The sequence below is a fragment of the Pseudoxanthomonas sp. P4_B2 genome (genome assembly GCF_056402315.1).
Genome location: NZ_JBFUHQ010000004.1, coordinates 285859 through 378984, shown reverse-complemented (window position 1 = coordinate 378984; position 93126 = coordinate 285859). Strand labels below are relative to the sequence as shown.

96 protein-coding genes, 4 tRNA genes and 2 pseudogenes (1 of these 102 only partly in view) are annotated in these 93126 nt (G+C 63.7%); 51 read left to right on the top strand and 51 right to left on the bottom strand.

Features of this window, described 5'->3' with window-relative positions; all coding sequences use genetic code 11:
• The 6 genes from AC1DTQ_RS12895 to AC1DTQ_RS12870 form a co-directional block, all read right to left on the bottom strand.
• On the bottom strand, nucleotides 1-244 hold a 244-nt coding region (locus AC1DTQ_RS12895; RefSeq protein WP_477850062.1), incomplete at its 3' end, for a GTP-binding protein.
• Between the two features lie 75 nt (nucleotides 245-319).
• Nucleotides 320-395 (bottom strand) — tRNA-Thr (locus AC1DTQ_RS12890).
• Between the two features lie 91 nt (nucleotides 396-486).
• Nucleotides 487-560, bottom strand: a tRNA-Gly gene (locus tag AC1DTQ_RS12885).
• A gap of 42 nt (nucleotides 561-602) precedes the next feature.
• Nucleotides 603-688 (bottom strand) — tRNA-Tyr (locus AC1DTQ_RS12880).
• Nucleotides 689-994: 306 nt separating this feature from the next.
• Nucleotides 995-2044 carry an isoaspartyl peptidase/L-asparaginase family protein gene (locus tag AC1DTQ_RS12875; protein ID WP_477850061.1) on the bottom strand — a complete coding sequence of 350 codons (1050 nt, stop codon included), beginning with the start codon at nucleotides 2042-2044 and terminating at the stop codon, nucleotides 995-997.
• 34 nt (nucleotides 2045-2078) lie between these two features.
• Complete coding sequence (locus AC1DTQ_RS12870; RefSeq protein WP_477850059.1) at nucleotides 2079-3188, bottom strand: cyanophycinase; 1110 nt, start codon at nucleotides 3186-3188, stop codon at nucleotides 2079-2081.
• Nucleotides 3189-3295: 107 nt separating this feature from the next.
• Between AC1DTQ_RS12870 and AC1DTQ_RS12865 the strand changes: the two genes are divergently transcribed.
• The 3 genes from AC1DTQ_RS12865 (at nucleotide 3296) to AC1DTQ_RS12855 (ending at nucleotide 8158) form a co-directional block, all read left to right on the top strand.
• Complete coding sequence (locus tag AC1DTQ_RS12865) at nucleotides 3296-3883, top strand: RNA polymerase sigma factor (RefSeq protein ID WP_477850058.1); 588 nt, start codon at nucleotides 3296-3298, stop codon at nucleotides 3881-3883.
• Complete coding sequence (locus tag AC1DTQ_RS12860; protein ID WP_477850057.1) at nucleotides 3861-4964, top strand: FecR family protein; 1104 nt, start codon at nucleotides 3861-3863, stop codon at nucleotides 4962-4964. The genes AC1DTQ_RS12865 and AC1DTQ_RS12860 overlap by 23 nt, the downstream gene beginning before the upstream one ends.
• Nucleotides 4965-5062: 98 nt before the next feature.
• Nucleotides 5063-8158: a TonB-dependent receptor domain-containing protein gene (locus tag AC1DTQ_RS12855; RefSeq protein WP_477850056.1), complete on the top strand. Its 3096-nt coding sequence runs from the start codon at nucleotides 5063-5065 to the stop codon at nucleotides 8156-8158.
• 116 nt (nucleotides 8159-8274) lie between these two features.
• On the opposite strand, the gene ychF is transcribed toward AC1DTQ_RS12855, so the two are convergent.
• The 8 genes from ychF to AC1DTQ_RS12815 form a co-directional block, all read right to left on the bottom strand.
• Nucleotides 8275-9366, bottom strand: coding sequence for a redox-regulated ATPase YchF (gene ychF, locus AC1DTQ_RS12850; RefSeq protein WP_477850054.1), 1092 nt, complete (start codon nucleotides 9364-9366; stop codon nucleotides 8275-8277).
• Between the two features lie 74 nt (nucleotides 9367-9440).
• A complete protein-coding gene (gene pth, locus AC1DTQ_RS12845) occupies nucleotides 9441-10022 on the bottom strand; it encodes an aminoacyl-tRNA hydrolase (RefSeq protein WP_477850053.1) in 582 nt (193 codons plus the stop codon).
• Nucleotides 10023-10082: 60 nt separating this feature from the next.
• Nucleotides 10083-10745 carry a 50S ribosomal protein L25/general stress protein Ctc gene (locus tag AC1DTQ_RS12840; RefSeq protein ID WP_477850052.1) on the bottom strand — a complete coding sequence of 221 codons (663 nt, stop codon included), beginning with the start codon at nucleotides 10743-10745 and terminating at the stop codon, nucleotides 10083-10085.
• A gap of 111 nt (nucleotides 10746-10856) precedes the next feature.
• Nucleotides 10857-11816: a ribose-phosphate diphosphokinase gene (locus AC1DTQ_RS12835; RefSeq protein ID WP_477850051.1), complete on the bottom strand. Its 960-nt coding sequence runs from the start codon at nucleotides 11814-11816 to the stop codon at nucleotides 10857-10859.
• Nucleotides 11817-11914: 98 nt separating this feature from the next.
• Nucleotides 11915-11990: transfer RNA gene (locus AC1DTQ_RS12830), tRNA-Gln, on the bottom strand.
• Between the two features lie 11 nt (nucleotides 11991-12001).
• Nucleotides 12002-12874: a 4-(cytidine 5'-diphospho)-2-C-methyl-D-erythritol kinase gene (gene ispE, locus AC1DTQ_RS12825; RefSeq protein ID WP_477850049.1), complete on the bottom strand. Its 873-nt coding sequence runs from the start codon at nucleotides 12872-12874 to the stop codon at nucleotides 12002-12004.
• Nucleotides 12871-13524 (bottom strand): lipoprotein insertase outer membrane protein LolB, encoded by a 654-nt coding sequence (gene lolB / locus AC1DTQ_RS12820; RefSeq protein WP_477850048.1) that lies wholly within the window; start codon nucleotides 13522-13524, stop codon nucleotides 12871-12873. The genes ispE and lolB overlap by 4 nt, the downstream gene beginning before the upstream one ends.
• On the bottom strand, nucleotides 13521-15200 hold the full coding sequence (locus AC1DTQ_RS12815; RefSeq protein WP_477850047.1) for a tetratricopeptide repeat protein: 1680 nt from the start codon (nucleotides 15198-15200) through the stop codon (nucleotides 13521-13523). Before AC1DTQ_RS12815 ends, lolB begins: the two co-directional genes overlap by 4 nt.
• Before the next feature lie 67 nt (nucleotides 15201-15267).
• On the opposite strand from AC1DTQ_RS12815, the gene hemA reads away from it, so the two are divergent.
• The 7 genes from hemA to AC1DTQ_RS12780 all read left to right on the top strand — a co-directional run bounded on the left by hemA (nucleotide 15268) and on the right by AC1DTQ_RS12780 (nucleotide 22404).
• The gene (hemA, locus tag AC1DTQ_RS12810) at nucleotides 15268-16548 is read left to right on the top strand and encodes a glutamyl-tRNA reductase (RefSeq protein WP_477850046.1); all 1281 of its coding nucleotides are present in this window, start codon (nucleotides 15268-15270) and stop codon (nucleotides 16546-16548) included.
• Nucleotides 16526-17611, top strand: a complete 1086-nt coding sequence (prfA, locus tag AC1DTQ_RS12805) for a peptide chain release factor 1 (protein WP_477850044.1) — start codon at nucleotides 16526-16528, stop codon at nucleotides 17609-17611. Before hemA ends, prfA begins: the two co-directional genes overlap by 23 nt.
• A 76-nt stretch (nucleotides 17612-17687) precedes the next feature.
• On the top strand, nucleotides 17688-18140 hold the full coding sequence (locus tag AC1DTQ_RS12800) for an N-acetyltransferase family protein (protein ID WP_477850043.1): 453 nt from the start codon (nucleotides 17688-17690) through the stop codon (nucleotides 18138-18140).
• A gap of 72 nt (nucleotides 18141-18212) precedes the next feature.
• Entirely contained in the window at nucleotides 18213-18731 is a 519-nt protein-coding gene (moaB, locus tag AC1DTQ_RS12795; RefSeq protein WP_477850042.1) for a molybdenum cofactor biosynthesis protein B, read from the top strand.
• A 4-nt stretch (nucleotides 18732-18735) separates the two neighbouring features.
• Nucleotides 18736-19083: a hypothetical protein gene (locus AC1DTQ_RS12790; RefSeq protein ID WP_310095682.1), complete on the top strand. Its 348-nt coding sequence runs from the start codon at nucleotides 18736-18738 to the stop codon at nucleotides 19081-19083.
• The gene (ppk2, locus tag AC1DTQ_RS12785; protein ID WP_477850041.1) at nucleotides 19080-19862 is read left to right on the top strand and encodes a polyphosphate kinase 2; all 783 of its coding nucleotides are present in this window, start codon (nucleotides 19080-19082) and stop codon (nucleotides 19860-19862) included. The genes AC1DTQ_RS12790 and ppk2 overlap by 4 nt, the downstream gene beginning before the upstream one ends.
• 487 nt (nucleotides 19863-20349) lie before the next feature.
• Nucleotides 20350-22404 (top strand): glycosyl hydrolase family 18 protein, encoded by a 2055-nt coding sequence (locus AC1DTQ_RS12780; protein ID WP_477850040.1) that lies wholly within the window; start codon nucleotides 20350-20352, stop codon nucleotides 22402-22404.
• Between the two features lie 66 nt (nucleotides 22405-22470).
• Here AC1DTQ_RS12780 and AC1DTQ_RS12775 read toward each other — a convergent pair whose 3' ends face one another.
• From AC1DTQ_RS12775 to AC1DTQ_RS12765, 3 genes are read right to left on the bottom strand one after another with little or no spacing between them, the layout of a single operon-like run.
• On the bottom strand, nucleotides 22471-22737 hold the full coding sequence (locus tag AC1DTQ_RS12775) for an acylphosphatase (RefSeq protein WP_477850038.1): 267 nt from the start codon (nucleotides 22735-22737) through the stop codon (nucleotides 22471-22473).
• Complete coding sequence (locus AC1DTQ_RS12770) at nucleotides 22737-23306, bottom strand: TlpA family protein disulfide reductase (RefSeq protein WP_477850037.1); 570 nt, start codon at nucleotides 23304-23306, stop codon at nucleotides 22737-22739. The genes AC1DTQ_RS12775 and AC1DTQ_RS12770 overlap by 1 nt, the downstream gene beginning before the upstream one ends.
• Nucleotides 23303-24580 carry a YihY family inner membrane protein gene (locus AC1DTQ_RS12765; protein ID WP_477850036.1) on the bottom strand — a complete coding sequence of 426 codons (1278 nt, stop codon included), beginning with the start codon at nucleotides 24578-24580 and terminating at the stop codon, nucleotides 23303-23305. The genes AC1DTQ_RS12770 and AC1DTQ_RS12765 overlap by 4 nt, the downstream gene beginning before the upstream one ends.
• A 76-nt stretch (nucleotides 24581-24656) precedes the next feature.
• Here AC1DTQ_RS12765 and wrbA point away from each other — a divergent pair, with 76 nt between their 5' ends.
• From wrbA to AC1DTQ_RS12745, 4 genes are read left to right on the top strand one after another with little or no spacing between them, the layout of a single operon-like run.
• Nucleotides 24657-25256, top strand: a complete 600-nt coding sequence (gene wrbA / locus AC1DTQ_RS12760; RefSeq protein WP_477850035.1) for an NAD(P)H:quinone oxidoreductase — start codon at nucleotides 24657-24659, stop codon at nucleotides 25254-25256.
• On the top strand, nucleotides 25253-25600 hold the full coding sequence (locus AC1DTQ_RS12755; RefSeq protein WP_477850033.1) for a DUF2069 domain-containing protein: 348 nt from the start codon (nucleotides 25253-25255) through the stop codon (nucleotides 25598-25600). Before wrbA ends, AC1DTQ_RS12755 begins: the two co-directional genes overlap by 4 nt.
• A complete protein-coding gene (locus AC1DTQ_RS12750; RefSeq protein WP_477850031.1) occupies nucleotides 25597-26334 on the top strand; it encodes a hypothetical protein in 738 nt (245 codons plus the stop codon). Before AC1DTQ_RS12755 ends, AC1DTQ_RS12750 begins: the two co-directional genes overlap by 4 nt.
• Before the next feature lie 5 nt (nucleotides 26335-26339).
• Nucleotides 26340-26828: an asparaginase domain-containing protein gene (locus AC1DTQ_RS12745; protein ID WP_093287593.1), complete on the top strand. Its 489-nt coding sequence runs from the start codon at nucleotides 26340-26342 to the stop codon at nucleotides 26826-26828.
• Nucleotides 26829-27134: 306 nt separating this feature from the next.
• On the opposite strand, the gene AC1DTQ_RS12740 is transcribed toward AC1DTQ_RS12745, so the two are convergent.
• Together AC1DTQ_RS12740 and sufT are read right to left on the bottom strand one after the other, a co-directional pair.
• The gene (locus tag AC1DTQ_RS12740) at nucleotides 27135-29486 is read right to left on the bottom strand and encodes a S8 family serine peptidase (protein ID WP_477850030.1); all 2352 of its coding nucleotides are present in this window, start codon (nucleotides 29484-29486) and stop codon (nucleotides 27135-27137) included.
• Between the two features lie 348 nt (nucleotides 29487-29834).
• Complete coding sequence (sufT, locus tag AC1DTQ_RS12735; RefSeq protein WP_310095699.1) at nucleotides 29835-30386, bottom strand: putative Fe-S cluster assembly protein SufT; 552 nt, start codon at nucleotides 30384-30386, stop codon at nucleotides 29835-29837.
• 243 nt (nucleotides 30387-30629) lie between these two features.
• Between sufT and AC1DTQ_RS12730 the strand changes: the two genes are divergently transcribed.
• Nucleotides 30630-31049, top strand: a complete 420-nt coding sequence (locus AC1DTQ_RS12730) for a hypothetical protein (protein ID WP_477850029.1) — start codon at nucleotides 30630-30632, stop codon at nucleotides 31047-31049.
• A gap of 98 nt (nucleotides 31050-31147) precedes the next feature.
• Here AC1DTQ_RS12730 and AC1DTQ_RS12725 read toward each other — a convergent pair whose 3' ends face one another.
• Nucleotides 31148-32554 carry an NAD(P)(+) transhydrogenase (Re/Si-specific) subunit beta gene (locus tag AC1DTQ_RS12725; RefSeq protein ID WP_477850028.1) on the bottom strand — a complete coding sequence of 469 codons (1407 nt, stop codon included), beginning with the start codon at nucleotides 32552-32554 and terminating at the stop codon, nucleotides 31148-31150.
• Nucleotides 32551-32850 carry an NAD(P) transhydrogenase subunit alpha part 2 gene (locus AC1DTQ_RS12720; RefSeq protein ID WP_310095706.1) on the bottom strand — a complete coding sequence of 100 codons (300 nt, stop codon included), beginning with the start codon at nucleotides 32848-32850 and terminating at the stop codon, nucleotides 32551-32553. The genes AC1DTQ_RS12725 and AC1DTQ_RS12720 overlap by 4 nt, the downstream gene beginning before the upstream one ends.
• Before the next feature lie 136 nt (nucleotides 32851-32986).
• Here AC1DTQ_RS12720 and AC1DTQ_RS12715 point away from each other — a divergent pair, with 136 nt between their 5' ends.
• The 4 genes from AC1DTQ_RS12715 to AC1DTQ_RS12700 are packed head-to-tail and all read left to right on the top strand — an operon-like array spanning nucleotide 32987 to nucleotide 34784.
• Nucleotides 32987-33337, top strand: coding sequence for a hypothetical protein (locus tag AC1DTQ_RS12715; RefSeq protein ID WP_477850026.1), 351 nt, complete (start codon nucleotides 32987-32989; stop codon nucleotides 33335-33337).
• 3 nt (nucleotides 33338-33340) lie between these two features.
• The gene (locus AC1DTQ_RS12710; protein WP_477850025.1) at nucleotides 33341-33919 is read left to right on the top strand and encodes an RNA polymerase sigma factor; all 579 of its coding nucleotides are present in this window, start codon (nucleotides 33341-33343) and stop codon (nucleotides 33917-33919) included.
• A gap of 2 nt (nucleotides 33920-33921) precedes the next feature.
• Nucleotides 33922-34320 carry a hypothetical protein gene (locus AC1DTQ_RS12705; RefSeq protein WP_477850096.1) on the top strand — a complete coding sequence of 133 codons (399 nt, stop codon included), beginning with the start codon at nucleotides 33922-33924 and terminating at the stop codon, nucleotides 34318-34320.
• Nucleotides 34321-34325: 5 nt separating this feature from the next.
• A complete protein-coding gene (locus AC1DTQ_RS12700; RefSeq protein WP_477850024.1) occupies nucleotides 34326-34784 on the top strand; it encodes a DUF3106 domain-containing protein in 459 nt (152 codons plus the stop codon).
• Nucleotides 34785-34975: 191 nt separating this feature from the next.
• On the opposite strand, the gene AC1DTQ_RS12695 is transcribed toward AC1DTQ_RS12700, so the two are convergent.
• Complete coding sequence (locus tag AC1DTQ_RS12695; protein ID WP_477850023.1) at nucleotides 34976-36070, bottom strand: NAD(P) transhydrogenase subunit alpha; 1095 nt, start codon at nucleotides 36068-36070, stop codon at nucleotides 34976-34978.
• Between the two features lie 504 nt (nucleotides 36071-36574).
• A complete protein-coding gene (locus tag AC1DTQ_RS12690; RefSeq protein WP_477850021.1) occupies nucleotides 36575-38863 on the bottom strand; it encodes a DUF1631 domain-containing protein in 2289 nt (762 codons plus the stop codon).
• Nucleotides 38864-39018: 155 nt separating this feature from the next.
• Here AC1DTQ_RS12690 and AC1DTQ_RS12685 point away from each other — a divergent pair, with 155 nt between their 5' ends.
• From AC1DTQ_RS12685 to AC1DTQ_RS12665, 5 genes are all read left to right on the top strand, one after another.
• Nucleotides 39019-39621, top strand: a complete 603-nt coding sequence (locus AC1DTQ_RS12685; protein ID WP_477850020.1) for a nitroreductase family protein — start codon at nucleotides 39019-39021, stop codon at nucleotides 39619-39621.
• Nucleotides 39614-40549 carry a 5'-3' exonuclease gene (locus AC1DTQ_RS12680; protein ID WP_477850019.1) on the top strand — a complete coding sequence of 312 codons (936 nt, stop codon included), beginning with the start codon at nucleotides 39614-39616 and terminating at the stop codon, nucleotides 40547-40549. The genes AC1DTQ_RS12685 and AC1DTQ_RS12680 overlap by 8 nt, the downstream gene beginning before the upstream one ends.
• 30 nt (nucleotides 40550-40579) lie before the next feature.
• Nucleotides 40580-41131: an NUDIX hydrolase gene (locus tag AC1DTQ_RS12675; protein WP_477850017.1), complete on the top strand. Its 552-nt coding sequence runs from the start codon at nucleotides 40580-40582 to the stop codon at nucleotides 41129-41131.
• 4 nt (nucleotides 41132-41135) lie between these two features.
• Nucleotides 41136-41915, top strand: a complete 780-nt coding sequence (locus AC1DTQ_RS12670; protein WP_477850016.1) for an N-formylglutamate amidohydrolase — start codon at nucleotides 41136-41138, stop codon at nucleotides 41913-41915.
• A gap of 108 nt (nucleotides 41916-42023) precedes the next feature.
• Nucleotides 42024-42851 (top strand): transglutaminase-like domain-containing protein, encoded by an 828-nt coding sequence (locus AC1DTQ_RS12665; RefSeq protein ID WP_477850015.1) that lies wholly within the window; start codon nucleotides 42024-42026, stop codon nucleotides 42849-42851.
• A 229-nt stretch (nucleotides 42852-43080) separates the two neighbouring features.
• On the opposite strand, the gene pip is transcribed toward AC1DTQ_RS12665, so the two are convergent.
• Both pip and prmC read right to left on the bottom strand, forming a co-directional pair.
• Nucleotides 43081-44025, bottom strand: coding sequence for a prolyl aminopeptidase (pip, locus tag AC1DTQ_RS12660; protein ID WP_477850013.1), 945 nt, complete (start codon nucleotides 44023-44025; stop codon nucleotides 43081-43083).
• Nucleotides 44026-44240: 215 nt separating this feature from the next.
• Complete coding sequence (gene prmC / locus AC1DTQ_RS12655; protein ID WP_477850012.1) at nucleotides 44241-45080, bottom strand: peptide chain release factor N(5)-glutamine methyltransferase; 840 nt, start codon at nucleotides 45078-45080, stop codon at nucleotides 44241-44243.
• Nucleotides 45081-45250: 170 nt separating this feature from the next.
• On the opposite strand from prmC, the gene ahpC reads away from it, so the two are divergent.
• The 5 genes from ahpC to AC1DTQ_RS12630 all read left to right on the top strand — a co-directional run bounded on the left by ahpC (nucleotide 45251) and on the right by AC1DTQ_RS12630 (nucleotide 50326).
• Nucleotides 45251-45814, top strand: coding sequence for an alkyl hydroperoxide reductase subunit C (gene ahpC / locus AC1DTQ_RS12650; protein WP_477850011.1), 564 nt, complete (start codon nucleotides 45251-45253; stop codon nucleotides 45812-45814).
• 130 nt (nucleotides 45815-45944) lie between these two features.
• Nucleotides 45945-47543, top strand: coding sequence for an alkyl hydroperoxide reductase subunit F (gene ahpF, locus AC1DTQ_RS12645; protein ID WP_477850010.1), 1599 nt, complete (start codon nucleotides 45945-45947; stop codon nucleotides 47541-47543).
• A 177-nt stretch (nucleotides 47544-47720) separates the two neighbouring features.
• The gene (locus AC1DTQ_RS12640) at nucleotides 47721-48689 is read left to right on the top strand and encodes a LysR substrate-binding domain-containing protein (protein ID WP_477850009.1); all 969 of its coding nucleotides are present in this window, start codon (nucleotides 47721-47723) and stop codon (nucleotides 48687-48689) included.
• Between the two features lie 30 nt (nucleotides 48690-48719).
• On the top strand, nucleotides 48720-49688 hold the full coding sequence (locus tag AC1DTQ_RS12635) for a transaldolase (protein WP_477850008.1): 969 nt from the start codon (nucleotides 48720-48722) through the stop codon (nucleotides 49686-49688).
• Nucleotides 49685-50326, top strand: coding sequence for a hypothetical protein (locus AC1DTQ_RS12630; protein ID WP_477850007.1), 642 nt, complete (start codon nucleotides 49685-49687; stop codon nucleotides 50324-50326). The genes AC1DTQ_RS12635 and AC1DTQ_RS12630 overlap by 4 nt, the downstream gene beginning before the upstream one ends.
• Before the next feature lie 66 nt (nucleotides 50327-50392).
• Here AC1DTQ_RS12630 and AC1DTQ_RS12625 read toward each other — a convergent pair whose 3' ends face one another.
• Both AC1DTQ_RS12625 and AC1DTQ_RS12620 read right to left on the bottom strand, forming a co-directional pair.
• A complete protein-coding gene (locus AC1DTQ_RS12625; RefSeq protein WP_477850006.1) occupies nucleotides 50393-52633 on the bottom strand; it encodes a sensor domain-containing diguanylate cyclase in 2241 nt (746 codons plus the stop codon).
• Nucleotides 52611-52874, bottom strand: a complete 264-nt coding sequence (locus AC1DTQ_RS12620; RefSeq protein ID WP_477850005.1) for a putative signal transducing protein — start codon at nucleotides 52872-52874, stop codon at nucleotides 52611-52613. Before AC1DTQ_RS12620 ends, AC1DTQ_RS12625 begins: the two co-directional genes overlap by 23 nt.
• Nucleotides 52875-52996: 122 nt before the next feature.
• Here AC1DTQ_RS12620 and AC1DTQ_RS12615 point away from each other — a divergent pair, with 122 nt between their 5' ends.
• The 7 genes and pseudogenes from AC1DTQ_RS12615 (at nucleotide 52997) to AC1DTQ_RS12585 (ending at nucleotide 58311) form a co-directional block, all read left to right on the top strand.
• Nucleotides 52997-54766, top strand: a complete 1770-nt coding sequence (locus tag AC1DTQ_RS12615) for a glutamine--tRNA ligase/YqeY domain fusion protein (protein WP_477850004.1) — start codon at nucleotides 52997-52999, stop codon at nucleotides 54764-54766.
• An 86-nt stretch (nucleotides 54767-54852) separates the two neighbouring features.
• On the top strand, nucleotides 54853-55296 hold the full coding sequence (locus AC1DTQ_RS12610) for a hypothetical protein (protein ID WP_477850003.1): 444 nt from the start codon (nucleotides 54853-54855) through the stop codon (nucleotides 55294-55296).
• Nucleotides 55296-55859: a nucleoside deaminase gene (locus AC1DTQ_RS12605; RefSeq protein WP_477850002.1), complete on the top strand. Its 564-nt coding sequence runs from the start codon at nucleotides 55296-55298 to the stop codon at nucleotides 55857-55859. Before AC1DTQ_RS12610 ends, AC1DTQ_RS12605 begins: the two co-directional genes overlap by 1 nt.
• A gap of 13 nt (nucleotides 55860-55872) precedes the next feature.
• The gene (gene rlmM, locus AC1DTQ_RS12600) at nucleotides 55873-56919 is read left to right on the top strand and encodes a 23S rRNA (cytidine(2498)-2'-O)-methyltransferase RlmM (protein WP_477850001.1); all 1047 of its coding nucleotides are present in this window, start codon (nucleotides 55873-55875) and stop codon (nucleotides 56917-56919) included.
• Between the two features lie 43 nt (nucleotides 56920-56962).
• A pseudogene (locus tag AC1DTQ_RS12595) lies at nucleotides 56963-57169 on the top strand (alkylphosphonate utilization protein); the annotation flags it as partial.
• Nucleotides 57170-57172: 3 nt separating this feature from the next.
• A complete protein-coding gene (locus AC1DTQ_RS12590; protein WP_477850000.1) occupies nucleotides 57173-57508 on the top strand; it encodes a hypothetical protein in 336 nt (111 codons plus the stop codon).
• An 80-nt stretch (nucleotides 57509-57588) separates the two neighbouring features.
• Entirely contained in the window at nucleotides 57589-58311 is a 723-nt protein-coding gene (locus AC1DTQ_RS12585) for a hypothetical protein (protein ID WP_477849999.1), read from the top strand.
• Nucleotides 58312-58319: 8 nt separating this feature from the next.
• Here AC1DTQ_RS12585 and AC1DTQ_RS12580 read toward each other — a convergent pair whose 3' ends face one another.
• Nucleotides 58320-59519, bottom strand: coding sequence for a UbiH/UbiF family hydroxylase (locus tag AC1DTQ_RS12580; RefSeq protein WP_477849998.1), 1200 nt, complete (start codon nucleotides 59517-59519; stop codon nucleotides 58320-58322).
• Nucleotides 59516-60754 (bottom strand): 2-octaprenyl-6-methoxyphenyl hydroxylase, encoded by a 1239-nt coding sequence (gene ubiH, locus AC1DTQ_RS12575; protein WP_477849997.1) that lies wholly within the window; start codon nucleotides 60752-60754, stop codon nucleotides 59516-59518. Before ubiH ends, AC1DTQ_RS12580 begins: the two co-directional genes overlap by 4 nt.
• Nucleotides 60755-60826: 72 nt before the next feature.
• Between ubiH and AC1DTQ_RS12570 the strand changes: the two genes are divergently transcribed.
• The 10 genes and pseudogenes from AC1DTQ_RS12570 (at nucleotide 60827) to AC1DTQ_RS12525 (ending at nucleotide 70527) form a co-directional block, all read left to right on the top strand.
• On the top strand, nucleotides 60827-61426 hold the full coding sequence (locus tag AC1DTQ_RS12570; protein WP_477849996.1) for a hypothetical protein: 600 nt from the start codon (nucleotides 60827-60829) through the stop codon (nucleotides 61424-61426).
• A gap of 20 nt (nucleotides 61427-61446) precedes the next feature.
• The gene (locus AC1DTQ_RS12565) at nucleotides 61447-62001 is read left to right on the top strand and encodes a cob(I)yrinic acid a,c-diamide adenosyltransferase (protein ID WP_477849994.1); all 555 of its coding nucleotides are present in this window, start codon (nucleotides 61447-61449) and stop codon (nucleotides 61999-62001) included.
• A gap of 57 nt (nucleotides 62002-62058) precedes the next feature.
• Nucleotides 62059-62967 (top strand): histone deacetylase family protein, encoded by a 909-nt coding sequence (locus tag AC1DTQ_RS12560; protein ID WP_477849993.1) that lies wholly within the window; start codon nucleotides 62059-62061, stop codon nucleotides 62965-62967.
• A gap of 138 nt (nucleotides 62968-63105) precedes the next feature.
• A complete protein-coding gene (gene lptD, locus AC1DTQ_RS12555) occupies nucleotides 63106-65520 on the top strand; it encodes an LPS-assembly protein LptD (protein ID WP_477849991.1) in 2415 nt (804 codons plus the stop codon).
• Between the two features lie 14 nt (nucleotides 65521-65534).
• Nucleotides 65535-66857: a peptidylprolyl isomerase gene (locus tag AC1DTQ_RS12550; protein WP_477850095.1), complete on the top strand. Its 1323-nt coding sequence runs from the start codon at nucleotides 65535-65537 to the stop codon at nucleotides 66855-66857.
• The gene (pdxA, locus tag AC1DTQ_RS12545; RefSeq protein WP_477849989.1) at nucleotides 66858-67835 is read left to right on the top strand and encodes a 4-hydroxythreonine-4-phosphate dehydrogenase PdxA; all 978 of its coding nucleotides are present in this window, start codon (nucleotides 66858-66860) and stop codon (nucleotides 67833-67835) included.
• 9 nt (nucleotides 67836-67844) lie between these two features.
• Nucleotides 67845-68642 (top strand): 16S rRNA (adenine(1518)-N(6)/adenine(1519)-N(6))-dimethyltransferase RsmA, encoded by a 798-nt coding sequence (gene rsmA / locus AC1DTQ_RS12540; protein WP_477849988.1) that lies wholly within the window; start codon nucleotides 67845-67847, stop codon nucleotides 68640-68642.
• Between the two features lie 24 nt (nucleotides 68643-68666).
• Nucleotides 68667-69047: a Co2+/Mg2+ efflux protein ApaG gene (gene apaG / locus AC1DTQ_RS12535; RefSeq protein WP_477849987.1), complete on the top strand. Its 381-nt coding sequence runs from the start codon at nucleotides 68667-68669 to the stop codon at nucleotides 69045-69047.
• 11 nt (nucleotides 69048-69058) lie between these two features.
• Nucleotides 69059-69886, top strand: a pseudogene (locus AC1DTQ_RS12530) (symmetrical bis(5'-nucleosyl)-tetraphosphatase); the annotation flags it as partial.
• A 2-nt stretch (nucleotides 69887-69888) separates the two neighbouring features.
• A complete protein-coding gene (locus AC1DTQ_RS12525) occupies nucleotides 69889-70527 on the top strand; it encodes a DUF1287 domain-containing protein (protein ID WP_477849985.1) in 639 nt (212 codons plus the stop codon).
• A gap of 9 nt (nucleotides 70528-70536) precedes the next feature.
• On the opposite strand, the gene AC1DTQ_RS12520 is transcribed toward AC1DTQ_RS12525, so the two are convergent.
• The 8 genes from AC1DTQ_RS12520 to AC1DTQ_RS12485 all read right to left on the bottom strand — a co-directional run bounded on the left by AC1DTQ_RS12520 (nucleotide 70537) and on the right by AC1DTQ_RS12485 (nucleotide 76111).
• Nucleotides 70537-71031: a dihydrofolate reductase gene (locus tag AC1DTQ_RS12520; RefSeq protein ID WP_477849984.1), complete on the bottom strand. Its 495-nt coding sequence runs from the start codon at nucleotides 71029-71031 to the stop codon at nucleotides 70537-70539.
• A 4-nt stretch (nucleotides 71032-71035) separates the two neighbouring features.
• A complete protein-coding gene (locus tag AC1DTQ_RS12515) occupies nucleotides 71036-71830 on the bottom strand; it encodes a thymidylate synthase (protein ID WP_477849982.1) in 795 nt (264 codons plus the stop codon).
• Nucleotides 71827-72714: a prolipoprotein diacylglyceryl transferase gene (gene lgt, locus AC1DTQ_RS12510; protein ID WP_477849981.1), complete on the bottom strand. Its 888-nt coding sequence runs from the start codon at nucleotides 72712-72714 to the stop codon at nucleotides 71827-71829. The genes AC1DTQ_RS12515 and lgt overlap by 4 nt, the downstream gene beginning before the upstream one ends.
• Before the next feature lie 81 nt (nucleotides 72715-72795).
• Nucleotides 72796-73287, bottom strand: coding sequence for a TPM domain-containing protein (locus AC1DTQ_RS12505; protein ID WP_477849980.1), 492 nt, complete (start codon nucleotides 73285-73287; stop codon nucleotides 72796-72798).
• Entirely contained in the window at nucleotides 73287-74183 is an 897-nt protein-coding gene (locus AC1DTQ_RS12500; protein ID WP_477849978.1) for a TPM domain-containing protein, read from the bottom strand. Before AC1DTQ_RS12500 ends, AC1DTQ_RS12505 begins: the two co-directional genes overlap by 1 nt.
• Before the next feature lie 23 nt (nucleotides 74184-74206).
• Nucleotides 74207-74845, bottom strand: coding sequence for a LemA family protein (locus tag AC1DTQ_RS12495; protein WP_477849977.1), 639 nt, complete (start codon nucleotides 74843-74845; stop codon nucleotides 74207-74209).
• A gap of 121 nt (nucleotides 74846-74966) precedes the next feature.
• Nucleotides 74967-75710: a TerC family protein gene (locus tag AC1DTQ_RS12490; protein ID WP_477849975.1), complete on the bottom strand. Its 744-nt coding sequence runs from the start codon at nucleotides 75708-75710 to the stop codon at nucleotides 74967-74969.
• 14 nt (nucleotides 75711-75724) lie between these two features.
• On the bottom strand, nucleotides 75725-76111 hold the full coding sequence (locus AC1DTQ_RS12485) for a diacylglycerol kinase (RefSeq protein ID WP_477849974.1): 387 nt from the start codon (nucleotides 76109-76111) through the stop codon (nucleotides 75725-75727).
• A gap of 146 nt (nucleotides 76112-76257) precedes the next feature.
• On the opposite strand from AC1DTQ_RS12485, the gene AC1DTQ_RS12480 reads away from it, so the two are divergent.
• Complete coding sequence (locus AC1DTQ_RS12480) at nucleotides 76258-76959, top strand: SGNH/GDSL hydrolase family protein (protein ID WP_477849973.1); 702 nt, start codon at nucleotides 76258-76260, stop codon at nucleotides 76957-76959.
• A 73-nt stretch (nucleotides 76960-77032) separates the two neighbouring features.
• Nucleotides 77033-77494 (top strand): VOC family protein, encoded by a 462-nt coding sequence (locus AC1DTQ_RS12475; protein ID WP_477849971.1) that lies wholly within the window; start codon nucleotides 77033-77035, stop codon nucleotides 77492-77494.
• A gap of 91 nt (nucleotides 77495-77585) precedes the next feature.
• On the opposite strand, the gene AC1DTQ_RS12470 is transcribed toward AC1DTQ_RS12475, so the two are convergent.
• The 7 genes from AC1DTQ_RS12470 to AC1DTQ_RS12440 form a co-directional block, all read right to left on the bottom strand.
• The gene (locus AC1DTQ_RS12470) at nucleotides 77586-78959 is read right to left on the bottom strand and encodes a S8 family serine peptidase (protein ID WP_477849970.1); all 1374 of its coding nucleotides are present in this window, start codon (nucleotides 78957-78959) and stop codon (nucleotides 77586-77588) included.
• A 266-nt stretch (nucleotides 78960-79225) separates the two neighbouring features.
• A complete protein-coding gene (locus tag AC1DTQ_RS12465; protein ID WP_477849969.1) occupies nucleotides 79226-80176 on the bottom strand; it encodes an isoaspartyl peptidase/L-asparaginase family protein in 951 nt (316 codons plus the stop codon).
• A 202-nt stretch (nucleotides 80177-80378) separates the two neighbouring features.
• Nucleotides 80379-81614 (bottom strand): ABC transporter permease, encoded by a 1236-nt coding sequence (locus tag AC1DTQ_RS12460; protein WP_477849967.1) that lies wholly within the window; start codon nucleotides 81612-81614, stop codon nucleotides 80379-80381.
• On the bottom strand, nucleotides 81611-82357 hold the full coding sequence (locus tag AC1DTQ_RS12455; protein WP_477849966.1) for an ABC transporter ATP-binding protein: 747 nt from the start codon (nucleotides 82355-82357) through the stop codon (nucleotides 81611-81613). Before AC1DTQ_RS12455 ends, AC1DTQ_RS12460 begins: the two co-directional genes overlap by 4 nt.
• Nucleotides 82354-83886 carry an efflux RND transporter periplasmic adaptor subunit gene (locus tag AC1DTQ_RS12450; RefSeq protein ID WP_477849965.1) on the bottom strand — a complete coding sequence of 511 codons (1533 nt, stop codon included), beginning with the start codon at nucleotides 83884-83886 and terminating at the stop codon, nucleotides 82354-82356. Before AC1DTQ_RS12450 ends, AC1DTQ_RS12455 begins: the two co-directional genes overlap by 4 nt.
• A gap of 113 nt (nucleotides 83887-83999) precedes the next feature.
• Complete coding sequence (locus AC1DTQ_RS12445; RefSeq protein WP_477849964.1) at nucleotides 84000-85268, bottom strand: sensor histidine kinase; 1269 nt, start codon at nucleotides 85266-85268, stop codon at nucleotides 84000-84002.
• Nucleotides 85269-85317: 49 nt separating this feature from the next.
• The gene (locus AC1DTQ_RS12440; protein ID WP_093287368.1) at nucleotides 85318-86019 is read right to left on the bottom strand and encodes a response regulator transcription factor; all 702 of its coding nucleotides are present in this window, start codon (nucleotides 86017-86019) and stop codon (nucleotides 85318-85320) included.
• Between the two features lie 122 nt (nucleotides 86020-86141).
• Between AC1DTQ_RS12440 and AC1DTQ_RS12435 the strand changes: the two genes are divergently transcribed.
• Complete coding sequence (locus tag AC1DTQ_RS12435) at nucleotides 86142-86498, top strand: DMT family protein (RefSeq protein WP_477849962.1); 357 nt, start codon at nucleotides 86142-86144, stop codon at nucleotides 86496-86498.
• Here the strand turns inward: AC1DTQ_RS12435 and AC1DTQ_RS12430 are convergent.
• The 4 genes from AC1DTQ_RS12430 to nudE all read right to left on the bottom strand — a co-directional run bounded on the left by AC1DTQ_RS12430 (nucleotide 86488) and on the right by nudE (nucleotide 89426).
• On the bottom strand, nucleotides 86488-86790 hold the full coding sequence (locus tag AC1DTQ_RS12430; RefSeq protein ID WP_477849961.1) for an Mpo1-like protein: 303 nt from the start codon (nucleotides 86788-86790) through the stop codon (nucleotides 86488-86490). The two genes, AC1DTQ_RS12435 and AC1DTQ_RS12430, sit on opposite strands and share 11 nt — an antisense overlap.
• 74 nt (nucleotides 86791-86864) lie before the next feature.
• Nucleotides 86865-87680: a nucleoside triphosphate pyrophosphohydrolase gene (mazG, locus tag AC1DTQ_RS12425; protein WP_477849960.1), complete on the bottom strand. Its 816-nt coding sequence runs from the start codon at nucleotides 87678-87680 to the stop codon at nucleotides 86865-86867.
• A 400-nt stretch (nucleotides 87681-88080) separates the two neighbouring features.
• A complete protein-coding gene (cysQ, locus tag AC1DTQ_RS12420) occupies nucleotides 88081-88875 on the bottom strand; it encodes a 3'(2'),5'-bisphosphate nucleotidase CysQ (RefSeq protein ID WP_477849959.1) in 795 nt (264 codons plus the stop codon).
• Nucleotides 88872-89426 (bottom strand): ADP compounds hydrolase NudE, encoded by a 555-nt coding sequence (gene nudE / locus AC1DTQ_RS12415; RefSeq protein ID WP_477849958.1) that lies wholly within the window; start codon nucleotides 89424-89426, stop codon nucleotides 88872-88874. The genes cysQ and nudE overlap by 4 nt, the downstream gene beginning before the upstream one ends.
• 74 nt (nucleotides 89427-89500) lie before the next feature.
• On the opposite strand from nudE, the gene bioA reads away from it, so the two are divergent.
• Both bioA and AC1DTQ_RS12405 read left to right on the top strand, forming a co-directional pair.
• Nucleotides 89501-90898 carry an adenosylmethionine--8-amino-7-oxononanoate transaminase gene (bioA, locus tag AC1DTQ_RS12410; protein ID WP_477849957.1) on the top strand — a complete coding sequence of 466 codons (1398 nt, stop codon included), beginning with the start codon at nucleotides 89501-89503 and terminating at the stop codon, nucleotides 90896-90898.
• Nucleotides 90895-91623, top strand: a complete 729-nt coding sequence (locus AC1DTQ_RS12405; RefSeq protein ID WP_477849956.1) for a 16S rRNA (uracil(1498)-N(3))-methyltransferase — start codon at nucleotides 90895-90897, stop codon at nucleotides 91621-91623. Before bioA ends, AC1DTQ_RS12405 begins: the two co-directional genes overlap by 4 nt.
• Before the next feature lie 59 nt (nucleotides 91624-91682).
• On the opposite strand, the gene AC1DTQ_RS12400 is transcribed toward AC1DTQ_RS12405, so the two are convergent.
• The 3 genes from AC1DTQ_RS12400 to AC1DTQ_RS12390 all read right to left on the bottom strand — a co-directional run.
• Nucleotides 91683-92006: an EF-hand domain-containing protein gene (locus AC1DTQ_RS12400; RefSeq protein WP_477849954.1), complete on the bottom strand. Its 324-nt coding sequence runs from the start codon at nucleotides 92004-92006 to the stop codon at nucleotides 91683-91685.
• A gap of 232 nt (nucleotides 92007-92238) precedes the next feature.
• Nucleotides 92239-92709: a chemotaxis protein CheW gene (locus AC1DTQ_RS12395; protein ID WP_477849952.1), complete on the bottom strand. Its 471-nt coding sequence runs from the start codon at nucleotides 92707-92709 to the stop codon at nucleotides 92239-92241.
• Between the two features lie 48 nt (nucleotides 92710-92757).
• Nucleotides 92758-93126, bottom strand: partial view of a chemotaxis protein CheB gene (locus AC1DTQ_RS12390; RefSeq protein WP_477849950.1) — the final stretch only. Its footprint extends 906 nt past the window's final position; only the last 369 of its 1275 coding nucleotides appear in the window; the start codon falls outside the window, past its right edge — the gene reads right to left on this strand; its stop codon occupies nucleotides 92758-92760.

The following is a 93126-nucleotide window of genomic DNA, read 5'->3' as shown; positions in this document are numbered from 1 at the left end:
AGTCGACGTGCGCGTAATGGCGGTTGGCCGATTCGTATTCCACGTGCGCCGTCGAAATCGTGATGCCGCGCGCCTTCTCTTCCGGCGCCGCGTCAATCTGGTCGTAACCCTTGAACTCGCCACCGAAACGTTCCGCACCGATCTTCGTCAGCGCCGCCGTCAGCGTCGTCTTGCCGTGGTCAACGTGACCAATCGTGCCCACGTTCACGTGCGGCTTGGTGCGTTCGAATTTACCCTTTGCCATGGCTGCTTCTTCTCGAGTAGATCGTTAATGGATGGTGTTTTGCATGGAGCTTTGCAAGGTGCTGCTCTTGCAAGGTGGTGCTCACGAAAGGAATCGAACCTTCGACCTCCTCCTTACCAAGGAGGTGCTCTACCGACTGAGCTACGTGAGCATGCTGCTAAAGAACTTGCTGCTAAAGAACATGCTGCTAAAAAACGTGTTGCTTAAATTTTGCGGTATCTCGTAAAGCGCGTTGCGTTCGTTGGAGCGGGAGACGGGGATCGAACCCGCACCATCAGCTTGGAAGGCTGAGGTTCTACCATTGAACTACTCCCGCGCCGAGGGGAACTCGTATGACAACTGCTATGACACATGAAACTGGTGGAGGGAGGTGGATTCGAACCACCGAAGGCGTAAGCCAGCAGATTTACAGTCTGCCCCCGTTGGCCGCTTGGGTATCCCTCCGGATTGCGTAGATTCGATGAAGCCCAGCCGGCCAAATCAAACCGGAGTGAAACAGCCGGAGATTTTCGCCTGTAGTCCAGGCACTGTCAACCGGACATTCACTCCGATCTCCGGATAACTGATCCTGGGGATGGTGCAAGAGCGCTTCAGGGTCACTCCCGTTCAGGCTGACTCGGACGGATCTATTTGTCTGTCCTGCTCCGGAAAGTGAAGTAGTAGCGGTGGGAGCGGCGTCCCGCCGCGAGCTCTTGCCTCTGGATTTGTGCTGCAAAAGCTCGCGGCGGGACGCCGCTCCCACGTTGATGTTTAGGGCTTGGCTGCGGCAGGCGGATGAGATGGCAGCATCTCGTCCGAATACAAGGCCACATGCGGTACGCCGTCGGCGCCGATCCAGCCGCGATACATGCCTTCGGTGTTGAAAGGCGTGCCGATGGCGCCATCGGCGCCCAGCACGATGGCCCCGCCATCCCCGCCCAGCTTGGGGATGATCTGATTGATGACAGTTTCGCCAGCCTGCTGCGGGGTTTCCTTCAAATAAGCCATGCGCGCGCAGATGTCGTGGGCGGCGGCGGCGCGGATGTAGAACTCGCCCCAGCCGGTCCCGGAGACCGCACAGCCGGCATCGGCATAGGTGCCGGCGCCGATGATGGGCGAATCGCCGACCCGACCGTAACGCTTGTTGGTCATGCCTCCGGTGGAGGTACCGGCGGCCAGATGGCCTTGCCGGTCCAGGGCCACGGCGCCGACGGTGCCGAAGTGTTTGGCCGGCTCTAAATCAGGATGACCCAGATCCGTGTGGGCCTGGCCGGAAGCCTCTTCCTTCAGCGCCTTCTGCAGCTGCTGCCAGCGCTTCTCGGTGCGGAAATAAGACGGGTCGACCAACGTAACCCCTTGTTCTTTCGCGAATATTTCCGCCCCCTGCCCGACCATCATCACGTGCTCGGACTTCTCCATCACCGCGCGCGCCAGCAGGATCGGGTTCTTGACCGTGTGCACCCCAGCCACCGCGCCCGCCTTGAGGGTGGCGCCGTCCATCAGCGAGGAATCCAGCTCGTTCTTGCCATCGTGGGTGAAGACCGCGCCCTTGCCTGCGTTGAAATGGGGGTCATCCTCCAGCACGGTGATCGCCGCGGTCACCGCGTCCAATGCGGGTTTACCGGCGGTCAGCTGTTCGTGGCCCTTGCGCAGGGCCAGCTCCAGCGCCGCGCGCACCGCGGCCTCGTCGGCCGGGGTCATGTCTTTGCGCACTACGCCAGCGCCCCCGTGGATCAGCAGCACGCTGTCGTCCGGCTGTGCCGCCTGGAGGGTAGGAGCAAGCAGGACCAGCAAAGCAGCGCAAAGACGCAGTTTTTTCATCGGGATTTCCGGCTTTTTCGGGGTCGGGAGGATTTCAGTCTAACTGGCGGACTACCAAGCGGCCTTTCACCACATCGGCCTCGGATTGGAAGGCCGGGTTCTCAACAATGAAGTCGGGCAGCAACAATCGGCTTTCCGCGCCAATACCGGTGACCTTGAAGCCAGTAAAATCAAGAGCTTGCCCGGCCTGTACCCGCCCTTTCATGAATTCTCGGTAGGACTGAGGGCCATCCTTGGCAGTCAGCTCCATTAACCTCTGCGGCAATACCAGCCAGACCTTGCCGCCTGTATCGGTGAAGACCTTGCCGGTCCCATCGCCGTCGATGCACAGCGCCGTGTTTTCGTCCACGCCCAGTCCCCTGATCTCGGAGGTGGCCTGCTCTTTGGACAGACGGGCGACGAAAGTCAGCAACCGCCCCAAGCGATCGCGTGCGCCGAAATGGCTGTCGGTGATGACCCGATGCGCCGGAAGCGGGGGCAGTTGCAGGAAATCGTCGACCAGGGTGACTGCCGGGCCCATCGGATCCTTCAATGCGTCTTCCGAGGTCAGGCTGCCGCCGTCCATGGCGCCGTAGCTGAAGGCGCCCATGATGGCCAGCCCGGCGCTGGTGCCGCCCAGCGGCTTGCCGTCGCGGACATGCTGGTTGATCGCGTCGTTGAGCGGCGTGCCTTTCCAGTAGCGCACATAGTTGGCCTGATCGCCGCCGGCGATGAAGAGGCCGTCGGCCTTGCGCACGATTTCAAGCACCGCCGGATCACTGGCGGCGCGCCGGTCCTCGAACACCAGCGTCTGCGCCGCAATAATGCCGCCGACGTCCTTGAAGAATTCGTCTTGTGCTTCGGTGGAGCCGGAGGCCCGCAGGATCACGATACGGCCATGGCCGGCCTTGCCGATCATCCAGCGAAACGCTTCGTAGGGCCATTCGCCGCCGCCGACCAGCATCAAACCCGGTTGCGTCTTTTCGGGGCGCGGCGCCGTCATGTCGCCTATTTCGTAGTAGTGGTAGCCGTCGCGCTGGGCGCTGTCGCCCGTTGTCTTCGCCGCGACAGAGTCGACGCACAGAACCAGCGCCACCACGCAGCACCAGAGCCAGGCCAGGCCGGTGTTGCTGGATCGCCGGAAGGCGGTTTGCGGCTGGCTCATGTCGTCGACCTGGAAAGCGGGGTGCCGATACTGACGAATGGAGGCGCCGTTTCCCTACCCTCTTTCGTCGCCTGCGGAACGGTCGCCGATTGGGTTAAGGTCGGCGCATGAACGAATCGCTCGACGCCTGGTTCGCCAGCGAGATCCTGGTGCACGAACAGGCGCTGAGCTACTTCCTGCGCCGTTGCTGGCCGCATCGCGACGAGCTGCACGACCTGCGCCAGGAGGTCTATGTCCGCGTCTACGAGGCCGCGGGCAAGGCGCTTCCCACCACGCCCAAGGCCTTCCTGTTCGCTACCGCGCGGCACCTGATGGCCGACCGCGTGCGTCGCAGCCGGGTGGTGTCAATCGAGGCAGTGGGTGATTTCGAGTCCTTGAACGTCTTGATAGAGGAGGTGACTCCCGAACGCTGGTCGAGCGGGCGTCAGACCCTCAAGCGGCTGGCCGATGCCTTCGACCGTCTTCCCGATCGTTGCCGGGAAGTGGTCTGGCTGCGGCGGGTCGAAGAACTCCCGCAAAAGGAAGTTGCCATGCGCCTGGGTATCAGCGAGAAAACCGTGGAAAAGCACATCGCCAAGGGCGTGCGCTTGCTCGCCGAACACTTCTATGGCGGTAGCGCACCCGTTGCGGACGCGCGGCAAGACCGCGCACAGGCCGAAAATGGAAGCGAACATGGCCAGCAGCAGACAGATTGAACAAACCGCGGCGGCCTGGCTCGCCAGGCGCGACGGCGACGGTTGGGACAAGCAGGCTCAGGCGGAGCTAGAGGCGTGGCTTGCCGACGCCACCGCGCACCGGGTAGCTTTTCTGCGGCTGGAGGCGGCATGGGCGCACGGCGGACGGCTGAAGGCACTAGGAGCCGGTGTCCCGGCCGGCGAGATACCCGCGCGCGGACAATGGGCGCGTGCTTCGTTCGACATGCACGAACCCCGTGCCGCCAGCGTTGCCGACGACTCCGCACCGCAGACGGACGCAGCGAAGGGACCGCCCGACCTGCGCGAGCTGGCGTTCGCCCCACGCAGGCCGCCGCGCAATTCACGCGTGGTCGGATATGCGGGCATCGCGATGGCGGTGGTCTTGGCGGCGGGGCTGGGCTGGGGCTGGCAGCGCCATGCATCGGTGGAACAGGCGTCCTATCTCACCGCGCTAGGCGATTTGCGCAGCGTACCGCTGTCCGATGGTTCCAACGCCACGATGAGCAGCGACAGCAGGATGCAGGTGTCGCTCTCGAATGGCGAACGCCATATCGATCTGCAACAGGGAGAAGCGTTTTTTGAGGTAGCCAAGGATCCGGGCCGCCCGTTCGTGGTCAGCGCCGGCGGACGGCAGGTAGTGGCCGTAGGCACCCGCTTCGCGGTTCGCAGGGATGGCGCGGATTTGCGGGTGGTGGTGACCGAAGGCACGGTGCGACTGCAATCCGAGGGAGACGCCGGTCCGCAACGGATGCCTACTACCCTGCTTCATGCCGGCAATGTGGCGCTGGCCAGCCGCCGCGGGGTGCTGGTGCGCACGGGCACGGTGGAAGAAGCCGAACGGGATTTGGACTGGCGCAGCGGTTACGTCACTTTCCGCGATACGCCGCTGGAAGCGGCGGCGGTCGAATTCAATCGCTACAACGCACGCAAGATCGTCATGGGCGATACGGAAGTGGCGGCGATGCGCGTGGGTGGCAATTTCCGCTGGTCCAATACCGAGGCGTTCGTACGCTTGCTCGAACAGGGGTTCCCGGTCCGGGCCGAGCGCCACCCGGACCGTATCGTTCTGCATAGCCACTGATCCACCCTTCCGGGCCGCGAATGTCGATGGGGGGATTTATCGGGTTCGTTCGTCCATGTAAGTCGTGGGCGCAGTCCCGTGCGCCAATGGGGAAAAAGATGCTACGTCGTCCGTTCCGTATGTTGTTGTTGAGTCTGGCCTGCTCTGTCTCACTGACCGCCCTGGCCTCCCAGGCGCAAACTCCCACATCGGCCCCCATCAACCTCCCGGCCGGCGATCTGGTCGCCGCGCTGGATGCGCTGGCCCGTCAGTCCGGTGCGCAATTCGTTTACCGCGCCGACCAACTCCAGGGCCTGCGCACTTCCGGTGTGCAGGGCGCCAAGTCGCCACAGGAAGCGGTCGACCGCTTGCTGCGGGGCAGCCAGTTCGTCGCCCAGCGCGACGCTTCCGGTGCAATGGTCATCGTCAAACGCGCCGCGCCGGCCAAACCCAGGCCGGCCAGACAAGTTTCCATGGCGCAGCAGGCGCCGACCGCGCCCGAAGAAGCGCCGCCGGCGGTGCAGGAACTCGAAACCATCCAGGTCACCGGTTCGCGCATTCCGCGCGCGCAGCTCGAAGGCCCTGCACCGATCACCCTGATCACCGCTGAGCAGATCCAAGCGGCCGGTCTTACGTCCGTCCCGGATCTGTTGCGCTCGCTGAGCCAGAACAGCGGCAGCGTCTATGGTCAGCAGAACACCACTAACGCGCAATCCACACCCGGCGCCCAAGCGGTCGACCTGCGCGGCCTGGGACCCAATCACACCCTGGTGTTGATCAACGGTCGCCGCATCGCCGACTTTCCGTTGCCGTTGAACAGCCGCAGCAACTTCACCGACATCGGCAACATCCCGTTGGGGATGATCGACCGAGTCGAAGTGCTGACCGGCAGCGCCTCGGCCGTTTATGGCTCGGACGCCATGGCTGGTGTGATCAACTTCATCCTCAAGAAATCCACCGACGGCACCATCATCGACTACCGCTACGGCGACACCGAGCGCGGCGGCGGCGAATCTCACCGTCTGTCGCTCACTACCGGCTTCGAACGGGACAACTTCAGCGGTATCGTCGGTCTGGAACTGCTGAACAAGCGCCCGTTGTGGGGTTCCGATCGCGATGTCCAGGACTCCACGCTCGACGCACCCACGTCGCGTCGGCGCCTACCCCGACTCATCGCCCAGCTGTACGACTGGGACGATGACGTCAATATCGCCCTGGCCGACGATTGCGCGGCGTTGTCGGGGTTGAACGAAGGCACCACTGTGCTGGCGGAAGATAGGTTCGGCGAGCCCTATTGCGGTAGCGAACGCGCCATTGCCTATCGCACGATCCAGAACGAACGCAAGGGCGCCAATCTCTACGGTTCGTTCGAATATCGCTTTTCCGATGCCTTGTCCTGGTTCGCCGATGTCCAGTTGGGGCGCCAGACGGTCAAGCTGCTCACCGGCACCAACGGCAACGACGTGACCAGCGACCACATGGCCTGGGAATTCCACGACCCGAACTCTACCGACAACAACGACAAGATCTTCTACAACGCCGCCACCGGCCATTACGAAATCTGGTCGCGGCAGTTCGCACCCGAGGAAGTCGGCGGTCTGGAAAACCGCATGAACGAAACTGTCCAAAAGACGTTGGCGGTGACCACCGGCTTCAGTGGCAAGTTCGGCGAGGACTGGAACTGGGAAGCGGCCTACAACCACTCCCAGTACAAGGCCGACGTGAAGATGCCGCGCATCAAGGCCGATGTCGCCAACCGTTTTTTCCTGGGCGAACGGCTGGGCTATGACGCCGATGGCTACGCGATCTACAGCCCGGATCCGACGCGCCTGTTCACGCCGCTGACGCCGGCGGAGTTCGCCACCTTCGGCGTGATGTCCACCTGGCACCCCGTCGCCAAGAACGACAATCTCAGCTTCACGTTCGATACCACCGCCCTGTTCTCCCTGCCAGCCGGCGACGTCGGCTTCGCGGGCGCGATCGAATACGGCGACCAGTCCTACCGCATCAACCCCGATCCCCTTGCCCTGACCGCCGACGCCTACTACGGCCCGCGCTACGGCGATGGCCATGGCAGCCGCGACCACTGGAGCGCGGCGGGCGAGTTGCGCGTGCCCTTGCTGACCTCCCTGCAAGCCAGTTTTGCCGGTCGCTACGACCGCTACAGCTATGGCGACAAGGACCCGGGTAAGTTCACCTATAGCCTGGGCCTTGAGTGGCGTCCGCTGGACACGCTGTTGGTGCGCGGTTCCTACGGCACCGGCTTCCGTGCGCCGGACATGCATTACTTATTTGCGGGCGATGACTTCTACCGCACGGTCTCGACCGATTACTACCAGTGCCGCACCGACGAACCGGGCATGAGCGACGGCGACTGCTACGACGACGGAAGTTGGGATATCAACACGTTCGACGTCTACGCCGGCAACATGGAGCTGGACGTGGAAACCAGCAAATCGTTCACCGCGGGCTTCGTCTGGTCACCGAGCGCCAATTTCGACCTGGCCGTGGATTACTACAAGATCAGCGTGTCGAACCAGGTGCAGGCGCAGAGCAGGGAGCAGCTGCGCATCGACGAAGCCAATTGCCGGCTTGGCATCACTAACGACGGCGATCCGGTCGACATAACTTCGCCGACCTGCGTCGACGCGCTCGCTCGCGTCATCCGCGACGAAGACGGCACCATCACCAGCGTCCACTTCGCCCCCATCAACATCGCCAACGAAGAAACGTCGGGCATCGACGTGACCGCCAACTATCGCCTGCAAACCGCTACTGCCGGCAAGTTCAATTTCAACGCCAACTACAACTGGGCCCACAAGCACACCCGTCAACAGTACCCGGGCGATCCGACCGAGGACATGCTGGATGTCAGCTTCGCCGCCACCACTCTGCCGCGTACCAAGGGCAATATAGGCGTTAGCTGGGACCGGAATGCCTGGGGCGCTAGTCTGTTCGGCACCTACGTCGGCCGCGTCGCCAACTACGACAACGATGCATGGACGCCGGCCAGCTGGCGTTTCAATGCCGGCACCCGCTACGACATCAACGATCATCTGCGCGTGTCGCTGACCGTCAACAACCTGCTGGACAAAATGCCGCCAAGGGACGCGACCTGGGCGAACTACCCGTACTACGACACCTCGTGGTTCGACTCCATGGGACGTAGCTACTACCTGCAGATCACTTGGAAGCTGGGTGGCGAAGCGCTGTAAACGCACCGTTTCTAGCCAGGAATGAACTGGCCAGGAATGAAAACGAAAAACCCGCCTTTCGGCGGGTTTTTTTCTTGCTGCGACCGGACTCGTCGGATAGAAAAACGAAAGCCCGATCAGACGTTGAAGCGGAAGTGCAACACATCGCCTTCCTGCACGCGGTATTCCTTGCCTTCCAGGCGCAGGCGGCCGGCTTCCTTGGCCCCCGCTTCGCCCTTGTACTTGATGAAGTCGTCGAAGGAGATGGTTTCGGCGCGGATGAAGCCCTTCTCGAAATCGGTGTGGATTACGGCCGCGGCCTGCGGCGCGGTGGAACCGGCCTTCACCGTCCAGGCCCGCACTTCCTTCACTCCAGCGGTGAAATAGGTCTGCAGGCCCAGCAGTTTATAGGCCGCGCGGATCACCCGGTTCAGGCCGGGCTCGTCCAGGCCCATGTCGGTGAGGAAGGTGTCGCGGTCGGCGTCGTCCATCTGCGAAAGCTCTTCCTCGATCGCGGCGGACACCGGCACCACTTCGGCGCCCTCGGCCGCGGCGCGCGCGCGCACCGCATCCAGGTGCGGGTTGTTCTCGAAACCGTCCTCCAGCACGTTGGCGATGTACAACACGGGCTTGAGCGTGAGCAGGAACATGTCACGCACCAGCGCGAGCTCTTCCTCGTCCAGGCCGACCGTCCTGCCCGGCTTGCCGTCGTTGAGTGCGGCCTGCAGTTTGGCCAGCACCGGCTTGCGCGCGATGGCGTCCTTCTCGCCCTGCTTGGCCGAACGTTCGGCGCGGTTCAACGCCTTTTCCACGCTGTCCAGGTCGGCCAGGGCCAGCTCGGTATCGATGGTGTCGATGTCGGAAAGTGGATCGACCTTGTTGTTGACGTGGATGACGTCGTCGTTCTCGAAGCAGCGCACCACGTGGGTGATAGCGTCCACTTCGCGGATGTGGGCCAGGAACTTGTTGCCCAGACCTTCTCCGCTGGCCGCGCCGGCGACCAGACCGGCGATGTCGACGAATTCGACCGCGGTCGGCAGCACTTTCTGCGGCTTCACGATCTCGGCCAGCTGATTCAGGCGCAGGTCCGGCACCGGCACTACGCCCACGTTAGGCTCGATGGTGCAGAACGGGAAGTTGGCCGCGGCGATGCCCGCTTTGGTCAACGCGTTGAAGAGGGTCGATTTGCCGACGTTAGGCAGGCCGACGATGCCGCATTTGATGCCCATGAGTATTGCCAATGCTGAAAAGTAAAAAGCAAAGGTGCACGCTGTGACCCTTTGCTTTTGACTCTTTGCCGTCTTCATTCTTTCGAGGTATGCAACCGCGTCATCGCATCCATGAAATTGCCGGCAACCGCGAGCGGCAATGCATCGATCGCATCGTCTATGGCGCGACCGATCAGTATTTCATCGTCCTTGCCCGGCTTGCCCAACACCCAGCCCGTCACCTTGTCCTTGTGGCCAGGATGGCCGATGCCGATGCGCATCCGGTGGAACTTGCCGTTGCCCAGCAACTGCATGGTGTCGCGCAATCCGTTTTGGCCGCCGTGGCCGCCATCGAACTTGAGCCGTGCGGTGCCCGGGGCGAGATCCAGCTCGTCGTGCGCCAGCAACGCTTCTTCCGGCGCGATCTTCCAGTAGCGCAGCGCAGCGGTCACCGACTTGCCGCTGAGATTCATGTAGGTGGAAGGCTTCAACAGCCAGATCGGCTCGCCACCGATATGGATCTTCGCGGTTTCGCCGAACAACTTGCTTTCCAGGCCGAAGCGCACGCCCTCCCTTTCGGCGAGCGTGTCGACAAAGCGGAACCCGGCGTTATGCCGGGTTCGCGCGTGTTCGGGACCGGGATTGCCCAGCCCGACGATGAGACGTAATCCTGCCATCGCGAGAATCGCCGGTATGTCTGCCGGTGCGCCCGCCGAGGCGGACGCACCGTCAGGCGATTACTTCTTGGGCTCGTCCTTCTTGGTGACCTTGGCGGCAGGCACTTCGGCGACAGCGGCCGGATCGACCTCTTCCGCTTCTTCCTGGCCATACTTCGCGATCACCACGGCCACGTCGTGTTCCTTGCCCAGCTTCAGCTCGGGGATTTCGACGCCGTTCGGCAGCTTCAGATCGGACAAGTGGAGCACGGTGCCGACTTCCAATGCGGAAAGGTCGATCTCGATGAACTCCGGCAGGTCCTTCGGCAGGCAGCTGATTTCCACTTCGTTCAATTCGTGGGTGACCACGACTTCTGCGGCCTTGCCGGCCGGCGACTTCTCTTCATTGAGGAAGTGCAACGGCACCGAGACGCGCAGTGCTTCGTTCTCGTTCACGCGCTGGAAATCCAGGTGCAGGATCTGCTGCTTGAACGGGTGGCGTTGCATGTCGCGCAGCAGGACCTTCTGCACGTCGCCGCTGAGGCTCAGGTCCAGGATCGACGCGTAGAACCAGTCGTTCTGGCTGGCGAGCCAGACGTCGTTGTGGTTCAGCTGGATGCTGACCGGCTTGAGTTCGCCACCGTAAACGATGGCCGGCACGGTACCGGCGCGACGCAGGCGGCGGCTCGCACCCTTACCCTCGTCTTCGCGGCGCTGCACCTTGATTTCATGTGTGATTGCCATTTTCTTTACTACCTTCGGTTGGATGAACCGCCTCGCGGCGGTTTTGGAAGCTCACCCGCGACCAGGTGAGCTAGTTTGGCCGACAGCCGGAATGGCTGCCTGCCGATTGCTTCAGTCCACGTAGAGCGAACTGACCGATTCGCCAAAGGCGATCCGGCGAATGGTTTCCGCCAACAGCTCGGCCACGCTGAGCTGGCGGATCTTGCTGCAGCCGCTCGCGGCGGCCGACAGCGGAATGGTGTCGGTGACCACCAACTCGTCGAGCTCCGACGCGTTGACGTTGTCCACCGCCGGGCCCGACAGCACCGGATGGGTGCAGTACGCCGCCACCTTCAACGCGCCCTGCGCCTTCAGCGCGGCGGCCGCTGCGCACAAGGTGCCGGCGGTGTCGACGATGTCGTCCACCAGCACGCAGGTCTTGCCTTCCACGTCGCCGATGATGTTCATCACCGTGGACACGTTGGCGCGCGGACGGCGCTTGTCGATGATGGCCAGATCGGCGTCGTCCAGGCGCTTGGCCACGGCCCGCGCCCGCACCACGCCGCCTACGTCCGGCGACACCACGATCAGGTTTTCGGTGCCGTAGGCGCGCCAGATGTCGGCGAGCAGCAACGGCGACGCGTAAACGTTATCGACCGGCATGTCGAAAAAGCCCTGGATCTGATCGGCGTGCAGATCTACGGTCAGCACTCTGTCCGCGTTGACGGCCGTGAACATCTTCGCCGCCACCTTGGCCGTGATCGGCACCCGCGACGAACGCGGACGGCGATCCTGGCGCGCATAACCGAAGTAAGGCACCACTGCGGTGACGCTGGCGGCGGAGGCGCGCTTGAGCGCGTCCACCAGTACCAGCAGTTCGACCAGATTCTCCGCGCTGGGCGCGCACGTCGGCTGGATCACGAACACTTCCTGCCGCCGCACGTTTTCCTCGATTTCCACCTGCACTTCGCCATCGGAGAAGCGCGACACCATCGCCTTGCCCTGGCGTATGCCGAGTTCGCGACAGATGCTGGCGGCCAACGGCTGGTTGGCGTTGCCGGAAAAGACAAGCAGGTTGCGTTCGTCTTGCATGTCGTGGGTCCGGTGATGGGAATGCGGAATCGGGAACAGGGAATGGTCAGGCTTTGGAGCTTGGCCATTTCCGATCCCATTCTCCGTTCCCGGAAAATTGGCTGGGGCGGAAGGATTCGAACCTACGAATGCCGGGATCAAAACCCGGTGCCTTAACCACTTGGCGACGCCCCAGTAATTTGTTTTTAAAGCTTCTTCGTCAGGGAGGCGTGCAACGGCGAGCGATCCGCGCCCGCCGCGATCCAGGCGCGTAATCCTTCCGGCAACCCAGCAAGCGCGGCTTCAGCGGAAGCGCGATCGGTGAACTCGACGAAACAACCGCTGCCGGACCCGGTGAGGCGTGGCGTGCCGATCCGCGAAAGCGTAGCGAACACCGCCTCAATGGCGGATTCGCGACGACGCAGGACCGGCTCGAACGCATTGCCGAGCAAATTTCCCGAAACGTAGTCCGCTATTTTCGCGGGTGCAGCATTGCGCGTCAAATCAGGGGCTTGGAACAAGTCCTTGGTGGGCACATGAATTCCAGGATCGGCCAGCACATACCAAGCGGGAGCAAGCGGGATCGGGGTTAATTCCTCCCCCACTCCTTCGGCCCAGGCGTTCTCACCGCGCACGAAGACGGGGACATCTGCGCCAAGCTGTAAGCCTAGGGCAGCCAACCGGTCCGGACTTAGATCCAGTCCCCACAAATGGTTCAAGCCAACCAGCACGGTAGCCGCATCCGACGAACCCCCGCCAAAACCTCCGCCTGCAGGAATACGCTTTTCGACGGAGATGTCTGCACCTTGACCGACTTTGTCTTCCGATTGCAGCAGACGAGCCGCCCGGACTGCCAAATCATCCGCCTCGGCCACGCCTTCGACCGACACACCAAGCCGGACGATTTGGCCATCACCACGAACGCGCAAATGCAAAGTGTCCCCCCAGTCCAGCAGCCGGAACACAGTCTGCAGCTGGTGGTAACCGTCCTGACGACGGCCGGTGATCTGCAGGAACAGGTTCAATTTGGCGGGCGCCGGCCATTCCGACCAGCCCTCTTCCGCTGCGAAACCGCTCATTGGGCGGTGAAGTCCCAGCGGTCGACGATCAAGCGCACGGTCGCCCGGTCGCGCCGGGCCTCGATCCTGCGCGGTAGTTGCGGTTGTTGGCCTGCGGCGTCGAACCACTCGGCGTAATCGATGCGCCAACCCCCTTGCTCGAGCGTCTGCAGGCGGCCCTCAGCGGAAAAAGCCTGGTTTTCGCTCGGCAGACCCTCGGCGGAGAGACCCTGGGCCCAGCGCGCCAGCGCGTTGACCGGTATGTCCCAGCCGGTCGCCTCTAACAACAAAGCCTCGGCGTCCTCGCCTTCGCGCACGCCGCCCTCCAAACCCTCCAGCCGCCCGGCTTCGGAGTGGGTGTCGCCGATCAGCCGCCAGCTCTGGCGGGTGACTGGGGCGCTCAACGAAATCACATAGCGCGGTCCGTCCTGCTGCCAGTCGATCCTGCCGTTACCGCCTTTGCCGGCGTTGTTGATGGCCACGCGACCTTCGAACGACCATTGCCGATGAAGGTCGAGCCACGCCGCACGCTGTGTCTGGACTTGCTCGGCGGCCTGTATCGCTTTCGGTTCGGATAACGCTGGCGGTAGCGAGGCCTGCGGCGCCCGCGTCGCGCATCCCGCCAGTATCAGCGACACGCCCACCGCCATCAAACGTGGGAGGGAGATCATGCGCCGGTCTTCTCCAGCGCGCGCTGCAGCGAGCGGTTTTCGGAGTCCAGCTTGCGTGATTCCTCGAAGAACTTGCGCGCCTCTTCCTGCTTGCCGGTGAACCACAGCACCTCCGCGATGTGCGCCGCGATTTCTGCGTCTTTTTGCAGGGTGAAAGCGCGGCGCAATTCGACCAGCGCCTCGGCGTTACGGCCCAGGCGATAGAGAACCCAACCGTAGCTGTCGATGATCGCCGCTTCGTCGGGCTCGGCCGCGCGCGCGCGGTCGATCAGCTCAAGCGCTTCCTGATAACGGGTGGTGCGGTCGGCCAGGGTGTAGCCGAGCGCATTGAGCGCAGCGATGTTTTCCGGATCGGTGACCAGGATCTTGCGCAGGTCGGCTTCGGCGCGATCGATGCGGTCGCGGCGCTCCCAGGCCAGGCCACGCGCATAGAGAAGCGCATTGTCGTCCGGGTAGGCGGCAAGCCCGCGCGCCAGCACGTCCAGTTCGCCCGCATCGTCATCGTCTTTCTGTTTCAACTCCGCTTCCAGCAGGTAGGCGCCGCGTCGCGCCTCGTCGTCGGCGCTGGCGTCGCCCTGCAGCGCGCGGGCATCGGCGAAGGCTTCTTCCTTGTGGCCCAGTTCGAACAGGACATTGGCGATGCGCAAGCGCGCCTCGGTGCGTTGGGGACCGCCGGGAACGCCCCGGTACCAGTCCAGCGCTTCCTGCGGGCGCTTGAGAAACTGCGCGATCTGTCCGATCAGCAATCGGCGCTCGGGGTCCGGCTTGCCAGCATCCTTGCGCAGTTCGTCGTACAGCACGGTCAGTGTCATGGTGTCTTCGGCCTTGGCCAGCAGCGAGGCGCGCAAGCCATAGCTCTGGTTGTCCTGCGGGCCGCGCGCCAAGGTGGCCGCCGCTTGCTTCGGATCGCTCATCGCATCGTATTCGGCGGCGATGGCCAGCCGCATTTCCGGCGTCAGTACGGCCGCGCTCGACAAATCGGTCAGTATTTTGCGCGCTTGCTCGGTGTCGCCGGCTTGGCGAAGCTGGCTGGCATGCAGCAAGGCGACCCGCGGCTCGCTCGGGAAGCGTTTCACCGCTTCGCCCACAATGCGTTCGGCCAGTTTCGGCTGCTCCAGCGACTGCGCTAGCCCGCCGAAGGCCAGCCAGGCCTGCAGATTCGCCGGGATCGCGCCAGCGTCAACGAAACCATCCAGCAGCCGCGCCGACAACGCCGGATCGCGACCACCGCTGCCCAGCACGGTCAACGCGTAGCGCCAGCCCATGTCTTCCTTGTCGCGCAGCAGCGCGTCCAGTTCGCGTTGCGCGCTAGGAGCGTCGTTCTTGCGCAGCGCCAGCGCGGCCTCGGCCGCGCGCATGGCCAGCGACTGGGGCGCACGCTGCCGCCAGAGCTTCAGCGCTTGGGTCGCACTGGCGTCATCATTGGCCAGCAGGGCGATGCGGGTGGCGCGCTCGGCCAAGCCGGCGTCGTCGTCCGCCTGGGCGGCCTGCAGATACCAGCGCGAGGCCTCGGGCAACTGGCCGGCCTGCAAAGCGAACTCGCCGGCCATTACCGGGGTCAGCGCATCCGGGGACTTCGCAGTCTGGGATTTATGGGGCGCGGGGGCGGCCAGCAGGGGGCAAGCCATGGATAGGAATAGCAGTACGCCAACGGTGATACGAATCATTGCGGGCATGTAGACCAGCCGGGCCGTAAAATGGCGGCCTTCGAATGGCCAGAAGCTTAGCGCAAGCACCTGAACGATGACGTTGTGGGTACTAGGACTCAATCACCAGACCGCGCCGGTCGGCTTGCGCGAGCGCGTCGCGTTCGATGCCGCGGCCCTACCCGGCGCGCTGGCGTCCTTGCGCGCCCTGCCCACTGTGTCCGAGGCCGCGGTGCTTTCCACCTGCAACCGCACCGAGCTATACGCCATCGCCGAGGATGGCCAGGCGCTCAGCGCTTGGCTGGCCACGCATGCCGAGGGCCTGGACGGTTACCTATACCGGCATAGCGATGCGGACGCCGTCCGGCATCTGTTCCGGGTGGCCACCGGCTTGGATTCGATGGTTCTGGGCGAACCGCAGATCCTGGGCCAGGTGAAGGAAGCCTGGGTCGCCGCGCGCGAACATGGCGCGCTGGGCAATGGACTGGACCGGCTGTTCCAGCAGACTTTCGCCGTGGCCAAACGCGCGCGCACCGATACGCGCGTCGGCGCCAACCCGGTCTCGGTGGCTTCCACTGCGGTGAGGCTGGCGCAGAATTCGTTCGCACGCCTCGATGAATCCACCGTGCTGCTGATCGGCGCCGGCGAAACCATCGAACTGGCCGCGCGTCATTTAAGCGAAGGCAAGGTGAGGCGCCTGCTGATCGCCAACCGTACCCTCTCGCACGCGCAGGAGCTGGCCACGCGACACGGCGGCTACGCGCTGCCCCTCACCGAACTGGACCGGCACTTGGCGGAAGCCGACGTGGTGTTCTCCGCGACCGCCAGCCGCGAACCCGTCGTCGCCCATGCGCAGGTCGCTGCCGCGTTAGCCCGGCGCAAGCACAAGCCGATGCTGCTCTTCGACTTGGCGGTACCGCGCGATATCGAACCCGGCGTGGCCGAGCTGGACGACGCCTATCTGTATACGGTCGACGATCTAGAGCGCGCGGTCGAGGACAACCGTCGTGGCCGCCGCGAAGCCGCCGATGCCGCCGAAGTGATCATCGAACTGCAGGTCGCGCGCTACATCGAGAACCTGCACGCCAGCTCGCGCCAGGAACCGCTCAAGCGCCTGCGTGCGCATGGCGACGCCGCGCGCGAAGACGTGCTGGCCAAGGCGCGCCAGCAACTGGCCAACGGCCGCAATGCCGAAGAAGTGCTCGACTTCCTGGCCCACACCCTGACCAATCGTCTGCTCCATCCGCCGACTGCCGCACTGCGCGAGGCGGCATTGTCCGGCGATGCGGAACTGGCGCGCGCCGCGGACAAGCTGTTCCCCGCGCAAGCGCCCTACTCGCACCTCAAGAAAGAAGATGACGCCGACCCTGCGCCGTAAACTCGAAGCGCTGGCCGAACGCCGCGAAGAACTCGAACGACTGCTGTCCGAACCGACTGTGGTCGCCGACAACGACCGTTTCCGCAGGTATTCGCGCGAGTTCTCGCAGCTCGAGCCGGTCTCCATCGCATTGGCCGAGGAAGCCAAGGCCAAGCGCGATCTGGCCGCCGCCGAAGCATTGCGCAACGATTCGGAGATGCGCGAACTGGCCGAAGAAGAAATCGCCAGCGCGCAAGCGCGTTTGCTGCAACTGGAGGACGAGCTTTCGCTGCTGCTGGTGCCCAAGGATCCGCGCGACGATTCGGATCTGTTCCTGGAAGTGCGCGCGGGCACCGGCGGCGACGAAGCGGCGATCTTCGCCGGCGACCTGTTCCGCATGTACGCGCGCTATGCCGAACGCCAGGGCTGGAAAGTGGAAGTCGAATCCGAGAACCCGGGCGAGCACGGCGGCTACAAGGAGATCGTGGCCAAGATCATCGGACGCGGCGCCTTCTCCCGCTTCAAGTTCGAGTCGGGCACCCATCGCGTGCAGCGCGTGCCGGAAACCGAATCGCAAGGCCGCATCCATACCTCGGCCGCGACCGTCGCCATCATTCCCGACGACGACGCGGTGGAAGAGATCGTGATCAACCCGGCCGACCTGAAAGTGGATACCTTCCGCTCTTCTGGCGCGGGTGGCCAGCACGTCAACAAGACCGAGTCGGCGATCCGCATCACCCATATTCCCAGCGGCCTGGTGGTGGAGAACCAAACCGCGCGCTCGCAACACGCCAACCGCGAACACGCGATGAAGCGCTTGAAGGCGCAGCTGCTGGAGGCCGAGCGCAGCAAGCAAGCCGCAGCACAGGCCGAGTCACGCAAGCTGCAGGTCGGCAGCGGCGACCGCAGCCAGCGCATCCGCACCTACAACTTTCCACAGGGACGCATCACCGACCATCGCGTGGAAGGTCTCACCCTGTACGATCTACCCAACATCCTGCAGGGCGGCCTGGACGAATTGCTGGAACGCTTGAGCCGCGAACACCAGGCCGACGAACTGGCGCGATTGACCGAAGCTGCGTAGTCGGGGCTACTTCCCTGACATCGGACACCACGTGCGTCGGGGGCGTAGCCCCGACCTACCGCAATAAGGAGATGGCATGAGTATCGAGATTCGGCGCGCCGGTGTGGACGACACGGATGCCATCGCACCGTTGTTCGATCTCTACCGCGTGTTCTACCAACAGCCCTCGGATCTGGCGCTGGCTCGCCGCTTCATCGGCGAGCGGTTGGAGCACGAACAGTCGGTAATCCTGTTGGCCGAACTCGACGGCAAGGCGGTCGCGTTCACCCAGTTGTTCCCTTCATTCTCTTCCGTGCGCGCTGGGCGTTCTTGGATCCTCAACGATCTTTACGTACAGGCTTCCGCACGTCGCAGCGGCATCGCTCGCGCTCTGCTGCAGGCGGCTGCCGACTTCGCCAGGGCCGACGGCGCGATCCGGCTGGAACTGGAAACCGATCCGGACAACCGCAGCGCCCAGTCGCTTTATCGGCACATGGGCTGGGAGCCTTACGAGGGCACGCTGCGCTTTCGATTGCAGCTGCAGGACTAGCCTGCGGCGCAGCCCAAAGCAGCATTTGAGCCCGAATGCCGCTCACCGCCTCCATGGGTTAGGCTTTGCAACATGACTGCCAACTCAGAACTGATTCCCCTGCGCTTGTGCGTGCTCACCGTTTCGGATTCGCGCACACTCGCCGACGACAAGTCGGGCGACTACCTGATCGGCGCGCTCGAAGCGGAAGGACACGCGCTGGCCGAACGCGCCCTGCTGCCGGACGACCGTTACCGGCTCCGTGCGCTGGTTTCGAAATGGATCGCCGACGACGCTATCGACGGCGTGCTGGTCACCGGTGGCACCGGCTTCACCGGCCGCGACTCCACGCCCGAAGCGCTGCTGCCGCTGCTGGATAAAGAAATGCCGGGCTTCGGCGAACTGTTCCGCGCGATCAGCTTCGACGAGATCGGTACTTCGTCGCTGCAGTCGCGCGCCTTCGCGGGCCTGGCCAACGGCACGTTCGTGTTCTGCCTGCCCGGATCGACCTCGGCGTGCACCACCGCCTGGGAGAAGATCATCCGCGCGCAATTGGATGCGCGCACCAAACCCTGCAACCTCGCCACCCTGCGTCCCCGCTTGAAGGAGTAAGCGTATGCCGCTCAACACGCTGCAACTGCTGGCCAAGGCCAGCGGCCTCACCGCCACCGATATCGCAACGGCGATCCCACGCGCGGGCGTGGCCACGGTCAAAGCCTGGCTGAGCGGCGACAAGCTTCCGGGTAAGGAACAGGTCAACGCGCTGGCGCGCACGTTCGGCGTACCCGCGGGCGCTTTGCTCTCGGAACTGGCCAGCACCTTCGATCCGGCGCGCACCAAGGGCGAACACGATCTTCTGGCGGCCTACCGCTCGCTCAACACCAAGCAGCAGGGCGCAGTGCTGGAAGTGGTGCGCACCATGGCCGATACGCATGCCGTCAGCCGCAGGAAAGCGAAGAAATGAAGAACCTCAAGCGCAAGGAATACGAGAAGCTGCTCGAGCCGTTGCAACTTGAACTGGTGGGCATGTCGCGATGGTTGCAGCACAGCGGCAAACGCGTAGTGGTAGTGATCGAAGGCCGCGACACCGCCGGCAAGGGCGGCGTCATCAATGCGATCTCCGAGCATCTCAACCCGCGCCAATGCCATGTCGTGGCGCTGTCCAAGCCGAGCGAGCGCGAGAACACCCAGTGGTATTTCCAGCGTTATGTGCCTTATCTGCCAGCAGCCGGCGAGATCCTGTTGCTGGATCGCAGCTGGTACAACCGCGCCGGCGTCGAGAAGGTGATGGGTTTCTGCAACGACGACCAATACCGGGCTTTCCTGAAGCAGGCGCCTGTGTTCGAGCAGTTGCTGATCGACGACGGCATCCTGCTGTTCAAGTATTGGCTGACGGTGGATCAGTCCGAACAGGAAGAACGTTTCGCCGAACGCCTGGAGGACCCCCTCAAACGCTGGAAGCTGTCGTCCATCGATGTTCAGGCGCGCGCCAAGTACGCGGACTACACCAAGGCGCGCGAAGCCATGCTGAAAGCAACGCATACCAAGGACGCCCCTTGGACGCTGGTGGATTTCAACGACCAGCGACGGGGACGACTCACCCTCATTAGCGACCTGCTGCATCGGTTGCCGGACACCCAGGTGCCGGATGCGAAGCTCGACTTTCCGCCGCTGAAGTCCAAGCCGCTGAAGGAACGCTTCAGCGTGGTCAAGCCCATTGCCGGTTACGGCGCCAACGACTGACCGACGGGACACGCCTGCTTGGCTCGCCGGATGACTGTCGTGTCGCGATGCCCTGACGAAATGACTTTCTGCCGACACCTTTAAGTGTCCGGCATACGCTCGCGCGTTGCTCATGCTGTCCATTCATGGCTTTCTCTGACCTACGTAGGACAATTCAAAGACGCGGCACGACACCTGCTTAGCGTCGTTTCGGCACCCTGCGGACATCCGAATCGCACATTGCATTTCTTAGTGTGACGATCGCAGCAATATGCGCACGCGATGCCTTGACACGACTATCGTTGCCCACCAGTGTCGGACCCGCCCAACAGCGCCGCACATCGCATGCAGGTGCACCGTTCACGGCCTTGTAACAGCCAGCAACACCTTTGTCGTTCTTGCCTGAGGGAACAAACGCGCCGCAGCGGTATAGCCGCGCGTAAGCGAATCGCAGACGCCGTTGCGTGTCTGCGTCGATCCTCACCGTCAGGTATCTGGAGAACGCACTATGAGCATAAGAATAATGAAGGCCTTGCTGTCCGCCTGCCTGCTGGCGGCGTGGATGGCGCCCGCACAGGCGCAAAGCGTCAGCTGTACCGGCGTGGCCCAATGGAACGCATCCACCATCTACAACCCCGGCGACAAGCTCGTTTACCAGGGCAAGCTCTATCAAGCGCAGATCGCGATCTGGAATGCGCCCCCCACGCATTGCCCCAGCTGCGGCTGGTACCTGGATCTAGGCACGTGCAGCACCGGCGGTGGTAACCAGTCGCCGACGGTCGCACTGACTTCCCCGGCCAACAATGCGACCTACAGCGCGGGGGCCACGATCACCGTCGCAGCCAATGCCGCCGATAGCGATGGTACGGTGACGCAAGTGCAGTTCTTCCGCGGCACTACTTCGCTAGGCATCGACACCAGTTCTCCCTACAGCGTCAACTGGACCAACGTCGCCGCCGGCAGCTACGCGGTGAAAGCCGTGGCGACCGACAACGCCGGCGCCACCGGCACTTCCGCACTGGCCAACATCACCGTCAATCCCGTCACAACGCCCGACACAACCGCACCCAGCGTGCCGGCGGGACTGTCGGCGCCGTCGGTGACTTCTTCCAGCGTTACCCTGACCTGGACGGCATCGACCGACAATGCGGGTGGCAGCGGGATTGCGGGATACGATGTCTATCGCAACGGCAGTCTGGTCGGCTCGCCCACCAGCGTCGGATACACCGACAGCGGACTCAGCGCCGCTACGGCTTATAACTACCGGGTGCGCGCCCGCGACAACGCCGGCAATGCGTCCGCACAGGGCACGCAGATCAGCGCGACGACCAGCCCGGGCGGCGGTGGCGGCAACAAGCGCGTGCTGGGTTACTTCGCCCAATGGGGCATCTACGCGCGCAACTACCGGGTCAAGAACATCGACACCAGCGGTTCGGCGGCCAAGCTCACCCACATCAATTACGCCTTCGGCAACGTGCGCAACAATGTCTGCGAAGTCGGCCTCACGATTCCTTCGAATGAAGCCACTGGCGCAGGTGGCGACGCATTCGCCGATTACAGCAAGGCCTTCAGTGCAGCGGAAAGCGTCAGCGGCGCCGCCGATACCTGGGACCAACCGTTGCGCGGCAACTGGAACCAGCTCAAGCAGCTCAAGGCCAAGTATCCGAACATCAAGGTGCTGATCTCGCTGGGTGGCTGGACCTGGTCGCGTGGCTTCGCCAGCGCGGCGCGTCCTGAGAATCGCGTGGCGTTCGTGACCTCCTGCGTCAACGCCTACATCCGCGGCAACCTGCCGGTCACCGATAACGCAGGTGGTACGGGCGCAGCGGCTGGCGTGTTCGACGGCATCGATCTGGATTGGGAATACCCCAACGCCTGCGGCCTCTCCTGCGGCGGCGCCGAAGATCGCGCCAACTTCACCGCCTTGCTGGCCGAGTTCCGTCGCCAGCTCAATCTGGTGCGTCCGGGCTTGCTGCTGACCATCGCCTCCGGCGCCGGCGTCGACAAGATCGCCGCCACCGATCCAGGCCAGTACGCGCAGCACTTGGATTTCATCAACGTAATGACCTACGACTTCCACGGCACGTGGGAGCCGAGGACCAACCATCATTCGGCGCTGTTCGCTTCGCCCAGCGATCCTTCCACCGGCGATGTGCGCTTCTACAACAGCAACGATGCGATCGAAGCGTTCCTGGCGCGCGGCGTGCCCGCCAGCAAGTTGAACCTGGGTATCGGCTTCTACGGCCGCGGCTGGACCAACGTGCCCAACGTCAATAACGGCCTGTACCAGACCGGCAGCGCGGCGCCAGGCTCGTACGAAGCGGGCAATGAGGACTACAAGGTGCTGAAGGACCGACCAGGCACGATCTACACCGACGCCAACGCGCGTGCGACTTGGAAGTACGACGGCAACACGTTCTGGAGCTACGACACTCCTGCGATGATCACCGAGAAGATGAACTACGTGAAGGTCCAGAATCTGGGCGGCGCGTTCTTCTGGGAATTCAGCGGCGACGACGCTCAAGGCACCCTGGCCAAGACGGTAGGCAACGGCTTGCAGTAAGCGCCGAGTTTGCAGACAAGAAAACAGGGCGCGTTCTGGCGCCCTGTTTTTTTGCCGATCCGCCTCTCAGGCGATATGGAAACCGGTCGGTACCTTTCCTTCCCACGACTCGCGCGTCACGCTCTCCACTTTCGAGGACGGCGGGCCTTTGCGCAGCCAGGTTGCCAGCCTTTCCAACGACTCGTCGTCGCCCGCAGCGATCACTTCCACCCGACCGTCGTCGAGATTTCGCGCGCTGCCTGACAGCCCCAGACGCAATGCCTGTTCGCGAGTGGACGCACGGAAGAACACCCCCTGCACCTTACCGCTGACCCAGAACCGCGACGCTGGCATTACGTTCCCGCTTTTGCCGTGCCGGCGGAAGCGACCACCGCTTCGATCTCTTTGGCGGTGACCGGACCCAGGAATTGCTTGGCAACCTTTCCCTCCGGCGCGATCAGATAGGTCATGGGCAACCCGCGCGGCGTGGCGAAATCCTTGGGCGGGTCGTACACGTCGAGGATGGCGATGGGATAGCCCACCGGGCGCGTCTTGAGGAACTCGCGCATAGCCTGCGGCTCTATCTCCTCGTAGGCCAGACCCACGACTTCGATATCGTCCCTCTGTTCGTCCAGCGCCGACAGCTCGGGCATCTCCTTGATGCAGGGCGCGCACCAGGTCGCCCAGAAGTTGACCACCACCCATTTCCCGCGATGCGCCGCAAGTTCGTATGCGGGCCCGTCCACCGTCCCGACCTTCAACACCGGAATCTCCACGGTCGTCTGGTTGGAAGCGGTATCCGGCGCGGTGGCATCCGGCACCACCGGCGGCGTTGCCGCAACTGGAGTAGCCACTGCGTCGCGTTTGCACGCCGCCAGGGCGAGCAGGAAAAACGCGCCGTAAAGCATTGCTCTGGATTTCATATTCCGCTGTTGCCTTTGTTCGTATAGAGGTCGCTGACCCTGCGCTTCAGCAGCACGCGCAGTGGGATACGCAGTTCGTCGAGCGCGTTTCGGGCTGCGACACCCAGCATGTCGTCATGGCAAGGCAGATGCGCCTCGGCCACCGGAACCCGTAGCTGGCATGCCTCATAGAGCTCGGCAAGGGTCATGTCGTCCAAGTCGCGCGCCAGCAGCCACTCGCCATGCTCGTCGCGGCGCAACAGGTTGATGTCGTCTAGCTGGCACAGTAACTGCTGTGCCAGAGAATCGGTCAGGATCGGTTCCAGATTCAATATCTGATCGCTGTGCAGGCCCCGGCCTTCGGCGCGTGCTTCATGGAAGCGTCCTAGCAGGCGAAGCAACGCATAGAACTCGTATCCCAGCGGCAACCGCATCGACGCCGGCTGGTAGCGGAACGCGGCGATCGCCGAGGCGAACGAGGCGCCAAGCAGGATCGCGGCCCAGCCCAGATAGATCCACAGCAGCAGAATCGGCAGCACCGCCAGCGGGCCATAGATGTTCTGATACGAATTGAAGCTGCCCAGATAGACGCCCAGCGCCCATTTGATGATCTCCAGCAAGATCGTGGCCATCAACGCCCCCGCCACCGCGTAACGCAGCTTGATGGTGCGGTGGGGCACCACGCGGTAGATCGCGGCGATGGCGCCGAACTCGATCAATACCGGCGCAAGAGTCAGGCTCAGCGTCTGCAAGACTTTGCCGCCGCTGGTCGCGAAAACCGGCAACGCGAAGAAGCGTACGGAGATCGCCAGCGAGGCCGCCGCTACCAGCGCGCCCAAGGTGAGCACCGTCCAGTACACCAGGAAGCGGCTGAGCTGCGGGCGGGTCGTGCCTACCCGCCAGATCCGGTTGAAGGTGGCCTCCACGCTGTTCAAGGTGATCAGCAGCGAAACCACCAGGGCTATGACGCCGGCGATGGTCAACTTGCCGGCGCTGGCCGAGAACTGCTTGAGGTACCCCGACACCGAGCTCGCGGCGCTGGGCACGAAATTGGAGAAAATGTAATCGCTGAGCTGATCGCTCCATTCACTGAACACAGGGAATGCCGACAGCACTCCGAACACCACCATGGCCAGCGGCACCAATGCGAATACGGTGGTGTAGGCCAGCGCGGCAGCGGCCTGAAACAGACGGTCGTCTAGGAAGCGTTTGGCCAGGAAACGCGCGAAGGTGCCCATCCGCGCGCGGTCGCGCATGCGTTCGGTCCAGCGATTCAATGAATCCAGCGGTTCCATTGGCGGAAGGTTACCCGATGCGCGGAGCCTGCGACATCGCCGATACTAGGCACCATTGGAACGATTGGGCGGGGCGATGCCGGAAATTTTGGTGCTCTATTACAGCCGCGGCGGCTCGGTGGCCCGGCTGGCGAAGCAGGTCGCCCGCGGCGTGGGTGAAATCGCGGGGATGAGCGCGCGCTTGCGCACGGTGCCGCCTGTGGCTGCGGTGACGCTACAAGCGTCGCCCCCGGAACCGGAGGAAGGCGCTCCGTATGTGCACGTGCGCGACCTGGCGGAATGCGTCGGGCTGGTGATCGGCAGCCCTACCCGATTCGGCAACATGGCCGCACCGCTGAAGCATTTCATCGATGGCCTGGGCGCCGAGTGGGCTAGCGGAACTCTGGTGGATAAGCCTGCGGGGGTCTTCACCTCCACCGCCACTCAGCATGGCGGTCAGGAGTCGACACTGCTTTCGATGCAGCTCCCGTTGCTGCATCACGGATGCGTGATCGTCGGCCTGCCGTATACCGAGCCGGCCCTGAGCACGACGCGCGGCGGCGGCACCCCTTACGGCGCCAGCCATGTGGCCGGTGGAGAGGACGACCCGCAGCTGAGCGCGGAGGAAGCGGCCCTCGCCCGTGTCCTGGGCAGGCGTGTGGCGGAGATCGCCAGACGATTGGGAGCAGCGGCATGAAGCCATCGCGCGTAGTCCTGGCTTTGTCGCTGTTCGCGTTATCGGTGCTGTTCTCCCTGTGGTTCCACGACAGCAAGTTGCGCATCGCCGCGATGGCGTTCTTCACCGTGCCTCCGTTGCTGTTGCTGGTCGGAGTGCTGCGCAGCAGCGCCAAGGCCGCGTTCTGGGCCGGGGTGCTGGGGCTGTTCTGGTTCAGCCACGGCGTGATGGAAGCCTATACCCTCGTCGCCGAACGCGCTTATGCCTTGATTGAAGTCGCATTGGCGATCGTGATCGTGGTGGCTTCGAGCTGGCCTGGCGTCAGCGCGCGCTTCGGCAAGAAAAAGGCGGCAGGCGACGCATGATTTCCCCCGTCGCGCGCGTTCTCTCCGCCATCGCCGTCGCCTGCCTGACGCTGTGCGTCCCGCTGGTCCACGCCGACGAATATTGCGAACCCGTGGCGGAGCAAAGCGTGAAGAATGCGGACCAATCGACGCTGTCCGTAAGCACCACCTGCGACGAGAGCGGAAACCGCAGGTACCTCCTGCGCGCGCATGCGAAGGATGGCGGCAGCGACCAGAAAATCCTCGAAGTGGAAAGCGAGTACGCGCCCATGGGCAGCGCCAGCTTGGTCGATATCGACAACGACGGCTATCACGAGGTCGAAGTGCGCGGCATGTGCGGTGCGGGCCCCAACTGCGAAGGCGAGCTCTACCGCATCGATCGCGAGACCGGAAAACTGGAGCTTTTCTTCAGCGGCGGCTATGCCGAGCTGTCGGTCATCGACGGTTATCTGATCGAGGCCGGTCGCGCCAGCTGCTGTTCCTGGGAATACCACGCCTACCGGCTGGACGGGCGCACCGGCGCGCTCGACTACGACGATATGGATTTCATGGTCGAAGTCGGCGTCGACACGGAAAATATCGATGAAGAAGCGCCGGCGCGCTGCACCTTCAGCCGTGCCGAGGACGGTACGCGCACAGTCATGCGGCCGCCGGGCCGGAAATGGCTACAGCTGTGCACGCTGTACGGCGACTATCATCTGACCACACTCAAAGAAGCGCGTGCGGCGGAAATCGCCAATCGCGCGCAGGAGTAAGCGAGATGGAAGAACTACTGATCGTCACCACCGGTGGCACCATCGACAAGATCTATTTCGACGACAAGTCGGACTTTCAGGTCGGCGATCCGCAGATCGGCCGCATCCTGCAGGAGCTGGGGGTGGCGTTCCGTTTCAATGTAATCCCCATCATCCGCAAGGATTCGCTGCATATCAGCGACGCCGACCGCGAACTGGTGCGCGACACCATCGCCGCGCAAGCCGCGCGGCACGTGCTGATCACGCACGGCACCGACAGCATGGTCGCGACGGCCAAGGTGCTGTCCAGCATCGAAGGCAAGACGATTGTTTTGACCGGCGCGCTGAATCCGGCGCGCTTCCGCGGGTCCGATGCTGAGTTCAATATCGGCTGTGCGGTGGGTGCGGTGCAGTCGCTGCCGGCTGGCGTCTATATCGCCATGAACGGACGCATCTGGGATCCGGCGAAAGTGCGCAAGAATGTTTCTGCCAATCGCTTCGAAGCGGCGGATTGATATATCGCAATAAGCAGAGGTATTCGAGTTTCAGCCTGCGGTGCCGTGCTGTTTTCTCCTCTCCCCTTGTGGGAGAGGATGCCCGCAAGGGCAGGAGAGGGGAGCGTGAGCGCAGCGAGCGTGCTTTTGCTTCGCCCGAAATACTAAGTACGAAGATCAAAAGCCGACCCCTCTCCCGGCCTTCGGCCACCCTCTCCCACAAGGGGAGAGGGACAACGTCGGCGGTGACCACGCCGGATTTCGCTGCACAAAAAAGAAACCCCGGCTTGCACCGGGGTTTCCATTCGCCGTCCTGGCGGCCTTCGATCAGAAGGTGACGCTCCAGCTGTTGATGTAGCCGGTGTCGCCGCCCGCGTTGTCGTTCACGCGCAGGTTCCAGGTGCCGTTCAACGCTTCGCTCGACAGGTTCACGGTGTAGGTCGAGTTGATGTTGTCGGCGCTGCCGCCACTACGGTTGTGCAGCACGTACACGCTGCCATCGGGAGCCACCAAGTCCACCTTCAGGTCGCCGATGTAGGTGTGCACGATATTCACCGCCACCGAAGTGCTGGCCAGTCCGCTGCCGCTGCGACCGGACACGGTGATCGGGCTGTTGACCGTGACGTTGTCGCCAATGGCCACGTCGGTGCCGTTGGTGTACGTCTGCGTGCCGCCACCGCCGCCGGTGGTGTAGCTGCCGGTCAGGCTGACGCCGGAGAAAGCGGAATAGGCTTTCAGCCGCACGTAGTAGGTGCCTGCGGTGGGCGTGGCGAAGGTGCAGGTTTCGGCATTGCCGTTCACGTACGGTCGGCAGTCGTACACCGTGTCCGTCGGGGCGCTGCCGGACTTGACGTACATATCCATGTCGCCGGTACCACCCGAGGTGGTGAAGGTCAGGTTGGAAGCTCCTGCCGGCACGACCATGGTGTAGTTCAGTGATGCCCCGGTGGCCGCGGACAGACCCGTCACCGGAACGCCGTTGCTCAACACCGTGCCGCCACCGCCGGAGCTCACTGTGACCGAGCTGGTCTTGGTGTTGGTGGCGCCACCGTTGTCGGTCACCGTCAGGGTGACGGTATAGGTGCCCGCCGCCGAGTAGGTCTTGCTCGGATTGGTAGCCGTGGAGGTGGTGCCGTCGCCGAAGTTCCAGCTGCGCGAGGCGATGCTGCCATCGCTATCGGTGGAAGTGTCGGTGAAGCTGACGGTGAGCCCGCTGGCCGAGGAAGTGAAGTTGGCCACCGGAGCGACGTTGCCGCTGCCACCGCCTGCCGCATCCACCGCCGCCTTGGCGTTGACGATACCCGCGCCGATCGGTTGCGAAGGCGTGGACGGGAACGCGCGCGCGCTGCTCTTCAGCAACGCTTCCACCTGTGCGGGCGTCTTGGGCGTGGCAGAAACCGCTTGTATCAGTGCCACCACGCCGGCGACATGCGGTGTCGCCATCGAGGTGCCGCTGTAGGACGCGTAGGTTTCCGCGCCGGGAGTACGCGCACCTGCGTTCAAGGTGGAGAGGATGCTCGAACCCGGAGCCGCGACATCCACCAGCGCGCCATAGTTGGAGAAGCTGGAGCGCGCGCCCGTGCTGGTGATGGAACCCACTGCGACCACGTTGTTGCAGTTGGCCGGCGAGGCGTTGGATACGTTGACGTTATCGTTGCCGGCGGCGATTACCAGTGTGGTGCCGCGCGACACCGCCCCATTGATGGCGGTCTGCGTGGTGGCGCCGCAAGCGCCGCTACCGCCGAGACTGAGGTTGATGACTTCGGCCGGATTGGCATTGGCCGGCACACCGCTGACGGTGCCGCCGGAAGCCCAGATGATAGCGTCGGCGATATCCGAATCGTAGCCGCCGCACTTGCCCAGCACGCGTACGGGAACGATCTTGGCGCCATAGGCCACGCCCGCAACGCCCACGCCGTTGTTGGTCACTGCCGCTACCGTGCCGGCGACATGGGTGCCATGCCAGCTGGAATTGGAAGCCGGCACACCCGCTCCGCATTCGTTGGCGTTGTAGCCATCGCCCGGATCGGCCGGGTTGGAATCACGCCCATCGCCGTCCACCGAAACCGCGGTGTCGATGATGAAGTCGTAACCCGGCAGGATATTGGCATTGAGGTCGCTATGAGTGGTGATGCCGGTGTCCAGGATGGCGACGACGGAGCCGGCGCCGTTGGTGGTATCCCAGGCTTCGGTAGCGCGAATGCCGCCCGCGCCGGTGCCATAGCCCCATTGTTCGCTGAAGCGGGGATCGTTGGGGGTCAGTAGAGGTTTGTTGAGTTTGTCGACTTCCACATATTCGACGTTCGGGTTCGAAGCCAGCTGACGCATCAGCGATTCGGCTTCTACGCGGTCCAACTTGCGGTCGGATCGGACGACGTCGGCGCCTACTGCCAGGCGGCGCAGTTGTCTGACCTCCAGCGCGCGGCCGGCCTTGGCCGGAATGGCGCGGGTCGCCGATTGCAGCGCAGTATCCAGCGAAGTCGTACTCGCGCGCTCGGTGCTGCCGTCGCGGTATTTGACGATGAAGCGATCGAAGTTCTTCTGCTCGGGGGATTGCAAACCGCTCAGATCGATGCGGCCCGCCGCCATGGCGGGCATTGCGCACATTGAGGAGATTGCGATAGCGGTGGCGCTGGCCAATACATGCAAACGCAGACGACGCTTTGAGACATCTGACATTGAAGTTCCCTCTACATAGTAGTGATGCCGCTGGTGCGGCTGTTTCGGGAACGGCCGTGACTTGGAACAGGGGTGGTGACGGCCGCTTCCGCTGGGGAAGCGCCGAACGACGCATCCTGAGCCGAACCTAACCGGCTGTGCGGCATGCGCACAAGGTGGTTTGATGAGGAATCTCACGGAATGGAACGGGTGTTACGTTCCCGCATCCACATATGTGACGGGAATCGGTTACAAATGTAACTGTAATCGTTTGCGGGCGTGACAGCGGCCCGAAGGATAGCGGTGGAATTCACGCCGATCCTGCCCCAATGCTGCATTACGGGACCGCATTGCGCGGCCGGATATGCCTCAGAGCATTCCTGTTTCCAGTTTTGCCGCTTCCGACATCATGTGTCGGCCCCAGGGTGGGTCGAATACCAGTTCGACGTCGGCCTCGACCACCGTGGGAATGAGTTCCAGCTTGTTGCGCACGTCGTCGACCAGGATCTCGCCCATGCCGCAACCGGGCGCGGTCAGGGTCATCTTTACTTCCACTTCGCGCTGGCCGTCGTCGCGGTGGCGCAGGTTGGCCTCATAGACCAGGCCGAGGTCGACGATGTTGAACGGGATCTCCGGATCGAAGCAGGTACGCAGCTGCTTCCAGATCAGCTGTTCGACTTCCTCGTCGCTGGCGTTCTCGGGCAGGCTCAAGGACTCGGCGGGCTCCTTGCCGATGGCATCGCCGTCCTGCCCGGCGATGCGGAACAGGTTGCCTTCCACGAATACCGTGTAGCTCCCACCCAGCGCCTGGGTGATGTAGCCGAAACTGCCCGCAGGCAGAGTGACGCTGTCGCCCTGCGGAACGAGGACGGCGGCGCAATCGCGCTCGAATTGGACAGGTTCGCTGCTGCGGGAATACATGACAACCAGATGGGGGCCGCGCCGGCTGGCGCAAGTCGCCATTTTACGCTCTACGTCTGCCTGCGAGCCGTTGGCGGCCATAAAGCGCGGACAACGGTGTGTTCTGGACCGGGGACTGCGTAAGGGGGTTCCGGATCCTGCCGTCCAAAAGCTCTTGGGCGCTCCGCGGTTGTGTGCGAATCGCAATGGAGCGAGGAGCAAGGCGGGCGGCACAGTATCCTATGCCGTCACGCCGGAGCCACGATGCAAGAATCCACCCTGCCCCACCGCTCGATACGCTGGCTTGCGCTGGTGATGTTGTTATTGGGCGGACTCTGCTTCGCCGTAGTTTGGATCATGCTGGCGGTTTATCTGGGAAAACCCTGCGGCTGGATGGCCGTGCTGGGTGCCCTGGATGCTGCCGTGATGCTGCGTTTGGGCGGAATGCGGCGCGGCGCGGGGCGTGCGCTGCTGGCGGTGCTGGCGACACTGGCGATCATCGTGCTGGCCAATTGGGGCATCGCAGCCACGCAGATTGGTTTTGCCATGGGACTGAATCCATGGGATTCGGCGCTCAAGCTGGGCATGGGCTACGCCTGGACGCTGGCGGGATTGGCCAACCAGATGGCGGACCGGGCGTGGATGGCAGTGGCGCTGGTGGTCGCGGCCGTAGCCGCGCGCTGAAGCCTCCACCCCAGGTAGAGCCGAGCTTGCTCGGCTTCTCTTCGCCTTCACATCTGGCGAGCAAAAGCATCCGAGCAAGCTCGGATCTACACGATGGTTTAATGTCCGCCGTCCAGCGCCTTCAACTCGCTGACCAGCGCACTCGCCATCTCAGCGCCATCGCCGTAAAGCATGCGGGTGTTGTCGGCGTAGAACAGCGCATTCTCGATACCGGCGAAACCGGTACCTTTGCCGCGCTTGATGACGATGGTGTTCTTCGAATTGACCACGTCCAGGATCGGCATGCCGTAGATCGGCGACGCCGGATCGGTCTTGGCCACCGGATTGACCACGTCGTTGGCCCCGATCACCAGCGACACATCGGTGTTGGGGAACTCGGGGTTGACGTCGTCCATGTCGGCAATCAGATCGTAGGGAACGCCCGCTTCGGCCAGCAGCACGTTCATATGTCCGGGCATGCGACCGGCCACGGGATGAATGGCGAACTTCACCTTCACGCCGCGCTCCATCAGCTTCTGCGCCAGTTCCCAGATCTTGTGCTGGGCCTGCGCCACCGCCAGGCCGTAGCCGGGCACGATCACCACCCGCTCAGCGAAAGCCATCATCGCCGCAACGTCGCCGGCCTCGATGGGCTTTTGCGAGCCGGTGATTTCCTGCATTTCACCGCCGCCGCCGCCGAAGTTGGAAAACAGCACGCCACTGATCGGGCGGTTCATGGCCTTGGCCATCAGTCGCGTCAGCAGGATGCCGGCTGCGCCGACCATCATGCCCGCGATGATTAGCGTCTCGATGCCCAGCACGTAGCCTTCGAAAGCAACGGCCAGACCGGTGAATGCGTTGTAGAGCGAGATCACCACCGGCATGTCCGCGCCGCCAATCGGCAAAGTCATCAGGATGCCCAACGCCAGCGCCGCGACGAAGAAGGCGATGATCCACGGCACGCCCAACGTCCACATGGCCAGGCCGCCCAGCACCACGGCGACCACAGCGATCAGCGCATTGAACACCTGTTGGCCGGGGAAGGTGTAGCGCTTGTCCATGCGGCCGTCCAGCTTGGCCCAGGCGATGATGGAACCCGACAGCGATACCGCGCCGATCAGCGCGCCGATCACCGCAAGCAGCAGGGTGACCTTGGAGGGCGATCCGCCCTGCGCCGAATAGCGCAGCAGTTCCACCGCGCCGATCGCGGCAGCGGAACCGCCGCCCATACCGTTGTACAGCGCCACCATCTGCGGCATGTCGGTGATGGCCACGCGGTTGGCGGAAATCCACGCCGCCGCGGTGCCGATGGCCACCGCGGTGAAGATCAGCAGATGGTTATCCAGCTCCGGGAGCAGGAAGGTCGCCGCAGTGGCGATCAGCATGCCCAACCCGGCCCAGCGGATGCCGCTGCGCGCGGTCATCGGCGAGGCCATGCGCTGCAGGCCCAGCAGGAACAGCGTGGCGGCGACCAGATAGCTCAGCTTGACGAAGGTCGACAGCAGTTCCGGGGTGACCCAGCTCATGGCTTGGCCTCCGGCTTCTTGGAGGACTTGAACATGTCCAGCATGCGCTCGGTCACCACGTAGCCGCCGGCGGCATTGCCGGCGCCCAGCAGAACAGCAACGAAGCCGATCACCTTCTCCAGCGTGGTATCGGCATGCCCCAGCACGATCATGGCGCCGATCAGCACGATGCCGTGGATGAAGTTGGAGCCCGACATCAGCGGCGTATGCAGGATCACCGGCACCCGCGAAATGATCACGTGCCCGGCGATGGCCGCCAGCATGAAGATGTACAGGGCCACGAAACCGTCGCTCATCCATTCTCTCCTCGGGCACTGCGCCCTGCCCGCATCATAACCGGGCCCTGAATCCGTTGGCAGCAAGGTCAACCGTTGGTCCGCGACTGCGTTTTCTTCCCCATATCCAACCCGCCAACCTACGAGGACGACCGCGATGACATACAAGCCCCTGCTGGTGCTCGCTACATTGCTGCTGGGCGTCGCCGGCGTGGTCTCCGCCCGCGACGCGCGTGCCGGCGATGTCGGCGACCGTATCGACCATCGTCTGGATCGCAGAGGCGACCGGGTGGAACAACGCCTCGACCTCAAGGGCGACCGCATCGAAACCCGCTACGACCAGCGCGCGGCCCGGGCGGACAACCACGGCCATCCACGCGCAGCCGATCGCCTGGAAGCTAGGGGCAACCGTATCGACCGCCGGCTGGACCGCAAAGGCCAGATTGCGGACAACCGTCTGGACCGCCGCGGCGACCGTTTCGACCATCGTTGGGATCGCAGGCACTAAGCTGTGCTGGTGAGTGCTGACATCAGCCAGGCTGGCTTCGACCAGAAGTCCGACAACGCCGCACGTCCAGCCGCTGCGACGCTGGAGCTGTTCCTGGCTGGTATCGGCACCCGTGCGTTTCGCTTCGCCGAAGCCGGCCTGCGCAGCCGCGACGATGCGCTGGATGCGGTGCAGGACGCGATGATGAAGATGCTGGGATACCGCGAACGTCCCGCCGCCGAATGGACCCCGTTGTTCTGGAGCATCCTGCGCCGCAAGATCGTGGACGTGCAGCGGCGCGGTAATTTCCGCCTGCGTTTCTTCGCTCCGACCAGCGAACGCAGCGAGGGCAATATGGTCGACTGGGCCGACCCCGCCACAGGGCCTTCCCAGGCCCATGACCAGCGCGAGGCATATGCCAAGCTAACCCTGGCCCTGCGCAAGCTGCCGGCGCGCCAGCGCGAAGCCTTCACCCTGCGCGTACTGGAAGAACTGGACGTGGCCGAAACGGCCAAGGCCATGGGTTGTTCGGAAGGCTCGGTCAAGACCCACCTGTCGCGCGCGCGCGATGCTTTGCAAAAACAACTGGAGGATTTCCGATGAACATGCCAATCGACCGCACGGAAATCGACAACGAGAAACCGATCGACAACAGCGAGCCCTTCGACCGCCGCATGCGTCAACTGCATGCCACGGCCGTGACCCAGCTTTCGCCGCAGACGCTGGCGCGACTGCGCAGCGCGCGCCAACAAGCGCAGACATCGGCGCCGCGACGCGGACACGCCTGGCGCTGGGCGACTGCGACCGCGTTCTCCGCCGTGCTGGCGGTGACCATCGGGCTGCAACTGCTGCCGAAGCCGGGCTCCACGCCCGCCGCCCAGCCCGTCGTCGCGACCATCAGCAGCGATGACGCATATGCGGACAGCGTGAGCGCGCTGGATGAAAACCCCGACCTGTACGTGTGGCTGGCTTCTTCCGAAGCCGAGCCGCTGGCAATGGAGTAATCGAAATGAAGACCGTTCTTTCCCGTTCCCTGGCGCTGGGCCTGTTGTTGCTGGCCGGCAACGCGCTGGCGCAGTCGACGCCTGCGCAACCGCTTCCCGAATGGGAGAAATTGACTCCGCAACAGCGCGACGCATTGATTGCGCCGATACGCGAACGTTGGAATAGCGATGCCGACGACCGTCCGCGCATGCTGGAGCACGCGCAACGTTGGAAGAGCATGACCCCCGAACAACGTAGACAGGCGCGCAAGGGCATGCGCCGCTTCGAAGGCATGAACCCCCACCAGCGTGAAGAGGCGCGCGTGCTGTTCTTGCGCATGAAGGACCTGCCGCCGGAGCAGCGCAAGAAGTTGCGCGATGACTGGAAAACCATGACTCCGGAACAGCGCCGCGCGTGGATACAGAAGAATGCGCCGCGGGATTCGAGGCCGGAGTTGCCGCCATTACCGCCCCCGAGCCGATAGCATCGACTACAGGACGACTTGCAACACAAATGTTCGTCATCCCGGCGAATGCCGGGATCCAACTTTGAGTGTGTTGATGGCTGGATCCCGGCATTCGCCGGGATGACGACCTTTATCTTTCAGGGTGAACTGTAAAGGCACGTACTCGGCCTGCTGCTCTCTGCCTGCTCCGTCTGTTACCCGGTAATTTTTTACTCCGCCGCAACCACTTCCGGCCACCGCGTCTTCGCCAACAACTCGTCGTTCCAGTCGAAATTGATCGCGCCTTCCTTGACGAACAAGGAAACGAAATTGAACACGTTGCGCGAATACATCTCGCTGGCGTGCACTGCGCCCATGCTGGCCAGGTTCAAGGGGCCGGCCACGGTCACGCCGTTGAGTTCGATGGTTTCGCCCGGCTGGGTCGCCTCGCAATTGCCGCCGGTTTCGGCGGCCAAATCCACGATCACGCTGCCGGGTTTCATGGCTTCCACCATGGGCATGGTGATGATCTTGGGCGCGGGACGGCCCGGCACCGCGGCGGTGCAGACCACTACATCGATGCCCTTCAGGTGCTCGGCCAGACGCCGCTGCTGTTCGGCGCGTTCCTCATCGGTGAGCTGGCGCGCGTAACCGCCCTCGCCCGCCGCGCTGACGCCAAGATCCAGGAATTTGCCGCCCAGCGATTCGATCTGTTCGCGCGTTTCCGGGCGCACATCGAAGCCTTCCACCTGCGCACCCAGGCGCTTGGTGGTGGCGATGGCTTGCAATCCGGCCACGCCGGCGCCGACGATCAGTACCTTTGATGGGCGAATGGTGCCGGCAGCGGTGGTCAGCATGGGGAAGAAGCGTGGCGCCAACTGCGCGGCGATCAACACGGCTTTGTAGCCGGCCATGCCGGCCTGCGAACTAAGCACGTCCATCGCCTGGGCGCGCGTGGTGCGCGGCAGCTTTTCCAGTGGGAACGAGAGGATGCCGCGCGCCTTGAGCGCATCGCCGCGCGCCGCATCGGCTTGTGGTTGCAGCATGCCGACCAACGTCGCGCCCTGCTTCAATTGTCCGATGGCAGCGGGATCTGGCGACTGCACGCAAAGCACCAGATCGGCCTGGGCCGGCGTGTCGTGCGTCGCCATTTGCGCACCCGCATCGATATAAGCCTGGTCGACGAACCCCGCACCCAGCCCGGCGCCGGGCTCGACCTTGATGCTGGCACCTGCGGCCACGAGCTTCTTCACCGTTTCCGGGGTGGCGGCCACGCGACGCTCACCGGGCGCCGACTCCTTCAACACCAGCACTTCAATCGCCATGTTTCCCTCACCCATCGGATTCCAGACTGCCGATGCTAGCAAAGCGTGGGGAGGAAGGCCGATCCGGAAGATAAAGAGGGGCTGGACTGCTTCGGCTTCGGCTTCGGCTTCGGCTTCGGCTTCGGCTTTGGCTGTTGCCCCATCAACCCGTGAGACGCGGCGAGCGGGTCGGGAAAACCCCGCAGGGGCGGCGCACAAGGATGTGCGCCGTTTCCGGAGGCGCAGGAGGCGCCTTACGGAAATTCCCGGCCTGCTTGCGAACCCCACGGCTTCATCGTGGGGCGCGCCGTAGAGCCTGCCCCGTACTTGATACGGGGCGGCTTTCTTTTGGTTACTTTTCTTTGCCGTTCAAAGAAAAGTGACTCGCGCGTAGCGCGAATGCTTTTGCTTGAAACGATAAAGCAAAGTCCTGGATCCCCGCCTTCGCGGGGTGACGGCAAAAGCAAGATCAAGATGGATCCCAGCGTTCGCTGGGATGACGATGACTCTGGGCGACTCAGGAAATCAGGCGCCGACCGCCGACTTTTCCGGGTCCAGCCGCTCGATCACGCCCTGCATCGCACTGTCGAACGCATCCTCTTCCTCATGCGTGCGCAAACGGCCCATGCGCACCATCATCGCCAGCTCTTCAGGCGAGGCTACGCAGAAACGCACGCCACGGCGATTGACGAACAACAGACGCGAGGAAATCGGGCTGACCCACGACAACTTACCCGCTTGCACCTTGTTGTCCTTGTCCACGAAGTCCAACCACGTGCCAATCGGCAGCGAGCGGAAATGGTCGGCATCGGTGCTGTCGAAATCCAGCGTGTCGGTGCCGCCGACCAACTGGATGGAAACCGAATCGTCCTCCGCCACCTTCGGCAGCACGACCTGCGGCAACTCCGGAAGCTGCCTTTCCAGATCCGGACGCGAGGCCGCCACCGCCTGCAAGGTGTCGTGGAGCGCATCGACCGCGGAACTGGCGGCGTCGGAATTCATGCCGACGCTGGCGAATACCTTCTGCAGCGAGGGCCGCCAGGCCTGCAGCCACGGCTTGCCGATGATCTGGCGCTGGGCTTCGGTAAGTTCTTCCATCAGCCCATCGGCCAGAGCCAGCGCATCGCGCAAGCCATCGCCGTCCTCGCCTTCGCGCAACACGGTCATGGTGACGTGGTGGGCCCAGGGCTGGCGCATGAAATCGTCGATGGCCTGCGGTACATGGCGGCCATCCAGACGGGTGGACAGCTCCAGCGCCATGCGTACGCGCGCGGTTTCCAGACGCTCCTGGCCGCTCTGTATTTCCGCAGCGCGGCGTTCGGCGATCTCGATGCGGCGCTTGTGCTGGCCCAGGAAGTCCCGGAATTCCTCTTCCAGGGTCAGGAAGATGGCGAGGTTCTCGTTGAATTCGGCGGTCAGGCGGCCCACGACCTCCTCCACCTTGGTCATCAGCGTGCGCTCTGCCGCGCTCTCACCGTTGTTGCCCTCGCAAGCCTCGGCCAGCACGTTGAGCAGGCGCCTCGCCGGGTGGGTCTTCTGCACGAACATGCGTCGGTCCAGCAACGCGACCTTGACGAAGGGAACCACCAGCCGACCGATCAGCTCGCGCGGGCGGCCTTCCAGGTCGCGTTCGTCCAGCATGACGTCGAAAAGCATGCCGACCAGATCGATGGCATCCTCGTCTACCGGCGCCAGACGCGCGGTCGAAGGGTCCACGCCCAATTGCGTGGCGCCGCTGAGCACTTCGCTCTTCAGGCGCTGGGCCAGCGATTCGCCGGTATCGCCGATGGCCGCGCGCAGCGTGGCGCTGGGCGTACTCTGCAACAGGGAAAGCACCGAGAGCATTTCGCGCTGCGACAGCGGGCGATGCTCGCCGGAGGAAGAGCGCGAAGGTTCCGGGCTTTCGCGATTGCTTCGTGATTCCTGCAGCAAGTGGTGCAGCGCTTCCAGCAGCACGCCCTGCGCGCCGCCGGCATATTCCGCGGGACCGTCGCCGAAATTGTTCTGGCCCATCGACGCTTGCATGCCGCCCTTCATTCCGGCCATGCGGTGGGTGAAGCGGGCCGCCCAGGCCGGCGCACTGGCCTCGTCTTCGTCGGCCATCGAGTGGTCGGCCATCGGCTCCGGAGCGCGCTGCGCCGGGCGTGCGGGCGTGCGGGTAGCGGGCATCTCGGGCAATACGCCCGCTTGCGCCAGCCTCTGGTCCAGCGCTTCGTAGATGCGGCCGATGCCGGGTACCAGATCGCGCTCGCACAGCTTGATCACTACCAGCCGCACTTCCAGGGTCAGCTCGCAAGTCGAGAAGGCCTCATGGATGGCGACGCCGATATGTTCGGGGCCGATGGGGTTGTGGTCGACGTCCAGCACCAGATTCCCGGCGATCCAGCCCAGCCGGCGATCCAGCCGCACCAGGACGGTCTTGCATTCGCGCAGAATGACGCTGGCCAGGTTGCGCGCGGCCAGACGGGATTCCAATTCCTGATCGGAGATCAAAGTGAGCGCGCTGGTGGGCTCGGCCAGTGCGCTTTCCGCGGACTGCGGCTCGCCAACCTCCAGCGATTGCCAGGCCTTGTCCAGATGGGCGCGGAAACGGCGGATGACTTCTTCGCGGCGGCGGCGCAATTCGCGCATCGCGTCCAGGAAAGCCATCTGCGAATTGCCGGCGCGCTCGGCGCGGTCGAATAAGGCGTCGTCGAAACGGCCCAGCGCCACGGCAAAGGTATCCACCAGAGGCGGCACCGCCGTTTCCCGTGCCTGGCTAAGCAGTCGCGGGTCGCGACCGTAGCGTTCGGCGTTTTGATAGCTGCTGGACATGCGCAAGGTTCCCCGCCTTGGCAGGCGAAAAAGCAAGAGGAAGAAAGCGGCCCCAGTTCCGCCCCGACAGCTTAGGGAATCTGAACCGGCTGCAACCGTGACCCGTTAGGCAGTTTGATGCTGTGCAACATCCTGTCCATGTTTAAACTGTGCCCATGCGCGCATCCGACCCCCTGCGATTCCTCGACTTACGCCGGTCCGTTCCTTCCAAGCAGCTCGACGCTCCCGGCCCCGACGCTTCCACCTTGTTGCGTATGTTGACGGCGGCAGTGCGTGTTCCCGACCACGGCAAACTGGTTCCGTTCCGCTTCCTCCGCATCGAAGGCGAAGCGCGCCATGCGCTGGGTAGCGCTCTGGTCGCCCGTACTTTGCAGCGCGATCCTGATGCGCCCGTGGCGGCGATCGACAAGGAACGCATGCGTTTTTCGCATGCGCCGCTGATTATCGCCGTGATCGCGCGACTGACTCCGGACCACAAAGTGCCGGAGCAGGAGCAACTACTCAGCGCCGGCTGCGTTTGCTTCGCTCTGTTGCAATCGGCGCAAGCGCTGGGTTTCGGCGCGCAATGGCTTACTGGCTGGGCGGCCTATGACGAAACGATCGGGAACACGCTAGGCTTGCAGGCGCACGAGAAAGTGGTCGGCTTCATCCATATCGGCACGGCCAAACTGGACGTACCCGAACGCGAGCGCCCCGACGCCGCCGCATTGCTGAGCGACTGGAATCCGCCGGTTGCGAGCCCGCCGAATCATGCTTGAAGCGACGGCCGCTCCTGCGTTGAAGTCGCCGCTGTACCTGGTGGACGCCAGCCTGTACGTGTTCCGCGCCTGGCATTCCATGCCAGATCAGTTCCACGACGCCGACGGCTGGCCGACCAACGCGGTGCACGGCTTCGCGCGCTTCGTATTGGAACTGTTGGAGCAGGAACGCCCGCAGCACATCGCCATCGCTTTCGACGAGGCCTTGGACAGCTGCTTCCGCAACAAACTGTATCCGGCCTACAAAGCCAATCGCGATCCGGCGCCGGAGGAACTCAAGCGCCAGTTCACTCACTGCAAGGCGCTGTGCGCCGCGCTTGGCCTCAATGTGCTGGCGCATAGCGAATACGAGGCCGACGACCTGATCGGCAGCGCTCTGCATTCCGCCCGGCCACGCGGCTTCCGCGGCGTGATCGTGTCGGCGGACAAGGACATGTCGCAACTGCTGTGGGAGGCGGACGAGCAGTGGGACTTCGCGCGCGGGCAACGCTGGGGCATGGCCGGGGTCAAGACCCGGCATGGCGTGGAGGCCGCGCAGATCGCCGACTATCTGGCGCTCACCGGCGACGCGGTCGACAACATTCCCGGCGTCACCGGGATCGGCGCGAAGTCGGCGGCGATCCTGCTGGCGCACTTCGGCAGCCTGGATGTTTTGCTTACGCGCATCGACGAAGTAGCTTTCCTGCGCATGCGCGGCGCGGCGCAGATGGCCGTGCGACTGCGCGAACAACGCGAACACGCGCTGCTGTGGCGGCAACTCTCTACCATCGCGCTAGATGCGCCTGTCGACAACGCGGAGCCCGACTTCATTCGCGCCAGTGTCGACGCCGGCATGCTCGAAGCGCTTTCCGAATCGTTGCGTTTCGGCCCAATGACGCGCCGCCGCCTACGTACCGCCGCCGGACTGGGCGACAACACCGGTTACTAATAAGCAACGCATTCCGAATAGCATGTCCGCATGAACGACAAGACCACACCGCCCAAGACCGTCTACGAAGGTAAATACCTGCGCATGATCGAGCGCGGCACCTGGGAATATGTGGAACGCACCCACGCCAGCGGCCTGGCCGCGATCATCATCGCGGTGACGCCGGAGGACAAGGTGCTTTTCGTCGAACAGTTCCGCGTACCGCTGCAGGCGGCGACCATCGAGATGCCGGCAGGATTGGTGGGCGACATCGATGCGGACGAATCCATCGAGATCTCGGCGATCCGCGAGCTGGAAGAGGAAACCGGCTGGACCGCCACTCACGCCGACGTGCTGATGATCGGTCCGACCTCCTCCGGCATGGCCAGCGAGAAGATCGCCTTCGTCAGAGCCACCGGCCTGAGGCGGGTCGGCGCAGGGGGCGGCGATGGCGACGAGGACATCACTGTCCATGAGATTCCGCGCATCCAGGCCGCCGCGTGGCTGGTGCAGAAAATGACCGAAGGCTACGAACTGGACGCCAAGCTTTGGGCCGGCTTGTGGATGATCGACCACCACCTGGACGGCACGCCGCGTGGATAGGGCGGTGACGTTATTGAGCGCGGACGATCCGGCGCCCTTCACGGTCCATCGTGCGCACGGCGATTCGCCCTTCGTGCTGATCGCCGACCATGCCGGGCAAAGGATTCCCGCGCGCCTCGGCGATCTGGGTCTTTCGCAGGCGGAACTCAATCGCCATATCGGCTGGGACATCGGCATCGCCGGCCTGGCCGAACGCCTGTCCGAGAAGCTCGACGCCTTCGCGATCCTGCAGACCTACTCGCGGTTGGTGATCGACTGCAACCGCCCGCTGGAAGCACCCGGCTCCATTGTCGCGGTCAGCGATGGAACTCCGATTCCCGGCAACGAAAGCCTGGACGACGATGCGAAGACCGCACGCGCGCTGGAGATTTTCGCGCCCTACCACGCGCGCATCACCCAGGAATTGGATCGCCGCAGCGAACGGTCGCCCGCGCCGGTGCTGATCTCGCTGCACAGCTTCACCCCGGTATTCGCGGAATTCACGCGGCCGTGGCACGCCGGAATCCTTTATCACCGCGATACGCGGTTGGCGCACGCCCTGCTCGCCGCGCTAGGTGCGGAACCGGGATTGGAAGTCGGCGACAACGAACCGTACGCGGTCAGCGATGCCACCGATTTCGCCATTCCGGTCCATGGCGAACAGCGCGGACTGCTGCATGTGGAGCTGGAAATCCGCCAGGACCTGATCGCCGATGCGGTGGGCCAGGAAGAATGGGCGGAGCGGCTCGCTCGGCTTTTGCCTGGACTCCTGCCCGGACTATTGCCGGATTTGACGCACGACTGATCCGCTTCTGCTACAACGGTGCTACCCCACGCTTCCAGCACCGCCTTTCGCCCGGATGCACCCGCACGGTGCGACCCAGTGCTGGCGGCTCCCTGTCCGGAGTTCCACGTGCTGATACGCCTAGGCTTCGAAATCACCCACAGCTTCCCGGAACCCACTCCGATGCTGCTGACATTGAATCTGCACGATTCGCGGCGCGCGGATATCGCCATCGCCAAGGAATTGCGAACCTCGCCCGCCGTTCCCCTGCAGCAGTATCACGACGGCTTCGGCAACGTCTGCACGCGGCTGGTTTCGCCCGCCGGATCCTTCACCGTATCCTCGGATATGGTGGTACGCGACACCGGCTGGACCGATGCCGTGGTACCGACGGCGCAGCAGATACCGGTCTACCAATTGCCAGATGAAACCCTGGTCTATCTGCTCGGCAGCCGCTACTGCGAGACGGACAAACTTGCGGAGAAGGCCTGGGATCTGTTCGGCCATACCGCGGCCGGCTGGGCGCGGGTGCAAGCCATCTGCGACTACGTGCACGACCGCATCCAGTTCGGCTACGAGTTCGCGAACGCCACCAAGGGCGCGGCGCAAGCGTTGGAGGAAGGACGCGGCGTGTGCCGCGATTTCGCTCATTCGGCGATCGCGCTATGCCGCTGCTTGAATATCCCGGCGCGCTACTGCACCGGCTACATCGGCGATTTTGGCGTGCCGCCCAGCACCGCGCCGATGGATTTCTCGGCCTGGTTCGAAGCCTTCCTGGATGGGCAGTGGTATACCTTCGATGCGCGCCACAATTTCCCGCGCATCGGCCGCGTGATGATCGCGCGCGGACGCGACGCCGCGGACGTGGCGATCAGCAACACCTTCGGTCCGAACACGCTGGAGAGATTCGAAGTGTGGTCAGAGGAGACCTTCGTGGAAGCGTTGATCCCCCGGTAGGGCGGGTCTTGACCCGCCGTTGCCATCGCACAACCCGCGATGGCAATCAATGAAACGGCTTTCGGTTCGTGATTCACTCCGCCGTGAGGCAACGCGAGTTCACGGGATGGCAATGGCGGGTCAAGACCCGCCCTACGCCTACTTCTCCGCTCTGTGTAGAGCCGAGCTTGCTCGGCTGCTTTTGACTCTGCGCGAAGAGCAGCCGAGCAAGCTCGGCTCTACAACGTCATCATGATGCGAACCTGTCCGTCGCGCTCACCAGCGCATCCACGTGCTCGGCCTCGAACGCCGAGTGTCCGGATACCGGAGAAATCAACAGCTCGGCCTTCGGCCAGGCCTTGTGTAGATCCCAGGCGTTGGCCATCGGGCAGACCACATCGTAGCGGCCGTGCACGATGACGCCGGGAAGGTGCGCGATCTTGTGCGCGTCGCGCAACAGTTGGTCTTCGACCTCGAAGAAACCGCCGTTGACGAAGTAGTGGTTCTCGATCCGAGCAAAGGCCAGCGCGAAAGCCGCGTCTTCATGGCCGCTGACGAAGTCGTGATCCACGCGCAGGAAACTGGTGGCGCCTTCCCACACGCTCCACGCGCGCGCCGCGGCCAAGCGCGTGGCTTCATCGTCGCTGGTCAGCCGGCGATGGAAGGAGGAAATCAGATCGTGGCGTTCGACTACCGGGATGGGCTTGAGGAAATGCTCCCACGCGTCCGGGAACAAGCGCGAGCAGCCTTCCTGGTAGAACCATTCCAGTTCCCAGCGGCGCAGCATGAAGATGCCGCGTAGAACCAGTTCGGTCACGCGCTGCGGGTGTTTCTGCGCGTAGGCCAGCGCCAGGGTGGAACCCCAGCTGCCGCCGAATACCTGCCACTGCTCCACGCCCAGCTTTTCGCGCAGTTGCTCGATATCCGCAACCAGGTGCCAGGTAGTGTTGTCCACCAGGTCGGCATGCGGCTTGGAGCGGCCGGAACCGCGCTGGTCGAACAGCACGATGCGATATTTGGCCGGGTCATGGAACCGCCGCATCTTCGGACTGCACCCAGCGCCGGGGCCTCCGTGCAGCAGGACCACCGGCTTGCCGTTCGGGTTGCCGCACTGCTCGTAATACAGGGTGTGGCGATCGTCGACCTTGAGCGTGCCGGTGTCGAAGGGTTCTATTTCGGGGTAAAGCTGGCGCATGGTTACGGCCCGCGGTTCGGGGCGAGAAGTTTAACGCAGCGCACGAATGTCCTCGCTGCACACGTCGTCATCCCAGCGGCTTTCAACAGCCGAACGGCTGATCAAGCTGGGATCCATCTTGATCTTGATCGCGAAGTTCCAGGCGAAAGTCAAAATGGATCCCAGCTTTCGCTGGGATGACGATGATTGGGATGACGACTTGAAGAGAGCCGGAACTAGCCAAGCCTGCGCCCCAGCGTCACCCTGTCGCGCGACTCCAAGTCGGGTTCAGTGCCGACATCGACGAATCCAGCCGCTTCAAACAAGTCTCTAATTGCAGCGCCTTGCTCCAGACCGTGCTCCAACAGCAACCAGCCGCCGGCCGTGAGATGAGCACCCGCTCCGGAAACTATTTCCCGGATCGCATCCAGCCCATCGGCACCGGACGACAAGGCTGCAGCAGGCTCGAACCGCAAATCCCCTTGTTCGAGGTGCGGATCGCCCTCGGCGACGTACGGCGGATTGCTGGCGATCAGATCGAAGCGCTCGCCCATGAGCGGCGAGAACCAACTGCCCATGCGGAATTCGATATTCCGGAGGCTGTTGCTCTCGGCGTTGTGCGCGGCAATGTCTAGCGCGCCGTCGCTTGCATCGGTGGCGATCACCCGGCATTCCGGCCGCTCTTTCGCGATGGCCAGCGCAATGGCGCCGCTGCCCGTGCCCAGATCGGCGACCCGCAACGGAGACGAAACCGGAAGCCTTGCGATCGCAAGCTCCACCAGCAATTCGGTTTCCGGCCGGGGGATCAGCGTTTCGGCAGAGACCGCTAAGTCGAGCGTCCAGAAGCCGCGCCGCCCAGTGAGATAAGCGACGGGCTGGCCCAATTCGCGTGCCTCGACCAGCACGCGGAAGCGCTGCAACGCGGAAATCTCGATGGTTTCATCACCATGCGCAAACAACCAAGACACCGGTTTGCCCAGCGCATGGGCGAGCAGCGGCCTGGCATCGGTCAGTTCGATGCGTTCGCTGGCCTGGCGCAAAACGGCATCCAGTCGGGGCTGTGGACTCGTATTCATCGGCGACATCGTAGCTGCGGCGGTGGTCTGCGACCCTCAGGCAGCAGTAATCGAGTCATGCAATAGTCATTGGCTATCGATATGATGCTACCAATCGATTAGAGATATCAATCGATCCCCCCTAGTATTCATTGTCTCTATCAATCACCCCACCAACGAAGGAAGCATAGATGTCCCTGATCAATACCCAAGTGAAGCCCTTCACCGCCAATGCCTTCCACAACGGCAAGTTCGTCCAGGTGTCCGACGCGGACCTGAAAGGCAACTGGTCCGTGCTGATCTTCATGCCGGCCGCCTTCACCTTCAATTGCCCCACCGAAGTCGAAGACGCCGCCACGCACTATGCCGAGTTCCAGAAGGCTGGCGCCGAGGTCTACATCGTCACCACCGACACCCATTTCTCCCACAAGGTCTGGCATGAAACCTCGCCCGCGGTCGGCAAGGCGCAGTTCCCGCTGATCGGCGACCCGACCCATCAGCTGACCCGTGCGTTCGACGTGCATATCGACGAAGAAGGCCTGGCCCTGCGCGGCACCTTCATCATCAATCCGGAAGGCGTGATCAAGACCGCGGAAATCCACGACAACGCCATCGCCCGCGACATCAGCGAAACCCTGCGCAAGCTCAAGGCCGCGCGCTATGTCGCCAGCCACCCGGGTGAAGTGTGCCCGGCCAAGTGGAAGGAAGGCGAAAAGACCCTGGCTCCTTCGCTGGACCTGGTCGGCAAGATCTAAACGCCCCCGCTTCACGACAACCCCGCTTCACGACAACAAATTGCCCGCAACAACACTCCTCCCCCAAAGAGGCGATCCCCTCCCCCGCACGCGGGGGAGGGCTTTATGCAACCCCTACGCGAGCCCCCCCATGCTTGAGTCCGATCTGAAAACCCAGCTGCAGGCCTACCTCCAAAAGGTGACGCGCCCGATCGAGATCGTGGCGTCGCTGGACGACAGTCCCAAATCCCGCGAGATGGAAGCGCTGCTCGGCGAAATCGTGCTGCTGTCCGACAAGATCACCTTGATCGAACGCCGCGATGTCGACGCGCATACGCCCTCTTTCGCGTTGAACAGCCCCGGCCACGACATCCACCTGCGTTTCGCGGGCATTCCGATGGGCCATGAATTCACTTCGCTGGTCCTGGCGCTGCTGCAAGTGGGTGGACATCCCTCGCGCACCGCGCAGGAGGTGATCGAACAAATCAAGGAACTGGAGGGGCCGGGTCCTGACAGCGTTCTCAAGTTCGAAACCTATTTCTCGCTCAGCTGCCAGAACTGCCCGGATGTAGTCCAGGCGTTGAACCTAATGGCGGTGCTGAACCCCAACATCCAGCACGTCGCCATCGACGGCGCGCTGTTCCAGGACGAAGTCGAAGCCAGGCAGGTGATGTCTGTTCCGACCATCTACCTCAATGGCGAAGTCTTCGGCCAGGGCCGCATGGGCGTGGAAGAAATCGTCGCCAAGCTGGACACCGGCGCTGCGGCGCGCGATGCCAAGAAGCTCGCGGCCAAGGCTCCTTTCGACGTGTTGATCGTCGGTGGCGGCCCGGCTGGCGCGGCGGCGGCCATCTATGCCGCGCGCAAAGGCATCGCCACCGGCGTTGTCGCCGAACGCTTCGGCGGTCAGGTGTTGGACACCATGGCCATCGAGAACTTCATCTCGGTCTCGGAAACCGAGGGTCCGAAGATGGTCGCGCAGCTGGAACAGCACGTTCGCCAGTACGAAGTGGATATCATGAATCTGCAGCGCGCTGAAAGACTCACTTCGGGCAACGGGTTGATCGAGATCGAGCTGGCCAATGGCGCGTCGCTGAAGAGCAAAACCGTGATCCTGTCCACCGGCGCGCGCTGGCGGCAGATGAATGTGCCCGGCGAGAATGAATACCGCAACAAAGGCGTGGCCTATTGCCCGCACTGCGACGGCCCGCTGTTCAAGGGCAAGCGCGTGGCAGTGATCGGCGGCGGCAACTCCGGCGTGGAGGCGGCCATCGATCTGGCCGGCATCGTCAGCCACGTGACCCTGATCGAGTTCGACCACCAGTTGCGCGCCGACGCGGTGCTGCAGCGCAAGCTGCACAGCTTGCCGAACGTGAAGGTGATCACCTCGGCAATGACCACGGAAGTGATGGGCGATGGCCAGAAGGTCAATGGGCTGGTCTACGAGGACCGAGGCAACGACGAAAAGCACACGCTAGCGCTGGAAGGCATTTTCGTGCAGATCGGCTTGCTGCCGAACACCGAATGGCTCAAGGGCACGGTGGCGCTGTCGCCGCGCGGCGAGATCATCGTCGACGAACGCGGCCAGACCTCGTTGCCCGGCGTGTTCGCCGCGGGCGACGTGACCACGGTGCCGTACAAGCAGATCGTGATCGCGATGGGCGAGGGCTCCAAGGCCGCGCTCAGTGCCTTCGACCATCTGATCCGCACTTCGGCGCCTGTCGAGAAAGCGGAGACGGAGGCGGCGTGATGTTTGCTCCCCTTCTCCCACCGAGAGAAGGTGGCGCGAAGCGCCGGATGAGGGAGGGAGAATTCCAACCCACGGAAAGTCCATTACAAACCGGCGATCCATTCCCTCATCCGCCCTCCGGGCACCTTCTCCCAATGGGAGAAGGAAACGCACTACTTCATCGGGTAACCTGACTCCATGAACCTGCGCGACCTCAAGTACCTGCTGGCGCTCGCCGACCACAAGCATTTCGGTCGCGCGGCTGCGGCGTGCTTCATCAGCCAGCCCACTCTATCCACACAGATCAGAAAACTGGAAGAGGAACTCGGCGTATCCCTGGTCGAGCGCGCGCCGCGCAAGGTAATGCTGACTCCGGCGGGACGTGACGCGGCCGAGCGAGCGCGCCGCATCGTCGCCGAGGTGGAGCAGATGAAGGAAGGCGCCCGCCGCAGCCAGGATCCGGAAGCCGGCACCGTGCGGCTGGGCATCTTCCCCACCCTGGGACCTTACCTGCTGCCGCACGTGATCCCGCGCATCCGCGAACGTTTCCCGAATCTGGAGCTGCTGCTGATCGAGGAAAAGAGCGACGTGCTGCAGTCGCGTCTGCACGATGGCAAGCTGGATGCGGCCCTGCTCGCGCTGCCGGTGCACGACGACCAGTTGCACAGCGAGTTCCTGTTCGAAGAACCATTTCTGCTGGCCGTGCCGGAGAACCATCCTCTGGCCAAACGCGATTCATTGAGCCTCAGCGAACTATCCGACCAGAAACTCCTGCTGCTGGAAGACGGCCATTGCCTGCGCGAGCAAGCATTGGAAGTCTGCCGGCTGTCGGGCGCGAACGAAAAATCGGAATTCCGCGCCACCAGCCTGGAAACGCTGCGGCAAATGGTCGCCGCCAACGTCGGCATCACCTTGCTGCCCACGCTGGCGATCAAGCCACCGGTAGCGCGATCACAGAACATACATTTGCTAGGCTTCAGCGACTCGCATCCCAGCCGTCAGATTGCGATGCTATGGCGTAGGAGTTCGGCGATGGCCGGGTTCCTGCTGGAGCTGTCGAAGGTATTCTCCGAGTTGCCGACGGAGTTGTTCTCGCCCACTCCGGAAATCGGTCTGCAACCGCCGCCCCAAGCTCCGAGCAGGAAACCTGCCGGCAAACGCCACTGAAGCCCCCACCTCAGGACAACCAAGAACACCATGACCTCCGTATCGAAACTGCAACAACTCCGCGAGCTCTCCGTCGTGGTCGCCGATACCGGCGACTTCGACGCCGTCAAACGCCTGCGTCCGGTCGACTGCACCACTAACCCGACGCTGGTGCGCAAGGCGCTGGATCTGCCGGTCTACGCCGAAGCCATCGACAAGGAACTGGCCTGGGCGCGCACCCAATCGGGCGACAAACAAGCGGTGATCGAAGAAGTGGTGGATCGCCTGACCATTGCGGTCGGTTCCGCGCTGGCAGGCCTGGTGCCGGGCCGCGTTTCCACCGAAGTCGACGCCGACCTGGCCCACGACACCGAAGCCACGGTGAAGAAAGCGCACAAGTTCATCGACATGTACGCCGCGGGCGGCATCGGCCGCGAACGCGTGCTGATCAAGGTCGCCGCCACCTGGGAAGGCGTGGAAGCGGCGCGCCAGCTACAGCGCGACGGCATCGACTGCAATCTGACCCTGATCTTCAACCGCACCCAGGCGCTGGCCTGTTCGGAAGCGGGCGCGTTCCTGATTTCGCCCTTCGTGGGCCGCATCCTGGACTGGTACGTGGCGCAGGGCGAAACGCCGGCGAACATCGATGCCGATCCGGGCGTGGTGTTCGTGCGCGGGGTGTACGACGAATTCAAGCGCCGCGGCTCGTCGACCGTGGTGATGGGCGCCTCGTTCCGCTCCACCGCCCAGATCGAAGCGCTGGCGGGTTGCGACCGCCTGACCATCTCACCGGACCTGCTGGAAAAACTAGAAGCGGAAACCGGCGAGCTGCCGCGCAAGCTTTCGCCCAGCAAGGCCGAAGCGAACACGCATACGCTCATCGACGCGAAGCGCTTCGCCAAGGATCTTGCGGACGACCCGATGGCGACCGAGAAATTGCGCGACGGCATCGCCGCCTTCGCCAAGGACCTGGTAGGCCTGCGCCAGACCATCGCCGAGCGCTTGTCCGCCGCCGCGTGAACCTGCGCAACTTCCTGATCGCCTGCCTGGTGCTTGGCGCACTGGGCTGGTGGTATTCCTCGCACTCGCCACGCAAGGCGAATGGGCCGGGCGGCGTGTCCGCCGCTGCGGGATGTCCGCTACCTCCCCTGGTGAACATCGGGGAGGCGCCACTGCAGAGCGATGTGCCTACCTCGATGCAGCCATTCGCATTGACCGCCGCAACGCTCCAGCCTTTGGCGGGTTTCAGCATCGAGGCGCGGGTGCTGTCGCGCGAAGACTACAGCCTGGGGCGGGAAGCCGATCTCTCGCCCACAGATCTGGCGCTGGGTTGGCAAACCATGCGCGAGGAAGCCGTGTTGTCGCAGCTGGACATCCGCCAATCCTCGCGTTGGTACAACTATCGCTGGAAAGACCAGCCACCGCTGCCGCCCGCGGAAATCGCGCGCAACAGCGCCAACATGCACATGATCCCCGCCAGCGATGCGGTCGCCCACGCGCTTGCGGACATCGGCAAGGGCGACAACGTGCGCATCGATGGCTGGCTGGTGGAGGCCAAAGCCCCGGACGGCTGGCGCTGGCGCAGTTCGACCACGCGGGAAGACACCGGTGGTGGCGCCTGCGAGGTCGTCTACGTGTGCGGTATCACGCGGCTTTGATGGTCACGGTCGTGCCGCCGGAAGCAGTTTCCTCGGATCGCATCCGGCGTCCAGCGCACGATTCTTTCAAGGCTTCCGCGCTGCCAGGACTACTCGATTGCGGCCTTCGTGCTTGGCTGCGTAAAGCGCCCGGTCGGCCCGTTCCAGCGCCTGGGTCGGGGTCTGTTCGTGGACCAGGCGCGTCGCCACGCCCACGCTGACCGTCAATTTCACCTTCTGATCCTGCCAGTCCACAGTCGACTCCTCGATCTGCTGACGGATCCGCTCGCCAATTTCCCGCGCCTGATCGTCTCCGGGAGCAGGCAGCAAAACCAGGAACTCCTCTCCACCGTACCGCCCCAACAGATCTCCCGGCCGCAAAGCCCGGCTCAGGACATCGGCCAGATGCCTGAGGCATTGATCGCCACAGGCATGACCGTAGGTGTCGTTGACCAGCTTGAAACGATCCACATCGACAAACAGCACTGCCAGGGGTCGATCGTTCTTGTGGGCTTCGATGAACGCATGGCTTAGCGCCAGGTCGATCGCGTTGCGGTTGAGCATGCCGGTCAGCGCATCCAGTTCGGCCGAGCGGCGCAGTTTTTGCGTCTCCCGGGCTTCGGCGGTCTGCTGCAAGACCAGTTGCCCGAACTGATCGACCAGGGCGAGTTCTTCCACGCTGAACGCCTGCGGACCCAGCCGTTCCAACAGCGCCACGCCCACATCGCCCTTGCCCGTGGTCAGCGGCACCGCCGCATAGGCCATGTTCGCCGCGTGTGGCCGCGCGCTTCCCGGCACCGGATTCATGATCAGCTCGGCCATCGGCAACTTCCGTTGCGCCACCGCACGCAGGGTCGCGTCGTTGACGTCGATCAATGCAGACAAGCGCGAGGTGTGGGTGACCGGCTCGGTGATCCGGGTCTGGTCGTAACCGGGGCGGGAAAGAATAATGGTGGCCGAATTCAACTGCAGCCAGGGCAACAGGCTTTCCATCGCCATTTGAATCGCATACCACTCCAGATCCTTGCTGGCGACTTCCTGCAGGCGCTTGCGTAGCAGGCCGGCCAGGTCGGCGTAGGCCTGCTGTTGCCGCAACCGCTGTTCGCTGGCCTTGCGGGCGGTGCGCTCCTGTTCGTGTTTGAGGCGGAAATCCGCGATCCGGCCGATCAAGGCGACCACCAGCACCACCGCTACCAGCACCAATCCGATCTGGTAGCCGAACCTGCCCCAGAACGGATCCGCCATTCCGCGCACGCTCAGCTCGAACATCGTGCAACTGACGCCGAGCATGATCAGCGCGGTCAGCAGCGGCCACCCCAGCCATGCCTTGCGCAGGATGGCGCTGAAGAAAGCAAGCATTGCGAGCACGGCCGCCGCCGCCCAGCCGATGATCACCAATATCTGCATGGTCTCCGGCGCAAAGGCAAGGCCGCACAATCCGGCGACGGCAAGCGCGACCATCGCCGACGCACCCGCGACGGGCGTCCAGCGCAGCCAGAGGTTGTCCGGGCGCCGGCCGGCGAAGTCGCGCGCCGTACAGATTCCCGACGCGCTCACCAGCAGCATGGCGATATTGGTGCCCTGTCCTCCCAGCGGTTTCAACCAGGCCAGGAAAGGAACGGTGTAGGCGTGTCCGTTGACCACCAACATCAGCAGGAACGAGGTGCTCACGAAGGCCAGAAAGCTCAGGAACGCGAGCTCGCGCGCACCCAGGCAAAGCGACACCGCGACAATGGCCAGCACCAGCATGCAGGCGTACAAAGCGATCGCGACCGCCAGCGCCCGCTTGTCCTGCTCGGCTCCCAGCGCCATGCGTACGACTTGCGGGCGCAGAGTGCGCGCCAGTTCGGCACTGGCGGTCACATCGACGCTGACCGGTCCACGCCAGTGGGCGGGCAGTGTTTGTGAAAAAGCCATCGGCAACAGCCCATCGTGAGGCTGCGGACGGAAGAAATCCTGCGTCGGTGGGTGCCAACCGGGTGCCTGCAACCGCAGTTCCTTCAGTTCGACCCGGTTGAACCGCAGCTGCCAGGGCGATTCGTCCGGATTGCGGCTGGGCAGGTCGAAACTCAAGCGGAACCGTGCCGGACTTCCCTCCGGCGGAAGCACCACCCCACCGCCGTCGAGGCTGAGATGCGCGCGCGGTTGCGTATCCAGCAGTTGCAAGCTCACGGGAACTTCCAGCGCAGGCGCTACCAAGGTTTGCGCGGCAAGCGCAATGCCATTCCAGGCCACCGTCGCGGACAGGACCAACAGCCCCCATGCCAGCAAGCGTAGGCCAGTGCCCTGTATGTGCCACCACGGATTACCCCGTGGCTGGTAGCGCACCCGGATCCTCCTGACCTTGGTTGTCGCGCGCTTGCTCCCGTTGCAGCTCTTGCAGGCAGGTCGTGGCTTCGTCGAGATAAGGGTCTGGAACACAGACCCGCAAGACGCCGAATAGCGGCAGCTCGCCCGCGCCTCCCAGTAGGGATTCCCCAAAAATGAACACCGGAATATCCATGCCTTCCAGCGCATGCTTGGCCAGATGGGCTTCGATCAGGTTGTTTGCGCGATAGACGACTTGCACGGCGACTCCCGGATACGGACCCAGAGTAACCCCCAGTTCTGGCGAAAACCATGGCCTGCTCGCAGGAACTGCACGGGTGCGTCGGCTAAACTGTGACCCCGAACGCCAGGTTTCCTCAACGCATGTCCGCTGTCTCTACCGACCCCTCCTCGCCCCACGATGCCCACGCGACTCCGGCGCCCGGCGAGAAGAACGACTTCATCCGCCAGATCGTCCGCGACGACCTGGCCAGCGGCAAGCACACGGTCGTCCATACCCGGTTCCCGCCCGAACCCAACGGCTACCTGCACATCGGCCACGCCAAAGCGATCTGCCTGAATTTCGGCATCGCCAGCGAGTTCAGCGGCATCTGCAACCTGCGCTTCGACGACACCAATCCGGCCAAGGAAGACCCCGAATTCGTCGCCGCCATCCAGGACGACGTGCGCTGGCTGGGCTATGAGTGGGCGCAACTGCGCCATGCCTCGGATTATTTCGACGTGTACTACCTGGCCGCCGAAAAACTCATCCGCGACGGCCTGGCCTACGTGGACGATCTGGACGCGCAGGCCATGCGCGAGTATCGCGGCACCTTGACCGCGCCCGGGCGCGAGTCGCCGTTCCGCAGCCGCGCGGTGGACGAGAACCTCGACCTGTTCAAGCGCATGCGCGCGGGCGAATTTCCCGATGGCGCGCGCACCTTGCGCGCCAAGATCGACATGAGCAGCGGCAACATGAACCTGCGCGACCCCGCGCTGTACCGCATCAAGCACGTCGAACACCAGAACACCGGCAACGCTTGGCCGATCTATCCGATGTACGACTTCGCCCATGCCTTGGGCGATGCCATCGAAGGCATTACTCATTCGCTTTGCACGCTGGAGTTCGAGGACCACCGACCGCTATACGACTGGTGCGTGGACAAGGTGGACCTGACCGGCCACCCCGAACTGCTGCAACCGCTGCTGGATCGCGGACTGCCGAAGGAAGCCGCCAAGCCGCGCCAGATCGAATTCTCGCGCCTCAACATCAACTACACGGTGATGAGCAAGCGCAAGCTGACCACGCTGGTGGGCGACAAGCTCGTCGACGGCTGGGACGATCCGCGCATGCCGACTTTGCAAGGCTTGCGCCGACGTGGCTACACGCCGGCCGCGCTGCGCCTGCTGATCGACCGCGTGGGCATCAGCAAGCAGAATTCGCTGCTGGATTTCAGCGTGCTCGAAGGCTGCCTGCGCGACGATCTGGACGTCGCTGCGCCGCGCCGCATGGCGGTGGTGGATCCGGTCAAGCTGGTACTGGCGAACCTGCCGGGAGACCACGACGAGACGCTGACGTTTTCCAACCATCCGAAAGACGAATCATTCGGCAAGCGTCAGATTCCGTTCTCCCGCGAGCTGTGGATCGAACGCGAGGATTTCGCCGAAGTCCCGCCCAAGGGTTTCAAGCGCCTGATTCCCGGCGGCGAAGTGCGCCTGCGCGGCGCCGGCATCGTGCGGTGCGATGAAGTGATCAAGAACGAAGCCGGCGAGATCGTCGAACTGCGTGGCTGGCTGGATCCGGAATCTCGCCCCGGCATGCAAGGCGCCGAGCGCAAGATCAAGGGAACGATCCACTGGGTCAGCGCCAGGCACGCCGTGCCGACCGAATTCCGCTTGTACGACCGCCTGTTCACCGTGCCCGACCCGGACGACGAGTCGGAAGGCAAGACCTACCAGGACTACCTGAATCCCGAATCGCGCAAGTCGGTGCGAGGCTATGTGGAGCCGGCCGCCGCAGACACTGCGCCGGAGCAGTCGTTCCAGTTCGAGCGCATCGGTTATTTCGTCGCCGACCGCCGCGACCACCATAGCGATGCGCCGGTGTTCAACCGCAGCGTGACGCTGCGCGATACCTGGGCAGCAAAGACCTGAAGCGTTTCGACGCGCATCGCGCGAATCTTCACTCCCGTCGTTCGTCGGCGGGCTACGCTGGCCACCACCTATCAAGGAGTACAGCCATGTCCCGGATCTTCCTGACCATTGGCCTGCTATTGCTGTCCGTACTACTGGCCAGTTGCGCCGCCCCCAACACCACGGCACCGGCTACCGGCAATCTTGCCGGGAGCACACCCCCGCCGCCGCCCGCACCACCGGCTGCGCCTGCACCGCGTCCGGCTCCGCCGATGTCCTCGCCCACACCGCCACGCAAGGTCAAGCCGGAGGTCGCCGTCGTCACCAGCTGCAAGACCAACGCCGATTGCGCGGTGAAGAACGTCGGCAACTGCTGCGGCGCGATGCCGGCTTGCGTCAACAAGGACAGCCCGACCGACCCTGCCGCCGTGCAGGCGCAGTGCGCGGCTAAGGGAATGATGAGCGTTTGCGGCTTCGAAGAGATCAGCGCCTGCCAGTGCGACAACGGTCAATGCGCGCCCGCTGGCGGCGCCACGTCGCAGGTCCAATAATGCTTTACGCGCAAGTCCATCTGACCCTACCGGCCTGGGTGCATGAAACCGTCGATGCCTCGGCGTTGTACGCCAGCGATGCCGACAAGGTGGCGTTGGCCATCGAACTTTCGCGCATCAATATCGATGCGAACACTGGCGGACCTTTCGGCGCCGTGGTCTTCGGGCCGGACGACCGCATCATTTCGGTCGGCGTCAATCGCGTGCTTCCGCAGAACACCTCGCTGGCCCATGCGGAGAACATGGCCTACATGCTGGCTCAACAACGCCTGCAAACCGCGCGCCTCAACGAGCGTGTGGGCGGCGCCGTGACCCTGGCCACTTCTTCCCAACCGTGCTGCCAGTGCTACGGCGCCACCGTGTGGGCCGGTATCGACCGCCTGCTGATCGGCGCACGCGCCGAGGACGTGATGGAGCTGACCGAGTTCGACGAAGGTCCGCTCCCCGCCGACTGGATCGGCGAACTGAACAAGCGCGGCATCGAAGTGGTCCGCGATCTCAATCGCGATGCCGCGCGTGAAGTGTTGCGTACGTACGGCGAACGCGGCGGCGATCGTTATTGACGCCACACCAGGCATGGCCGGCCTGCTCTGCTACTGCCGTCAGGGCTTTGAGCCGGAACTGGCCGCCGAACTCAGCGAACGCACCGCCCTCACCGGCCATCCTGGCTACGCACGCACCGAACGCAATAGCGCCCACGTGGTCTTCGTCTGCGACGACGGTTTGGCCCTGTCGAAAGCACTGCCCTGGCGAGAATTGATCTACGCACGGCAGAAACTGCAATTGATCGCAGAACTTCGCGGGCTCGATCCGAAAGACCGCATCACGCCCATGCTCGCGGCGCTGGCGGGACGATCGCGTTTCGGCGATCTGTGGGTGGAGCACCCCGACTCGGATACCTCCAAACCGCTGGCCGGCTTGGCCCGCAGCTTCGGCAATGCCTTGCGCCCCGCGCTGCGCAAAGCCGGGCTGATGACGGACAAGGAAGATCCGAGGTTTCCACGACTGCACGTGGTTTTCGTGGACGGCGACCATGCTTTCCTGGCCGTTGCCGACCCTCTGGACAGCTCACCGTGGCCGCTCGGCATTCCGCGCCTGAAGCTGCTATCGGACGCGCCCTCACGTTCGGCGCTGAAACTGGAGGAGGCCCTGCTGACCCTGCTCGATGCGAACGAACGCGAAACGCTGTTGAAGCCCGGTATGACCGCCGCCGACCTGGGCGCCGCCCCGGGCGGTTGGACTTGGATCCTCACCCGTCATCACCTTCGCGTGATCAGCGTGGATAACGGACCACTGCGCCAGAACGTGATGGACAGCGGACTGGTGGAACATCTGCGTGCGGATGGTTTTCAATGGAAACCCTCGCAAGCATTGGACTGGATGGTCTGCGACATGGTGGAGCAACCACGGCGCGTGGCCGAACGCATGGCCACCTGGTTCCGCGAAGGGTGGTGCAGGCATGCGGTTTTCAACTTGAAGCTACCGATGAAGAAACGCTGGGACGAGACGCAGTTGTGCCTGGATCTTTTCGTCGAGCAATCGGGGAAGCCGGTCATGGTGCGCGCCAAGCAGCTGTATCACGACCGCGAAGAAATCACCGTCTTCGCCACCAGCCAACGATAATACGAACTTCGTAGAAGAACATTTCCAGGAACACGCCATGAACGTAAGAGACAGCAACGGCACCCCGCTTAGCGAAGGCGATTCGGTTACCGTCATCAAGGATCTCAAGGTCAAGGGCACCTCGCTGACGATCAAGCGCGGCACCCTGATCAAGGGCATCCACCTGACCGAAGACGAGGAAGAGATCGAATGCAAGGTGGAGAAGATCAAGGACCTGGTGCTGAAAACCTGTTTCCTGAAAAAGGCCTGAGCCATGGCCGCCACCTGGATCACCATCGCCGCTTCCTCGTTGCCTGAAATCATCCGCATGGCACGCCCGCTGTTCACCCGCACGCCGCAGGTGGATGACAGCCACCAGCCACGAATGGATTTGATCGACGAGCAGATCGCCCAGTTACAGGATGCGGCGACACAGAATGCGGACTCGATCAAAAAGCTGGCCACCGACATGCAGAAGACCATCGAAGTCCTGCAGGTGGGCGCGGACCAGGCCGAGCGTCGACTGCACCGTGCCAGCCAGCTGACCTTGATCGCGACCACCGTCGCAATTCTTGCATTTGCCTTGGCCGCCTACGCTCTGGCGCGCTGAACCAGCCCTTCGGCAAGGGCGCGGTCTCATCCCCTGCAATCCTGGCGTGGCAAGCTACTCCCCTGACGAGGAAAGCCAGCATGCAACCCATAGAACTCAAGGACCCCGCCGGGTTCGCCAACGAATTCCTGCGACTGACCCTGCTGCAGGGTTTCCAGTCGCTGACCAAGCGCGATCTGGAACTGCTGATCTTCGTGCTGCTGGAACGCGACGGCGCCATCCAGCGCAGCGACTCCAATGCCGCCGCCGCATTGCGCTTGCGGGTGACCCCGGCCAAGGTCAAGGCCTTGCGTCGCGATGGCTACGCCCGCTGGCGGGCGCTGGTGCCTGAGGAGAGCGACGCGGCCCTGCAGCGGATCGTGGCCAGCGTGCTGACCGAGGACAACCTGCGCTCCGGCGCCAAGCACGTCAGCGAACGCAGCAAGAAGGAAGGCTTCCTGGCGATCCGCGTGGAGCATCCCGACGACCAGCAGCAGTTCGAGCAGGCGATCCTCGATGTGGGTGCGCTGCCGGTATACGAACGCAATCGCGACGTGATGGCGGTGCGTTTCGACACTCTGCTCAAGATCGCCGAAAAATGGGGCTACCTCCAACCCGACCCCAAGGCGATCATCGACGAGTTGAACAAGCTGGCGCCCGCCGCGGAAGAAGTCGCCGATCTGCTGAAGAAAGACGTGACCAAGTTGCGTTGGCAGGAAGTGCGCAACGCGCTCAATAGCCTGGGCGCGAAAGCGATCGTGAGCACGGCCGAAGGCGGGTTGAAGGGACTGCTGAAGATTGTGTTTCCGTTTATTCCGGGATAGAGAGCGCGCTACAAACCCGACGCCTTGCGCCAGAACAAATTCGCCAACGGCGGCAATTTCCCGGCAAGCCCCAGCGCGAATCCACGCAACAGCGTGGCATGCATCTCGTCGTTCGAGAACATGCGGTTGATGCCGTCGAACGCATAAGCCGCGGCGGCATTCTCGCTGCGGCATTCGCGCGACCAGCGCGCGAGGCGATGCGCCGAGGACCAATCCACGCGCCGCGACTGCGCATCGGCGATGGAGTCCCGCAACCTGGCGACGTCGCGCAAACCCAGGTTGACGCCCTGCCCGGCCAGCGGATGCACCACGTGCGCCGCGTCGCCCACCAGCAGCACTTTGCCGGAGACGTAAGCTTCGGCCAACTGACGGCGCAGAGGGAAAGCCGCACGAGCGGAGACCACACGCACCTGGCCCAGCCTCGCTTCGAAAGCGCCGGTCAATTCGTGATCGAAAGCCTCGTCCCTCAGCGCCAACACCCGATCCGCCTCGTCGTTCGGCAAGGTCCAGACGATGGAACTGCGACCGTCCACGAACGGCAGGAAGGCGAGCGGGCCGCCCGGCAGGAACCGCTGCCATGCGGTCAGTTCATGCGGCTTCTCGGTCTCGACAAAAGCCACCACGCCACGCTGCTGATAATCGTGCGAAGACACGTGCAGGCCCGCCAGTTGGCGCAGCGTGGAATCGGCGCCATCGGCAGCGATGGCGATCTGCGCGTCCACACGCGTACCGTCGTCCAACCGCAGACGCACGCCGCCAGCCTTCCCTGAGCTTGTCGAAGGGTCCTGCTCCATCGATTCGACCCGCGCCGGACAATGCAGCCGCACACCCGCTGCCGGCAGCGCTGCCCACAGACGGTCGGCCAGCAGGTTGTTCTCGACGATCCATCCCAACTGGTCGCGCCCCAGCATGTCGGCATCGAACGACAGTTCGCCACCGCCCGACGCGTCCCATACGCGCATGCGCCGGTAGGCCTGGGCGCGAGCGCTGCGAACGGAATCCCAAACGCCGAGGCCGTCGAGCAGCGCCGCATTATCCGGCGCGAAGGCATAGACCCGCAGATCCGATGTGCCGGCAGACCAATGCGCAGGTTCGCGCCCTTCGATCAGCGCGACCTCCAGGCCGAGTTTGGCCAGCGACAGCGCACAAGTTGCTCCCACTACGCCACCACCCACTATCGCGATATCGAGGCGGGCGCGTCGATTCATCGCACTTCCTCGCGGCATAACGCTGGGACGTTGCCGCGGAACCCCATCGCGCCGCCCACCAGCATCGACTGCAATGCCGAAGAATTGTCGGCCGCCAGTAAACCGAGACTGCGTAACGGACGCGCCAATGGCGATGCATTGCCGGTAATGCGTGCCAGCCCGTCGGAGAATTCCAGCGTGCGCTGCCGGTCCTCGCGACGCCGTTCCGCATAGTTTTCCAGCAAAGCCGAAGCGCCAGGGTCCTGCGCCTGTTCGATCAATTCGGCCAGGGTCAGCGCATCGCGCAAACCTAGGTTGAAGCCCTGCGCGCCGATGGGATGAATGGTCTGCGCTGCGTTGCCGAGCAACACCGCACGCGCAGCGATCGTGCGTTCGGCCACTACCTTGATGATCGGGTAGACACTGCGCTCGCCGGTGGAAAGGAAACGGCCCACGCGCCAGCCGAAGACGTTCTGGATGCGGTCGATCCACGCCGCAGGATCCAGTGCGGCGATTTCCTCCGCACGCTCGCTCGCCACTCCGTGGACCACGCCGAAATGGCGGTCGCCACGCGGCAGCAGCGCGGTCGGGCCGTGCTCGCCGAAACGCTCATAGGCGGTGCCGTCCGGGGCCTGCTCGGCGCGCATGCGCGCAACGAACAGGGTCTGCCGATAATCATGTTCGCTGGCGCCGATTCCCAAGGCCTCGCGCAGGCCGCTGCGGGTGCCATCGGCGGCGACCAGCAGGCGTGCGGAAAGTTCGCGTTCGCCCTGCTCGTCGGAGATGCGCAGGCCGCGTGATCCTTCCTGCGATTCGCTCAGGCCGACAAAGCGCGCCGGTCGGTATCGCGTGAGCCGCTGCAGTTCCGATAGTCGCGCTTCCAACGCCTCGCCGAAATCGCGTGCGACCACGACCTGCCCGAAAGTCTCGCGCCCGTAGTCGGCGGCCTCCAGCCTGGCCCTGCCGAAATCGCCCTGTCGGCTGACATGGATGCGTCGGATCTGGCCGACGGGCGCGCGCAGCTTCGCCATCACCCCCAGCGTGGTCAACGCGTTGACCGTCGCGCCGGCAAAGCTGAGGTTGCGCTGGTCGAAGACCGCGGGCATGACGCCGGCGGGCGTGGCCTCCACCAAGCCGACGTCCAGCCCCAGGCGATCGAGCGCGATGGCCAGGCTGGCGCCGACCAAGCCGCCGCCGACGATGAGTACATCGTGCGTGGGCACATCGTGGGTGGATACGTCGTGTGTTTCGGTCATGCGCCTATGATAAGCCCGCTGCGTCGGGCTCTCCGTTAGAATGAGCGCCTGAGCTTCCCGGAAAGGCCTTCCATGAACAGCAAACTCCAGCGCGCCGTCGTCTTCACCCTGATCCTCTCGCTGATGGTCGCGACACGGCTGAACCTGCCGACGTCCCTGACCCACTTCGGGCCGGTGCCGGATGCGTCGTGGGCTGCGTTCTTCCTGGGCGGCTTCTACCTGCGCACGTGGACACGCTGGGCATTCCCGGTGTTCATGGCGCTGGCGGTCCTCGTGGACTATGTGGTGATTAGCGGACAGGGCATGGATTTCTTCGCCCACTACTGCATGTCGGCCGCTTACTGGTTCCTGGTGCCGGCCTACTTCGCGCTCTGGTTCGGCGGAATGCTGACCCGCCGCTTCTACAAAGAGGCCAATGGCAAGGCGCTGGCCGTGCTGGCGGCAAGCTTGTTCGGGTCGGTGGTGCTCTGCCACTTGCTGAGCCAGGGCAGCTTCTACTGGATCAGCGACAGCGTCGCCAATCCGACTTTCGCCGGCTGGTGGAAGAACTACAGCGACTGGTTCGTCCCTTATCTGCGCACCAGCGCGATCTACGTAGGCCTGGCGGTCATCGTCCACGTCGGCGTAACTCAGGCCGCACGCCTGCGGGCGCAGGCCAAAGCGTCGCGCTAAGCCGCGCCTGAGCCTCGGTCATGGGTAACCGGCTCTCCAAGATCTACACGCGCACCGGCGACGACGGCAGCACCGGGCTGGGAGACGGCACCCGCGTCGGCAAGGACTCGGCGCGGGTCAACGCCTACGGCACGGTGGATGAAGCCAATTCCAGTATCGGCGTGGTGCTGGCGGCGCAGGTGCCGGAAGACATCCGCAAACTTTTGACTACAGTGCAACACCAGTTGTTCGACCTGGGCGGCGAGCTCTGCATTCCCGGGCATGCGGCCATCAATGCCGAAGATGTGGACGCGCTGGAACGCCAACTGGACCAGTACAACGAAGCCTTGCCCCCGCTCAAGGATTTCATCCTGCCCGCCGGCGGCGAAGCCGCTGCGCGCTGCCACCTGGCGCGCACCATCGTCCGTCGCGCCGAACGCGAAACCGTGACTCTGGCACGGCACGATGCCGTCCGGCCGGAGGCCATCCGCTACCTCAACCGGCTCTCGGACCTGCTGTTCGTCCTGGCGCGAGTGCTGGCCCGCGCCGATGGCCAGGGGGAAGTCTTGTGGAACCACGAAGGACGCCACTCCTGAGTCGCGGCTTCTTACCCGACACTCCGCCCAGCACTCCGCCTAGCGACTTCGCCCGCCATGATCATCTACACCCACCCCGCCTGCCTGGCCCACGACCCGGGCCCGGAACACCCGGAGCGACCGGCGCGGCTGGAAGCGGTGCTGGCCGGACTGCGTGCCGAACACAGCGATCTGGACTGGCGCGAAGCGCCACCCGCCAAGCTCGGCGACTTGCGGCGCGTGCATACCGAGGCATTGTTGCGGGAAGTGCTGGACAGCGATTTCGATGGTTACCGCATGCTGGATCCGGATACGGTGACCTGCCCGCATTCGCGCGCCGCCGCGCTGCGCGCCGCCGGAGCCGCGGTGGCGGCGGTGGATGCGGTCATGCTGGGCGACAGCCGAACCGCCTTCTGCGCGGTCCGCCCGCCGGGCCACCACGCCACCGGCAACACCGCCATGGGTTTTTGCCTGCTCAACAATGTGGCGGTGGCCGCGGCCCACGCCTGCGACCGGCACGGGCTCGAACGCGTCGCCATCGTCGATTTCGACGTGCACCACGGCAACGGCACGCAGGACATCTTCTATGAAGAGCCGCGGGTGGACTACTTCAGCACCCACGAGTCGGGGATCTATCCGAACAGCGGCACGCCGCGGGAGCGCGGCGTGGGCAACGTCTTCAACGCCTTGCTACCGCCGGGCACGGGTGGCTTCCGCTTCCGCAACGTATGGGCGGACACCCTGCTGCCGGTTCTGGACGATTTCCGCCCGCAGTTACTGCTCATCTCGGCCGGGTTCGACGCGCACATGCGCGATCCGCTGGCCGACCTGATGCTGGAAACCGAGGATTTCGCCTGGCTGACCCGCGAACTACGGGCCATCGCCAATCGCCACGCTTCGGGTCGAGTCGTGTCCCTGCTGGAAGGCGGATACGACCTGCAAGCGCTGCGCGAGTGCAGCGTGGCCCATGTCAACGAACTGCGCTGACGCCGGCTTGGCGACCGGGTACCCGGGGCGCATGATGAACCTCGCCCGAAACCTTCCGCGGGCTTTCATTGCCCGTATGCTGGGGATACGGCAAGCTAGCGGCCGCTTTTGACCTCCTTCCGACGAGCCTTACACCGCGTGCGCCCAGTCCTTCGCCTGCTACCGCTGCCGTTCAGTATCGCTTTGTGCCTACCGGCGCTGGCCGAGGACAAACCCGACAACTGGGACCTGTGCCCGATCACTGACGCGATTCCTGCGTTCGACGGGGCCGCCGCGGCCAAGCCGGGCACCACCGCTGCGCAGGCGCGCGAACAGCGAGCAACTCAGCCGACAGCGATCGAAGGTGACCGCCAAAGCGGCACCGAATCGAACATGGCCTACGAGGGTAATGTTGAATTGGTGCGTGGCGATCAATTCCTCAAAGCCGACAACCTGAAGTACGACCAGGAAACGGACACTTATGTGGCCGACGGCAACGTGCGCTACCAGGACGGCACCATGCGCGTCATCGCCGCGCGCGCGCATGGCGACCAGAACACCGACAGCCACAAGATCGAGGACGTGCAGTACCAGTTGGTCTCGCGGCGCGGCAACGGCGGCGCCGAAAGCATCGACCTCACCGGCGCCAAAGGCCGCCTGAATAGCTCCACCTACTCCACCTGCGATCCACAGCAGCGCGTGTGGGAGCTTCGCTCCAACCGCATCGACGTGGACACCGACGAAGGTTGGGGCGTGGCCCGCGGCGCCACCATCCGTATCGGCAAGGTGCCGGTGCTGTATGTCCCGTGGATCAAGTTTCCGATCGACGATCGCCGCCATACCGGCCTGTTGTATCCGGCCATCGGCATGTCCGGACGCAACGGCTTCGATTACCGGCAGCCGATCTATCTGAATCTGGCGCCGAATTACGACGCCACCATCATCCCTCGGTACATGAGCGACCGTGGCTTGTCGCTGGGCGGGCAGTTCCGCTATCTATACGAGGGCGGGCGCGGCACGTTCGACCTCAACTGGATGCCCAACGACGATCTGGTCGAAGAACGCGAGCGCGACTACGCCAACGGCGAACCCGACCCCTATGGCGACCCGCTGCGCAAAGACAACCGCGGCATGTTCCGCTACAGCGGTTTCCATAACCTCAACAGCGAATGGCAGGCGCGTGCGGACGTGGCCTGGGTCAGCGATTCGCGCTACGTCGAGGACTTCAGCAATTCCCTGTATGGCCTTTCCGCCACCTCGTTGGTCAGCACGGTGGGTCTTTACGGACGTGGGCGCTACTGGAACGCGGGCGCCATGGCCGATGTCTGGCAATTGTCCGACTACACGCTGACCGAAGGCTCCTTGCCCTATAACCGCTTACCACGCGTCTACTTCAATTGGGAACAGCCGTTCGGACGCTGGTTTACCGCTGGCATCGATGCTGAGGCCGTCCGCTTCCAGCACAACCAGGTGCTCGATGCCAACAGCCTGAACACTACGCCGGGCGGCAGCCGCATAGACCTTAAACCTTTCGTGTCGATGCCCCTGCAAGGCGCCTCCTGGTACATCACGCCTACGTTGGCCTGGCGTTACACCAGCTACAAGCTAGATGAAGAATTCGCCTCCAATCCAGCGTTCACGGATACCAGTCCTTCGCGCAGCCTGCCTATCGCCACGCTGGACGCCGGTTTGTTCTTCGACCGCGATACCGAGATCAAGGGCGAGCGCTACCTGCATACACTGGAGCCGCGGATTTTCTATCTGAATGCCCCGTACCGCGACCAGAGCGGCCTGCCGATCTTCGATACCCGTCCTCTCACCTTCAGCTGGGGCCAGCTGTTTCGTGACAACCGGTACTCAGGGCCGGATCGACAGACCGATGCCAATCAGCTGACTCTGGCCCTGACCAGCCGCCTGCTCCGTCAAGCCGATGGTCACGAAAAACTCTCCGCGAGCCTCGGGCAGATTTTCTACTTCGACGAATCGCGCGTCACCGCGCCCGGCGAAGTGCCAGTGGAAAGCGGCAAGTCGGCTTGGGTCGCGGACGTCAACTACGCGCCCACCGATCGCTGGACCATCGGCGCCTCCTATCAATGGAATCCGAAATTCCGACGCGAAGACTTATCCAGCCTGCGCGCGCGCTATCTGCTCCCCGATGACGGTGTGATCAATCTCGGCTATCGCTATCGCCGCAATGTCTCCAACGGCGCCGATCTGCTAGAGCAGGCCGATTTCTCGTTCCTGTACCCCATAACGCCCACCTGGAGCGTGGTCGGCCGCTATTACTATTCGATCCTGGACAAGAAGCCGCTGGAAGCCATTGCCGGCGTGCAATGGGACAGCTGCTGTCTGGCCGTGCGCGTGGTCGCGCGGCGTTACGTCCGCAATCGCGAAGGCGATCTCAACAATGCGTTGCAGGTCGAGTTCGTGCTCAAGGGTCTCGGTTCGGCCGGCCAGAACACGGAGCGCACCCTGCGCCGTGCTATTCTCGGTTACTACCGCGACGACCTCTATCTCGTCCCGCCAAGCAACACTACGCCGGACCCCGACGACAACGATTCCGGACCGGAATGAACCCCATGAAGACTATGACTATCCGACTGCTCCTCGCCGGCGTGCTTGCCGCGCTGACGGCGTCCACTCCCGTGGCCGCCCAGAACCTGCAACCGCTGGACCGCATTGCCGCCGTGGTCAATGAAGACGTGATCCTGCAGAGCGAACTCGACCGTGCCGTGAAGAACGTCACCGCGCAGTACGCCAACCAGCCCGGACAGCTGCCCCCGCGCGAGGTGTTGGAACGCCAGGTGCTCGAACGCCTGGTGCTGGTGAAACTGCAGGTGGCGCGCGCCGCCGAAACCGGTATCCGGGTCAGCGACGACGAGTTGAACAATGCTGTAGCCGCCGTCGCCCAGCAAAACGGCGTTTCGGTCGACGCGTTGCGCCAACGCCTGGCAGGAGAAGGCGTTTCCTTCAACGACTTCCGCAGCTCGATCCGCGACGAGATCACCGTGCAGCGCCTGCGCCAGAGCTTCGCGCAGAGCCGCATCCAGGTGAGCGAGGCCGAGGTCGACGCGGCCATCGCTGCGCAGGCCAACAACAGTCAATACCACCTGGCCCATATCCTGGTCGGCCTGCCCGAAGGCGCTACCGCCGAGCAGATCGCCACTGGGCAGAAGAAGATCGAAGGCGTCAAAGGCCTGGTCGACAGGAACGAACTCGATTTCCCCGCCGCGGCCGTGCGTTACTCGGACAGCCCCAACGCGTTGGAAGGCGGCGACCTGGGTTGGCGCAGCCTGGATGAGATTCCGGCCGCCTTCGCCGAAATGCTGAAGACCATGACTCCGGGTCAGGTAGTCGGCCCCATCCGTGGGCCCAGCGGCTTCCAGCTGTTGAAGCTGGTGGAAGTTCGCGATGGCAGCCAGGCAGCCGCCAAGACCGTCACCGAATACCATGCGCGCCATATCCTGGTCCGCGTCACCCCTGTGCAAGACGCGGCGGCCGCCAAGGCCAAGATCGATACGCTGCGCGCGCGCATCGCCGGCGGCGCCGATTTCGTCGAAGTCGCCAAGGAATCCTCCGAAGACGCCAACAGCAAGAGCGAAGGCGGAGACCTGGGCTGGTTCGAGGCCAACGCGTTCGGGCCGGCCTTCGGCAAGGAAATCACCAGCACCGCCGATGGCGGAGTTTCGGCGCCGTTCCGCACCGAGGCGGGCTGGCATATCGCGCAGCGCATCGGCGAACGCCAGACCGACGTCACCAGCACCAGCCAGCGCGCGCAGGTGCGCGAGACCATCGGCCGCCGCAAGCTGGAAGACGAGTACAACCGCTACCTGCAAGAACTGCGTGGCGAAGCCTACGTCAACGTCCGCAATGGCGACGGCGACAAAGCGGCCGCCACCGACGGCGGCTGAGTGAAACCCGCGCTCGCGCTGGTTCCAGGCGAGCCGGCCGGCATAGGTCCGGAATTGTGCGTGCGCCTGGCGCAGCAGCCGCGGTCGGATTGCGAGCTGCTGGCCTTTGGCGACGCGGATACCCTGCAAGCCGCCGCGCGCGCCTTGGATTTGCCGCTACGCCTGCTCGAAGCAGGCGATACCGCAAACCTTCCCGGCGATCTGCGCCTGCGGCCCATTCCCAACGCGGTAGCCAATCTTTTCGGCAGCACCAATCCGGCCAATGCCCACGCGGTCATCGATGCGCTGAACGTCGCATCCGATGCCTGTTTGCACGGCGAACTGGATGGTCTGGTCACCGGCCCGGTGCACAAGGCCGCGATCAACGCCGGCGGTATCGCCTACACCGGCACCACTGAACTATTGGCCGAACGCGCCGGTTGCAACGTAGTGATGATGCTGGCCAACGACATCGTGCGTGTGGCGCTGGCCACTACTCATCTTCCGCTGCGCGCGGTGGCCGACGCGATCGACCGACCCACCTTGCTCCGTGTGCTGCGCATCACCGAACAGGCGCTGCGCAATGATTTCGGAATCGCGAAGCCGCTCATCGCCGTGCTCGGGCTGAATCCGCATGCGGGCGAGTCAGGACACCTGGGGCGCGAGGAAATCGAGGTGATCGAGCCCGTGCTGGAAACGTTGCGCAAGGAAGGTCTCCGGCTCGTGGGCCCGCTGCCTGCCGACACCGCCTTCCTTCCGCAGAAGCTGGTCGGCTTCGATGCCGTGCTGGCGATGTACCACGACCAGGGTCTGCCGGTGCTCAAGTACAGCGGTTTCGAGCGCGCGGTGAACCTGACCCTGGGCTTGCCCTATCCGCGCGTCGCGGTGGACCATGGCACCGCGCTGGACCTGGCCGGCAAAGGCCTCGCCGATCCTTCCAGCCTGTTCGCCGCAGTAGAAACCTGCGCGCTGATCGCCGCGCGCCGCCGCGCAACGTAAACTCGCCGGATGAATTTCAAAGCGCCGCCCAAGAAATCCCTGGGCCAACACTTCCTGACCGACCGCGGCATGATCGAGATGATCGTGTTGGCGGTGAATCCGCAGCCCGGCGATAGGCTGGTGGAAATCGGCCCCGGTCAGGGCGCGATCACCCTTCCCCTGTTGCGCAAACATGGTCAGTTGACCGCCATCGAGTTCGATCGCGATCTGGTGGTTCCGCTGTCGCAGGCCGCGCACGGCGTAGGCCAGTTGACCGTGATCCACAAGGACGTGCTGGAAGTGGACTTCACCCGCATGGCCGGCGAAGAAAAACTGCGTCTGGTCGGCAACCTGCCCTACAACCTGTCCTCGCCGATCCTGTTCCATGCGCTGGACCACGCGGCAGCGGTGCGGGACATGCACTTCATGTTGCAGAAAGAGGTCGTGGACCGCATGGCCGCCGGCCCCGGCAGCAAGGTCTATGGACGTCTTAGCGTCATGCTGCAGGCTTATTGCTCGGTCACGCCTTTGTTCGATGTGCCGCCGGCCGCATTCCGGCCGCCGCCAAAAGTGGACTCGGCAGTCGTGCGGTTGGTGCCACGCACGCCGGAAACCATCGGCGTCGACGATCCAAAGCGGTTCGCCGACGTGGTCCGCGCCGCCTTCGGCCAAAGACGCAAGACCCTGCGCAACGCGCTTATGGGCGTGGCCACTACCGAACAGATCGAAGCTGCCGGGCTGCGTCCCGATGCGCGCGCCGAACAGGTGGAAGTCGCGGGTTTCGTACGCCTGGCCAACCTGCCCTCTGCCGAACGGGTCGAACCTTAAGCCGGCTTTGCATACACTGTGGGCATGAGCCCTTCCGACTACGCCATCGCCGTCGACGTAGCCACCCGTTTCCTCGACGACCAATCCGTACCCGAGGACGGGCGCTTCGTTTTCTCCTACACCATCCATATCCGCAACCACGGCAAGGTGCCGGCGCGGCTGCTGGGACGCCATTGGATCATCACCGACGCGAACGGGAAGATCCAGGAAGTGCGCGGAGAAGGGGTGGTCGGCGAACAACCCTGGCTGCGTCCCGGCGACGATTTCGAATACACCTCGGGCGCAGTGCTGGAAACCGCACTGGGCACCATGCAGGGCAGCTACGACATGCTGGCCGACGACGGCACGCGCTTCGATGCGCCCATCGCGGCCTTCACCCTGTCCGTTCCGCGCACGGTGCACTGAGGAAGCGCCGCGTGAGCGTTTGGGCCATCGGCGACCTGCAAGGATGCTACGACGCCACCCAGCGCCTGCTGGAGCGTCTGCGTTTCGATCCGGCCGCCGACAAACTTTGGTTCTGTGGCGACTTGGTCAACCGCGGCGGGCAATCGCTGGAAACCCTCCGGCTGGTGCATTCGCTGCGCGCTAACAGCATCGTAGTGCTGGGCAACCACGATCTTTCGCTGCTGGCCATCGGCGAACGCACTCCCGACGAACAGCGCAAGGTCAACCTGGACCTTCAACGCATCGTGCTGGCCGATGATCGCGACGAACTGCTCACTTGGCTGCGCATGCAGGAACTGGTGCATGTCGACCGCGAACTCGGCTGGATGATGATCCACGCCGGCCTGGCGCCGAAGTGGACCACGACCCTGGCCGAAAAGCATGCACGGGAAGTCGAGAAGCAACTGCACGGCGACGGCTACCGCAAGCTGTTTCGCAACATGTACGGCGACAAGCCCAACTGGTCGCCGCAGCTGGGCGGCTACGACCGCTCGCGCGCCATCATCAATGTGCTCACCCGCATGCGTTATTGCACGCCGCGCGGGCGTATGGCGATCGAGGAGAAAGGCGGTCCGGGGACACAGGCCCAAGGCCTCTATCCCTGGTACGAGGTGCCAGGACGGGCCGAGCGCGATCTGAAGATCGTATGCGGACACTGGTCAACGCTCGGCCTGATGATCGGCCATGGCGTCCATGCCATCGATACCGGCGCGGTGTGGGGCGGAAAACTGACTGCACTGCAGTTGGACACGGACGAATTGCGGATCGTGCAGGTGGCGGGGCGCGATGTGACGCCTCCCGGGTGAAGCCGATCCGTGTCAGCGGGCTGATGCTGTTAGCGCTGCTTGCTGCCTGCGACTCTTCAACCTCGACAAAACCGCCTGCCGAGCGCGAGTCCGCAACGCGCGTTGCCGCGACCGCGCAGCCATCCCCGCCTTTGGTGGCCGCGGCGCGCCAGCAGATCGGCGTCACGCGCGTGTACGACTCGGCTTATGTCGAAATGCCTTATCCCGGCGGCGACGTTCCCGTCGAGCGCGGCGTGTGCACCGACGTGACCGTGCGCGCGCTGCGCACTCAGGGCCTGGACCTGCAACGCGCGATCCACGAGGACATAAGCGCGCATTTCGCCGCGTATCCACAGAACTGGGGACTGAAGGCGCCGAACCCCCATATCGACCATCGCCGCGTACCCAACCAGATGCGCTGGTTCGAACGCGAAGGCTGGTCGCAACCGATCACCACGAACGCGGACGACTACGTTGGCGGTGATATCGCCGCCTGGAAGCTCACCGGCAGCGGCCTGCTCCATATCGGCATCGTGTCCGACCGCAAGACGCGTGAAGGCACGCCGCTGGTCATCCACAACATCGGCAGTGGCGCGGTGGAAGACGATATTCTGTTTGCGCACACGATCATCGGACATTACCGCCCAGCGCTGTAACGACGGCGCTTACGCCCGTTCGTAGTCCACGAACTCGAGCCCGAATGCGTGCCGCGCGTCGGCGGGATGCGACTGGCGCGATACGATCTTCCACTGATATCGATCGAACCGCGGAAAGAAGGCATCCGCGTCTTCAACTTTCGTATCCACGTGCGTCAGGTACAGCCTGTCCGCCAAGGGCAGCGTCGCCGCGTAGATCTCTGCACCGCCGATCACGCAGATCTCTTCAGCGTCATGCGCGCGCACAAAGGCTAGTGCTTCGTCGACCGACGCCACCGCTCGCATATCTTCGAACGGCACGCGGCCGGAGCGCGTCAGCACCAGATTAGTCCGGCCCGGAAGCGCGCGACCCAATGATTCGGCGGTCTTGCGTCCCATCAGTACCGGCTTGCCGAGCGTGAGCGACTTGAAGCGCTTCAAGTCGTCGGGCAGACGCCACGGCAGATCGTTGTCCTTGCCGATGCCGCGATTGCGATCCAGCGCTGCGATCAGCGAAACGTGCACGCGCCTATACCGCCACCGGCGCCTTGATCGCCGGCGCTGCGTCGTAGCCGTGGATCTCGATGTCGTCGTAGGTAAAGGCGAACAAGTCGGTTACTTCCGGGTTCAACCGCAACTTCGGCAACGCACGCGGCTCGCGCGACAATTGTTCGCGCGCCTGCTCGTAATGGTTCGAATACAGGTGCGCGTCGCCCAGCGTGTGCACGAAGTCGCCCACGCCCAGTCCGCAGGCCTGCGCCACCATGTGCGTCAGCAAGGCGTAGCTGGCGATATTGAACGGCACGCCCAGGAAGATGTCGCCGCTGCGCTGGTACAACTGGCAGCTGAGCTTGCCTTCGACCACGTAGAACTGGAACAGCGTGTGGCACGGCATCAACGCCATCTTCGGAAGGTCCGCCACGTTCCAGGCCGAGACGATCAAACGGCGCGAATCGGGATTGCGTTTGATCTCGTCGACGACCCATTCGATCTGATCGATCTCGCCGCCATCGGCGGTGGCCCAGCGTCGCCACTGCTTGCCGTAGACCGGACCGAGCTCGCCGTTCTCGTCGGCCCATTCGTCCCAGATGCCGACCTTATTGTCCTTCAGATAGGCGATATTGGTTTCGCCTTTCAGGAACCACAGCAGCTCATGCACGATGGAGCGCAGGTGCAGCTTCTTGGTCGTAACCAGCGGAAAACCCTGATTGAGGTCGAAACGCATTTGCCAACCGAAGACGCTGCGCGTGCCGGTGCCGGTGCGGTCCGATTTTTCCGTGCCCTGGTCGAGCACGTGGCGCAGCAGATCGAGGTATTGCTTCATGCAGCGTCCTCAACGGGAATCACCGGTTGCAGGGTGGGCGAACGGCGCGACAGCCAAAACAGGAAAAGGCCCAGCGCGATTAGCGGCAGGCTCAGCAGCTGGCCCATCGTCAGCCAGCCGAAGGCAAGATAACCGATGCCTTCGTCCGGCACGCGCACGAATTCCACCAGAAAACGGAACACACCGTAGAGCAGCGCGAACATTCCCGATACCGCATAGCGCGGTCGCGGCTTGCGCGAGAACCACCACAACACGCAGAACATCACCAGGCCTTCCAGGAACGCCTGATAGAGCTGCGACGGATGCCGCGCGAACTTGTCCAGCGCACCGGCCGCGTACTGCGCCTGCAACTGCGCGGCGCTCAAGCCGAGCTTGAGCACGTTGGGATCGGTGCTGGGAAAAATAACGCCCCAGCCCGCTTGCGTGTACTTGCCCCACAGCTCGGCGCCGATGAAATTGCCGATGCGCCCGAAACCCAGCCCCGCAGGCACCAGCGGCGCCACGAAATCCATGGTGTCGAAGAAATGGATCTTCTGTTTGCGCGTCCACCACAGCGCCGCCGCCATCACCCCCAACAGGCCGCCGTGAAAACTCATGCCGCCTTCCCACACCTTGAAGATCATCAAGGGGTTGTCGAGGAACGCGCCGAACGAATAGAACAGGATGTAGCCGATGCGTCCGCCCAGCACCACTCCCAGCATGCCGTAGAACGCCAGATCCGACAGTCCGTTCATGTCCACGCCCGGCAAGCGCCCGGCGCGGATGCGCTGGCGCCCCAGCCACCATGCGCTGGCGAAGGCCAGCAGATACATCAGGCCGTACCAGTGGATCTTGAGCGGGCCGAGGGAAAGCGCGATCGGGTCGATCTGGTGGAGGTAGGTCATGAAGCCTGCAGTGGGTTGGGCAAGGCCCTATTTTGCCCGAGTACCGCTGCTTTAGCCCTCCCCTTCAAGAGGAGGAGAAAATCAATCCAGGATCAGCGGCAGGTTGGGCAGTTCGTCGCGGTCCGGAGTGCCGTCGATCTGGGGAAAATGCTCGGCAAGCAGGTCCGAAACCGCCTGGATACCATGCACAACCGCCTGTTCCGGCTCGCCCGCCTGCATGCGTTCCTCCATCAACTGGCAGACGCCGCGCCATTGTTCCGCGCTGACCCGGCCGTTCAGGCCGCGGTCGGCGACGATCTCGATGCGGTGATCGGCCAGCAACAGATAGATCAGCACACCGTTGTTGGCCTCGGTATCCCAGGCGCGCAAGCGCGCGAAAGCGGCTTCGGCGCGCGCACGCGCCTGCACGCCACGCAGCACCATGCCCGGAGAAAGCTCCGATTCCACCGCGAACAGGATTTCGCCGCGATGCCGCAGTTCGCCCGCAGCGATCGCATCGGCAATCCGATGCAGGCTGTCCTCAGGAAACAGATGGCGGGCCGAGCGCGCAAAGAGATGGCGGAGAAGTCGCATCACCAGCTCCCCGAGGCACCGCCGCCGCCGGACATGCCGCCACCTCCGGACCAGCCACCGCCACCTCCGCCGCCAAAACCACCGCCGCCACCGCCCCAGCCGCCTCCCCCGAATCCGCCCCAACCGCCCTGGCTGGCGTAGCGGCCGGCCGAAACCGACATCAACCCGTAAATCAGCCCGAACAACCCGGCGATGCCCGCCAGCGGAATGATCGAAGACAGCAACCAGGCTACTCCGCCGGCCGCACCGCCGGTGAACAGGCTTCGCAAACCCTTGGGCGCCTTGCCGAATACGCCACGCACCAGCGTGGCGGCGATGAAGGCGGCGAACAGGGCGAACAGCCAGTCCCCGCCCCCGCGACGACCATCGTCGTTGCGGTGGTCGCTCACCGGTGCGGGTAGCTGCTCGCCCTCGATCAGCCGGCTGAGTTGTGCGGTCGCCTCTAGAATCCCGCCGCCGAAATCTCCGGCGCGGAACTTGGGCACCAGATACTCCTGGATGATGCGGTTGGCGATGGCGTCGGGAATAGCTCCCTCCAATCCGTAACCAGGCTGAATACGCACGCGGCGGTCGTCCTTGGCCACGACCAGGATCACCGCATCGTCCACGCCTTCGCGGCCCAATTTCCATTGGTCGAACGCGCGTTGCGTGTATTGCTCGATAGTTTCCTGTTGCGTGCTGGAAATCATCAGCACCTGCAGCTGGCTGCCCTTGCGTTGCTGCAGGGCCAGCGCTTGTTGTTCCAGCTGCTGTTTCTGTTCCGCACTGAGCGTACCGGTGGTGTCCACCACCGGCGAAGTCAGCGCCGGGATTGCCCCCGCCCCCGCCGCCTGCTGCGCCCACGCGGGCAGGCAGGCGAACAGCAGGAAGGCGAGCGCGAGCGCGCGTCGCAGCATGTCGATCAGCTATCCGCCACCGATCAGTTGCCGGGCGCGGGCGGCGGCGGCGGTGCTGGCGGAGCCGGCGGCGGCGGCGTGTTGCCGAAATCCACCGCGGGCGCTTCGGAGATTTGCGCCTCGTTCTCCACGGTGAAGTTGGGCTTTTCCTTGTAGCCGAACAGCTTGGCGGTGAGGTTCTGCGGGAACGAACGCACGTAGGTGTTGTAACCCTGCACGGTTTCGATATACCGGCCGCGGGCGACGGTGATGCGGTTCTCGGTGCCTTCCAATTGCGCCTGCAGATCGCGGAACGATTGGTCGGATTTCAGGTTCGGATAGTTCTCGGTGACCACCAGCAGGCGCGACAGCGCGCTGGACAGTTCGCCCTGCGCAGCCTGGAACTGCTGCAGCGAAGCGGCATCGTCGGCGTTGACCTGGATCTGGCCGACCTTCGCGCGCGCATTGGTCACGTCGGTCAGTACCTTGGCTTCGTGCTGCGCGTAACCCTGCACGGTCTTGACCAAGTTGGGGATCAGGTCGGCGCGGCGCTTGTACTGGTTCAGCACTTCCGACCAGCCGGCTTTGACCGCTTCGTCCTTCTGCTGGATGGTGTTATAGCCGCAGCCAGCAAGCAGCGCGGCCAGGCCGAAGATCAGGAGCGAACGCGAAAGCAGGCGCATGGCGGAAGTCCTTCCGATTGGATTGCCGGCATTGCAGCACCGCACCGACTTCAGCGCAACTGCCAAGGCTGCGTCCCGTCGGGCCGGGCGAACCCGGCCCATAAGCCCCGTGAGAAGCTCGTTACGGCACGATCGGATGCTGGTGCTGCGCGCCGCGGCGGCGCATCAGCAGATTCAGCCATTCCACCATCACCGAGAAACCCATGGCGAAATAGATGTACGGCTTGGGTACGTGCACCTCGAGGCCGTCGAGGATCAGGACCGCGCCGATCAGCACGATGAAGGCCAACGCCAGCATCTTGATGGTGGGATTGGCGTCGATGAAGTGGCCGAGCGGATTGGCGGCCAGCAGCATCACCGCCACCGCCAGCAGGATTGCGGCCACCATCACCGGAATGTGCTGCGCCATGCCCACCGCGGTGATCACCGAATCCAGCGAGAACACGATGTCGATGACGGCGATCTGCAGGATCACCATCGCGAATACGCCGGAAGCTCTAGTGGTGTTGGGGTCTTCGTCGTGGCCGCCGGTGATCAGCTCGCGGATTTCCATGCTGCCCTTCACCAACAGAAAGATGCCGCCCAGGATCAACACCAGGTCGCGCACCGAAATGCCCATGCCGAATACGCTGAACAGGTCGTGCTGCATGCGCGCCAGGAACGCCAGCGATATCAGCAACGCGATGCGCGTGATGCAGGCCACGGCGATACCGAACTTGCGGGCCACGTCGCGTTGATGTTCCGGCAGTTTGCCGACGGCGATGGAAATGAACACCAGGTTGTCGATACCCAGCACGATTTCAAGCGCACTCAGGGTGACCAGAGTAAGCCAGACATTGGGGTCGGCGAGAAATTCGAAACTCATCGTCAATCAATCCTTCAAAGCGAAAAAATTCGTGGGCCCAGGATCAGCCCCCAGCACAGCAATACGTTCATCATCAGCACGAACACGGCGGCCGAACCCATGTCCTTGGCGCGCCCCGCGAGTTCGTGGAACTCGGGGCCGTAGCGTTCGATCACCGCTTCCACCGCCGAATTGAGCAGCTCGGCCGACAGCACCAGCAGGCAGCTGCCGATCAGCAGCGCGCGTTCGATGCCGCTTTCGCCCAGCCAGATCGCCAGCGGCCCCAGCACGACCAGCAGGTAGCATTCCAGGCGGAACGAGGACTCGTGCAACCAGGCCGCGCGCAGGCCCTGGAACGACCAGACCGTTGCCTTCAGTATCCTGCCCGGCCCTCGCGGCAGATGCCCTTTTTCATCGGCCATGTCGAAAAAGCTCAGCGAAAATGGGCATGGGCTGGGAGGAATTCGCGGGTGAGGCGTCGATTTTGCCACAAGGCAGCGGCGGCCACCCGAATTGCACCGGTCGGCGCGGGCTGTTTCACTAGCGAAAACCAGAGGATCCGCCCCTGATGCTGTTACTGCGCCATCTTGTTCTCGCCAGCCTGCTGACCCTGTTGACCGCCTGCACCAGCGCTCCGCCCGCGCACAAGGGGCCCCCGCGCATTCCCGAACAGGTCTCCAACGCCGATTGGGAACAGGACATGCAACGTTTCGCGGCACTGGACGCCGCATCCCCGCCGCCGCGGCACGGCGTGCTCTTCGTCGGCAGTTCGTCGATCCGGTTTTGGGAGACGCTGGCGGAGGATTTTCCCGGCGTACCGGTGATCAACCGCGGCTTCGGCGGATCGGAACTCCGCGACAGTACCTTCTACGCCGATCGCATCGTGGTTCCGTATGCGCCCAGGCAGATCGTGCTCTACGCGGGCGAAAACGATCTGCAGGCGGGCCGCACACCGCAGCAGGTGGAACAGGACTTCCGCACCTTCGTCCAGCGCGTGCGCCGTGACCTGCCCAAGGCGCGCATCGCGTATATCTCCAACAAACCCAGCCCCTCGCGCGTCGGACTGCTGGAGGCGCAACGCCAGGCCAATGCGCTTATCAAGGCCGAAGCAGGACGCTTGCACGTCGACTACATCGACGTTTTCAGTTCCATGCTGGATGCGAACGGTCAGCCGCGCGAAGAACTCTTCGTCGAAGACCGGCTGCATATGAATCGCGCCGGATACGAACTTTGGCGGCAGAAGGTCGCGCCCTATCTGAGCGGCCATTGAAGCTCACCGGTAACGCATCCGTAACCCGATACGGGATAGATTCCGCGACACCTACCTCAACGGAACCCCGCCCATGGCCGTTAACTACATTCCCGATGGCTACCACACCGTTACCGCTTACCTGATGGTCGACGATGCCGCCAAGGCGCTCGACTTCTATCGCGAAGCCTTCGGCGCCGAAGAGCTATACCGCCTTCCGATGGGCGACAAGATCGGACACGCCGAGATCATGATCGGCGACACCCATCTGATGCTGGCCGATGAGTTTCCCGACATGAACGCATTGGGACCGAACAAGCGAGGCGGCGCGACCGCCAGCTTCATGATCTACGTGCCTGACGCAGATGCGGCCTACGACAGGGCCGTCAAAGCGGGAGCCAAGGCGGATCGGCCGTTGAAGAACGAATTCTGGGGCGACCGTATCGGCACGGTAATCGATCCGTTCGGCCACAAGTGGTCGCTGGCCACCCATCTGGAAGAAGTGGCTCCCGAGGAAATGCAGAAACGCATGGCCGAATGGAGCAAACAGCAGTAGCAGATCCATTGTCTGGTGGATTTCGTTTATAAAAGCAGAAGGCCCGGCATCAACCAGGCCTTCTGGCAAAACAGGACGCTATAGCTATAAATCAGAAGCCGGACACATTGAGGCGGCCGCCCGTCACCGTTTTGTTTTGCAGGGACGCCGTCGGCACCGTATTGGCGAGAATGGCTGCCTTGATATCGGCGGCGGTCACGCCTGGACGCGTCGAGGCGTACAGGGCAGCTGCACCGGTGACGTGAGGCGTCGCCATGGAGGTGCCGCTATAACTTGCGTAGCCGGAGACCAGCAAACCCTTCGAACTCACGGGAACGCTCGACATGATGGCCGACCCCGGCGCACCCAGATCCACCATGACCTTGCCCCACTGCGAGAAGCTCGACAAAGCGCCGGTATTGGTGATCGACGCCACGGCGATGATGTTCGCGTTGGGATAGTTGGAAGGATAGCTGGCGGTCACGTCATTGTCGTACGCATCATTGCCGGCAGCGGCTACGAACAGGATATTGGCGGTATTGGCGCGCCCAATAGCGTCCTGCAATGCCTGCGAGAATCCGCCGCCGCCCCATGAATTGTTGGTAGCGACGATGTTCAACCCATGCCGGGTCTTGAGGTCGTTGAAATAATCGATGGCCTTGATCGCATTGGCGGTGGTGCCGCCGCGACGACCCAGGAATTTCCCGCTGATCAGCTTGACGCCGCTCCAGCAGACGCCGGCGACGCCCTTGGCGTTGCCGCCCAAGCCGGCGATGGTGCCGGACACATGGGTGCCGTGATCGTCGTTGGCGCCCCCCGAATTGATGTTGTTGCTGTTGCCGTCGAAGTCCCAACCGCGCACGTCGTCGATGTAGCCGTTGCCGTCGTTGTCGACGCCGTCCGCCGCATCGTAGGGATTGGTCCAGATATTGGCGGCGAGATCTTCGTGCTGGTAGTAGATGCCTTCGTCGATCACGCCGACGATCACATTGCCGCAGGAGGTGTGGCCACTGGCCCAGCTTTCGCCGGCCTGGGAACCGTATTGATTGGCCGGCGTGGTGGCATCGCCATACATACCCCACAACGAACCATTGGTGTAATAAGTGTCGTTGGAAACCGCTTGGTGCTGATAAATCCAATTCGGCTCGGCATATTCCACCGCGGGATCATCGTTGATCGCGCGGACGGCCGCGGCGACGTCCAGCCCTGCGGGAAGTTTGAGTAACGCAAGTTCGCCTTTCTTCGAATTGCCGGCGCGCACCGTTTCCAGTTTCTGCGCACCCAAGCCATGATTCAGCGCCTCCAGATTGGCGACGCTGGCGCCATCGCGATACTTGACCAGCAACTCGCCGCTCGCATGCGCGCGGCCTTTTCCCAATGCTTGTAGAACCAGATCGGAACGTCCGCCCGCCTGCACTGCGAACGAAGTACCGAGTGCGACCAGAACCGCACCAGCCAGCAAACCCAAACGATGCTTAGCAATCATCTCTGACACTCCATGTGGATAACCAGGCCGTCCGGAATGGACTGGCCGTGCCGAAAGCTAAGTCAATTACAAGAGGGCCGCAATGCTTTAGCTAGCAAGCGAAATGGAAAATTCTCCTTAATAGGCATCTCACTTTTTGTACGGGGAGCAATTCAAAGAAACGTGCATTACTCCATGCCGGCATGCCGTACAGAAAGCGCTAGTAGAAAGCGTTTTTACGTTATCGATCTGAGTACAACGACGTCTGCAGATGCGGCTTTCTCGAATCAGTCCGTCGCGTCGAATATCGCCGTGCCTCGCGATCCATCGATTCCGATCCAGGCCCGATACATGCCCGCGGTGCTGAACGGCATGGCGATATTGCCGTCGCGATCCACCGCGATGGCGCCACCATCGCCACCGAGTTCAGGCACGCGCTGCAGAATGACCGCGTCGGCGGCGACCGCAAGGCTGGCGCCGCCATACGCCATGCGCGCGGCGATGTCGTGCGCGACCACGTTGCGGATGAAGAATTCGCCCCAGCCCGTTCCCGAGACCGCGCAGCGTTCGTCGGCCCAGGTGCCTGCACCGATCAAGGGCGAATCTCCGACGCGTCCATAGCGCTTGTTGGTCATGCCACCTGTGGAAGTGGCGGCGGCGAGATTCCCTTGCGAATCGAGGGCGACCGCGCCGACGGTGCCGAAGTATTTTCCGCGCAGGCTTTCGTCGCCGGCCTCGCTGCTTTCGCGCGCCTGTTCCTGATCGAGCTGCGTACGGCGGGTATCCGTATCGAACCAGTCGTTGCTCACGCGTTCGATTTTCGGCTGGGTGTCGGCAAACCTTTCTGCGCCCGCGCTGATCATCATCACATGCGGCGAATGCTCCATCACCGCGCGTGCGAGCCGCACCGGATTGCGCACGGTTTCCACCCCTGCCACCGCACCTGCGCGACGGGTCTTCCCTTCCATGATGGAAGCGTCCAGTTCGTGCCTGCCCTCGGCGTTATAGACCGAACCTTTGCCTGCGTTGAAACGCTGGGATTCCTCCAGGGCCACCACTGCCGCTTCGACCGCGTCAAGCGCACTACCGCCGTCGACGAGAATGAGGCGCCCGGCTTCGAGAGCGGCCTCCAGATCGGCGCGGATGGATTGTTCCTCAGCCGAGGATAGTTGGTCTCGCTCGATTACGCCGGCGCCGCCGTGGATGGCTAGGGCGAAGGATTGGCTGCTGTGCGTCATGTGAATGCGAGGTAGGAAAGTGTGCAGGATACCCGCTTCCCTTCTCCCACTGGCGCCCATAGGGTGTGCAAGGCTGAGAAGGTGGCGCGTAGCACCGGATGAGGGAGTGAAAATTCTAGTCACGGAAAGCTACACCACATACTGATTTTCCATTCCCTCATCCGCCCTGCGGGCTCCTTCTCCCGGAGGGAGAAGGAGCGCATTATTGCTGCCGCAGCGCCTCGATCGGATCCAGCTGCGAGGCTTTTCTGGCCGGGTAGTAGCCGAAAAACAGGCCCGTGGCGATGGAGAACGCCGCCGCCAGAGCCACCACTTGTCCGTTGAGCACGATCGGCAGTTCGCTGAATTTTCCCACCAGCAACGCGCCCGCTACGCCGATGACGATGCCGATCACCCCGCCGATCAGCGAGATCAGCATTGCCTCGGCCAGGAACTGCCTACGCACGTCGGAAGGCCCCGCGCCCACCGCCATGCGCAGGCCTATCTCGCGGATACGCTCAGTCACCGACACCAGCATGATGTTCATGATGCCTATGCCGCCGATGATCAAGCAGATGGTGGCGACCGCGCCCAGCAATTTCGACATCAGGTTGGTCGTGGCGGTGCGTGTGGCGACGATCTCGGAGATGTTTCGCACGTTGAAATCGTCGTCAGCGCCGGGCGCGATCTTATGGCGCTGGCGCAACAGCGCTTCCACTTCGCTCTGCACGTAGGTCAGGTCCTTGGCGCTGGTCACGGTCAATGCGATCTGCATCACCGCGCCCGACGGCAGGCCCATGGCGCCCATCAGGCGGCGACGCGCGGTTTCCAGCGGAACCATGACCACGTCGTCCTGATCCTGGCCGAAGCCGCCCTGGCCTTTCGAATTGAGCGTGCCGACCACGGTGAACGGCACTCGGCCCAAACGGATGGTCTGGCCGATGCCCGGGTCGTCGCCGAATAGCGTGCGCCGCGTGGTTTCACCCAGGATCACTACTTTGCCGGCGCTGGTGTAGTCCTGTGCGTCGAAGCCTTCGCCGTTGGCGATGGACCAGCCGTTGATGTCGAAATAGTCGGCCTGCACGCCCTGCCAACTGGTGGAGGCATTGTTCTCGGCATAAACCACCTGGGTGTTGCCGCGCAGCGCGCCGGCCACGTACTGCACTTCCGGAATCTCACTGCGAATCGCTTCCGCGTCGCCCTCGTTGAGGGTGAAAAAGCTGCTAGCGCTCATGCGCGCTCCGCCGCCGCCACGACCCGCGCCCGGCGAGATATCCAGGCGCTGCGAACCCAGCCCGGACACCATCTTGTCGATTTCGGCCTGGGTGCCTTGCCCCACCGACACCATCACGATGACGGCCGCGATGCCGATGATCACACCCAGCGAAGTCAGCGCGCTGCGCATCCAGTTGCCGCGCAGCGCGTGGATGGCGGTACGCAGGATGTCGGTGAAGTTCATACGGTCCCTTGCTTGTGCGCGCCGTCATGGAAGAGCTGGCCATCGTGCATCACAAAGATGTGATCGGCGTGGGCCGCCACTTCCGCGTCATGGGTGATCAGCACCACGGTGTGGTCGTCGTCGCGCAGTTGCTTGAACAGCGCGAGGATTTCCTCGCCGGTCTTGCTGTCCAGCGCGCCGGTGGGTTCGTCGGCCAGTAGGATCGGCGGGCGGTTGATCAGTGCGCGGGCGATCGCGACGCGTTGCTGCTGCCCGCCAGACAACTCGCTAGGCTTGTGCGACGAGCGTTCGCCCAGCCCCACCGACGCCAGCGCCTCTTGCGCGCGCCTCATGCGTTCGGCCGGCGGCACTTGCGCATAACCCAGCGGCATGGCGACGTTTTCCAACGCATTCATCCGCGGCAGCAGGTTGAAGCCCTGGAACACGAAACCGATCTTGTCGCGGCGCAGTTCCGCCAGCGACTCCTTGTCCAGCGTGGACACATCCACGCCATCGCATTCGTATACGCCCGAAGTAGGCGTATCCAGGCAGCCGATCAGGTTCATCAGCGTGGACTTGCCCGAGCCCGACGGACCCATGATGGCGACGAAATCGCCGCGGCCAATGCGCAGATCCACGCCTTGCAGGGCGGCGACCTCGGCTTCGGTGCCGGGCGAATAGATCTTGGAAAGCGCGCGGGTCAGGATGACCGGTATGTCGGCGGCCCTTGCAGAGGCGGCCCTTGTAGAAGATGGCGCGCTCATTCCTTGGCGCGCTCGCCGGTGATGATCTCGTCGCCTTCCTTCAGGCCTCCGCCGGATACTTCGGTGGCGGTGCCATCACTGGCGCCGATGCGCACCATCACCGGTTCGGGCTTGCCATCGACTAACCGGTAGAGCGACGCGCGCTTGGCGTTGAGCAGCGCGCCCAGCGCGGCATCCCACTTCTGCTTCTGCGCATCGTCGAGACCGGCACGGAAGGCTGCGAAATCCTGCTGGAAGCGTTCGGCCATGCGCTGGCGGACCTGAGCCTGCATATCGCCCGAGCCGCTGCCGCCCATCACCACCATGCCAGGCGGGCCGCCGCGGCCGCCACCGAACATACTATTGCCGCCTTGCACCGCTTGCGCCTGACGCGCTGCCTGGCGTTGGCGGACCGAAGCCACCGCCGCATCGAAGGCCGCCTGTTGTTGCGGATTGACCTTGAGATCGGCGACCGTGCGGGCCAGGTCTTCGGTGATGCCGCCGCCGCGTTGCGCGCCCTGCGCAGGCGCCTGGGCCGCGCCAGTATTGTTTGCCGCCGCCGGCTTGTAGCGCAACGCCGCATTGGAAACCTTCAGCACCTTGTCGCGCTTGCTGACCTCGATCTCCGCGTTGACGGTCAGACCCGGAAGCAGCGTACCGTCGCTGTTGTCGACGGTGACGACCACCGGATAAGTCACCACGTTATTGGTGGTGGTAGCCGCCAGCCGCACCTGTTCCACCGTGCCCTTGAACTGGCGGTCGGCGAAGGCATCGGCGGTGAAGGAAACCACTTGTCCCACCTTGACCTGGCCTATATCGGATTCGTCCACGGCCAGCTCGATCTTCATCTTGCCCAGATCCTCCGCGATGGTGAACAGTTCCGGCGCGGAGAAGTTGGCGGCCACGGTCTGGCCGGGCTCGATCGTGCGGGTCAGCACCACGCCATCCACCGGCGAAGTGATCACTGTCCGCTGCAAGTTGACGCGCGTGGTCTGGGTGGAGGCCGTCTGCTGGCGAATCTGCGCTTGCGAGGAATTGACCTGCGCGCGCGCCTGATCTAGCGCCGAGCGGGCCAGGTCGACATCGCTCTGGGCGACCAGCTTCTGCTTGCCCAGGTCCGCCTTGCGCTGGTAATCCAGTTCGGCGTTGCGCAGCGTCGCCCGCGCCTGCGCCAGGGAGGCGCTGGCGCTGGCGATCTGCGCCGTGCCCTGTTCGATCTGGGCCTCGTACGTGCTGGGGTCGATGCGCGCCAGCACGTCGCCTTTTTTAACCTTGCTGTTGAAGTCGACCAGCACGTCGGTGACCTGACCGGAGATCTGGCTGCCCACGGTGACCGTGGAAATGGCGCTCAGGGTGCCGGTCGCCGAGATCGCAACCCGGATGCCGCCGCGCTCGACCGGCGTGGTCCGGTACGCGCCCTCCGCAGCCTCGCTTTCACGATTGTTCCAGTACCACCAGCCCGCTCCGAGCAGCGCCAGCGCCGCTACGGCAAGCACGATCCGGGAAACCAGCTTTCGAGAATTGGGAACACTACGTCGCTGCTGGCTCATGCGAAAGTCGGACCTGGAGAAGTGGGGATTCGGGCATTGAACGCACGGCTGCGGTCATCGTTGACAGCATGAGCAGGCTTGCAGTTCCCGACGCGTGCCGCGTTCACCGCGACTTAAGCGAAGCGGATGGTCGCGGCGGTGCCGGCGCCCATCGTGCTTTCCAGCTCTATCTTCCAGCCGAAGCGATCGCACAGGCGCCGCACGATCGACAGGCCCAGGCCGGTCCCCTGCGGACGCGAGGGATCGGCCCGGTAGAACGGTTCGAAAGCGCGCGCCATCGAATCCCCGCTCATGCCGATGCCGGTATCGCGAACGATGACCCGGTCCTGCTCCAGAACCACGTCGATACGTCCCCGGTCGGTATAGCTGCATGCATTGCGCAGCAGGTTGCTGATCACCACCTGCATCACTCGCGGCGGCGCATGCAGGCGCGGCTTGGCGTTGCAGGTGACCTCCAGATCCACATGCTTGCCGACCAGCAGCGCACGCGCATTGTCGGCCTCGTCCAGCACAATGTCGGCCAGTTCGAAATCTTCGCTCTGCGGCTCCACCTCGTTCTCGCGAGCCAGGATCAGGAAGGCGTCGATCACCGCCTCCATGTCGCGTCCGGCGCGCTGGATGCGTTGCAGCGAACGCGCCACTCGCGGCGAAGAGTCTTCGGCCATGGCCATGTCGCTGGCCACGCGAATCACGGTCAGAGGCGTGCGCAGCTCATGGCTGGCGTCGCGGGTGAAGTCGCGCTCGCGCGCCACATGCGCCGATACGCGATGGGCAAGGCCGTGCAGCGCCGAGGCGAGCTGGCGGGCCTCGCCCTGCACATCGGGCGGCAGTCTGTCGGGCGCCAACGCGCTGACGTCCGGATGGCGGGGATCCCATTGCGTGACTTGCCGAGCCAACCAGGTGACCGGCGAGATCAGGCGCTTGGAGGCACGGTAGGTCAGCCAGGAAACGAAATAGATGGTGACCAGGGTCAGGATGATGGGCAACGTACCGAAATAGAACGCCAAGCGCGCGGCTTGCGAACGCAGGAACACCAGGTAAAGACGGCCAGCGGGCTTCTCGTCGACCAACACCAGCAGGTCGTCGTCTTTCAATTCGTGGAAGCCGGGCTTGAGCGTGCGCAGGTTTTCCGGAAGCAGCAGGTTGGAGCGCCCGCGCAACACCAGGTAACCGCGCATGTTGTAGGTATTGGGCGGCGGTTGGGCTTCGGATGCCCCGTACAAATCCCAGTAATGCGCCGCTTCTTCCTGCAGGGCGGTGTTGATCAGGCTCTGCTTGATCACCACGGAAACCAGGAAAACCCCCAATACGATCGCCAGACTGGCCAGCGCTACCTGCACGATGAAAGCGATCCGAATCTTGCGTGGCAACCCCTGCGGCATTTTCGGTTCCGTTAGTTTGCGGCTGGGCACGCTGCGGCTGCGGTCGCGGTCAGGCGATATCGGCGATGCGATAGCCTGCGCTCTGCACCGTATGCAGCAACGGTTTGTCGAAGGGTTTGTCGATCACTTTGCGCAGGTTGTACAGATGGCTGCGCAAGGTATCCGAATCGGGCAGGCCATTGCCCCATATCTCCCGCTCGATCTCCTGCCGGGTGACCACGCGCGGCGATTCGCGCATCAGGATGGTCAGCAGACGCAGGCCTATCGGCGACAGCATCAGCTCGGAGCCGCCGCGCGTGGCCCGCATGCTCACCGGATCCAGCACCAGGTCGGCGACCTTCAGGACTTCGGCGCCCACTTGGCGTCGCTCGCGCCGGATCAGCGCGCGCAGCCGTGCTTCAAGTTCCTGGATGGCGAAAGGCTTGGTCAGGTAGTCGTCCGCACCCGAGCCTAGCCCGGTCAGTTTGTCGTCCAAGGTGTCGCGTGCGGTTAGCATCAATACGGGAGTGGATTTCCGGGCCTCGTTGCGCAGCCGGCGACAGACTTCCATGCCGTCCATGCGCGGCAGCATGAGGTCCAGCACCAGCACGTCGTAACTGTTCTCGACCGCAAGGCGATACCCATCCAGGCCGTCGGTGGCGTAATCCACCTCGAATCCGCGGCCTTCCAGGTATTCCCCGATCATCTCCGAGATGTTGCGGTTGTCCTCCACCACAAGTACCAGCCCGGCCGTTTCCTGTGTATGGCGCATGCCGTCTCCTTATCGCTTCAGGTTTGTGAAGCTACCCGCTTTCAAGTTGACGCCATGTGAAGGCGGCGGGCGGACCGGCCCAGACGGTAGGCTAGCGCCCTTCCCTCACTCGCCAGACCACCATGACCGCCCGCCTCCTGCCCCTGCTGTTGCTACTCGGTTCGAATATCTTCATGACCTTCGCCTGGTACGGGCATCTGAAGTACAAGAGCTCGCCCTTGATCGTGGCCATTCTGGCCAGCTGGGGCATCGCCTTCTTCGAATACACGCTGATGGTGCCGGCCAACCGGCTAGGCAGCAGCGTGTACACGGTCGTGCAGCTGAAAACCATCCAGGAAATCCTCACCCTGGTGGTGTTCGCAGGATTCTCGACCTGGTATCTGGGGCAACCGCTGAAGTGGAACCACTACGCGGCCTTCGCGCTGATTGTGGGCGCGGCCTTCCTGATGTTCTATGAGCCGGGCGCCGCTACAGTTTGAGCTTTCCGGTCAATATGTCCTTGAACATCACCCAGTCGCCGGCGAACGAATAGAACGGATGCTTGAATGTCGCCGGACGGTTCTTCTCGAAGAAGAAGTGCCCGACCCATGCGAACCCGTAGCCGCAGAACAGCGCGCCCAGCGCCCACCAGGGATTGCCGGTGAACAGGGCCGTCGCCAACAATCCCAGGACCCCGCAACTGCCGATGAAATGCAGCCTGCGCGAAATAAGATTGCGGTGTTCTTCGAGATAGAACGGATAGAACTCGCGGAAGCTGGCGAAACGGCTCATGGGAAGTCCTGGTGGCCCGCAACATGGGTCCCGTATCATGCCGCCGCCGCTGCAGAGGCACAACGCTCGCGGCCCTAGGGATCTTGCCCGTGTTCGAGCCGCTTCACGCGTACCCAGTATTCGTCCTGAAGCTCCAACGGCAACGCCGACAGCGTAGTGCCCTCGCTGGCGGCCAGCGCCTCCATGGCGCGGAAGCGACGCTCGAATTTGAGATTGGCTTGGCGCAATGCGGCGCCGGCATCGACCTTGGCATGCCGCGCAAGATTGGCGCAGACGAACAGCACGTCGCCGATCTCGTCCTGAAGGCGTTCGCGGTTGGCCTCCACATCGCCTCGCGCGAACTCCATGCGCACTTCCTCTATTTCCTCGTGCAGCTTGGCGATCACCGGATCCGGACTGGGCCAGTCGAAACCCACCCGCGCCGCCCGCGACTGCAGCTTGGCCGCGCGCTGCCATTCCGGCAGGCCGCGCGACACCCCGGCGAGCGCGGAAGCATCCGCATCGCCCGCCGCCTCGCGTTCGCGGCGTTTCTGCGCTTCCCATTCGCGGGTCTGCGCTTCCGCATCCTCGACACTGGCACCCGCGAACACATGCGGATGCCGACGGGTCATCTTGTCGCAAATGGCCGCGACCACATCGTTGAAATCGAACGCGCCCTGCTCTTGCGCCATCTGCGCATGGAACACCACCTGCAACAGCAGATCGCCCAGTTCGTCCTTCAGGTCCTCGAGATTATTGCGGTCGATGGCATCGGCGACCTCATAGGCCTCCTCGATGGTGTACGGCGCGATGCTGGCGAAATCCTGCTCGATGTCCCAGGGGCAGCCGTTCTGCCGATCGCGCAGGCGAGCCATGATGGTAAGCAGATCGCTAACGTCGGGCGCATTCATCGAGGGCAAGTGCTCGGGTAGTGTCTGGAAGACTGTGATCGAATGGGGAAAGGTCTATCAACAATCCATGATGTCATCCCAGCGGCTTTCAACAGCCGAATGGCTGGTCAAGCTGGGATCCATCTTGATCTTGCTTTTTACCTTCTTAAAATCTGAAGCAAAAGCGTTTCGCGCTGCGCGCGAGTCACTTTTCTTTGAACGGCAAAGAAAAGTAACCAAAAGAAAGCCGCCCTAACGGCGCGCCCGGCGATGAAGCCGCCGGGTTCGCAAGCGGGGCAGGAATTTTTGGAAGCAGCATCCTGCTGCTCCAAAAAACGGCGCACATCCCTGTGCGCCGCCCCTGCGGGGTTTACCCGCCCCGCTTGCCTCGTCTCACGGGTCTAAACAAAAAAGCAAAAGCCTAGAGCCAAGACTTCCACGGCAATGCCGGATCGCCAAGCGCCAGGAAATCGCCATTGAGCAAGGTGGGACGCTGGTTGTAGCGGAACGGCCTGCCATCCGGCGCGATGACCACGCCGCCTGCAGCTTCGAGAACGCATTGCGCCGCCGCCGTATCCCACTCGGAAGTCGGACCGAAACGCGGATACACATCCAGGCTGCCTTCGGCGATACGGCAGAACTTGAGCGAGGATCCTAGGCCAAGCGTTTCGGCATCGCCGATACGGGCCAACAGCGCATCGGTACGCGCATCGCGATGCGAGCGGCTGGCGGCCACCCGCAGCGTCCCGGTTGCGGGCGCGCGCGTGCGCAGCGCCACGTCGATTTCGCCGTCGCGCCGGTAGGCCTGCTGGCCGAGCGCACCGTGCCATAAGGCGCCGCCGACAGGGGCCAGAACCACTCCGAACACTGCGACGCCGTCGTCGATCAGCGCGATGTTTACCGTGAATTCGCCATTGCGCTTGACGAACTCACGGGTGCCGTCCAATGGATCCACCAGCCAGTAGCGCGTCCAGTGGCGGCGCGTTTCCCAGGGAATGTCCGCCGCTTCCTCGGACAAGACGGGCCAATCGGGTGTTAGCTTTTGCAGGCCGTCGACGATGGCATGGTGCGCGGCCATGTCCGCAGCGGTCAGCGGACTGGCATCGGATTTTTGTTCGACCTCGAACGCATTCTCATAGACCTGCAAGATCGCCGCGGCGGCTTCACGCGCGATGGCGATCACCGCTTCCTGCAGATCGGCGGTTACCAGGTTCATGTCGGATTCCTCAACCATTCGCGCGCGATGAACAACGCGGCCAACGAGCGCCCTTCGGAAAAGTCTTCGCGCAGCATCAGCTGATCCAATTCGTCCAGCTTCCAGGGCACCACTTCCAATTCTTCCGGTTCGTCGCCGGGCAGCCGCTCGGGATAGAGATCGCGTGCCAGCACCAACCACGACTGGTGGCTCATGTAGGTCGGGGCGAGACTCATGGCCCGCAGCACGTCGATCCGGCGCGAACCGTAGCCAGCCTCTTCCTTCAACTCGCGATCGGCGGCCTGCGCCGGCGTCTCGCCGGCGTCGATGCGGCCCTTGACCAGTCCCAGCTCGTAGCGATGCACGCCCGCGGCGTATTCGCGCACCAGCAACACGGTTTCGTGGTCCAGCATGGGCACCACCACTACGGCGCCGTGGCCATGCGGCTTTTGTCGGTGGAAACGCCGGCGCTCGCCGTTGCTGAACTCCAGGTCCAGTACTTCCACGGTGCGGTCGGAGGGACCTTCGGCACGCTCGGTGATGGAGTGGATGACAGGCAGGCGGCGACTCATCGACCCACTCCGGTGCGAGGGCTGGCGGCGGCCGATATGATGTGCGAATGCAGAAAAAAGATCATGAAGTTGGAATGCTAACAGAGGCCGGGCTAACAGAGGCTGGGCTAACGGAGGCCGGCCACTGGCGTTCGCGCGACCTGTCCGTGTTGTGGCATCCGTGTACGCAGATGCGGGAGCACCCGGATACCCTGCCGCTGGTGCCGATCGCACGCGGCGAAGGCGCCTGGTTGGTGGGTTACGACGGGCGCCGGTATCTGGATGCGGTGAGCAGTTGGTGGACCAATCTGTTCGGCCATAGCGAACCGCGCATCGCAGGCGCGATTTCGCGGCAGGCGCAGACGTTGGAACAGGTGATGCTCGCCGGCTTCTCGCATGCCCCGGCCGTGGAACTGGCCGAGCGCTTGTTGAAGCTGGCGCCGCGGCAGGCCGACCGCAAGCCGCTGGCCAAGGTGTTCTACGCCGACAACGGGTCGGCCGGCGTGGAAGTCGCCCTGAAGATGGCGTTCCACTATTTCCACAACCGCGGCGAACACCGGCGCAGTAAGTTCATCGCCCTGGAAAACGGGTACCACGGCGAAACCATCGGCGCACTGGCAGTGGGCGATATTCCGCTGTACCGGCGCGTCTATGCGCCGTTGCTGAGCGAAGCGCTGTTCGCGCCTTCGCCCGATGCCTACCTCGCTGAGCCCGGCGAATCGGCGGCCACTTGCGCCCGCCGCGCAGCGGACGCGATGGCCGATTTGTTCGATCTGCATCCTGGCGAGATCTGCGCTGTGATCCTGGAGCCGCGCGTGCAGTGCGCGGGCGGCATGCGCATGCACGACCCCTCGTATTTGGCGCGGGTACGCCAGCTGTGCGACGCCCATGGCGTATTCCTGATCGCCGACGAGATCGCGGTCGGATTCGGCCGCACCGGACCGATGTTTGCCAGCCAGGAAAGCGGCGTGACGCCCGACCTGATGTGTCTGTCGAAAGGCCTGACCGGCGGCTTCCTGCCGCTGGCGGCGGTGCTGGCGACCAAGGAAATCTACGACGCGTTCCTGGACGATTCCCGCGAACGCGCGTTCCTGCATTCGCACAGCTACACCGGCAACCCGCTGGCATGCGCGGCGGCGCTGGCGACCTTGGATATTTTCGAAAGCGACGGCGTGCTTGCCCGCAACCAGGCGACCGCCGCCACGATGAGCGCGCTGGCGGCCGATTTCGCCTCGCATTCGCAGGTCGCCGACGTGCGCCAGGCTGGAATGATCGTGGCCTTCGAAATCACCCGCAACGGCGACAAACGCACCCCTTTCCCTGCACAGCAGCGGGTCGGACTGAAGGCGTATCGCACGGCGCTGGAGCATGGCGTGGTCCTGCGTCCACTCGGCGATGTGCTGTATTGGATGCCGCCCTACTGTGTGGATGACGAGCAACTGAGGTTGCTGTCCGCGGTCACCCGGATCGCCATCGACAAGGCCACCGCATGAGGGTGACCCGTTGCCATGTCGATCTGCCGTTGCCGGTCGGCGCCAAAATCGTGCTGCCCGAATCGGCCGCCGCCCACCTGGTGCGCGTCCTGCGCCTGCACGAGGGCGATGGCTGCGTGCTGTTCAATGGCGACGGCAACGACTGCGCAGCCCGCATCACGACCGCGGGCAAGCGCGAGGTTATCGTTGAGATCCTTAGCATCGATCCGGTCGATAACGAATCCCCGTTCCGCATCACGCTGCTGCAAGGTATCGCACGCGGCGAGAAAATGGACCTGATCCTGCAGAAAGCGACCGAACTCGGTGCGGCCGCCATCGCGCCGGTGCTGGCCGAGCGTACCGAAGTGAAACTGGATGCCGAACGCACGGAGAAGCGGATGACGCATTGGCGCAGCGTCATCGTGTCGGCCTGCGAACAAAGCGGCCGCGCGACCATCCCGCGGCTTACGGCACCCGCTGCTCTGGCCGACGCGGCTCGGGCGAGCACGGATTCATTGAAACTGACGCTCGACCCGACCGGCGAACACACGCTCGCGTCGCTCCCGGCGTCCGCCTCCTCCGTCACGCTGGCCATTGGCCCCGAGGGCGGCTGGTCGCCGCGCGACCGCGAGACCTTGCGAGCGGCGGGCTACACCGGCTTGCGCTTGGGTCCGCGCGTGTTGCGCACCGAAACCGCCGGTCTCGCCGCTATCGCCGCGCTGCAATCCCGATTCGGCGATTTGTAGCGCGCGTTGACTGTAGGTCGGGGCTACGCCCCCGACGCCGCAATCTGCGGCCCGCCGAATCAGTACCAATTGGCGAGTTCCTCAGGGCTCAAGCCGCCATCGTGATTCTGGTCGACCAGTTTGAACTTTCCTTTCAACTCGTTGCCGGCGGGCAACTCATCGAAGCTCAGCCTGCCGTCGCCGCTCTTGTCCAGCGCGGCGATCTGCGCGCGGTATTTCTCGATGCTCGGCGACTGCGCAGGTTGGCCCCAGCGTACAGTCACCGGGCCGGCTGCGGTCTGCACTTGTTTGACATGCGGCAACGTCGATTCCTGCGTCCAGGCCGGCCCCGCTATCAGTAAGACCGACAGTGAAAGAATCAAGGTAGATATCGACTTCTTCATCGCTCGTCTCCACGTTGGGTGTGGTGAGCGAAGGCTCGCGCCGCGCTTGGAAACTGACCGTGAATTCGGCCTCGCCATGCAGCGTCCGTTCAGCGAAATGGCCCGAAATAACGGGAATTTGGCGAATTCGCCAATACGGACTTTCGGACCGTAACCGGCGATGGGAGGGGACCCGTCGGAGCGGCGGCGCGAACGAGTCGCGCAGACTTCACTCGGCCAAACCAGGATCAGGTCAGGCGGCTTGCGCCAGGGCGTTGCCGATCATGACTTCGATGCTTTCCAGGTCGGGCAGCAGGGCCGCCTCATCGCCTAGCAGGACGCGCATCTGCACGCCCGCTGGCAGCTGTTCCTCGGTGGCATCGGCCAGCAGGCCATCGCGCGGCACGGAAATCAGTCGCGGGAACGATTGCGTCAACAACGCGAAATACGGCATGGCTTCGCCGCCGCTCAGCGATTTGAGCACCACGATCTTGCTGCTGGCCACCACGCTTTCCTCACCCTGACCGGTCATGCGCGGGAACGAAACCAGCGGGACCTGCCAGCCGTGCCAGAGGATCTGACCGGGCAGCCAGGCCGGGGCGTCAGCGATGGATTCCACCGGCACCCGGGCCAGCACTTCGGCCACAGTCGCATTGGGCAACAACAGGCGCTCTTCGCCTACCTGCACCAATACCCCGCGGATTTCGTCGTTGGAACTAGCCATCTGTGTGTCCTTTAGTCGTTCCGGTCATCATTTTGGTCGTCATTCCGATTAATCGGGCCAATGCGAAGCCAAATGCGTTGCGAGTTCGCCCGGGGTGGCCACCATTCCTCCGCGGGCCGCCAATGCTTTGGCAGCCGCCGGGTCGTAGCAGCCCTGCGGCGATTGGCCGGCGACAAAGCCGCCCTGCGCCGCCAGCGCCATGGCTGCCTCCACCTGTGCCGGATCGCTACCGCTCAACAGCAGCACCGCGCTCTCGGCCGCGGGAAGCGAAGCGATCAGCGTATCGGACTGCAGCGCGCCTTCGCCGAAATGGATTACGCCTTCCACCACGTTCACCGCGACGTCATTGGGCAGCACGTAGACATGCGCGCCATGCGCGACCTCGCCAGCCTTGGCCAACACGACCGGCAGTGTGGA

Bases quoted from the DNA above. Each gene is read 5' to 3' on its own strand.
- AC1DTQ_RS12875 (WP_477850061.1), bottom strand. From the start codon at position 2,044: ATGAAAAAACTGCGTCTTTGCGCTGCTTTGCTGGTCCTGCTTGCTCCT.
- AC1DTQ_RS12870 (WP_477850059.1), bottom strand. From the start codon at position 3,188: ATGAGCCAGCCGCAAACCGCCTTCCGGCGATCCAGCAACACCGGCCTG.
- AC1DTQ_RS12865 (WP_477850058.1), top strand. From the start codon at position 3,296: ATGAACGAATCGCTCGACGCCTGGTTCGCCAGCGAGATCCTGGTGCAC.
- AC1DTQ_RS12860 (WP_477850057.1), top strand. From the start codon at position 3,861: ATGGCCAGCAGCAGACAGATTGAACAAACCGCGGCGGCCTGGCTCGCC.
- AC1DTQ_RS12855 (WP_477850056.1), top strand. From the start codon at position 5,063: ATGCTACGTCGTCCGTTCCGTATGTTGTTGTTGAGTCTGGCCTGCTCT.
- ychF (WP_477850054.1), bottom strand. From the start codon at position 9,366: ATGGGCATCAAATGCGGCATCGTCGGCCTGCCTAACGTCGGCAAATCG.
- pth (WP_477850053.1), bottom strand. From the start codon at position 10,022: ATGGCAGGATTACGTCTCATCGTCGGGCTGGGCAATCCCGGTCCCGAA.
- AC1DTQ_RS12840 (WP_477850052.1), bottom strand. From the start codon at position 10,745: ATGGCAATCACACATGAAATCAAGGTGCAGCGCCGCGAAGACGAGGGT.
- AC1DTQ_RS12835 (WP_477850051.1), bottom strand. From the start codon at position 11,816: ATGCAAGACGAACGCAACCTGCTTGTCTTTTCCGGCAACGCCAACCAG.
- ispE (WP_477850049.1), bottom strand. From the start codon at position 12,874: ATGAGCGGTTTCGCAGCGGAAGAGGGCTGGTCGGAATGGCCGGCGCCC.
- lolB (WP_477850048.1), bottom strand. From the start codon at position 13,524: ATGATCTCCCTCCCACGTTTGATGGCGGTGGGCGTGTCGCTGATACTG.
- AC1DTQ_RS12815 (WP_477850047.1), bottom strand. From the start codon at position 15,200: ATGCCCGCAATGATTCGTATCACCGTTGGCGTACTGCTATTCCTATCC.
- hemA (WP_477850046.1), top strand. From the start codon at position 15,268: ATGACGTTGTGGGTACTAGGACTCAATCACCAGACCGCGCCGGTCGGC.
- prfA (WP_477850044.1), top strand. From the start codon at position 16,526: ATGACGCCGACCCTGCGCCGTAAACTCGAAGCGCTGGCCGAACGCCGC.
- AC1DTQ_RS12800 (WP_477850043.1), top strand. From the start codon at position 17,688: ATGAGTATCGAGATTCGGCGCGCCGGTGTGGACGACACGGATGCCATC.
- moaB (WP_477850042.1), top strand. From the start codon at position 18,213: ATGACTGCCAACTCAGAACTGATTCCCCTGCGCTTGTGCGTGCTCACC.
- AC1DTQ_RS12790 (WP_310095682.1), top strand. From the start codon at position 18,736: ATGCCGCTCAACACGCTGCAACTGCTGGCCAAGGCCAGCGGCCTCACC.
- ppk2 (WP_477850041.1), top strand. From the start codon at position 19,080: ATGAAGAACCTCAAGCGCAAGGAATACGAGAAGCTGCTCGAGCCGTTG.
- AC1DTQ_RS12780 (WP_477850040.1), top strand. From the start codon at position 20,350: ATGAGCATAAGAATAATGAAGGCCTTGCTGTCCGCCTGCCTGCTGGCG.
- AC1DTQ_RS12775 (WP_477850038.1), bottom strand. From the start codon at position 22,737: ATGCCAGCGTCGCGGTTCTGGGTCAGCGGTAAGGTGCAGGGGGTGTTC.
- AC1DTQ_RS12770 (WP_477850037.1), bottom strand. From the start codon at position 23,306: ATGAAATCCAGAGCAATGCTTTACGGCGCGTTTTTCCTGCTCGCCCTG.
- AC1DTQ_RS12765 (WP_477850036.1), bottom strand. From the start codon at position 24,580: ATGGAACCGCTGGATTCATTGAATCGCTGGACCGAACGCATGCGCGAC.
- wrbA (WP_477850035.1), top strand. From the start codon at position 24,657: ATGCCGGAAATTTTGGTGCTCTATTACAGCCGCGGCGGCTCGGTGGCC.
- AC1DTQ_RS12755 (WP_477850033.1), top strand. From the start codon at position 25,253: ATGAAGCCATCGCGCGTAGTCCTGGCTTTGTCGCTGTTCGCGTTATCG.
- AC1DTQ_RS12750 (WP_477850031.1), top strand. From the start codon at position 25,597: ATGATTTCCCCCGTCGCGCGCGTTCTCTCCGCCATCGCCGTCGCCTGC.
- AC1DTQ_RS12745 (WP_093287593.1), top strand. From the start codon at position 26,340: ATGGAAGAACTACTGATCGTCACCACCGGTGGCACCATCGACAAGATC.
- AC1DTQ_RS12740 (WP_477850030.1), bottom strand. From the start codon at position 29,486: ATGTCAGATGTCTCAAAGCGTCGTCTGCGTTTGCATGTATTGGCCAGC.
- sufT (WP_310095699.1), bottom strand. From the start codon at position 30,386: ATGTATTCCCGCAGCAGCGAACCTGTCCAATTCGAGCGCGATTGCGCC.
- AC1DTQ_RS12730 (WP_477850029.1), top strand. From the start codon at position 30,630: ATGCAAGAATCCACCCTGCCCCACCGCTCGATACGCTGGCTTGCGCTG.
- AC1DTQ_RS12725 (WP_477850028.1), bottom strand. From the start codon at position 32,554: ATGAGCTGGGTCACCCCGGAACTGCTGTCGACCTTCGTCAAGCTGAGC.
- AC1DTQ_RS12720 (WP_310095706.1), bottom strand. From the start codon at position 32,850: ATGAGCGACGGTTTCGTGGCCCTGTACATCTTCATGCTGGCGGCCATC.
- AC1DTQ_RS12715 (WP_477850026.1), top strand. From the start codon at position 32,987: ATGACATACAAGCCCCTGCTGGTGCTCGCTACATTGCTGCTGGGCGTC.
- AC1DTQ_RS12705 (WP_477850096.1), top strand. From the start codon at position 33,922: ATGCCAATCGACCGCACGGAAATCGACAACGAGAAACCGATCGACAAC.
- AC1DTQ_RS12700 (WP_477850024.1), top strand. From the start codon at position 34,326: ATGAAGACCGTTCTTTCCCGTTCCCTGGCGCTGGGCCTGTTGTTGCTG.
- AC1DTQ_RS12695 (WP_477850023.1), bottom strand. From the start codon at position 36,070: ATGGCGATTGAAGTGCTGGTGTTGAAGGAGTCGGCGCCCGGTGAGCGT.
- AC1DTQ_RS12690 (WP_477850021.1), bottom strand. From the start codon at position 38,863: ATGTCCAGCAGCTATCAAAACGCCGAACGCTACGGTCGCGACCCGCGA.
- AC1DTQ_RS12685 (WP_477850020.1), top strand. From the start codon at position 39,019: ATGCGCGCATCCGACCCCCTGCGATTCCTCGACTTACGCCGGTCCGTT.
- AC1DTQ_RS12680 (WP_477850019.1), top strand. From the start codon at position 39,614: ATGCTTGAAGCGACGGCCGCTCCTGCGTTGAAGTCGCCGCTGTACCTG.
- AC1DTQ_RS12675 (WP_477850017.1), top strand. From the start codon at position 40,580: ATGAACGACAAGACCACACCGCCCAAGACCGTCTACGAAGGTAAATAC.
- pip (WP_477850013.1), bottom strand. From the start codon at position 44,025: ATGCGCCAGCTTTACCCCGAAATAGAACCCTTCGACACCGGCACGCTC.
- prmC (WP_477850012.1), bottom strand. From the start codon at position 45,080: ATGAATACGAGTCCACAGCCCCGACTGGATGCCGTTTTGCGCCAGGCC.
- ahpC (WP_477850011.1), top strand. From the start codon at position 45,251: ATGTCCCTGATCAATACCCAAGTGAAGCCCTTCACCGCCAATGCCTTC.
- ahpF (WP_477850010.1), top strand. From the start codon at position 45,945: ATGCTTGAGTCCGATCTGAAAACCCAGCTGCAGGCCTACCTCCAAAAG.
- AC1DTQ_RS12640 (WP_477850009.1), top strand. From the start codon at position 47,721: ATGAACCTGCGCGACCTCAAGTACCTGCTGGCGCTCGCCGACCACAAG.
- AC1DTQ_RS12635 (WP_477850008.1), top strand. From the start codon at position 48,720: ATGACCTCCGTATCGAAACTGCAACAACTCCGCGAGCTCTCCGTCGTG.
- AC1DTQ_RS12615 (WP_477850004.1), top strand. From the start codon at position 52,997: ATGTCCGCTGTCTCTACCGACCCCTCCTCGCCCCACGATGCCCACGCG.
- AC1DTQ_RS12610 (WP_477850003.1), top strand. From the start codon at position 54,853: ATGTCCCGGATCTTCCTGACCATTGGCCTGCTATTGCTGTCCGTACTA.
- AC1DTQ_RS12605 (WP_477850002.1), top strand. From the start codon at position 55,296: ATGCTTTACGCGCAAGTCCATCTGACCCTACCGGCCTGGGTGCATGAA.
- rlmM (WP_477850001.1), top strand. From the start codon at position 55,873: ATGGCCGGCCTGCTCTGCTACTGCCGTCAGGGCTTTGAGCCGGAACTG.
- AC1DTQ_RS12590 (WP_477850000.1), top strand. From the start codon at position 57,173: ATGGCCGCCACCTGGATCACCATCGCCGCTTCCTCGTTGCCTGAAATC.
- AC1DTQ_RS12585 (WP_477849999.1), top strand. From the start codon at position 57,589: ATGCAACCCATAGAACTCAAGGACCCCGCCGGGTTCGCCAACGAATTC.
- AC1DTQ_RS12580 (WP_477849998.1), bottom strand. From the start codon at position 59,519: ATGAATCGACGCGCCCGCCTCGATATCGCGATAGTGGGTGGTGGCGTA.
- ubiH (WP_477849997.1), bottom strand. From the start codon at position 60,754: ATGACCGAAACACACGACGTATCCACCCACGATGTGCCCACGCACGAT.
- AC1DTQ_RS12570 (WP_477849996.1), top strand. From the start codon at position 60,827: ATGAACAGCAAACTCCAGCGCGCCGTCGTCTTCACCCTGATCCTCTCG.
- AC1DTQ_RS12565 (WP_477849994.1), top strand. From the start codon at position 61,447: ATGGGTAACCGGCTCTCCAAGATCTACACGCGCACCGGCGACGACGGC.
- AC1DTQ_RS12560 (WP_477849993.1), top strand. From the start codon at position 62,059: ATGATCATCTACACCCACCCCGCCTGCCTGGCCCACGACCCGGGCCCG.
- AC1DTQ_RS12550 (WP_477850095.1), top strand. From the start codon at position 65,535: ATGACTATCCGACTGCTCCTCGCCGGCGTGCTTGCCGCGCTGACGGCG.
- rsmA (WP_477849988.1), top strand. From the start codon at position 67,845: ATGAATTTCAAAGCGCCGCCCAAGAAATCCCTGGGCCAACACTTCCTG.
- apaG (WP_477849987.1), top strand. From the start codon at position 68,667: ATGAGCCCTTCCGACTACGCCATCGCCGTCGACGTAGCCACCCGTTTC.
- AC1DTQ_RS12515 (WP_477849982.1), bottom strand. From the start codon at position 71,830: ATGAAGCAATACCTCGATCTGCTGCGCCACGTGCTCGACCAGGGCACG.
- lgt (WP_477849981.1), bottom strand. From the start codon at position 72,714: ATGACCTACCTCCACCAGATCGACCCGATCGCGCTTTCCCTCGGCCCG.
- AC1DTQ_RS12505 (WP_477849980.1), bottom strand. From the start codon at position 73,287: ATGCGACTTCTCCGCCATCTCTTTGCGCGCTCGGCCCGCCATCTGTTT.
- AC1DTQ_RS12500 (WP_477849978.1), bottom strand. From the start codon at position 74,183: ATGCTGCGACGCGCGCTCGCGCTCGCCTTCCTGCTGTTCGCCTGCCTG.
- AC1DTQ_RS12495 (WP_477849977.1), bottom strand. From the start codon at position 74,845: ATGCGCCTGCTTTCGCGTTCGCTCCTGATCTTCGGCCTGGCCGCGCTG.
- AC1DTQ_RS12490 (WP_477849975.1), bottom strand. From the start codon at position 75,710: ATGAGTTTCGAATTTCTCGCCGACCCCAATGTCTGGCTTACTCTGGTC.
- AC1DTQ_RS12485 (WP_477849974.1), bottom strand. From the start codon at position 76,111: ATGGCCGATGAAAAAGGGCATCTGCCGCGAGGGCCGGGCAGGATACTG.
- AC1DTQ_RS12480 (WP_477849973.1), top strand. From the start codon at position 76,258: ATGCTGTTACTGCGCCATCTTGTTCTCGCCAGCCTGCTGACCCTGTTG.
- AC1DTQ_RS12475 (WP_477849971.1), top strand. From the start codon at position 77,033: ATGGCCGTTAACTACATTCCCGATGGCTACCACACCGTTACCGCTTAC.
- AC1DTQ_RS12470 (WP_477849970.1), bottom strand. From the start codon at position 78,959: ATGATTGCTAAGCATCGTTTGGGTTTGCTGGCTGGTGCGGTTCTGGTC.
- AC1DTQ_RS12465 (WP_477849969.1), bottom strand. From the start codon at position 80,176: ATGACGCACAGCAGCCAATCCTTCGCCCTAGCCATCCACGGCGGCGCC.
- AC1DTQ_RS12460 (WP_477849967.1), bottom strand. From the start codon at position 81,614: ATGAACTTCACCGACATCCTGCGTACCGCCATCCACGCGCTGCGCGGC.
- AC1DTQ_RS12455 (WP_477849966.1), bottom strand. From the start codon at position 82,357: ATGAGCGCGCCATCTTCTACAAGGGCCGCCTCTGCAAGGGCCGCCGAC.
- AC1DTQ_RS12450 (WP_477849965.1), bottom strand. From the start codon at position 83,886: ATGAGCCAGCAGCGACGTAGTGTTCCCAATTCTCGAAAGCTGGTTTCC.
- AC1DTQ_RS12445 (WP_477849964.1), bottom strand. From the start codon at position 85,268: ATGCCGCAGGGGTTGCCACGCAAGATTCGGATCGCTTTCATCGTGCAG.
- AC1DTQ_RS12440 (WP_093287368.1), bottom strand. From the start codon at position 86,019: ATGCGCCATACACAGGAAACGGCCGGGCTGGTACTTGTGGTGGAGGAC.
- AC1DTQ_RS12435 (WP_477849962.1), top strand. From the start codon at position 86,142: ATGACCGCCCGCCTCCTGCCCCTGCTGTTGCTACTCGGTTCGAATATC.
- AC1DTQ_RS12430 (WP_477849961.1), bottom strand. From the start codon at position 86,790: ATGAGCCGTTTCGCCAGCTTCCGCGAGTTCTATCCGTTCTATCTCGAA.
- mazG (WP_477849960.1), bottom strand. From the start codon at position 87,680: ATGAATGCGCCCGACGTTAGCGATCTGCTTACCATCATGGCTCGCCTG.
- cysQ (WP_477849959.1), bottom strand. From the start codon at position 88,875: ATGAACCTGGTAACCGCCGATCTGCAGGAAGCGGTGATCGCCATCGCG.
- nudE (WP_477849958.1), bottom strand. From the start codon at position 89,426: ATGAGTCGCCGCCTGCCTGTCATCCACTCCATCACCGAGCGTGCCGAA.
- bioA (WP_477849957.1), top strand. From the start codon at position 89,501: ATGCTAACAGAGGCCGGGCTAACAGAGGCTGGGCTAACGGAGGCCGGC.
- AC1DTQ_RS12405 (WP_477849956.1), top strand. From the start codon at position 90,895: ATGAGGGTGACCCGTTGCCATGTCGATCTGCCGTTGCCGGTCGGCGCC.
- AC1DTQ_RS12400 (WP_477849954.1), bottom strand. From the start codon at position 92,006: ATGAAGAAGTCGATATCTACCTTGATTCTTTCACTGTCGGTCTTACTG.
- AC1DTQ_RS12395 (WP_477849952.1), bottom strand. From the start codon at position 92,709: ATGGCTAGTTCCAACGACGAAATCCGCGGGGTATTGGTGCAGGTAGGC.